Genomic DNA, 114,788 nt, shown 5'->3' on the forward strand with positions numbered 1-114,788 from the left:
GCTGAAAAGAAAGAGGCGACCGTCACATGACGGTCGCCTCTTTCTTTTCGATCACACAGCATCGGCCTGCAAGACGAAAGGCCGCGCTTCTGGAAGAAGACACCACGGATTATCCATACATCTCCTCGCTCAGGAAAGACGGAATAAAGGGCGCTGGGGAGGGGGTGGGGAGTTTGAGGGGCGGGGGACCCCCTCTCGCGCCAGGCGAGGGGGTCCCCCGCCCCTCAAAAAATCATATCCTACATCCCCCGCTGCATGGCGGCGCGTACGGCCTGCACCTTGGCGGCGATGTCGGGGGCGCCCACCAGTTCGGAGACCAGGGCGCAGCAGCGGGCCCCGTGACGGGCCACATCCGTGATGTTGTGTTCCTTGATGCCGCCGATGGCCACGAAGGGGATGCTGATGTTGGCGGCCACCCAGTCCAGATAATCGAAGCCCACCGGGGCCACCACGTCCTCCTTGGTCTTGGTGGCGAAGATGGGCCCCACGCCGATGTAGTCGGCGCCCACGGCCACGGCGGCCCTGGCCTGTTCCGGGCTGTGGGTGGACAGGCCGATGCACATCTTGGGGCCCACCAGCTGGCGCACCGCAGGCAGGGGGAAGTCCTCCTGTCCGATATGCACGCCGTCGGCTTCGGCCAGGATGGCAAGGTCCACATGGTCGTCCACGATGAAGCAGGCCCCGGCCTCGCGGGTCAGGCGGCGCATCAGACGGCATTCTTCCAGCATCTCACCGGATTTCATGTGCTTTTCACGGTACTGGATGATCTTGACCCCGGCCCCCAGCAGGGCGGAGACCACGGTCTCCAGCGTGCGGCCGCAGGAAAGGCGGGCATCGGTCAGGGCATAGATGTCGGTCTGGCCCGGCAGGATCACAGGCATGGTCAACTCCTCGCTCCCCGCGGGGGAGCAGCTTTCGTTATTTTCGGCGCGCCAGCCACAGGCGGCGCAGGCAACTCTTGAACAGGCGCCAGGGCCGGAACGAGGTGTGCATCAGCTCGTCCGGCAGGATGAAGCCCGTACTGTCGAAATCTTCGGGCCGGGCCAGCACATAGTCGGGCTGCCAGCCCGCACGGCGGCATCCCGGCGCTTCCCGGCGTTCCAGGGCCGCGCCCAGGGGCGTGCCGGCCAGGGGCAGGCCCAGCACCGCGCACAGGGCCTCGTCCAGGGCCACGGCCGAAGGGCTGGCCCCCAGCAGGCCCAGGGGAAAGGGCTGTCCCTTGCTGGGGCCCGTCACATGCATGGCGGTCAGGCCGTCGGCCACGGCGGCCACCGGCGGCAGACCGGCCCAGAGGGCGGCGATGCAGTCGGCGAAAAAGTCGGGATCCTGTCCCTGCCGCGTATGGATGAGGGCCTTGCGCAGGCCGCAGACGCAGCCGAACAGATTCTTGACCGCCAGGGTCAAACGCATCTGGGAATGGGCCTTGACCCGGGGCAGGGAAAAGATGACGTCGCTTTCCAGCGCCACCCGGGCCACCCCGAAGGAAACGGGCCCGCCCCGGCGCAGGGGCAGCTCCAGCGGACGGGGATCGGCCAGGGACTCCACCCGCAGGCCCAGCGGCCGCAGGGCCTCTTCCACGCCTGTCTGCCGGGCCACGGCCGTGGCCGTACCGAAACCGGGCGAATCCCCCACCCGCACGCGAGCCCCCTGGTCCAGCAGCCAGCGGCAGACGGCGGCCACCACCACGGGGCTGGTGCAGGCCAGGGGCGTGGCCGTCAGCAGATTGGGTTTGACCAGCACATGGGCCGAACGCAGGGAAAAGGACGAGGCCAGACCCGCGCGGTCGAGAAGAAGGGGCAGGGCCTGTGCCACGGCCCCGCTGTCGGCGGGGGAAAAGCGTTGCAGGGCAACAGCGACCTTGAGAGCAGAGGCCGGGACATCCTGACGGAGGAAAGAAGAGAGGCTCTGGGACATGAGCTCACTATGCCGGGCACGGAAGGGCTTGTAAAGCCGGGCCATCCGTCTGCTCCCGGGGGGAGCCGCATGTTTACAGGAAGACCTCTTTTCAATCAGCACATCTTGCGCTATTGCTGGCTTTTCAATGTCATGATGCCCCTGTCCCTTTCCGGCAGGGGCCTTTCCCTGAGGTGGACCATGTATCGCTGCCTGTTCCGTTCCCTGCCCGTTCTCATGCTGCTGACCGTCCTCAGCCTCGTGCCGGCCCTTTCCGGAGACGCCTGCCGGGAGATGACCTCCCTCGTCGGCCCGACTTGTGCCCTGGCCGACGAAGCGCCCCAGAAAAACGACGACAAGGCCGACGCCAAAAAGGACGACAAGGCCCAGGACAAAAAAGCCGCTTCCAGCGCCCCTGCCGAAGCCGATGCGGCTCCCACGGTGGACCCGCTGGAGAACATCTGGGCCGGCCAGAAGGACATGCTGGACGACATCAACAGCAGTACGCGCGGCCTGGTGCGTGACATCAACAAGCAGGCGGAGACCATGTCCAAGCAGGCGCGGCCCATCGTCGAGGAAGCCCGCCGCCTGCTCCTGCTCATCAACACGTTCAAGAACTGGCCCAACCCGCTGGAGGCCCTGGACCGCCGCATCTCCTTCACCGTGCAGCAGATGCAGCAGGTCATCGACCCCGTGCTGCTGGCCCGCAACAGCGTCAACTCCCTGCTGGAGCGCGTCAACCATCTGGCCGAGAGCCTGCCCGAGACCAAGGATCTGCCGTCCAACGCCGAGATCCGCGACTACTCGCGCCAGGTCACCAAGGCCCAGAAAAGCCTGACCGACGTCATCAAGCGCTATGATTCCGTGCTGTCGCCCACCCAGGACATGATGGCCGATCTGAAGAAGGCACAGAAAGACATCGCCACCATGCTGCCCCAGCTGTGGCGGGACTACTATCTGCAAGGCCCGGTGCCCTATCTCAGCCTCGAGACCTGGGAGACCGTGCCCAAACGCCTGCAATATGTCTGGCAGGGCATCCAGCTGCGCCTGCCCGTGGAGATCCCCGTCAGCGCCGACGGCTGGCATACGGCCGGCCTGCGCTTCGCCCTTTGCCTTTTGCTGGTGCTGTTCACCGGCATGGTGCTCTACCGTCGCTGGCGCCATTCCGGGACCCACGGCGAGGTGGGCCGCCACATGTTCCATGTGAGCCTGCCCTGGATCGGCCTGGGCCTGTCCCTGCTGGCTTCGTCGCTGTCCGCCCACGGGGATGTGTTCCGCTGCTTCCTGGCCCTGGGCAACCTGAGCATCATCATCGGCGAAGTTTTCCTGGCCTGGGACCTGCGCCGCTTGCAGCACCCGGACAAGGCCGCCGTCAGCAACCCCCTGTGGCAGCTCATCCCGCTGACGCTCTTTTCCTACATCCTGATCTACCTGCCCCTGCCGCCGGTGGTGACCCTCATCGCCTGGGTGGTGCTCATGCTCCTGCACCGTCTGTGGCGCGCCAAGAGCCACAGCCTGGAGGCCAGCACCCAGCTCGAGTCCACCCTCCTGTCAGGCAGCGCCATCATCTTCTGGGTGACCCTGGTGCTGGCCATCATGGGCCTGCACATTTTCAGCATGGGCCTGTACCTGTTCTACGTTTCCTGCTCGCTGGCCCTGCAGATCAGCGTGGCCAGCATGTCGGCCATCAACCGCTACAATGACCAGCTGCCCGACGAGGGCGGCTCGGCGGCCTTCTCCAGCCTTATGCTGGCCCTGGCCGCGCCGGTCATCCTGCTGCTGGCCATCGGCGGCATGTCCCTGTGGGTCTGCACCCTGCCCGGCGGCCTTTCCCTGTTGCAGGACTTCGTGCTCCAGGGCGTCAACGTGGGCGAGACGCGCTTCAACATGGTGCAGGTGCTGCTCATCATCAGCGTCTTCTTCCTGACCCGCACCGCCGTGCGCATGGGCACGCTCTTCCTTTCGCGCATGCCCAGCCGCGGCCTGCGTATCGATCCCACGCTCATCCAGCCCCTGCAGACGGCCTTCACCTACGCCCTGTGGGCGTTCTTCGGCCTGTTCACCCTGCGCTCGCTGGGCATGGAACTGAGCAGCCTGGCCATGGTCGCCGGTGGTCTGTCCGTCGGTATCGGTTTCGGCATGCAGACCATCATCAACAACTTCCTCTCCGGCCTGATCCTCATCTTCAGCCGCACCATGCAGGTGGGCGACGTGGTCGAAGTGGGCACCACCACGGGCCGCGTGCGCAAGATCAGCGTGCGCGCCACCATCGTGGAGACCTACGACAACGCCGTCATCTACGTGCCCAACTCCGAATTCGTGTCCACGCGCCTCATCAACTGGACGCGCAACAGCCGTACGGTGCGCCGTGACGTGGTGGTGGGCGTGGCCTACGGCAGCGACACCACCCTGGTCATGAAGCTGCTGTCCTCCGTGGCCAACGGCCACAGCGACATCCTCAAGTACCCCGCGCCGGTGGTGCTGTTCTCCAACTTCGGTGCCAGCACCCTGGACTTCACCCTGCGCTTCTGGGTGCGGGACTACGATGTCAGCGTCAAGACGGCCTCGGAGCTGCTGTTCGAGATCGACCAGCTGTTCCGCAAAAACAATATCGAGATCGCTTTCCCGCAGATGGACGTGCACATCAAGGACATGCCGCCCCGTGCCCGGAGCCCGCGTGACATGGCCACGCGCCCCACGGCGGCCCTGCCCGACTCTCCCGCCGACCGTCGTGCCCCGCACGGCAGCGCCCGGCCCCAGCGTCCCCTGCGCAACCGCAAGCCCCGTCCCGGCGGCAAGCTGGCCCCGCGGCCCCGGCCTGCGGCCGATGACGACACGCCCACCGACGAGGACCGTCAGCTGACGGCCTGACCCGTGCGCCCATGACGGGGCCCGAACCCCGTCCAACCCCCAGGAGGGAACCATGATCCGCCGCAAGGAAGACCACATCCGCTTCGACAAACAGATCGCCGGAGGCCCGGGCCTGGCCCACGCCACCCAGCTCCTCAACGAAGGCGAGTTCTACGACAAGGGGCGCCTGTTCAACATCGTGCGCCTGGGGCCCGGCGACGCCGTGGGCCGTCACCAGCATGTGGGCGACATGGAGGTCTACCACATCCTCAAGGGCCAGTGCCGCTATGACGACAACGGCACCGAGGTCATGCTCCATGCCGGGGACACGGCCGTCTGTCCCGACGGCGAATGGCATGCCGTCTACAACGACGGCCCCGACGACATGGAGATGGTCTGCCTGATCCTGTTCAAGTAGGACAGCGGGAAAGCCCCTGTCCGCTCCCAGACAAAAAAAGCCACCCGCAAGGGTGGCTTTTCCATACCGTTTACCTGAAAGATGCCGCCGCTGTCTGCCCGGTGGCCATCCCGGACGCACGCTGTCCCATCGTCATGATGGCGGGGCCGGAGCCCGGGACCATCCCCGTCTGTCAGTGCTCACCGGTACATATCAAGGAGCCCCATGAAAAATACAGGCTGTTCCCTGCTGCTGGCCCTGCTCCTGTGCGGCTGCGCCGCGTCACCAGCTGTCGTCCCCTTCCATTATGACAACGGCCCCGACTATGTCCGCGAAGGCCTGTACCGCATCGTGGATGACCGGGGCCGCATGGGTTATGCGGACGAGAGCGGCCGGGTGGTGATAGCGCCCCGTTTCGCCTTTGCCCTCCCCTTCGAAGGCGGCAAGGCGAAAGTCACGGACACGGGACAACGCAAGGAGGTCCCGGGCTCCGGCGGCGAGCACTGGTACTGGGAAAGCGATACCTGGTACTTCATCGACACAACGGGCCGAAAGACGGACGATCCCCAGGCGCGCGACGCCACCCCACTGCCGTAAAGGCAGGCACTAGCCCTTTGCCGCCAGCGGGCCCTTTTACCGGCAGGCACGCCCATGGGGCGCAAAAGCCGTACGGCGGAGCTCAGTCCCTGCCCGTCCCGTCCGTCTTCCCCGCAGGGCTTTCCGGCAGCAGACGGGTCTCCAGACTGGCATCCACCGGCACCTCGCGGCTGTAGAGGATCTTGTCCATGCGCACGGTGCCTGTGCCCGCGCCGCGCATGCTGCGGATGTGGCGCACCTCGGCGTAGAGGATGCGCGCCCGGGCCGCGTCCTTCTGCCAGCTCTTGCAGGCCGCCAGCGCCCCGGCCTGGTCCAGGGTGCGCTCCGGCACTTCCTGTCCGGCATGGGCCCGGCGGATGATGACGTGCGAGCCGGGGCCGCCGTCGGCATGCAGCCAGATGTCGTGGGCCGCGGCCAGCTTGCGGGCCGCGATGTTGCCCTTGGCGTCACGGCCGCGCAGCAGGGCAAAGCCGTCGTCACTGACGAAGAGCTGCACGTTGCGCGGCAGGGCCGCACCGCGCAGGGCCCCCAGCGCCACCGTGTTCCTGTCGGGCTTCCCGGCCTCTCCGGCGGCGTGCCCGATACCGCCCAGCAGGGCTTCCTGCCGGGCCGCCTGCACGGTGGCCAGTTCGGCCCGCAGCACCGCACGCCGTTCCGCCAGATGTTCAAGGCCACGCTGCCCGCGCCGGGCCGTATGGAACAGGCGTTCCATATTGTCCCGCACGCTGCGCCGCATATCCAGCTTCACGGTCTTGCGCGGCGTGTCCCCGTCGCCTTCATCCGGCGGCGGCAGCACCAGCTCCGGTGCGCGGAAATCCGCAGGCCAGCGCCACAGCCAGGCTTGCAACAGCAGGCCGTCCTCACGGGCGGCGCACATGCCCAGCAGGCGCTGCTCTTCCTCATCCAGCTTGGCCAGCAGCTGTTCCAGCTTGCGCAGACGGCGCGACAGGGGCAGGGCAGCGGCACCGGCGGCGTCGCGTGCGGCCTTTTCCAGCACCAGCTTTTGCCCGGCCTTCTCCACCAGGCCGAGGATGTCTTCCCCCTGTTCCTCATGCCAGCCCTGGGCCAGGGCATCCGGCAGGGGCCAGGCCGCGATGCGGCAGGAGGGCCGCTCGCTCCCGGCCTTCTCCTCCGCCTCTCCATCCGGCGGCGTATAGTAGAACACGTCCCCGCCGCCCAGGCGCAGGTCTTCCAGCAGGGCCTGCCGGTCCAGCTCGTCATACAGGGGCAGGGCACGGCGCAGGGCCGGTGTCAGTACCGGCCAGTCCCGCCAGTGCGCCAGGGCCTCTTCCAGTTCTCCGGGCTCCGGCCAGCGCAGGGACTCTTCCTGCGGGCTGCGGCTCACGGGCAAGAAGCGCACCGAGGCCCCTTCGCGCAAGTCCAGCAGCAGCCAGGTGGCCAGGGGCTCCCGCTCCGCGGCCTCGCCGCTCTCCGGCGTCATGTCCGCCATGTCCGGCTGCGCCCCGCTCTCAGGGGAAAGGCCGTCCTCCTCGCCTTCCGCCGGGCTCCAAAGCACCATCTGGCGGCGCAGGGCCTCTTCGGCCGCGGCCTCCCCGCCCACCAGCAGCCAGAGCTGGCGGCGGCTGAAGCAGCAGACCGTGGCCAGGATACGGTGCCCGGCCAGATATTTGCGCAGGCGCATGACCGGGGCCGAGGGGGCCCGTCCGGCGGCCAGACGGCTGCGGGAAAGGAAGAGGAAGGGTTCCTTGCGTGCGGCGCGCAGGCACAGCTGGCACTTGCGGCTGCCGCCTGCCTGACCGTAGCTCTGGCCGCGTGCGGCCAGATTGATGTTGAAGGCCAGCAGGCCGGGGGCCGGTTCCTGCACCTTTTCCAGCCAGCCGCCGATGATGCGCGGGGCGAGCTCCTCGCAAAAACGGGAAAAAAGATGGGCGTCCATAGATATTGCCGGGGATGTCCTTACCGGCGCGAAGCCGGGGCAAAAAACAGAAAAACGGGCCGGAGCCCGTTTTTTTGTGAAAAGGTCAAAGGATGCCGCGCTCCGGCGGCACAGGTCAAGGATGCGCGCTAGTCGCCGCGCAGATGTTCGTCCTCTTCCTGCTTGGCCTTGCAGTTGATGCACAGACGGGTGACAGGACGGGCCTTGAGACGGGGGATGGCGATCTCTTCGCCGCATTCGTCGCAAATACCGTAGGTGCCGTCGTCGATGCGCTGCAACGCGGACTGGATCTTGCGGATCAGGCGGCGTTCGCGGTCACGGATGCGCAGGGTGAAGGCGCGGTCGGATTCAGCGGTAGCCCGGTCAGCAGGGTCGGCAAAGACTTCGTTGCTGTCCGTGAGCTCTTCGATGGTGGAGTCGCCCTTCTGCTTGGCTTCCTCCAGCATACTGGTGAGGAGCTTGCGGAAATACTCTATATCCTTCTGGTCCATATAAGCCTCCCAAAACTGGCCCTGTAGGCACGATTTTGGCATTGTTGCCCCATAATGAGGAATCGCTCCTCATTACCCGGAAAAAGTTATCTTGTAAAGCGGTACGCGCCTATTCCCCCGCCTCCTCCTGCGGCGGGATGCCGTGCAGGCGTGCTTTCTGCTCGGCACGCAGTTCTTCGCGGGCCGGCACCCAGGCCGGTTCCTGCCAGATGCCCTCACGCGAGGGCAGCACCTCGCCCTGCCAGCCGCCGCCCAGCCAGCTGGCCCGCACGCCCACGGGGGCCCCCAGGCGCACGGCCTTGCCGGAGTAGGAGGCCATCAGGGCCGCCGCCGCACGCAGCACCTCTTCCGGCCATGTACGGCCCCCGCAGGCCACGGCCAGCGGACCGGGGATGTCGGCCAGATGGATCTTGGCATCGTCCTTGCCCAGTACCGTGTGCAGGGCCTGGTTGTCGGCACTGGTGCGGCCGATGGCCAGCCAGTAGTCCCGGCCGTCCTGCTGCGCCCAGAACTGCCGCCCCAGATTGGAGAGTTTGAAGGCCCGCGTGTCGGGTTCGGGCCAGCGGGAGAGCACGGGCCAGTAGCGGCGGGCGTTCTCCTTGTCCGCCAGACGGCAACCGCCGCCGGGCGTGGGGATCTCGGGCAGCTGGTACTTTTTGGCCAGTTCCAGCTGGTCCTTGCGGCCGCGCCCGCTGATGCCCAGCAGACGGGAACGGTCCACGAAGCCCTCCTCCTCGGCGGGTGTGGGCGCCAGATGCAGGGCGCTCAGGGGACGCAGCAGGATGTCCTGCACCCCGGCATCGCGGCGGATGGCGTTGAGCACGTCCCGGCGCTGCGACATGGGACGCTGCCCCATGACCTCGCCCGTGGCCAGCAGGCGCGCGCCGATGCTCTCCATGTAAAGGCGGGCATGGCGCAGGAGCAGGATCTTGCAGTCCACGCAGGGGTTCATGACCTTGCCGAAGCCGTGGGCCGGGCGGGCACGCAGCATGGCGCAAAAATCGTCGCTCACGTCCAGGGTGCGGATGTCCAGCCCGTAGAGGTTGCTCCAGCGCTCCACGGCGCCGGGATCACCGAAGAAGGGGGAATGGCAGTGCAGGCAGCAGACCCGCAGGCCCTGTTCCTCCAGGACCTTGGCCGCCAGGATGCTGTCCAGGCCGCCGGAAAAAAGCACGACCACATCCACCGGCCGCTGGTCAGCATTGACCATGCCGGGCGCGGCGGGGGTCTGGAAATCGGAGGGAGTGTTCATCATGGCCCGCCTTCTACGCGAAAGCGGGGGCAGGAGGCAAGAGCCTGGCCCGGATTTTCACAGCTTTTGGATAGGTTTTTTTCGTCCTGCCGCCTCTGCGGGCCCCGTGCAGGGATGGGGACGCTCTTGAGGAGCCGCACGCGTGCCTCATCCCCTGCCGCGGCGCTCCTTTCCCGGCGAATGGGCCTGCCGTTTGACGGAGCGGACCGAAGGCCCGTCCGTCCGCTCCGGCGCGCCTGCACGGCATCGGGACCTGGAGCGGGATACGGTACAGGGAGCAGGAGCAGCGCGCCCCACTCCTGCCGCCGCACAGCCGTCCCTTCTCCCCTTGACAATTATTGAGATTTATTCCTGAATAACGCAGTTTTTGTGCGCGCCCGCACAGCCGTCCCCCTGCCCAGGGCGTATCCTGTGATGCCCGGCATGCGCAGGGGCCCGTGCCGTGACGAAGGCGGCATCCCCGCAGCCCGCAAGGGCCCGTCCCGGGAGGCCTGCCGCCTTCCTTGCCTTGCCGTGCGCGCTTTGCTATACTGCGTTGCTTAAATTTCCTACAGGGAGCGTCTCTATGGCCAAAAAACCGGCCCTTTCTCCTGAAGAAGCCCGCGCCGAAGCCCTGGGCACCGCACTTGCCACCATCGAACGCAAGTACGGCAAAGGCGCGGTCATGAAGCTTTCCGACGAAGCCCATGTCAATATCCCCGTCATCCCCACGGGTTCCATCGGTCTCGACCTGGCCCTGGGCGTGGGCGGTATCCCGCGCGGCCGTATCACGGAGATCTTCGGCCCCGAATCTTCGGGCAAGACCACCCTTACCCTGCACATCATCGCCGAATGCCAGAAAATGGGCGGCACCTGTGCCTTCGTGGACGCCGAACACGCCCTGGACGTGAACTACGCCCGGCGCCTGGGCGTCAACACCGACGAGCTGCTCATCTCCCAGCCCGACTACGGTGAGCAGGCCCTGGACATCGCCGACATGCTGGTGCGTTCCGGCGCCGTGGACCTGGTGGTGGTGGACTCCGTGGCCGCCCTCATCCCGCAGGCCGAACTGGAAGGCGACATGGGCGAGAGCCAGGTGGGCGGTCATGCCCGCCTCATGTCCCACGCCATGCGCCGCCTTACCGGCACCATCCACAAGTCGCGCACGTCCGTGATCTTCATCAACCAGATCCGCATGAAGATCGGCGTCACCGGCTACGGCAGCCCCGAGACCACCACCGGCGGTAACGCCCTCAAGTTCTACTCCTCGGTGCGCATGGACATCCGCCGCATCCAGACCCTCAAGGACAAGGAAGAGTCCTTCGGTTCCCGCACCCGCGTGAAGGTGGTCAAGAACAAGGTGGCCCCGCCGTTCCGCAGCGCCACCTTCGACATCCTCTACGGTCAGGGCATCTCCCGCTCGGGCGAGCTCATCGACCTGGGCCTGGAAGCCAAGATCATCGAGCAGAGCGGCTCGTGGTTCGCTTTCGGCTCCGAAAAGCTGGGCCAGGGCCGCGAAAAGGTCCGTGCCCTGCTGGACGAGGACCCGGAACTGCGCCGCCAGATCGAAGCCAAGGTCACGGAATTCCTGGGCATGCATCCGCAGGAGTTCATCCCCAGCGAAGAGGATCTGGACGACGGCAGCGCCGCCATGTCCGATCTGGACTAGTTTTTTGTGTGCAACGCGGCCCTGCGGGGCCGCCCGTTTTTTTATCGCCCTTCCGGGCAGCAACATGGAGCCCCTATGCTCACCGCCAAAGAGATTCGTCGCCGTTATCTGGAATTCTTCGCCCGCAACGGGCATGACATCCTGCCCTCCGGGCCCCTGATCCCGCCCAACGACCCCACCCTGCTCTTCACCAACGCGGGCATGGTGCAGTTCAAGAAGTTCTTCCTGGGCGAAGAAGTGCGCGACGTGCCGCGCGTGACCACCTCGCAGAAGTGCCTGCGCGTGTCCGGCAAGCACAACGACCTCGAAAACGTGGGTCGCACCGCGCGCCACCACACCTTCTTCGAGATGCTGGGCAACTTCTCCTTTGGCGATTACTTCAAGCGCGAGGCCATCACCTGGGCCTGGAAGTTCGTGACCGAAGAACTGGAACTGCCCAAGGAACGCCTGTGGGTGACCGTCTTCCGCGAGGACGACGAAGCCGCCGCCATCTGGCAGGAAGTGGCCGGTCTGCCCGCCGAGCGCATCGTGCGCATGGGCGAGAAGGACAACTTCTGGACCATGGGCGATACCGGCCCCTGCGGTCCCTGTTCCGAGATCTACATCGACCAGGGCGAAGACATGGCCTGCGGCCCGGATTGCGGCATCGGCAAGTGCGACTGCGACCGCTTCCTGGAGATCTGGAACCTGGTCTTCACCCAGTTCGACCAGCACGCCGACGGCACCCGTGACCGTCTGGCCCGTCCCAACATCGATACCGGCATGGGCCTGGAACGCATCGCCGCCGTCTGCCAGGGCAAGCGCTCCAACTTCGACTGCGACCTGTTCCAGGACATCATCCAGTACGCCGCCGAGCTGGCCGGCGTGAAGTACAGCTTCAGCGCGCCCGACACCAATGACGTGGACACGGCCCTGCGCGTCATCGCCGACCACGCCCGCGCCGCCGCCTTCCTCATCGCCGACGGCACCCTGCCCTCCAACGAGAGCCGCGGCTACGTGCTGCGCCGCCTCATCCGCCGCGCCCTGCGCTTCGCCACGCTCATGGGCGTGCACGAGCCCTTCCTGTACAAGGTGGCCCGCAAGGTCACCGAGATCATGGGCGAGGACTACCCCGAACTGACCGAACACGCCGATTTCATCGCCCGCGCCGTGCATGAGGAAGAACAGCGCTTCTCCCTCACCCTGGGCAAGGGCCTGGCCCTGCTGGAAGACCAGCTGGCCGAACTGGAAAAGGCCGGCGACAAGGTCATCCCCGGCGAGTTCTGCTTCAAGCTGTCCGACACCTACGGCTTCCCGCTGGACATCATCACCGACGTGTCCGAAAAGCGCGGCTTCAGCGTGGACGTGGCCGGCTTCGAGGCCCACATGGCCGAACAGCGCCGCCGCGCCCGCGAGAGCCAGAAAAAGTCCGGCCTGCTGGGCCAGGACGGCAGCGGCTCCTCGCTGTTCCAGCAGCTGGCCGACGACGGCCTGCAGAGCGTCTTCACCGGCTACAGCGGCCTGAACGGCCAGGGCCGCATCGTGGCCCTGCTGGACGAGAGCGGCCTGAGCGTGGAAGAACTGCCCGCCGGGCAGAAGGGCTATGTGGTCACCAACCAGACCCCCTTCTACGGCGAGTCCGGCGGCCAGGCCGGTGATACCGGCCGCATGGAAGGCCCCGACGGCGCCGCCCGCGTGCTGGATACCCAGAAGCCCGCGCCCACCCTTATCGTCCACAACATCGAAGTGGAACAGGGCCTGCTGCGCATCGACCAGGAAGTGGCCCTGAGCGTGGAAGAAGACGCCCGCATGGCCACGGCCCGCAACCACAGCTGCACCCACCTGCTGCACGCCGCCCTGCGCTCCGTGCTGGGCACCCACGTGAAGCAGGCCGGTTCGCTGGTCAACAGCCAGCGCCTGCGCTTCGACTTCTCCCACATCGCGGCCCTGACCCCCGAGGAGCTGGCCGCCGTGGAACGCCAGGTCAACCGCGCCATCATGGCCGACTACCCTGTCTGCACCAAGGAAATGAAGCATGACGAGGCCGTGGCCAGCGGCGCCATGGCCCTGTTCAACGAAAAATACGGCGACACCGTGCGCGTGGTCAGCATGGGCGACGACGCCCATACCGAATCCGTGGAACTGTGCGGCGGCACCCACCTGAGCCACACCGGCCAGGCGGGCAGCTTCCTCATCGTGTCCGAGAGCGGCGTGGCCGCCGGCGTGCGCCGCATCGAGGCCGTCACCGGCTGGAACGCCTATGACCTGGCCGTGGCCCAGCGTGCCGAACTGCACGACCTTTCGGCCCTGCTCAAGGCCAAGCCCGGCCAGCTGGCCGAACGCGTGCAGGCCCTGCACAGCGATGTGAAGAAGCTGCGCAAGGCCTCCGAAAAGGCGGCCGCCAGTCCGGCCACCGGCGCCGACCTGGTGCAGAAAGCCACCGAGGTCAACGGCGTGAAGCTGCTCACCGCCAAGCTGGACGGCGTGCCGGTCAAGGCCCTGCGCGACATCATGGACGACGTGCGCTCCCGCATCCCCTCCGGCGTGGCCTGCCTGGCCACGGTGGAAGGCGAGAAGGTGGGCCTGCTGCTCTACGTCTCCAAGGACCTGCACGGCCGCTTCACCGCGCCCGCCCTCATCAAGGACGTGGCCGCGCCCTGCGGCGGCTCCGGCGGCGGTCGTCCCGACCTGGCCCAGGCCGGCGGCACCAAGGCCGACGGCGTGGAAGCCGCGTTCGACGTGCTGCGCGCCAAGATCGCCGGCTAACTTCGTGACTGCCGGGGAGGGCCGCCGCATCGGCGCCCCTCCCCGTTCCGGCCCCGCAGCCACCGTTTTTCCCTCTGCTTCCGGCAGGCCCCGCGGCCTTCCGGGCAGACAGGCACCATGACGGCGGGATGATCCCGTCCCGTCCCCAGACACTCAGGCCGGGCGTTCCTCCGGGCTTCCCCGCGCCATACCCCCCGCCCCGTGTCCGCTATCCCGGCGGGGCACAAACGGCGACTCGCTGTAAAGGATCGTACGATGATCGGTATTTCCAAACTGTATTGCGGTCAGGTGGAGCCCTCCGACGCCCTGCGTTACGGCCGTGAATCCGGCAACCTGCCCTCGCACCTGCTCCAGTTCTCCAAGGACAAGAAGCCCGTGGTGGTCTGGAACATGACCAAGCGCTGCAACCTGAAGTGCGTGCACTGCTACGCCCAGGCCGTGCCCGTGGACGGCGCCGACGACATCAGCACCGAACAGGCCAAGACCATGATCGACGACCTGGCCGCCTACGGCGCGCCGGTCATGCTCTTCTCGGGCGGCGAGCCCCTGGTGCGCAAGGACCTGGTGGAACTGGCCAGCCATGCCACCTCCAAGGGCATGCGCGCCGTCATCTCCACCAACGGCACCCTCATCACCAAGGAAAAGGCCCGTGAACTCAAGGGCGTGGGCCTCTCCTACGTGGGCATCTCCCTGGACGGCATGGAAGAAGTGCACGACCGTTTCCGCGGCGTGCCCGGTGCCTTCCGCAAGGCCCTGGAAGGCGTGGCCAACTGCCAGGCCGAAGGCCTGAAGGTGGGCCTGCGCTTCACCATCAACAAGCGTAACGTGGGCGAGATCCCCGGCATCTTCCGCCTGCTGGCCGACCTGGAAGTGCCCCGCGCCTGTTTCTACCACCTGGTGTACTCGGGCCGCGGTTCCGAGCTCATCAAGGAAGACCTGGATCACGCCGAGACCCGTCAGGTGCTGGACCTCATCATGGACGAGACCCGCGCCCTGTTCGACGCCGGCAAGCCCAAAGAGATCCTCACCGTGGACAACCACGCCGACGGTCCCTATGTGTGGATGCGCATGAAGCGTGAAGATCCCAAGCGCGCCGAAGAGATCTTCGAGCTCCTGCAGTACAACGAAGGCAACAACTCCGGCCGCGGCATCGGCTGCATCTCCTGGGACGGCAAGGTGCATGCCGACCAGTTCTGGCGCAACCACACCTTCGGCAACGTGCTGGAGCGCCCCTTCTCCGAGATCTGGGACGACCCCAACATCGAGCTGCTGCACAAGCTCAAGGACAAGAAGGCCCATGTGGGCGGCCGCTGTGCCAAGTGCCGCTTCCTGAACATCTGCGGCGGCAACTTCCGCGCCCGTGCCGAAGCCTACTACGGCGACGAATGGGCCCAGGACCCCGCCTGCTACCTCACTGACGAAGAGATCGGCCTGTAGGCCCTTTTCTCCAAAGATAAAAAATGTCCCGGCATCCCAGGATGCCGGGGCTCTTTCATACCAGTCTTTCCCTCAACCACATTCCCCGGTGCCATGTCCCAAAAAGTCCAGCATATCCCTCCTTCCGGGCACCTGAGCACAGCGTCCCTGGCCTTGTTGATGGCCGGTCAAAGCCTGACCACACAATATCTCTCCGGCGTGGATATTCGGGGACTTGTCCTGGCGGACATCGCCGCCTCCCTGCTGCTGGTCCTTGTCTGCGGGACGCGTTTCCTGCGTATCGTGAGCCTGCTGCAGGGCCTGCTTTCGCTCTTCTGTCTCAGTTATGCGGCCAGTATGGGAATGCCGCCGACGCTGGCCGCCATCCTCAACGGCAGCCGGCAGATCGCAGGCATGGATTTACGCAGTCTGTGGACCTATATTGATCCAGCCGCCCTTGTCGCTCTCAGCCTGCTTGTCGCGATCCAATGCTGGCTCTGCGGCCGTAAGCCCCGTTACCGTCACCGCTGGTTGGCGATCATCCCGGCCTGCGCTCTGCTGGCAACGCAGTACAATGCCTGCCTGCTCCAGCCGCCGCGACACTTCACGCCGGAATTCATCTTGGGAGAAGGCCGCTCCCGGTTCGAACCTCCGGCACGTCGTTCCCTCAAATACCGGGGCTATCTGGGTACTTTTTTGATGGAACTGGGCTCAGGTACTGCTTTTACCCCCCCGTATGTCCCTGCCCGAACCTGCTCCTCCGCTTGGACTGATCAGATTCCCGTTCCCGCCGCCCCGTCACAGCTGGCACTGGTGCAGGTGGAGTCTTTGGACTTTGAGTTGCTGGAAATGGACGTTGACGGACGGCCCGTTATGCCCTTCCTGCGCAGCCTGCTCCCTGATGCCATCCTGCTGCGCCTGGACGGGACCAAGAAACTGGCCTCCGCCAATTCCGATTTCGAACTCTTCAACGGTCTGGAAGCCAGCCCTGACTTCGTCCACTACGAATACGAAAATGCCTATCCGCGCAGCCTCATCGCCCAGCTGGGTTCCGGCGGGCGTCCTGTGGAAGTTTTTCATGGTCTGCCCGCCAACTACATGAATCTCAGGGCCGCGTACAAGCTGCAGGGCTTCTCGCGCTACCACGATATCGAAGTCATGCGTGCTGCGGGCGTCAGGCCTCTGGACTGCTGGTGGGCAGGCGTCGTCACGGACAAGGATCTTTTCGACTATGCAGCCCAGCAGATGCCTTCAGGTCCTTTCGTCCAATTCATCATCACCATGAGTATGCATCTGCCGGAGTATGTGGACCGCATCGCTCCTGAACGACGCTTCTGTTCCTCATCTAGGTCAGCTTTTCTGACTTTGGCCCACGATACCGACATTGCCCTGCGACACTATGTGGCCAAACTCCCGCAGGGAGCTATGCTCATTCTCTGGGGGGATCACCGTTCTTACAGTCGCGATAATTCCGGCCTGATCCCATTCCTCGTCTACATCAAAGGGGCAAGCCTGCATTTCGACGGCCGCGACCTGCCTGTCATGAGCCGTTGCAGCATGTACTTCTATCTGCAAAGGATCTTCGGGAAGGGTGCTGACGCGCCTTCCTGCGGGGGAAGCCATGAGAGAGAGAGAGAGAGAGAGAGAGAGAGATTCTGTTCACGCTCGTATGCGTCGCACTGATCTTCGGGATCGTCCACAACAGTGAAACGGCCAAGAACGCGCTGACCAATGCCGCGGCCTCATGTTTTGATATTCCGCTCAAGCCCGGCGTATTTGCCTTTGCGTCCACATCGCCGGAGCTGTACATCGCCCACGCGGGCGGCGTTATCGATGGACAATGCCATACCAACAGCCGCGAAGCCGTAGAGGAGTCCCTGCGTCGCGGCTACCGCTATATCGAGCTGGACTTGCAGGTGACGCGGGACAACCACCTTGTAGCCGTGCATGACTGGGACCGCCTGCGTGACATGGCCGGGGCCCCGGAACTTCCTGTGCCGCCCACACTGGCTGAAGTGCGCGGTCTCACACTCAAAGGCGGGCTCCACATACTTGACGGCAAAGACATTGCCGAACTCATGCTTCGCCATCCGCGGATGATTCTGATCACGGACAAAATCCATGATATGGCCCTGCTGGCGCGGGAACTTCCCTTCCATGACAGGATCATTGTGGAAGTCTTCAACCGCTGGGATTATCTGGTCTGCCTTTGGCATGGCTTCACACCCGCTTTTTCCCTGCCCTGGAAGCTGGACGACCTGAAGCATTTCCTGACGCTCGATGCATCCTGGTATACGGTATCCGCTATTGCCTGGCAGGAAGACCATGCGCCGCTGCTGCGGCATATCGCCGCCCTGCGTGCCGCAGGCAAAGAGGTGCTGCTGTTCCGGGCAGGATGCCCCAAAGAGCTGGACATGGAAGGACAGGCTTTTCTCCGGCGGAATGCCGGCCGCTATTTCACAAAGCTCTATACGGATGCCCAAAGGGACCTGTCACCGGATGTGCGGTGATGCCAGGAAAGGAGTACGGGGGGAGACCCGTCCGATACCGGAGATGCCCCTCCACCTTTCCCCGCAAAACGAAGATCGATCCCGTCGGCCGCAGCCACAGGTTGCCCTGTCCGCATCGCCCTATAATCGTCCCAAAACGTAGCCGCCCCAGACGGCAGCCAGGAAAAGCTGGGCCGTGAATTGGGCGGCGCTCCCCATATCCTTGGCCTTCTTGGCCAGCGGATGCCATTCCAGCGAAATACGGTCCACCACGTTCTCGATGGCGCTGTTGAGCAGTTCCACCAGCAGGCAAAGCACCAGCGGCACGGCCAGCAGGACGGATTCCGCCCAGTCCCGCCCCAGCCGGCAGGCCAGGGGCAGACCGATCACGGCCAGCAGGCATATCTGCCGGAAAGCCTCCTCGTCCTGCCAGGCGGCTTTGTAGCCGGCCAGAGAATACCGCGTGGCATTCAGCAGGCGGACCAGTCCCCTCTTTCCCTTCAATTCGTTGCGAGCATCCATACACACCCCCATTCACAGCTTTGCCGACCCGCCTTGCATGCCTGCAATCACAGTGGTGCCCGGCGGCTTTTCCCTTGTGGCGTTTTGCGCTATGGTGGCCTTCTCATCGGAAGGCCCCGTGCCCTGCCGCCCGACGGCATCAGGACGCAGGCTTTTCCGGGCGCCGGTCTTTCCCGCTATCCCGCCGGGCCGGGGACGAACCGTCGCCGTCCTCCCCAAACACAACCGCGGCATTGCCGCATCGAGGTAGAACCATGTCCCAATCCTTCCATCGCGGCAGACGTTTGCGCTGGACCCCCGAGATCCGCAGCATGGTGCGCGAGACCCCGCCCCTGCTGGCCGAAGACCTCATCATGCCCTACTTTGTGGTGGAGACCGAAGACCAGTCCTTCCGCAAGGAGATCGGCGCCATGCCCGGCCAGTACCAGCTGTCGCTGACCGAGCTGGAAAAGCAGGTGGAAAAGGCCGTGGATGACGGCCTGAAGTCCGTGATCCTCTTCGGCATCCCGGCCGTGAAGGACGAAAAGGCCAGCGGCGCCTATGCTGAAGACGGCATCGTACAGGAAGCCGTGCGCCGCCTCAAGCATCGCTGGCCCTCGCTCTACGTCATCACCGACGTGTGCCTGTGCGAATACATGAGCCACGGCCACTGCGGCATCCTGACCCCCGGCGGTGCGGTGCTCAATGACCCCACCCTGGAACTGCTGGCCAAGACCGCCGTGAGCCATGCCGCCGCCGGTGCCGACATGGTGGCCCCCTCCGACATGATGGACGGCCGCGTGGCCGCCATCCGTCACGCCCTGGACGAATCCGGCCTGGTCATGGTGCCCATCATGTCCTATGCCGTGAAATACGCCTCGGCCTTCTACGGCCCCTTCCGTGAAGCCGCCGAATCCGCCCCGGCCTGCGGCGACCGCAAGAGCTACCAGATGGATCCCGGCAACGCCCGTGAAGCCATCATCGAAGCCCTGGCCGACCTGGACGAAGGCGCCGACTGCCTCATCGTCAAGCCCGCCGGTCCCTACATGGACATCATCCGCCAGGTGCGCGACGCCGTGGACGTGCCCCTGTGCGCCTATCAGGTGAGCGGTGAATACAGCATGATCCGCGCCGCCGGCCTCAACGGCTGGATCAACGAAGAAGCCGTGATGATGGAAAGCCTGCTGGGCATGAAGCGCGCCGGCGCCAAGATGCTCATCACCTACTTCACCGAGACCCTGCTCAAGCAAAGGCTGGTGCGCTGATGCATGACGAGAAGCACATGCCGGGCCATCCCGGCGGCATGGGGGGACACCCCGGCGGCCATCCCGGTACCGCGGGTGCCCATCCCGGCGGTCATCCCGGGGGCGCGCCCGGCCACAAGATGGTGCGCACCCTTGAGGACGGCACGCCCGCCTGCAAGCTCATCGCCTGGGAAGTGACCCGCTCCTGTAACCTGGCCTGCAAGCACTGCCGCGCCGAGGCCCACCCGGAACCCTATCCGGGCGAGTTCTCCACCGAAGAGGCCAAGGCCCTCATCGACACCTTCCCCCAGGTGGGCAACCCCATCATCATCTTCACCGGCGGCGATCCCATGATGCGCCCCGATGTCTATGAACTGGTGGCCTATGCCCGCAACAAGGGGCTGACCTGCGCCTTCTCGCCCAACGGCACCCTGATCACGCCCGAACTGGCCCGCAAGATCAAGGAAGCCGGCGTCAACCGCTGCTCCATCTCCATCGATGGCGCCGACGCCGCCAGCCACGACGAGTTCCGCGGCGTGCCCGGGGCCTTCGAAGCCTCCATGCGCGGCATCGAATACCTTAAACAGGCCGGGGTGCCCTTCCAGATCAACACCACGGTCACGCGCAACAACCTGCACAGCTTCAAGGACATCTTCAATCTGTGCGAGCGCATCGGCGCGGCCGCCTGGCACATCTTCCTGCTGGTGCCCATGGGCCGGGCCTCCGGCCTGGCCGACCAGGTCATCAGCGCCGAGGAATACGAGGACGTGCTGCACTGGCTCTACGACTTCCGCAAGACCACCAGCATGCACCTCAAGGCCACCTGCGCGCCGCACTACTACCGCATCATGCGCCAGCGCGCCCATGAGGAAGGCGTGGCCGTCACGCCCGAGACCTTCGGCATGGACGCCATGACCCGCGGCTGTCTGGGCGGCACGGGCTTCTGCTTCATCAGCCATACCGGCCAGGTGCAGCCCTGCGGCTATCTGGAACTGAACTGCGGCAACGTGCGCGAGACGCCCTTCCCCGAGATCTGGCGCAACAGCAAGTACTTCCGCCAGTTCCGCGACCAGAAGTGCTACGAAGGCAAGTGCGGCGTGTGCGAGTTCCACAAGGTCTGTGGCGGCTGTCGCGCCCGCGCCTGGAGCATGAACGGCAACCATATGGCCGAAGAGCCCCTGTGCACCTATCAGCCCAAGCGCGCCACGGGCGCAAAGTGAGCGAGCATGACGGACGCCCCTGAATACTGCGGTCCCCACACCACGCAGGAAGCCCTGGACGAGACCGACCGCCGCCTGCTGGACATCATCCAGACGGCCTTTCCCCTGACGCCCCGCCCCTATGCCGACCTGGGCACGCTGCTGGGCATCCCGGAGGAGGAGGCCCTGGAGCGCGTGCGCAGCCTGCGCGAGCGGCGCGTCATCCGCCGCCTGGGTGCCAACTTCCAGTCCAACAAGCTGGGATTCGTCTCCACCCTCTGCGCGGCCAAGGTGCCCGATGACAAGATGGACGACTTCGTACACGAAGTGAACGCCCGTCCCGGCATCACGCACAACTACCTGCGCGAGCACAACTACAACATCTGGTTCACGCTCATCAGTCCCTCGCGGGAAGACGAGCGCGCCACGCTGGATGACATCACGGCCCGTACGGGCATCCCCATCCTCAACCTGCCCGCCACGCGTTTGTTCAAGATCCGCGTGGACTTCCGCATGCAGGACTGAGACCCGTTCCCGATACTGAGGGGAGGCCGCAAGGCCTCCCCTTTTTTGTCTGATCCTGCCGCCGCTGCCTGCGGCCCTCCGCCGCCCCTCCCCAGGGGCCCCTTGCCCCCTCTTGAGCTCCGCCAAGGCCTGTGCTAACACCTCAGACAAGTTGTTGAAAATTCGTTTCACCTTACGGGCATGCGGATTTCCTGCCGTGCACCTCCCCGGCGCTACCTGAAGGTCCGCCTGCTTTTCTTCTCTTTTTCTTTCGCGATCCTGTCCTAAAATGTCACAGGATCATCACAACCATGCGGCAGTATCCCGGGAACAGCCACGCGCACAAGGAGAGCGGCATGACCTCCCAGATAGTCCTCAAGTATCCTGAGCAACCCTGCTCGCCCGAAGACATGCAGGATCTTTCCTGCCCCAACCTTTTCCTCAACCGGGAAATCAACTGGCTGGACTTCAACGCCAAGGTTCTGGACGAGGCCCTCTCGCCCCGGCAGCCCCTGCTGGAACAGCTCAAATTCCTTGCCATCTTCTATAACAACCTCGACGAATTTTTCATGGTCCGCGTGGCCAACATCCTGCGCCAGTACCGCAACGGCGCCCCCAACGGCTCGGCCGACCGCATCACGCCGGCCAAGCAGCTGGCCGAGATACGCCGCCGCACCCTGCTGCTGACCTCACGCGCACAGAGCCACTGGCTCAAGAACCTGGCTCCGCAATTGCTGGAAAGGGGCGTGCGCATCGTGCGCTACACCGATCTTTCGGAAAAGCAGCGCCGCTTCCTGGACGGCTATTTCCGCAACGAGATCTATCCCGTGCTCACGCCCCAGGCCATCGACCCGGGGCACCCCTTCCCCACCATCTCCACCACCTGCCTCAATTTCATCATCCAGCTGCGCAACCGCGACAACGAATCGCGCTTCGTGCGCCTGAAGTGCCCCAACAACCTCTCGCGCTTCATCTTCATCCCGCGCAACAAGGAGGCCAAGACCTACGCCTCCCTGGGCTTCGACCCCAACGTGCGCGGTGACGACATTGTGCTGCTGGAAGACCTCATGGCCCAGTATCTGGGCCTGCTCTTCCCCGGCCATACGGTGGTCAGCTCCGCCCTGTTCCGCATCACCCGCAACACCGACCTGGAGATCGAAGAGGACGAGGCCGACGACCTGCTGGAAGCCGTGCGCGACCTGGTGGAACAGCGCCGCTTCGGCGACGTGGTGCGGCTGGAGATCGCCCACAAGGCCTCGCGCGAGCTGGTGGACTTTCTGGCCCGGCGCCTGCGCCTGCAGCCCTTCCAGATCTACCGCATCAAGGGGCCCATGGGCTTTTCCGAATTCATGACCCTCTATAATGTGGACCGGCCCCAGCTCAAGACGCCCGGCATCCAGGGGCACATCTCGCGCCTGTTCCAGGAAGGCGACATGTTCGGCCACCTGCGCAAGCGGGACGTGGTGCTCTTCCATCCCTACGACAGCTTCAAGGCCGTGCTGGACTTCATCCGCCGCGCCTGCGAGGATCCCAACGTCCTGGCCATCAAGCAGACCCTGTACCGTGCGGGCAACGATTCGCCCATCGTGCGCGCCCTCATCGAGGCCCGGCGCCGCGGCAAACAGGTGGTGGCCGTGGTGGAGCTCAAGGCCCGCTTCGACGAGGAACGCAACATCACCTGGGCCGAAGAGCTGGAAAAGGAAGGCGTCAACGTGGTCTACGGCTTCATCGGCCTGAAGGTGCACGCCAAGCTCTGCCTGGTGGTGCGCCGCGAAGCCGGGCACATCACGCGCTATGTCCACATCGGCACGGGCAACTACAATGCCTCCACGGCCAAGATCTACACGGACATGGGCCTCATCACCTCCAATGAGGACATCTGCGCCGACGTCACCGACCTGTTCAACGTCATGACCGGCTATGCGGACCGCGACCTGTACCGCAAGCTGCTGGTCTCGCCCCAGGCCATGCGCGGCCCGCTCATGGAGATGATCCGCCGCGAGATCGAGCTGCACAAGCGCTACGGCAACGGCGAGATCATCTTCAAGTGCAACCAGCTGGTGGATGCGGGCATCATCCGCGCCCTGTACCGGGCCTCCATGGCCGGTGTGCGCGTGCGTTTGCAGGTGCGCGGCATCTGCTGTCTGCGCCCCGGCCTGCCGGGCATCAGCGAGAACATCACGGTCACCAGCATCGTGGGCCGCTTCCTGGAGCACTCGCGCATCTACTGGTTCCATGCCAACGGCGAAGACATCATGTACATCGGCAGCGCGGACCTCATGCCGCGCAACCTCGACCACCGCATCGAGGTCCTGACCCCCATCCTCGATCCCGAACTGCGCCGCAAGATCCGCGAGGACATCCTCGAAGTCCACCTGGCGGACAACGTCCAGACCTGGCAGCTGCAGGCCGATGCCACCTATACGCGGCTCAAGCCCTCCAGCAAGGAAACTGCCGTCAACGCGCAGGAACGCATGATCGCCCAACATATCAGCAGGGACGATATCTGATCCCAAGGAGCTTTCATCATGGCTACCAAAAAACGCCCCGCCGGCAAGACCGGCAGCAGCACCAGCCGCAGCCGGCAGCAGCGCCAGGGGCAGAGCTCTACCACCACCGCCGCTCCCCGCAACGACAGCGCCGAACTTCTCCAGGCTTCCCTGCCCGGCACGGACACGCCGCAGCCCGCTCCCGAAGCCGCCGAAGCGCCTGCCGTGACGCCGGTCGTCGCGGAAGAGGCTGCCCCGGAGCAGCCGAAGGAGTGCGCGGCCGCTGCCCCCGAAGTGCAGGCAGGCTGCCCTGAAGAAACGATGAAGGAGGAAGCGGTCCCCGCCGAAGAGCCCGAACGGGCTCCGGCCGAAGCGCCCGTGACGGCGCAGGAAGCTCCGGCGCCGGACGCCGGAGCGGAGCAGGAAGCCGCCGCTCCCCAAAAGAAAGCCAGGAAAAAGGACAAGGAAGAAAAGAAGGCCAAGACGGGCAAGAAGCGCGTCAAGGTCGCCGGTCCCGAAACGGCCGATGCCGCCCACGACTGGACGCCCCTGCCCTGCGAGGCCCTGCTGGAGCACCTGCTGCCGGGCAGCCCCGAGCTGGAGGCCACCCGCCGTCACGGCCAGCATGTGGCCCATCTGGCGGAACAGCTCTTCGACCAGCTCCAGCCCCTGCACGGTCTGGACGGCCGCTGGCTCTACCGCCTGCGCATCGCCTGCTGCCTGCATGACATCGGCTTCGCTTCCGGGCGCAAGGGCCACCACAAAAAGGGCATGCGCATCGTGGAGCAGGACACCAGCCTGGCCCTGCTGCCCGAAGACCGCTCCCTGGTGGCCCAGCTCGTCCGTTATCACCGCAAGGCCTGGCCCGCCATGCGCCACCGCCGTTTCGCCGCCCTGGGCAAGAAGGACCGCGAGGCCCTGAACAAGGCCGCGGCCCTCATCCGCATGGCCGACGCCCTGGATTACCGCCACATGGAAGCCGTGCGCGACGTGGCCATCGACCTGCAGCCCGGCAAGGTGGTGCTGACCCTGAGCGGCGCCCAAGACTGCGCCCCCGAGCAGGACCGCCTGCTGGTCAAGGGCGATCTGTTCATGCACATCTTTGGCGTGGAGCTGGAGTGCGTATGTCCCATCCTGTAGTCCCGGATCAGGCGGGGCCTGACGGGGAACGCGTCATCGGCATCATCGACCTGGGCAGCAACTCGCTGCGCCTGATGCTGGTGCGCATCCTGCCCGACGGCTCGCACACGGTCCTCAACCAGGTCAAGAACATGGTGCGCCTGGGCGAAGGCGCCTTCGAGACGGGACATCTGCGTGAAGAGAGCATGGCCCGGACCATCAACGTCCTGCGCGGCATGGCCGAGATGTGCGGCGTCTACGGCGCTTCGGAGGTCATCGCCATCGCCACGGCCGCCGTGCGCGACGCGGCCAACGGCCCGGACTTCATGCGCCGGGTCAAGGAAAAGACCGGCATCGACTTCCGCGTGGTCTCCGGCCGCGAAGAGGCCCGCCTCATCTATCTGGGCGTCTCCAGCGGTCTGGCCCATACCGAGAGCCTGCGCCTGTTCATCGATATCGGCGGCGGCAGTACCGAGCTGGTGGTGGGCAATTCCGAGGAATACCGCAACCTCGATTCCCTCAAGATGGGCTGCGTGCGCCTGTCCAACCTCTTCTTCGACAAGGACACCGGCACCATCTCCGCCAAGCGCTACGCCGCGCTGCAGAACTACATCCGCAACAATGCCCTGCGCTCGTTCCAGCGCATCGCGGACTTCGTCATCGAAGAGGCCGTGGCCAGCTCCGGTACGGCCCAGAACCTGGCCGAGATCGCCGCCGCCCTGGATGCCGAGGATGCCGCGCGCACGGGCCGGGCCCCGCAGGAGTCCCGCGACGTGCTCAGCTACGGCGGCCTGCGCCGGGCCGTCAAGGAGCTCTGCGGCCGCACCCTCAAGGAACGCCGCAGCGTGCCCGGCATCAATCCCAACCGTGCCGACGTCATCGTGGCCGGTGCGGCCATCCTCCAGACCATCATGGAGGACCAGGGCTTCGACAGCGTGCGCATCAGCAACCGCAACCTGCAGAACGGCATCCTGGTGGATTACCTGTCCACCCGCATGCCCCATGCCGACGGCAGCTTCCATCCCGTACGCAAGGAGAGCGTGCTGCATCTGGCGCGGCGCTGCCGCTTCGAGGAACGCCACTCCCGCCATGTGTCGCGCCTGGCCCTGGACCTGTTCGACAGCGCCAAGGCCATGGGCCTGCACGACTCCGGCGACCTGGCCCGCGAGCTGCTGCACTATGCGGCCCTGCTGCACGACATCGGCATCTTCATCTCCTTCTCGCGCCACAACGCCCACAGCCACTACCTGATCCGCAACACCGAGCTGCTGGGCTTCACCCGCCGTGAAGTGGACATCATGGCCGCCCTGACCTACTTCCACCGCAAGCGTCCCTCCAAGAAAGTGCCGCTGTTCATGGAATTCGACCAGGAGACCCGCGAGGAGATCCGCCTGCTCTCCCTCTTCCTGCTGCTGGCCGAGCGCATGGACAAGAGCCATCGCCAGATCGTGCGCACCGTCCGCTTCGAGGCCCGCAAGGAAGGCGGCCTGCAGCTCTCGCTGCGCGCTCCCGAGGAATGCCCCATCGAGCTGGATCTGGTGCGCGGCAGCGCCAAGCTGGTGCGCAAGGTCTTCCGGCAGGAGATCCCCGTGGAGGTGGTCAGCAGCTTCCGCCGCTGATCCCGCGCATCCCTTCATGAAGTCCCTCAACCTGAGCGATTTCATCGTGGCCATCATCCTGGGCATGGTCATCTGCAATACCGTCGGTGTGCACGCCGTCTTCCGGGACGGCCTGCGCTTCTCCACTACCCTGACCAAGACCGGCATCGTGGTCATGGGCTGCAAATATTCTTTCGCCGGGCTCATCAAGACCGGATCGGAAGCCATCATCATCATTTCCGTCTTTCTGTTCACCTCCGCCATCATCCTGATGTGGCTCTCCCGCCGCCTCAGCATGTCGCCTTCCCTGGGGGCCTGTCTGGCCGCCGGCCTGTCCATCTGCGGGGTCTCGGCCTGTGTGGCCATCGCCCCGGCCGTCAGGGCCAAGAATGAAGACATCGCCTACACCATCGCCGTGGTGCTCATGTTCGGCCTGCTGGCGCTCTTCATCTTCCCCTTCATCGGCCACTGGCTCGACCTCAGCCCCAACCAGTTCGGGGCCTTCGCCGGTGTGGGCATCGTCAATTCGGCCCAGGTGCTGGCCGCGGGCTTCGCCTTCAGCAATGACGCGGGCATCGTAGCCGGTGTGTACAACATCGGCCGCGTCATCTGTCTGCCCCTGGTGGTGCTGATGCTGGCCATCATGGTGGCCGCCGAGGACGCCAAGGTGCATTCCCAGCTGGCCAATACCAGCAAGATGCGTATCATCCTCGACAAGTTCCCGGTCTTCGTGCTGGGCTTCCTGGCCGTGGTCCTGCTGAACACCTTCGGCTTCATGAGCAAGGAAGAAGCCAAAATGGCCGGCAACTTCATGAACTGGTGCTTCCTGCTGGGCTTCTCCAGCATCGGCCTCACCACCCACCTCAGCGACATCAAGGCCGCGGGCCTTTCCGGTGCGCTCATCGGCTTCTGCGTGGCCTCGGTCAAGGCAGGCCTGGCCCTGCTGGTGGTCCTTTGCTTCCTGCAATGACGGACAGGCGTTGCAAGGGCCTGACGGGATGCACGCAAGGCCCCTGCGGCCCTTCCCGGCGCGTTCGATGACCGGACGGCATCATCCCCGGACGGAAGGCAACTTCCGATGCCGCCTGACGGAAAACCACAAAAACAGAAGGGACGGCTACGACATGCCCCCGGAGGACATCATGTGGAACAAGATCTCCAAAAGCAGACAACAGGACATCATCGTCATCACCTGCGGCCTCCTGCTGATCCTGCTGGCCAAGGTGCTGGCATGATCTGCTGTCTGGCTTCCGCCGCCTGCCCCCTGCGCGACACGGCCGCCCCGCTGGCCGCCTGTGGCGGACGGGAAGGCATCCGTGCCGTCTATGATGCCGGTATCGACCTCAGCCATTACGGCGAGGTGGATCAGCTGGCGCCCGCCGGAGCCATGGCGGAGTTCACGGCCTATGTGCGCCGCCAGAGCGAGGAGGAAGCGGAAGCGGCCTTCGCGCCGCTGCGGCAGGCCGCCCGCAGCCGGGGCGTAGAAATGCGCCTGCATGTGGTCTACGGCCCCAGTGCCGTACGCGATCTGCTGCGCCGCTGGGGGGAAGAAGAGACCGTGCGGGTCTTTGGCGGGGAAGGCATGTCCCTTGCCTGACTCCCGGCTGCGAGCCGGGCCATGCCCCAAAGACCTGCCACAGGGAGCGGGAAGGAGCGGAGGTTTCCTTCCCGCTTTTTCCCTTGCGAGAAGGCCGTGACAGAGGACACGCGGCAACGGTGCAAGGGAGCGGGGCATGATTATCCGGATATGCGGCACGCGGCGTGCTGCTCCGGGGCGCAGCCCGTACGGATGAAGGCCCGTATGGGTATCAGGAAGCCACCGGTAACGCCGGGGACAATCCCGCGAACCGGGACAAAGACAGGACGAAGGAAAAAGCGGGGAAAGAAGGAGGAAGAGCGGGAAGGCCCGCCCGATGGAAGCGCCCCCGGGCGGCTGCCCGCAAACGCGCGTCCAGCAAAAGCCCATAACGAAAAAAAGGCTTGCAACTTTCGCTGCAAGCCTTTGGATTCCCTGGTGCCGAGGGACAGAATTGAACTGCCGACACGGGGATTTTCAGTCCCCTGCTCTACCAACTGAGCTACCTCGGCGTGAGGTGGTGTTGTTCGTCACAACAAAAATGCTTGTACAGATTTCCCTCCGACTTGGCAAGCATTTTTTTCGTTTTTTGCCAAAAACTTGAATTTTTTTTGTCCAGCCCCCATACTGTTCCTGTCAGGACAGGCATTCTCCCTATATTTTCAGGCTGTTGCAGGCACATCTTTTTTTGTGCGCCCTGTCCGCGCCCCTCATCCCCACAGGATACCCATGGCCTTCCGCCCTTCTCTGCCTCCCTTCATCCTGGAATCCGCGGCCCTGCGCAGTCAGAGCGCCTGGACGCTCATGGCCCAGGCCCTGCTCACGGGCCTTGTCTCCGGCGGGGTCATCGGCCTGTTCCGCTGGCTCTATACCATCATCAATGGCGCTGTCCGCGCCCATATGGCCGGGCAGGATCCCTTCGCACCGGCCACGCTGGCCCTGATGGCCGCCGGGCTGCTGCTCATGGCCCTGACGGCCGGGCTGCTCCTGCGCTACGAGCCCCTCATCGGCGGCAGCGGCATCCCGCAGGTGGAACTCATCGCGGCCGGAAAGCTGCCGCCCATGCGCTGGGCGCGGGTGCTCTGGTGCAAGTTCGTGGCCACCCTGGCCGCGCTCAGCGCCGGTCTTTCCGTGGGACGCGAGGGCCCCTGCATCATGATGGGCGCCACCGTGGGCGCGGGCGTGGGCTATATGTGGCACGACCGCTGCCGCGCCAACCGGCCCCGCTATCTGGTGGGCGGCGGCGTGGCGGGCATGACCGCCGCCTTCGGCGCGCCTGTGGCCGGCATGTTCTTCGCCTTCGAAGAGATGAAGACCCCGCTCACCCTACCCATGCTGCTCTTCACCAGCCTTTCGGCCCTGTCGGCCTGGTTCATGGTGGACGTGGTGCTGGACTTCGGCCTGGTCTTCCCCTTCGCCCGGCTGCCCGGCCTGCACTGGAGCCAGTACTGGCTGCCCCTGCTGGCCGGTATGTCCTGCGGTCTGCTGGGGGCCGTGTACAATGCGGGCATGATCCGCCTGCTGCTCTGGCAGGACAGGGCCCGCTGGCTGCCCGGCCCCGTGCGCATCGTCTTCCCCTTTGCCTGCTGCGGCGTGCTGCTGCTCGTCTGGCCGGAGATCACGGGCAACATGGGCCTGACCACCCTGCAGCTGGAGCACCTGCGCCTGCCCGCCCTCGCCCTTGCCCTGCTGCTGGCGGGCAAGATCGCCTTTTCCTGCGTGAGCTTCGCCTCGGGGGTTTCCGGTGGCATCCTCATGCCCATCCTGCTGGCGGGCAGCATGGCCGGCGCCCTGCTGGCCGCGCCCCTGCGCGACGCCGGGCTGGTGGCCCCGGAACAGACGGCCACCCTGCTGGTGCTGGGCATGGCGGGCCTGTTCTCCGCCTCGGTACGCACCCCCCTCACCGGGGCCGCCCTGGTCATGGAGATGTGCGGCGGGTTCCATCTGGCCCCGGCCGTGCTGCTGGCCGCCTTCGCCGCGGCCTTCACGGCCAACGCCTTGCATTCGACGCCTGTTTACGACAGTCTCAAGGAACGTATCCTGGACCAGCGTCGCCGGCGCCGGGCCGCCGCTTCCCCCACCGAGGAGAGATCATGACCCGCCTGTTCCCCTGCCTCGTCCTGCTGCTGTGCTGCCTTGCGGCCTGCACGTCCCGCAACGTCCCCGACAAAGCCGGATATACGCCCGTGGCCGCGCCCTGGACATGCGCCACCTATCTGGACAGCGGCGAGAACGCCCTCACGCCCGTGCTGATACTGGACGGCTGGGCCGCCGCCCGCACACAGCAGGTGCGCCTCGGCACGGCGGGGACCGACGCCCTGCTGGATCACCTGGAAGCCTGGTGCCCCACCCATCGCGAGGAGAAGCTGGCCGACGTCATCCTGGCCTGGCGCCGCCGGCACACCGACAGGGGCAGGATGCTGCCCGCCGTGAGCTGTGCGGGCTGGTACGCCCCGGCCACGCGGCCCATCACGGGCAACGAGCAGCAGCTGGCCCTTTCCCTCTGGCTGGCGGGCCATGCCCTGGGGCGGGCCGGTCTGGAGGTCCCTTTGCAGGACCAGCAGCGCCTCGACCGCATCTTCGCCCTGTTCGACAGCGGCGAGAGCCCCCTGCACCAGTACTGCCGCCGCAATCCCGACGCCCTCGTGCTCCACGGGCTCACGGCCGTGGGCCTGGAAGAGGCGGCGCGCCCCGCTGGTGCGGCAAAGGCGGACGCGCCTAAAAACTATAAGTAACATTTTGATATAATTGCAAAAATAAAATAGTGCTTGCAAATATGGTTCAGGTTGCGTAAACAACTGTCCCAAATAAAATTCTACAAGGCGAGGCCGTATGACTCGTAAAGACCGTACCGAAGGCATCTACAGCCGCCGTGAAGTGCTCGACGAAAGCGAACGCCGTCAATATTGCCTGATCCAGCTCAAGGACCTGCTCTCCTACGCCTACCGCTACTCCGAAGACGTCAAAAAACGCTTCGACCGCGCGCAGTTCAACGTAGAGAAGTTCAAGACCCTGTCCGATATCAAGCACATCCCCATCCTCAAGAAAAAGGAACTCATCTTCCTGCAGTCCATGGGCCCGCGTCTGGGCGGTCTGCTGACCAAGGACATCGGGGATCTGAAGCGCATCTTCCTCTCCCCCGGACCCATCTTCGACCCCGAAGACCGTGGCGAAGACTACTGGGGCTACACCGAAGCCTTCTATTCCGTGGGCTTCCGTCCCGGTGATGCCGTGCAGAACACCTTCAACTATCAGCTGACCCCGGCCGGCCTGATGTTCGAAGAGCCCCTGCGCAACCTGGGCTGTGCGGTCATCCCCGCCGGTCCCACCGATGCCTCCACCCAGCTGGACATCATGCAGAAGCTGCGCGTCTCCGGCTATGTGGGCACGCCCAGCTTCCTCATGCACCTGGCCCAGAAGGCCGAGGAAAAGGGCCTGAACCTGCGCAAGGACCTCTTCCTCGAAGTGGCCTTCGTCACCGGTGAGCGCCTGTCCGAAAAGATGCGCTCCCAGATGGAAAAGAAGTACGACCTCATCATGCGCCAGGGCTACGGCACCGCCGACGTGGGCTGCATCGGCTACGAATGCTTCCACAAGACCGGCCTGCACATCGCCAACCGCTGCTATGTGGAGATCTGCCATCCCGACACCGGCATCCCGCTGAAGGACGGCGAAGTGGGCGAGATCGTGGTCACGGCCTTCAACAAGACCTATCCGCTCATCCGTCTGGCCACGGGCGACCTGTCGTACATCGACCGCAGCCCCTGCGCCTGCGGCCGTACCAGCCCGCGCCTGGGCAACATCGTGGGCCGCGTGGACACCACCGCCCGCATCATGGGCATGTTCGTCTACCCGCATCAGGTGGAACAGGTCATGAGCCGCTTCGAAGAAGTGAAGCGTTGGCAGATCGAAGTCACCAACCCCGGCGGCATCGACGAGATGACCCTGTTCATCGAAACCAGCGGCTTCAAGCGCGAGGAAGAACTGCTCCACCAGTTCCGCGAAAAGATCAAGCTGCGTCCCGAACTCAAGATCCTGGCGCCGGGCAGCCTGCCCCCGCAGATCCGTCCCATCGAGGACAAGCGTCACTGGGATTAACCCCGTCATGGAGGCCCGGCCCCTGCGCCGGGCCTTTTTGCCCTGTGCCGGTCGCTGCCCGGCTGTCCCGCAAGGAGGCTCGTCATGGAAATGTCGCCGCAACTGGCCCGTCTTGTGGCCTGGCTGGAAGAGATGCACGCCCGCGTCATGCAGGCCGAACAGGCGGCCCTGGCCGTCATGGGCGATATGCCCGCCTATACGGCCCGCATGCAGGAAAAAGCCCGCCTGCTGGCCTCGCTGGAAGAAGAAGGCGAGGCCTATCTCGAAGAGCTGCCCGAGCAGCTCCAGGACCAGGCCGGGCACCGTCTGCACCGTTTTTCGGCCAGCGCCCGCAACGCGCTGCGCATCGGCTCCATCTTCTATATGTCCGCCCTGCTCTATCCCGAAGACCACAAGCCCGGCCAGCCCGACGACCTGCAGGTCTTCATCCGGCGCCTGCGCGACGAGGGCGAGCACTACACCCTGCACCCGCAGGACTAGCGGACGATTTTTTCCGGGGGCAGGAGGGCTTTGGGGCTCGCGCACAAGGCCCTTTCCCCGTCCCATCCTTCCCCCAGCGCGTTTGGCCCGGAAGGACATGACCCCGGCGGCGCTCCGGCCTTTCCCTGATGCCGGTCTCCCGGTGCTGCCCCGGAGGTCTCCCCACGGAAGATTTCGGGAGGGGCGCGGCAAGGCCGCCACCTTCCCTCTGGTGAAGGCCTCCCGGCCCAGACGGCCGGAATAGCCACACCCTGAACCGACGTAAGGAGTTACCATGAACAAACGTATCCTGGGCGGCCTGCTCTGCGCCGCCATGCTCTGCGCCGCTCCCGCCCTGGCCATGCCCGGCATGGGCGAAGGCAAGGCCCCTGTGGACAAGTTCCCCATGATGGACGCCAACAAGGACGGCAGCGTCAGCAAGGAAGAATTCAAGAAGTTCTTCCCCCAGATGCAGGACGGCGCCTTTGCCGCCATCGACAAGAACAAGGACGGCGCCATCAGCCATGAGGAATGGCAGGGCTTCAGCAAGAGCCACGCCATGGGCCGCGCCGGTCATCCCGACGCCCAGATGCCTCCCGCCGGCGAGGCCGCGCCCAAGACCATGCCGCTGGTCACGCCGCCTTCCAAGTAACCGTCGGGGGAGCGTCCCCGCGTCCCTGCCGGGCGCTCCCCCTTCCACGGCACTGCGGTGCCGCCCTTTCGACCTTTCACCCCATCCGTGTGGCGCCCCAAGGCCGCCAAAGGAAAAACATGCCCTTCTTCCCCAAGCCCCGGCGCCGACCCGCGCCCGCCGATACCGACATCAGCACCACCGACGCCGCGCCCCGTCCTTTCCGCCCGCGTCCGGCCACCGGCACGCAGCCTGCCGACCGTCCCCGCTTCCAGCGCGAGGAACGTAACGAATTTTCTTTCCGGGACGACCGTCCCCGCCGTGAAGACCGTCCCCGCCGTGAAGACCGTCCCCGTGACGGGCGCCGTCCTGCCGGGGCCTTCCCGCGCGCCGGACGCCCCGCGGACCGCCGCGATGCCCGCCCCGGCTCCCGGTCCCGCAACGAGGCGTTCCAGGACCCGTGGGTGGACGGCCAGCCCCGCTTCCTGCCCATGAGCCGCGCCGAGATGCAGGCCCTGGGCTGGAAGGAACTGGACGTGCTGCTGGTCAACGGCGACGCCTATGTGGACCACCCGGCCTTCGGGCCCGTGCTGCTGGGCCGCTGGCTGGTGGCCCACGGCTTCCGCGTGGGCATCGTGGCCCAGCCCCGCTGGCAGTCGCCCGACGACCTGCTGGTCATGGGCCGTCCCCGGCTTTTCGTGGGCGTCAGCGCAGGCGCGCTGGACTCCATGCTGGCCCACTACACGGCCTTCCGCAAAAAGCGCCACGATGATGCCTACACCCCCGGCGGCAAGGCCGGTGCGCGTCCCAACCGCGCCTGTCTGGTCTATGCCAACCTGGCCCGTCAGGCCTTCCCCGGCCTGCCGGTGATCCTGGGCGGCATCGAGGCCTCGCTGCGCCGCACCACCCATTACGATTTCTGGACCGACAGCCTGCGCCGCTCCATCCTGCTGGATGCCAAGGCCGACCTGCTCATCTACGGCATGGGCGAACTGGCCATGCTGGAATGCGCCCGCCGTCTGGCCGAAGGCAAGAGCCTGCACGGTATCGACGGCACGGCCTGGCTGGCCAAGGTGGACGAGAACAACGTCCCCGTGGATCTGCCCGAAGAATGGCTCGATTTGCCGCGCATGCAGCTGCCCTCCCACGAGGCCGTGCAGGCCGAGGCCACGGAACTGCTGCGCCTGACCCAGATGCTGGAACAGCAGGTGCACCGCCAGAACGCCTGGGCCCAGCAGATGGTGGGCGACCGCGCCCTGGTGCTGGCGCCCCCGGCCCGGCCCCTGACCACGGAAGAGATGGACAAAATCTACGCCCTGCCCTACGCCCGCGCGGCCCATCCCCGCTACCGCGAGCCCATCCCGGCCGACGAGATGCTGCGCACCAGCATCACCAGCCATCGCGGCTGTGGCGGCGGCTGTTCCTTCTGCTCGCTGGCCCTGCATCAGGGGCGCCGCATCAGCTCCCGCAGCCAGGAATCCATCCTGGCCGAGGCCCGCAAGCTGGTGGCCCAATCCCGTCGCGGCCAGGTGGCCATCTCCGACGTGGGCGGCCCCACGGCCAACATGTGGCAGGCCCATTGCGCCCTGGATGACGCCACGTCCGCCAAGGCGGAGCCCGGTGCGCGGCCTTCGTCCCGCTGCCGCCGCAGCAGCTGCTGTTACCCCACGGTCTGCAAGTCCTTCATCACCCCGCAGATGCAGCATGTGGGCCTGCTGCGCGAGGTGGCGGCCCTGCCCGGCGTGCGGCAGGTGCGCGTGGCCAGCGGCGTGCGTGCCGACCTGGCCCTCAATGATCCTGAAGCCCTGGCGGCCTATACCGGCGAATTCACCGGCGGCCAGCTCAAGGTGGCCCCGGAACACTGTGCCGCCCGCGTGCTGGACCTGATGCGCAAGCCGGGCATGGAAGTCTTCGAGGCCTTCCTCCAAAGCTTCGTGGAGCAGAGCCGTCTGGCCGGACGCGAGCAGTATGTGGTGCCCTACATGATGAGCGCCTTCCCCGGCTGTACGGACGAAGACATGCACGAGCTGGCCCGCTGGCTGCAGGAGCGTCACTGGAGCCCGCAGCAGACCCAGTGCTTCATCCCCACGCCGGGCAGCATCGCCACGGCCATGTATTACTGCGGCCGCAACGAGGACGGGGAAGAGATCTATGTGGCCCGCAGCGATGCCGACCGCCTGCGCCAGCACCGCATCCTGATGCCCGATTTCGGCCGCATGCCCGAACGCGGCGGCCATGCCGATGCCGAGGATGCGGGCGAAGGCCACCACCGCGAGCCCCGCCGGGAAAACACCACCGAGCGCTGGCGCGACGAACGCCGCAGCGCTGACGGTCTGGCCCCCCGGCACGAGGGCCGCCGCGACTTCCGGGAAGACCGCAAGCCGCCCTTCCCCCGCTTCGATGACGAGCGGGAGGGTGCGCCCCGCCGTGATTTCCGCCATCCCGACCGCGACGGTTTCCGCAAGCCCGGCTTCCGGCAGGATGTGGACAAGCCCTTCCGCCCGCGCCCCTTCCCCGATGCCGCCCGTGACGGCGACGAAGCCCCGCAGGCCCGCCCGTCCTTCCGCAGGGATGGTCAGGACGAACGCCCCTTCCGTCCCCGTGGCGACCGTTTCGTGGATCGCGATGGCGAAGAAGCCCGGCGTCCCTTCCGGCCGCGCCGTGACGATGAGGGACAGCCTTTCCGCAAGGACGGCTTCCGTCCCCGGCGCTTCAACGACCGCGACGGCAGCGAAGGACAGGACGCCTGGAAGCGCCCCCGTCCCTTTGCCCGCTTCGATGACGAGCAGGAGGGTGCGCCCCGCCGCGATTTCCGCCGTCCCGACCGCGACGGTTTCCGCAAGCTCGGGTTCCGGCAGGACGCGGACAAGCCCTTCCGCCCGCGCCCCTTCCCCGATGCCGCCCGTGACGGCGACGAGGCCCCGCAGGCCCGCCCGTCCTTCCGCAGGGATGGTCAGGACGAACGCCCCTTCCGTCCCCGTGGCGACCGTTTCGTGGATCGCGATGGCGAAGAAGCCCGGCGTCCCTTCCGGCCGCGCCGTGACGATGACGGCCAGCCTTTCCGCAAGGACGGCTTCCGTCCCCGGCGCTTCAACGACAGCGACGGCGGCGAAGGACAGGATGCCTGGAAGCGCCCCCGTCCCTTTGCCCGCTTCGATGACGAGCAGGAGGGGGCGCCCCGCCGTGATTTCCGCCGTCCCGACCGCGACGGTTTCCGCAAGCCCGGCTTCCGGCAGGACGCGGACAAGCCCTTCCGCCCGCGCCCCTTCCCCGATGCCGCCCGTGACGGGGACGAGGCCCCGCAGGCCCGCCCGTCCTTCCGCAGGGATGGTCAGGACGAACGTCCCTTCCGTCCCCGTGGCGACCGTTTCGTGGATCGCGATGGCGAAGAAGCCCGGCGTCCCTTCCGTCCGCGTCGTGACGACGAGGGCCGGCCTTTCCGCAAGGACGGCTTCCGTCCCCGGCGCTTCAACGACCGCGACGGCAACGAAGGGCAGGACGGCCAAAAACGCCGTGCGCCCTTCCCCCGCTTCGATGACGAGCGGGACGGTGCGCCCCGCCGCGACTTCCGCCGTCCCGAGCGTGACGGCTTCGGCAAGCCCGGTTTCCGGCAGGATGCCGACAAGCCCTTCCGCAAGAACTCGTTCCGGAGGGACGGCAAGCCCGCCTTCGGCTCCCGCCGCCGGGACAGGGGCTTTGACGGCCCGGCGCTGAACGACGACGAAGAATAAAAAAACGGGCGGTACCCGCGAGGGTATCGCCCGAAAACGTAAAGATGGACGCACGCCGCGCCCACGGCCCCTGCCGCTGCAGGCACATATGCCGCAAGCAGGGGATTCGGCCCGGCGCAGGCGCAGGACGCCGAGGAGAGCTCATGGATCAGGAAGAACGCATCATCCGGCTGGAAGAGCTGGCCTATTTTCAGGAAGAACGTCTGCGCGAACTCAACGAGGCCCTGACGGCCCAGCAACAGCAGATCGACACGCTGGAGCACCGTCTGGCCGAGACCATGGAGCTGGCCCGCAACCTGCGCGATCAACTGGGACAGACCGGTAATGGGGCCCCGGTCAACGATCTGCCGCCCCACTACATGCCCGAGCGTTACTGATCGGGCCGGGCGACAGGCAGTTGAGCAGATATATGCGAGGGGGAGAGGGAAACCGTTTTGTAAAACGGTTCTCCCTCTCCCCCTCGCGCTCCCCCGCTCCCTTCCCAAAACGTTCATAAGGGTCCATGACGGGGATAGTTTCCCCCCGGCCTGCCCCCGACTCCCCGTCCCCCGGCGGCATGGAAAAAGGCCGGCACACGGGTGTGCGACATGACAATGCGGGGACGGATGAAGTTCCCGGCAGTATCCGGCTACGACCCAGCAAAAAAGCCGCGCCATGACAGCGCGGCTTTTTCTGTTGCAAGAAAACTGCGGAAAAGAACAGCCAGACTACGCCACACGGCTACCGCCATCGCCTCTCTCAGGATCTGCGTCCAGTGACGGGGCGGCAGTACGGCGCGGCCCTTGGTCCCTTCCCTATCGCTCTCCAGTCTGTGCGCCTTCGCGCCTAAAACCGGGGCGTGGTCTCGCCGCGACGCTTCTTGGCGCAATGCAGGCCCAGAAAATCCGCTTCGGGCAGGGCGGTCAGGCGCTCGTCAGGCACGGCCGCCAGACCGCGCCGCTCGCGCAGCACATGGCTCAGGTATTCCCGGTGCAGCATGTCCCGCAGCCAGGGCTGCCGGTCGCCCATGTCGCGCACCAGGCTGGCCCCGATGACGTCCCCGCCGTGCAGGCCGTCCATCATCTCGCAATCGCCGGAGCCGTAGACGCGGGGATCCGAAAAGTCCATGCTCTCCACGCCGCAGTCCAGCAGGCCCTGCCGCAGGGCCGACAGCCAGCTGGCATCACCGCCGTTCCTGTCGGCAAGGGCGCCCAGTACGGGCGTGGCCAAGGGCGGCAGGAAGACGATGGTGCGGATGCCGCGCGAACGCAGGCGGCAGCAGATCTCGGCAAAGGCTTCCAGACGTTCCCTGTCCGGCGCAAGGCTCCCGGCCCAGACGCCGCTGCCGCTTTCCAGCTCGCGCAGCGTGCGGGCAAAGGCATGGTCCGGCGCAGGCCGGCGGCCATCCAACACCGCGCCTTCATAGAGCGAGCCGTCCGGTCCGTAGCCCGTATCGCGGAGCTGGGCCTCCAGCCCGTAGCGGTCGGCACGCAGACGATGCTGCAGGGGAGCCAACATGTCCGCCGGGGCGATGCGTCCCTGTACCAGCCAGCGCCAGGGGGCCCGCAGGGTGGACGCATCCAGCAAAGAAGGCTGCACGATCCGCTCAGGGCGCCCGGCCGGAGCGCCTGCCGTCAGCCACCAGAAGTCCAGGCCCAGCAGCACGACCTTGGGCCTGTGGACGGCCAGCATCCTGTCCACCAGAAGGCGTAGGCTCTCCAGATCCGTAGCGGCCCCGGCCATGTTCACGAAGGGGCGCTCGAAAAAGGCCGCGCGCACGTTCCCCGCCCGCGACGAGCCCAGCACCACCACTTCCGGCTTCACGGCCGCATACAGGGCCAGCTTGTAGGCCATGATGTCCTGCGCCAGCCCCGGTCCGAACAGGACGAATTCCCCCTGTGCCTGCCGTGCCACGACTTCTTCCTGATCCAGTTCGCCGCTGGCCGTCAGCCAGCAGACGGCCCAGGGGACCAGCAGCAGCCCCGCCAGCAGGGCCAGGATCACCAGAGAAAGGAAAAAACGTTTCAGCCAGCCGTCAGGGGCCGGATGCGCTATCTCGGACATGAGGGCCTCCGTCAAAAGCGGAAAGAAAGGAAGGCATGGCCCTGCATCAGCAGCAGGGAGGCCAGCGCAGGCAGGGCCAGGGCCACGGCCCAGAGCAGGTTCGGCTGCCAGTGCAGCCAGGGACGGCTGCCGTCGGCGCGGCCCAGCATCACATGCTGGCTGCAGGGCAGGGCCCAGACGATGACGGCGCAGACGGCCAGCAGCGGCAGCAACAGCCGGGGCTCCAAGATGCCGCCGGGCAGCAGGGCTTCCAGCCCCTGTTGCAGGGGCAGGGGATGGCCGTCGCTCCAGAGGAACATGCTCTGCCAGACATGCAGGGCCGTGCCCGTGTCCCCGGCGCGGAACAGCACCCAGGCCACGGTCAGGCACAAAAAGGTCACCAGCACGCACAGGGCCCGCAGGGGCGGCAGGGCCAGCACGCGCTCGGCCAGGCTGCCGCGCAGCAGATGCCGGAAGGCGTGGTTGACCAGCAGGAGCAGGCCGTGCAGGGCCCCCCAGAGGAGGAAGGTCAGCCCGGCCCCGTGCCAGACACCGCAGACCAGCATGGTCAGCAGCAAATTGGCGTACTGCCGCGCCCGGCCGTGACGGCTGCCGCCCAGGGGCTGGTACAGGCAGTCATGCAGCCAGCGGCCCAGGGTCATGTGCCAGCGGCGCCAGAAGTCCACGATACCCGTGGCCTTGTAGGGCGCGGCAAAATTCTCCGGCAGGCGCAGGCCCAGCATGAGGGCGGCCCCCACGGCCATGTCCGTATAGCCGGAAAAATCGAAATAGATCTGGAAGGTGTAGCTCAGGGCCCCCAGCCAGGCCTCGGCCGTGCTCAGGGGCAGGCCCTGGGCGGCGGCGTGGAACACGGCATCCGCCGCCGGAGCCAGACTGTCGGCCAGCAGCACCTTCTTGGCCAGGCCCAGCACCATCAGCCCCAGGCCCCGCGCCAGATCTTCGGCCTGCGGCACCTCCAGGGCGTCCAGCTGCGGGCCCATCTCCTCATAACGGACCAGCGGGCCGGACAGGGCATAGGGGAAGCAGGTGGTGAACAGGGCCTGCCGCACGATACCTTCGGGCCGGATGCGGCGCTGGTAGACGCCCAGCAGCCAGGCCAGCTGGATGAGCACGGCAAAGGAGAAGCCCGCGGGCATGGCCGCGGGCGCCAAAACGGGCAGGATGTCCTGCCATTGCGCCAGCCAGGCCGACAGGGCCGGCAGATGGCGGAAACGGCACCAGACCAGCACGTTGAGCAGCACGGCCAGAAGCAGCAGGCCCCGACGGCCCAGCCGACGGCGGCGGTGCCCCTCATCGGCCAGCAGCAGGCCGAACAGATAGTTGACCACGGTCAGGCCCAGCAGGAGCAGCAGGGCCTCCAGCCCCTGGCAGGCCCCAAAGAGCAGCGAGGCCCCCAGCAGGAGCACGGACAGTCGGGCCTTGTCTTCTCCGGCAGTCAGTTTCCAGAGCCAGACGAGGATGGGAAGAAAAAGGAACAGGAAGGGGAAGGAAGCGAAAAGCATAAAAAGAATCTCCCGGCGCGGCACATCTCAAGACGGCCACCCCGGGAGAAAACGAGGAGACTGATACGTGGGATCGTCCCGAATGCCGCGCGATCTCAGGAATTGAGCTCGGCTCTGAACTTGCGGGACAGGCGGAAGACGACGACCTTGCGCGGAGGCAGCGTGATGGCCTCATCCGTTTGCGGATTGCGGCCTTTGCGCGACGCTTTGTCGTAAGCCTCAAACTTGCCGAACCCACTGATCAGAAGAGCATTGTCCTTTTTGATGGCATTCTTCATGATCTCCAGCAGTTTTTCGACCACATTCTTCACGTCAACCCGATTTTTGTCTGTACTCTCGTAGATCCGCTCGACGATGTCAGCTTTGGTCAATGTTTTCTTCATGTCCAATCCTTATGCCACAGGCACGCTTCACATATGCACAACTTTTTTGTAGGATATACTCAACTTGCATTTCCGGCAAGATTTTTGTCTCCGCGCGAAGCCTGCCAAGCCTTGCTACTCCTCGCTTTCTGCCATGTCTCGTGTTTCGCTTACTTTTTTATGGGAGACTCCTGCAAGGGCAATCCCGGTCTTCAGCGTTTTCATCCCGTTTTTCGGCTGTCCCCGCCGCTGTGTTTTTTGTTCCCAGCATGACCAGACAGGCCAGCAGGCCAGTCCTTTGGACGAGATACTGGCCCGTGCGGCCGCCGATCTGCACGCCCGGCGGGCACAGGGCAGGCCGCCGGTAGAGCTGGCCTTTTACGGCGGCACCTTCACGGCCCTGGCGCCCCGCGACTTGGACGCCTGTCTGGACATGGCCGACAGCCTCCGGCGTGACGGCTGCATCACCCGCTTCCGCTGCTCCACCCGCCCCGACCGTCTGGATGCGGCCCTGCTGGCGCGCCTGCGCCGCCACGGCTGCCGCACGGTGGAGCTGGGCATCCAGAGCTTTTCCGATACGGCCCTGCAGGCCAGTGAACGCCATTACAGCGGCCGGCAGGCCACCGAAGCCTGCCGTCTGGTGCGGGACGCGGGCCTTGCCCTGGGCGTGCAGCTGCTGCCCGGCATGCCGGGCCACCAGCCGGAAGACTTTTTGGCCGATGTGCGCCGGGCCCTGGATCTGGGGGCCGACATGCTGCGCTTTTATCCCTGCCTGGTGCTGGCGGGCACGGAACTGGCCCGCCGCTGGCAGCAGGGCCTCTACGCGCCCTGGCCCCTGCCGCGGACCCTGTCCCTGCTGGCGCGCGGCTGGCTGTACGCCCGTCGCGCCGGGGTGCCCGTCATCCGTATGGGCCTTGCCCCCGAACCCGGCATGGAAGCGGCCCTGCTGGCCGGTCCCGCCGACAGGAACCTGGGCGGGCGCGTGCTGGGACGGGCCCTGTGGCTGCATGTCTGCGCCTGCCTGCTGCGGACGCGGGGGGATGATGCCGCCCGCAGCGAGGTACGGGCCGCGGCCCTGCTGGACGCCCTGCTGGCGGGCGGGGAAGCCCCCGCCGGACTGCCCCGGGCACAGGCGCTGTATCTGCCGCGCTCCTGCCAGGGCTTCTTCCGCGGGCCGGGCGACGAGCTGGGCACGGCCTGGGCGGCCCTGGGCATCACGCGCCGCAACCTTGTCTGGACAGCGGGACAGGCCGCCAGCCTGCATCTTGATGCCTGATCCGATCTTTCCTCCAACCTGCGGCACAGCCCGCATCCGACCATGAGGTGACCATGTCCGCCGCCCCTTCCGGGTCCCTGCCGCCGCTCAGTGAAGAAGAACGCGCCATCTTTGCCAATGCCATCCGGCAGGCCCGCATGCTGCAGCGGACCCTGGGGCCGCTGTGCGAGGTCGCCATCCATGATTTCCGCGATCTCGAGCACTCCCTCATCCATCTGGAAGGCAGCCTTACCGGCCGCAAGCTGGGCGCGCCCATCACCAACATCGTGGTCAAGGCCTGGCGCCAGCAGGGCGACGATGTGGCGGACATCGTGGGCTATCCCTCGTCCACGCCGGGCGGCAAATCCCTCAAGTCCTCCACCTCGTTCCTGCGCAGGGCCGACGGCCGGGTCATCGGCGCCTTCTGCATGAACATCGACCTTTCCGACCTGCTGCACTTCCAGGCCGTGCTGCACCCCCTGCTGCACGTGGATCCACTGGAACGCGACGTAAGCGAGACCTTTGCCGCCTGCACCGGCGATACCAGCCTTGCCATCCTCGAGGCGGCCATCCGGCGCGCAGGCAAACATCCCTCCCTCATGAACCGCGAGGAAAAAAAGGACTTCATCCGCATCCTCGACGAGGAAGGCGCCTTCCTCATCAAGGGCGTGGTCCAGCATGTGGCCAAGGAGATGCAGGTCTCCATCTACACGGTGTACAATTATATGCGACAAATCAAGAAAAATAATGACTAGTCTTACTATTTAAAATATTTTTTAAATTAAAAAATATTGACACATCCCCGTACTCAAGGCAAAAGGGGATGTGCTGCAATGGGGCGCAGCTCCTGTTTCCTTCCTCTCCCTCCCCGGCGCGCTCCGCGCCCGCCCCGCGTCAGGCCTGCGCCTGCGGCCAGCACAGTCATCCCACACAAGGAGACACCATGACTCCCACGCACAAGCCCCTGACGGCCCTGCATGTCCGTCCGGCCATCGAGACCTCGCTCTTCGACTTTTTCAAGATCGGCCCCGGCCCTTCCAGCTCCCATACCATCGGCCCCATGCGCGCCGGTCATGACTTCGTCCAGCGCTGCGATGCCCTCGACCCCGATCTGGTACGCCGCGCCGCCCGCATCCATGTGGTGCTGCTGGGCTCGCTGAGCGCCACGGGCATGGGCCACGGCACCAATACCGCCGTGCTGGCCGGTCTGCTGCGCACCAGCCCCGAGACCTGTCCCGCGGGCCTGCTGGACAGGCTGGGCCGCGAAGCCGACGCCCGGCACGAGCTGCGCATCCACGACGTCCTTCTGCAGGTGGGCCTTGCCGACATCGAACACGGCCCCATCATCCACGACGCCCCCTACAGCAACACCCTGCTCGTCAGCCTTGAGGATGCCGACGGCCAGGCCCTGTTCAGCATGGAATACTATTCCGTGGGCGGCGGCTTCATCCAGTGGAAGGGCTGGACCCCGCCCGAACGCGGCAAGCCCGTGCACCCCTACGGCACCATGCGCCAGCTGCGCGAGCAGCTGGCCAAGACCGGCCTGACCCTGCACGAGCTGATCCTGGACAACGAGAGCGCCATCACCGGCATGTCCCGCCCGGACATCTTCCAGAACCTGGAACAGATCATGGAATCCATGTACGCCAGCGTGCGCCGCGGCCTTGAGGCCGAAGGGCAGCTGCCCGGCACCCTGGGCGTGTGGCGCAAGGGCCATACCCTGCTGGAACGCGCCCGCGAGATGCCCCTGGCCGTGGACCGCTTCCTGGGCCAGGTCAACGCCTATGCCTTTGCCGTGGCCGAAGAGAACGCCTCGGGCGGCGTCATCGTCACCGCGCCCACCTGTGGGGCCGCGGGCGTCATGCCCGCCCTGCTCTACGCCATGCGCTACAACATGAACATCGGTGACCGGGCCCTGCGCGAAGGCGTGCTGGCCTCGGCGGCCGTGGGCTTCCTGGCCAAGCACAACGCCGGTATCGCCGGCGCCGAAGTGGGCTGTCAGGGCGAAGTGGGCGTGGCCTCCAGCATGGCCGCCGCCATGCTGGCCCATGCGCGCGGTTATGCCGTGGATGTGGTGGAGAACGCCGCCGAAGTGGCCCTGGAACACCATCTGGGCCTGACCTGCGACCCCGTGGGCGGCTATGTGCAGATCCCCTGCATCGAGCGCAACGCCGTGGGCGCCATCAAGGCCTACAATGCCTGCCTGCTGGCCACCTGCGAGAAGTCCTCGCAGCATATGGTCAGCCTGGACGCCGTCATCATGGCCATGAACGAGACCGGCCGCGAGATGAACGCCAAATTCAAGGAAACCAGCGAAGGCGGCCTGGCCGTCAGCCTGGTGGAATGCTGATCGGGAGCCGTGCGCTCCCGCGGGGCCGTCTTCGTCCATCCGGCGAAGGCGGCCCCTTCCGTCCCCGGACAGGAACAGGGACGGCATCCGCCGCTGCCGGACGCCCCGCACAGGGCCCTGCCACGGGCCCGGGACCTGTTCCCCTGCCTTTCCAACCCTTTCACCTTCAAGGAACCTTCATGGCACAGACCCCTGAAACCGGCCATGCCGCCTCCGGCCGCTGGACGAAATTCGACGTCGTCTGGATGCTCAACCTCTTCGGCACCGCGGTGGGCGCGGGCATCCTCTTCCTGCCCATCAATGCGGGCATGTCCGGCATCTGGCCCCTGGTCGTCATCACCCTGCTGGTGGGCCCCATGACCTATTTCGCCCACCGGGGCCTGGCCCGCTTCGTGCTGTCCTCCTCCCGCGCCGACAGCGACATCACCGCCGTGGTGGAGGAACACTTCGGCCTTTCCGCAGGCAAGCTCATCACCCTGCTCTATTTCTTCGCCATCTATCCCATCCTGCTCATCTATGCCGTGGGCATCACCAACACGGTGGAATCCTTCATCATCAACCAGCTGCAGATGGCCGCGCCGCCGCGCCTGCTGCTTTCCGGCGTGCTGGTGGCGGCCCTGATGGCCGTCATCCTGGTGGGCGAGAACTTCATGCTCAAATTCAACGAGTGGCTGGTCTACCCCCTGTGCGGCATCCTCTTCTGCCTGTCGCTCTATCTCATCCCGCACTGGAACACCTCCTCGCTGGGCCAGATGCCTGATGCCGGCAGCTTCCTGGGCACCCTCTGGCTCACCCTGCCGGTGCTGGTCTTCGCCTTCAACCATTCGCCCGCCATCTCGTCCTTTGCCCTGGCCCAGCGCCGCCAGTACGGCGACATGGCCGAACAGAAGGCCTCCCAGACCCTGCGCGGCACGGCCTGTATCCTGGTGCTCTTCGTCATGGCCTTCGTCTTCAGCTGCGTGCTCAGCCTCAGCCCCGCCCAGCTGGTGGAGGCCAAGGCCCAGAACATCCCCGTGCTCTCCTATCTGGCCAACCAGTTCGACAATCCCTTCATCTCCTGGTTCGGCCCGCTCATCGCCTTCCTGGCCATCGGCAGCTCCTTCTTCGGCCACTATCTGGGCGCCCGCGAAGGCCTGCACGGCATCCTGATCCAGATGTCCTCCAACCCCGAAGCCACGGCCACCTCGCGCAGCGTACGCACCGGCATCGCCCTGTTCTTCTTCGTGACCCTCTGGCTGGCCGGCTGGCTCAATCCCGGCATCCTGGACATCATCGAATCCCTCAGCGGCCCGGTCATCGCCATGATCCTGTTCATCATGCCCATGTACGCCGTGCACAAGATCCCGGCCATGAGCCGCTACCGTGGCCAGTGGAGCAATGCCTTCGTGCTGGCCGCCGGTTGCGTGGCCATCTCTTCCCTGCTCTACAAGCTGTTCTGATCCCGCGCGCCGCATCCGTAAAACGACTCCAGACGTCCGCCGGTCTCCATGCCGGTGGGCGTCTTTTTTTGTGCCGCCGGATTGCCGCGGGCGATGCGCCCGTATGAGCCTTGCCGCTCCCCTGCCGCACAGCAGGCGGACAGCGCACGGCGTCTCCATGATAAGAAAGAAGGATGAGAGCGAGAGGAACGGCGAATTTCCGCGAGCAGACGTGCGCCGTGCCATCTGTGATGGCCGGGCTGCACGAGCATCCTGGCCAAGAGCGGGGAGCATACGGACGGAGCGAGGCGGCAACAGCGGGCCTGCCAAAGCCTGCCAGACAGCGGGCGCATCGCAGAGCGCCGCACACGAAGGCCGTTCTTCCCTGATGGCCGGGGCTCCGTGACCGGACAGGCCGGAGAGCTGCCGCGCCCTCGAAGACCGGGACTCGGAAGGGGAAAATCCCTCTCCCCTGTCTCGTGTCCGGCAGAGCGGGCCGCATGAACCACGGTACGGGCCTGCTCCGCCCCTCCTTCCCCCTGGGCAGACCATGCCGCCGGAGAAAAGAAAGGCAGGCAGGCAGGCCGGACGCCGGACAGCGGACAAAAAAAGACGACCGGCTGCCCAGGGGGAGGAGCAGCCGGCCAAAGAGGGAGGATGTTCTGATGGTTAGAGGTTATGGTGAAGGAGGAGGATGCTCTCGTGAGCCCCGGCAGGACCAAGGGGGATTGCCCTGCCGGATATGTTGTCCGCCTAAGGCGGGGAGGGACGATCTCAGGAGTAAAATCCGTCGTTCTCAGGAAGGCCCGGCCGGGGCCAGGGGAATCCCCGGCCGGGGTAGAAGTTCCAGAGGACTGCATTTTGTAGAGCGGGAGCTCCGGTTAAAGGTGCCTGTCAAAGGAGGTTGCTGTTTTCGGGAGCCTGGCCGGAAGGAGGAGGAGCTTCCGGCCAGATATTTCTTTCTGCCGTTGGCAGGGATCAGCTCTTAGTAGTGGCCGCGATGGGGACCGTCGTAGTAACCGGCGTCACCGCGGGGGCCGTCGCCACGGGGGCAATCCATGGCGGGGCCGCGATCGCCACGGGGACCACGAGGACCGCGGGGGGCATCCTTGAAGCCTTCCGGCACGCCCACTTCGGCAGCCAGCTTGTCGCCCAGGGCGTCATGCAGGTCGGCCATCTCGTTGCGCAGGCGGGCCATTTCGGTAGCGGCCTCACGCACGGCCTTCACATCGGGGTTGGTGGCGTTTTCCAAAGCCCGCAGTTCCTGGCGCTTGACGTAGATGCTGTCGCGCAGCTGCTCCATGCGGGGAGCGAATTCTTCCATGATCTTGTCGAACTTGGCACGCTGCGCGTCCGACATGGCCCGGTAACCCCAGCCACGGGCGTGGCCGTGATGTCCCCAGCCGCCTTCCCAGCAGCCGCCGTCGCCGTAACCGTAGCAGGGACCATAACCGTTGCCCTGGCCGCGATGATGGGGGCCGGCGAAAGCGTCAGAGGTCATGGTTCCGCCGATGAGGGCTGCAGCCAGCAGGGCAGGGATCATAACGCGGGAAGTATTCATATATATGCTCCTTTATCTCTTCTCAGAGTGGGTTATCTTTGGGCTTTGGGTCTTGCCCTTTGTGCTCTGTATATAGCAACCCGCGTGCCAAACATTATTTTTCAATATAAATCAACATATTATATTTTCATCCCGGCAAACAGCCTTTCTCCGGCTGCCCTGTGTTCCCCCTGGATGTCCAGTTTTTATGCAGCGGGCCGGCGGACCTGGTCAAAAATTATACAGCAGACAAATTTTCATACACCCCTGACGCCCGGCCCCCAAAGCCGGAGCCGGATACAAAAAAAGCCCCGCTTGAGCGGGGCCTGGAGTTTCATGCGGGCTGCAGAAGTTACGGGCAGGGTTCGAGGGTCTCCTGCAGGGAATACGTATGGATCACGTCCTGCCGGATCATGCTGTTGCAGCCCCGGCTCTTGCCGGCGCGGCGGAAACTCACGCCCACCTCGTCCAGCAGGCGGCCTTCCAGCTGCGCCAGCTGCAGGCGCAGACGGTCGCGCAGGTCCTGCAGCTCCCAGCCAAGACGGGAGAGCGTCTCGGCGGACGAGTCCTCCGCGTAGTCGAAATGGGCCAGTTCTTCCCGCTTCTGGCGAATGCGCCAGCGGGTGTCTTCGATGGCAGGACGGGCTTCTTCAAGGATGGCGCGGGCCTTGACCTGCTGTTCTTCGGGCAGGCTCTGGAGCCACTGGTCGACATTGCGGTAGCCGCGCGGCCCGTGACCGCCGCCGTGATGCCCCCCGGCAGCCGCCATGAGCGGCAGCAGCAGGAGCGATGTCATGACCAGACCACTGACAACTATATTCTTCCACATAGGCAAACCTTGTTCTGTTGGGCCATGCTTCTGGCATATCAAGCCTGTGTCCGCGGCGCAAGGAAAGGCCGCCGGCAGGCCGTGGCATTTTTTTCGTCTTTCCTCGTTCTTGCAAAAAACATGCAAGCCAAATATCCGACGGCAAGGTGACAGGTGCCCCAACCATGCTTATAGTGCAGGCATGAACTTTATCCGACGCTGCCTTTCCGCTGCTGCCGCCCTGCTGGACCCCCGCCGCCACCGGCTGGCCCGCGCCGCCAACCGGCCCTGCCAGACACCGGGGTCTGCCGCGTCCGGCCGGAACACCGGCGGCATGGTGGCCAATGACCAGGCCGCGCGCGAGAACGACTGCTCCCAGGCCCGTTCACAGCTGGCGCAGCAGCAGAACACCCCGCTGGGCCTGCTGCTGGGCGGGACGGCCTTCGTCCTCATCCTGCTGGTCACCCTGCTGGCCCTGGCCTCCATCGAGCGCAACGAACGCGCCATGTCACGCCTGCTGGCCGAAAAAGGCAGCTCCCTGATCATGGCCTTCGAGAGCATGCTGCGCACCAGCATGCGCGGCGAGGCGCGCGTGCGCCTGCAGATCCTGCTCAAGGAGATGGCCAGCACCTCGGACGTGCAGTTCATCGCCGTCACCATGCCCGACGGTACCATCCTGGCCCACAGCAACGGCAACCGCCTGGGCGAGATCCTGCGCATCAACGGCGAAGAGGCCGACGAAAAGACCATGAAGCTCCTGGCCCCCGGCAGCCAGACACGTTCCGCCATCCTCAATATGGAAGGCCAGCGCGTGTTCGTGGTCTACCGCTATTTCATGCAGCCCCCGCCGGGGCAGGAGCTGCCGCCGGGCCTGCCGCAGCCCATCATCTTCCTGGGCCTCGACCTCTCACCGTTCGAGATCACCCGCGGCCAGGACAGGGACCACGTCTTCATGCTGGCCGGGGTGGCCATGCTGGTGGGCCTGGCCTGTCTGCTGGCCCTGTACTACGCGCAGCGCGCCCGCGAATCCCGCCGCCGCCAGCGCCGGGCCGAAGGCGAGATCCGCCGCCTGGAAGAAGAGATCCGCCGCAAGGAAAAGCTGGCCGCCGTGGGCACGCTGGCCGCCGGGGTGGCCCACGAGATCCGCAACCCGCTCAGTTCCATCAAGGGCTACGCCACCTATTTCGGCATGCGCTTCCCCGAAGGCAGCGAAGACCGCAAGGCCGCGGGCGTCATGGTGCGCGAGGTGGAACGCCTCAACCGCGTCATCAGCGAGCTCATCGGGCTCTCGCGTCCCAGTGACGTGCGGCCCGTGGCCGCCCCGCTGGAAGACAGCGTGGCCCATGTGCTGCGCCTCATCGCCCAGGATGCCGAAAAACGCGGCGTCCGGCTGGTGAACAGCCTTCCGGCCGCCCTGCCCCCGGCCCGCATGGATCCCGACAGGCTGGGGCAGGCCCTGCTCAACATCTGCCTCAACGCCCTGGACGCCATGCCCGACGGCGGCACCCTGACCCTGGGCTGTACGGTGGAGAAGCAGCATCTTGTCCTCTCGGTCACGGACACCGGGCAGGGCATCGCGCCCGAGAACCTCAACCACATCTTCGACCCCTATTTCACCACCAAGGGGCACGGCACGGGCCTGGGACTGGCCACCGTCCACAAGATCGTGGAGGCGCTCGAAGGCGAAGTCTATGTGCAATCCCGTCAGGCCACGGCGGACACGCCCGGCCGGACCACGTTTTTCATACGCCTGCCGCAGGCCGGCAAGGCAGCGGGCCATCCGGCGGACGGCCCGGACAGGCAGGCGGGGGAGCCTGCCGACAGGCAGAAGGGGGAGGATTAGGTGAATACCAGCATTCTCGTGGTTGACGACGACGATGCCCACCGCGGCATGTTGCGCATGATGCTCCAGGCCTGGGGCTACAGCGTGGACGAGGCGGCCGACGGCGATCTGGCCGTGGAGGCCGTGCGCGCCAAGCCCTACGACGTGGTGCTGACCGACGTGCGCATGGGACGCATGGACGGCATCCACGCCCTGCGGGGCATCCTGGACTACAATCCGGCCCTGCCCGTGGTGCTGATGACGGCCTACTCCTCCGTGGAGACCGCCGTGGATGCCCTGCGCCTGGGCGCCTACGATTATCTGACCAAGCCGCTGGACTTCGACGCCCTGCGCGAGACCCTGCAACGGGCCGTGGACCACTCCCGCATGAGCGTGGAGAACCGCGAGCTGCGCCGCCAGCTCAGCGAGGCCGCCGCCGGGCCCGAGATCCTGGGCCGCAGCCCTGCCGTCAGCGCCATGCGCGAGATCATCGCCACCGTGGCGCCCACCGAGGCCACGGTGCTCATCACCGGGGAATCCGGCACCGGCAAGGAACTGGTGGCCCGCGCCGTCCACGGTGCCAGCGCCCGTGCCAACAAGCCCCTGGTCACGGTCAACTGCGCCGCCCTGGCCGAGAACCTGCTGGAATCCGAACTGTTCGGCCATGAGCGCGGGGCCTTCACCGGCGCCGACCGCCGCCGCGAGGGCCGCTTCCTGCAGGCCGACGGCGGCACCCTCTTCCTGGACGAGATCGGCGAGATGCCTCTTTCGCTCCAGGCCAAGCTGCTGCGCGCCCTGCAGCAGGGCGAGGTGCAGCGCGTGGGCTCGGACTCGCCCATCACCGTGGACGTGCGCGTCATCGCCGCCACCAACCGCAACCTGCGCGAAGAGGTGGAGCAGAAGCGCTTCCGCGAGGACCTGTTCTTCCGCCTCAACGTCATCAGCATCGAAGTGCCCGCCCTGCGTGAACGCAGCGAGGACATCCCCCTGCTGGCGGCCCATTTCCTGGAAAAATTCGCGGCCCGCAACCGCAAGAACGTCAAGGGCTTCGCCCCGCAGGCCCTGGACATGCTGCGCCGCTACTCCTGGCCCGGCAACGTGCGCGAGCTCCAGAACGCCGTGGAGCGCGCCGTGATCCTCTGCACCGGCGACCTCATCACCGGCCCGGAACTGCCCGCCAGCGTCACCGGCGCCGCCGAGCAGGCCGCCCCGGTACCGGAGACCGCCGAAGCCTCCCTGGCCGGTCTGTCTCTGGAAGCTCTGGAGCGCCGCGCCATCGAGGACACCCTGCGCCAGACCGAGGACAACAAGAGCGAGGCTGCCCGCCGCCTGGGCATCACCCGCGCCACCCTGCACAACAAATTGCGCAAGTACGGGCTGGAATAAGAGCGGGCAGGGATTTTCCGGGGGAAGGGGACCCCCTTGGCTCGCGCGCAAGGGGGTCCCCTTCCCCCCGGCCCCCATCCCTCCCCCAACGCGCTTTGTTCGGAAGGATGACGAGGCTCGGAAAAGCCATGACCTTGCCTGGATGACCGTCCCCCGAACAAACACCGCCCGCCGGCGGTTGGGCAAAGACGGAAAAGAGCAATCAATGGCGTGCGCCGGACAGTTTTCGTACAAATCAGCAACGGAGGGGGCACCGCGCTCCCTCCATGAGGAAACACACATGGCACAGGACAGCCCAAACAAGAGCACGCCCGCAGCGGGCCTGCCTGATGAACAGCAGATGGAACGCATCACGGACTTTTTCCACGAGGCGGGACATCTGCGCCACACGCCGCGCAGCGGCTATGCCTTCCTGGGCTCCGGCAGCGAGAACGTAGCCGAGCATTCCTACCGTACCAGCGTCATCGGCTACACCCTGGCCAAACTGGCGGGTGCCGATGCCGCCCGCGTGACCTTCCTCTGCCTTTTCCACGATCTGCATGAAGCACGTACCGGCGATTTCAATTATGTGAACCACCGCTACGACACCTGCCGCGACCGCGATGCCCTGCAGGATGCCGTGGACGGCACCGGACTGGAGAAGGACATCCTCGACGGCTGGGACGAACTGCAGGAACGCCAGAGTCTGGAGGCCCGCCTGGCCCACGATGCCGACCAGCTGGACCTGATCTGCAACCTCAAGGCCGAGCTGGACAAGGGCAACAAATTTGCCGCCGACTGGCTGGAAAGCGCGGTCAAACGCCTGCGCAGCCCGCAGGCCCAGGCCCTGTGCGAGGTCATCCTGCGCACGGACCATAACCGCTGGTGGTACGGCCGCGTGGACAAAAAATGGTGGGTGGACCGCAAGTGAGCCTGTCCCGGCTCTCTCCGGGAACAGCCCTTTCCCGATAACGACAACAGCCCGGTCTCCATGGAGGCCGGGCTGTTTTTTTGTCACGGAGCCGGACGCCCTGCCTTCCCCTGCCCCGCTCACCTCAGGCCGGCCAAGACGCTCCAGGAAAAGAAGGCCCCGCGGACCGGGAACTGCTGACATGCGCGAGAGGAGAAGCCGAGGGACTCCGCAAGAGCCGTGTTCGGCGATGATGGAGAGGAACGGATAAAGCGCGTTTGAAGGAGGATGGGGGTGTGGGGGAAGGGGGGAACTTTGTGCGCTAGCCAAAGTTCCCCCCTTCCCCCACGTTCTTTTCCCCAACAGCTATTTTCCCTTGGGCGGTTCGCGGCGGGGGCAGAAGTCGGCCATCTCGCATTCCGCGCAGCGGGGGCTGCGGGCGTGGCAGACATCGCGGCCGAACCAGACCATGCGGTGATTGACGTCGCCCCATTCGGCACGGGGGAAGAGGCGCATCAGATCCTGTTCGATGTCCACGGGATCGGTGTGGGCGGTAAGGCCCAGACGATAGCTGATGCGCTTGACGTGGGTATCCACGGCCAGGCCCTCGTTGATGCCGAAGGCGCCGAACAGCACCACATTGGCCGTCTTGCGGGCCACGCCGGGCAGGGTGATGAGCTCGTCCAGACGGGGCGGCACCTCGCCGCCATAGACGGAGACCACGCGCTGCGCCGCGCCCAGCAGGTTGCGGGCCTTGCTGTGATAGAAGCCCGTGGAACGGATGACGCTTTCCAGCTCTTCCTGCGTGGCCAGGGCCAGCTCGGCCGGGCCGGGCCAGCGCCGGAACAGCTCCGGGGTCACGGTGTTGACGCGGGCGTCGGTACACTGGGCGGCCAGCACCGTGGCCACCAGCAGTTCCCAAGCGTTGTCGGCTTCAAGATGGGTCGCGGGACGGGGATAGCGGGCCTGAAGGGCCGCCAGGACTTTTTCAGCGCGGGCCAGGGCACCGCGCGGCAGGGATTTTTTTGCGCTCATGGGCCTGCTATGCCACAGGAAGACAGGGGGAGCAAGGCGGGGCACGCTTGGTTTTTACGGCCCGCTGGTGTATCTTCTGTCCGCTTTTCCCACTTCCCGAACAGGAGGACGCCATGAGCCTGCTTGCCTGTGTCACTGTGCCCGACGGAGCGACTGCCCGAACCCTGGCCCATCTGGTGGTGGAACGACGGCTGGCCGCCGGGGTGAACATCCTGCCCGGAGCCCTTTCCATCTATCGCTGGGAAGGCAAGGTCCGCGAAAGCCGCGAATGCCTGCTGCTGGCCCAGGTCAGCCGGACAGCGTGGGAAGATTTTCGTGCCGCCGTGGAGGCGGCCCATCCCTATGAAGTGCCCTGTATCGTGGGCATGCCGCTGGAGAAGGGCAACGCGCCCTTCCTGGACTGGATCGCCCAAAACAGCCTGCCCGCAGGGCAGCTCAACGAATAAAAGGAACGAAGATGGCCATTTATGTTTCCGGTTCCCTGGCTTTTGACCGCATCATGACCTTTGGCGGCAACCTGCAGGACCATGTGCTCATGGACAAGCTGCACATGCTGAGCGTCAGCTTCATGGTGGACAGCATGGACGAACGCCGCGGCGGCTGCGCGGGCAACATCGCCTACACGCTGGCCCTGCTGGGCGAAAAACCCATCGTCGTCTCCGCCGCCGGCCGCGACTTCACCGGTTACGCGGCGGCCTGGGAAAAGCTGGGCCTGTCGCTGGAAGGCATCCGGCGCGATTCCGACGTGTTCACGGCCCTGTGCTACATCACCACGGACCAGAACAACAACCAGATCACGGGCTTCTACCCCGGCGCCATGAGCCAGCCCGCCACCTACACCTTCCCCAACCTCGATCCCGCCAAGGACTGGGCCATCGTCTCCCCCGGCAGCGTGGACGACATGCGCCGCCTGCCCGGCTTCTTCCGTGAAAAGGGCGTGCGCTACATCTTCGACCCCGGCCAGCAGCTGCCCGTGCTTTCGGGCGACGACCTCTGCGACGCCATCCGCGGTTCCTATGCCTGCGTGACCAACGATTACGAGCTGGGCATGGTCTGCAAGAAGACGGGCAAGAGCGAGGAAGAACTGGTGGCCATGACCGGCTGGCTGGTGACCACGCTGGGCGGCGACGGCCAGCGCATCCGCAATGCCCAAGGCGTGGACGTGCATGTGCCCGCCATCCCCTGCGACGGCGTCAAGGATCCCACCGGCGCGGGCGACTCCCACCGCGCGGGCCTGCTCAAGGGCCTGGTCTGCGGCCTGGAGATGCCCGAAGCCGCCAAGCTGGGCGCGGTGAGCGCCTGCTACGCCATCGAGCAGCTGGGCACGCAGGAACACCACTTCAGCAAGGACGAGTTCCGCAAGCGCTACGAGGCCAGCTTCGGCCCCCTGCCCATCACCCTGTAACCATACCGGAGGGGCCTGCCCGGCAGGCCCCTTTTTTCATCCCCGCCCGGACGGGGAGATCCCGCCTCCGGCATGCTGCCATCACCGGCAACAACGGAGCATGTTTCAGCCAAGGAGCATCCAGCCATGCGCACCGAAGCCGTCAGGGCCCAACTGGCCGCCCACGGTCTGGGCGACCGCTACCGCGAGTTCACCGTCTCCAGCGCCACCGTGGCGCTGGCGGCCGAAGCCCTGCACTGCGAGGCGGGCCGTATCGCCAAGACGCTGTCCATCCTCACCTCCACCGGTCCCGTGCTGGTGGTGGCCATGGGGCTGGCCCGTCTGGACAACCGCAAGTTCAAGGATCTGTTCCACGAAAAGGCCCGCTTCATCCCCGTGGAGGACGTGGAATGCCTCACCGGCCATCCCCAGGGCGGGGTCTGCCCCTTTGCCCTGCCGGAAGGGGTACGCGTGTTCCTGGACGAGAGCCTCAAGCGCTATGACGTGGTCTACCCTGCCGCCGGTGCGCCCAACAACGCCGTGCAGCTGACCCCGGACGAGCTGGCCGCCGTCACCGGCGGGCAATGGGTCGACCTTTGCAAGCTCCCTGAAGAGCTGGCCTGACGGGCCTATCCTGCAGGCAGGGACGGGAGGCAGACGCTCCGACCGCCGCTTCCCGCAAATGAAAAAGGGCGTCCATCCGCGAAGGATGGGCGCCCTTTTCGTCTTCGATACCGGGAGCCGCCACGGCCCGGCCCTCACGGCCAAGCCGGACGGCGGGAGCTGCCCGGTCCTAGTAATCTTCGTCTTCCAGCGGAGGCGGCACGGCCACGGCGCTGGTGATGACGCGGCGGCGGCTCTTCACCGGCTCGGCGGGCACTTCCTTGTTCTCACGCGTCATGTGCGGTTCGGGCAGGTTGTTGTACAGCACCCAGAAAGGCGGATAGAGCTCGGTCAGCACGCCGGGGTTGCCCAGCTTGAAGCCTTCCTGCTTGCCGCGGGCACAGGCCGCCAGGGCCAGGGCCACGGCCCAGGGAGCGTCGGGGGCGTTCCAGCCGCGGGCCTGCAGGGCGGGACGGGGCTTGCGCACGGGGCGGCCTTCCTCGTCCTGTTCTTCGGCTTCTTCCATGTCGTCACCGGGCTTCCAGGCCACCAGGCAGCCTTCGGCATCCAGAGCCAGACCGGCAGCGTGCAGGTAGCTTTCCACCACGTTCTCTTCGGCTTCCAGACCGGCGGGCAGCACGGCACGACCGCCGCGCAGGGCCGTCATGGTGCTCAGGGCCACGGCCAGCGGACGCCAGGAGGCGGGCAGGCCTTCGGGCAGGGCAAAGGCGGCGGGCAGTTCGGCCAGCGGCTTCAGGCTGCGGGCCAGGATCTCGGTGGCCGAGCATTCGACCTTGGCACCGGTCTGGCGCAGCAGGTCCAGGCCGGCTTCGGTGCCGGGCCAGGTGGGCCACTGGCCTTCCAGGCGCACTTCACCGCCCAGCGCGGGGGCGAGGCCCATCAGGAACACGGCCAGTTCCGGTTCCACGGGCAGGGTGGGCTCGGAGGGGATGCTCAGGGCGCAGGGCTGGAAGTGGAGCACGTCGCCTTCGCGGCGCACGTCGGCACCGGCAGCGTTCAGCACGGGCAGGATGCGGGCAAAGGCCAGCGCACGCTCGGGCATGGCGGAAAGGTCCAGGGTGATGGCGCGCTCATAGGAAGGCGCGGCCAGCATGATGCCTTCGGCCAGTTCCACCGGGGCATCGGCGGGGAAGACCACCTTGCCGGGCAGCACGCCGGAGCATTCGATGCGCACCGGGAAGCCGTCGGACTTGGGCACCACATGCACCAGACGCGCGCCCATGAGGGGCAGGAAGCGGCGGGTGGCGCTGAGGTCGGCCAGCTTGAGGGCCGCGCCGCCGGTGAACTTGGTGCGCGAAGGACGGCCCAGGTAATGGCCCAGGGCCAGATAGAAGTTCCAGGAGCTGTCGCCCACATGCAGCACCTTGTCCGGGGTGCCCAGGGGCGTGCCGGCGGCCACATGCACGGCACCGTCGTCACGGTTGGCATGGGCGCCCAGCTGGTTGAGCAGCTTGACGCAATCCACGACGGGATCGTTCATCAGGGCGGGGGCGATGCGCACGGCCTGGCCGGTGCAGGCGGCCAGCGTGGCCCAGGCCCGGGTCAGGCGACAGGAACGCGGGGCGGGCATGGACAGGCGCACGGGCATGTCGGCGGGGGCAAGATTGAAGGCGGGGCGCTGGGCTTCGCCGTCTTCACCGGGACGGGGCAGGAATTCCACTTCCTGCATCAGGGTGAAGAAACGGCCGCTCAGGCGCGGGTCGCGGCTGACGCGGGAAACGGCGGCTTCCCAGGACTCGCGGATGCTCTTTTCTTCCGCGGGCTCCAGGAAACCCTTGGCATTGTACATGCGCTTGATGAGATTGTGGCGGCGCATGAGCATGCGCAGGATATCGCGGTCGATGTCACAGACGGTCTCGCGCAGGCTGCGGCGCGGACGCTCGGGCTTGCCGTCGGTTCTGGCCTCGAAACGTCCTTCGGGGCGGTCGCTGCGTTTGTCCGGCCTCTGGGCAGGTCGGAATTCGTGGTGCTCGTTCATGCTGGATGCTCCTCTCGACCGCCGGACGGCGCGTCGCTCTATGAATTTGTGGGGGATGCTGTATCCCGAAACGTCCTCACTGGCAAGCCCCCGAAAGAGACTTTTCCGGCCACATGTGAAAGAGAGTGCAAGCTCCGGCGAGCACTGGAGGGAGCCTCAAAGAGCGTACCGGGTGCCTTACGACGTATTTTTGATAAAAAATCAACTATTCCCAATAGATACAATCAACCATTTGATTTTATTGGATAATTGTTTCAACTTTTGCTTCTTTTTCTCATCAAGATCAGGGCGACACCGGAACGTCATAAAAAAGCCGCCCGTCCGGCATGGAAAGCATCGATACGTTAACTATTTGAAATTAAATGATTTTACTAAAGCGTTCCCTGAACAGGAACAGGGAGATATTCAGGATAACCGGCTGATAAACATGCCTTTTCCTGGCCCAACACAGATCTTGGACATGAAAGCCGTCCAAAACGCGGAGCATCTTTACACAGCATAAAAATTATGCTAGGGAGAATGTGCAAGGATTATAGTGGTTTGTGCCGTTTTCCACCGAGAGTTTCCACGAATTTTTCAAAAGGGGGCTTGACGTGAAGAGGGGTAGCTTGTTACTAAATACACAAGCGCACGACCTGAGCGCTGTTGCCCAGGGTCGTGACCCCAATCAAGACGGCACTCGGGCGGCCCGAGTGGCTGCCCATACGGTCAAAATTGACCTGAAACACTTTAAGAGTTGGAGGATACGTTATGCCTACGTTTGTCGATCCGTCCAAATGCGACGGCTGCAAGGGTGGCGAAAAGACGGCCTGCATGTACATCTGCCCGAACGACCTGATGATCCTCGATCCTCAGGAAATGAAGGCGTACAACCAGGAACCCGACGCCTGCTGGGAATGCTATTCCTGCGTGAAGATCTGCCCCCAGGGCGCCATCACCGCTCGTCCCTACGCCGACTTTGCTCCCATGGGCGGCACCTGTATCCCCATGCGCTCTGCCGACTCCATCATGTGGACCGTGCAGTTCCGCAACGGCAGCGTGAAACGTTTCAAGTTCCCCATCCGTACCACTCCTGAAGGCTCCATCAAGCCCTTCGAAGGCAAACCGGAAGGCGCCAACCTCGACGACGAACTGCTGTTCACCGAAGAAAAGCTGGCCACCCCCATCGAAGTCCTGGGCAAGAAGTTCGAAGTGACTGAAGCCGACAAGGTCTTCACCGCTATGGAACAGGGCCGCTAGAGAGCAGTAACCGCGTAGAGCTTAAGGAGAAATCACTATGCCTATGATTCCCGTCAAGGAAGCGATGAAAGGCGTTGCCATTGCTGAACCTGAAGTGAAGGAACATGACGTCGACCTGCTGATCGTGGGCGGCGGTATGGGTGCCTGCGGTGCCGCTTTCGAAGCCGTGCGCTGGGGCGACAAACACGGTCTGAAAATGATGCTGTGCGATAAGGCCGCCCTCGAGCGCTCCGGCGCCGTGGCCCAGGGCCTGTCCGCCATCAACACCTACCTCGGCAAAAACACCGCCGACGATTACGTCCGCATGGTCCGCACCGACCTTATGGGTCTGGTCCGCGAAGACCTGATCTTCGACGTGGGCCGTCACGTTGACGACTCCGTGCATCTGTTCGAAGAGTGGGGCCTGCCCTGCTGGATCAAGGACGAAAACGGCCACAACATGAACGGCGCCGCCGCCAAGGCCGCCGGCAAGAGCCTGCGCAACGGCGACGAGCCCGTCCGCTCCGGTCGTTGGCAGATCATGATCAACGGTGAATCCTACAAGTGCATCGTGGCCGAAGCTGCCAAGAATGCCCTGGGTGAAGACCGTATCATGGAGCGTATCTTCATCGTGAAGCTGCTGCTCGACAAGAACACCCCCAACCGCGTCGCTGGTGCCGTGGGCTTCAACCTGCGTGCCAACGAAGTGCACATCTTCAAAGCCAACGCCATCATGGTGGCCGCCGGCGGTGCCGTTAACGTGTACCGTCCCCGTTCCACCGGTGAAGGCATGGGCCGCGCTTGGTACCCCGTGTGGAACGCCGGTTCCACCTACACCATGTGCGCTCAGGTCGGCGCCGAAATGACCATGATGGAAAACCGCTTCGTGCCCGCCCGCTTCAAGGACGGTTACGGCCCTGTGGGCGCCTGGTTCCTGCTGTTCAAGGCTAAAGCCACCAACTGCAAGGGCGAAGACTACTGCGCCACCAACCGCGCCATGCTGAAGCCTTACGAAGATCGCGGCTACGCCAAGGGTCACGTGATCCCCACCTGCCTGCGTAACCACATGATGCTTCGTGAAATGCGCGAAGGCCGCGGCCCCATCTACATGGACACCAAGACCGCTCTGCTGACCACCTTCGCCACCCTGACCGAAGAACAGCAGAAAGACCTCGAGTCCGAAGCTTGGGAAGACTTCCTGGATATGTGCGTTGGTCAGGCCAACCTGTGGGCCGCCACCAACACCGCTCCTGAAGAACGCGGTTCCGAAATCATGCCCACCGAACCTTACCTGCTCGGCTCTCACTCCGGCTGCTGCGGTATCTGGGTTTCCGGTCCCGACGAAGCTTGGGTGCCCGAAGACTACAAGGTTCGCGCTGCCAACGGTAAGGTCTACAACCGCATGACCACCGTGGAAGGCCTGTTCACCTGCGCCGACGGCGTGGGCGCTTCCGGCCACAAGTTCTCCTCCGGTTCCCACGCTGAAGGCCGTATCGCCGGTAAGCAGATGGTGCGCTGGTGCCTGGACCACAAGGACTTCAAGCCTGAGTTCAAGGAAACCGCCGAAGAACTGAAGCAGCTGATCTACCGTCCTTACTACAACTACCTGGCCGGCAAGGACGCCTCCACCGACCCCGTGGTGAACCCCAACTACATCACGCCCAAGAACTTCATGATGCGCCTCGTGAAGTGCACCGACGAATACGGCGGCGGCGTGGGTACCTACTACACCACCTCCAAGGCTCTGCTGGACACCGGCTTCTATCTGCTGGGCATGATGGAAGAAGACTCCGCCAAGCTGGCCGCCCGCGACCTGCACGAACTGCTGCGTTGCTGGGAAAACTACCATCGCCTGTGGACCGTGCGCCTGCACATGCAGCACATCGCCTTCCGTGAAGAGTCCCGTTACCCCGGCTTCTACTACCGCGCTGACTTCCTGGGTATCGACGACAGCAAGTGGAAGTGCTTCGTGAACTCCAAGTACGATCCCGCCACCGGCGAAACCAAGATCTTCAAGAAGCCCTACTACCAGATCATCCCTGACTAGTAGGCGGAAGAACATCCCTGGGGTGGCCGCCTAGGCCACCCCATTTTTTTCGGCGCGGCGGGTGTGCGACATGCAAGCTCCCCGCCGCGCCTTGGAATATGCGCCGCGCGGCAGGGCCCTTGGCTCTCAATTGCGCCGCCCGGCAATCCCATACAACCGGGCAGGCGTGCGCGCCGCCCCGCAGAGGGGCCACGGCGCTGCAACGCAGGAGGATATCCAGGATGTCCAACTCCATTCTCGTCGTGGGCGGCGGCTTTGCAGGCCTTACTGCCGCCATCGAAGCGGCGGAACTGGGCCACGATGTGTATATCGTGGAAAAGTCGCCCTACCTGGGCGGCCGTGTGGCCCAGCTCAACAAATATTTCCCCAAACTTTGTCCCCCCTCCTGCGGTCTGGAAATCCAGTTCCAGCGCATCAGGAAGAACCCCCGCATCAAATTCTTCACCATGGCCGAAGTGACCAAGCTGGTCGGCTGTAAGGGTGACTACACCGCCACCGTGAGCATCAAGCCCCGCAAGGTGGCCGCCCACAACGTGGACTTCACCCTCCTCGCTTCCAGCCTGGAAGGCACCGTGCCCAACGAATTCGACTTCGGGCTGTCCCAGCGCAAGGCTCTGTACAAATCCATGCCTTTCGCGTTCCCCAACCGCTTCGTGCTGGACACCGACGCCCTGAGCAAGGCTGACGCCGCCCGCGTCGCCGGCCAGAAGTTCCTGGACCAGAACGAACCCGCCCGCGAGATCGAACTCAATGTGGGCGCCATCGTGGTGGCCACCGGCTGGAAGCCCTACGACGTCACCAACCTGGCCAACCTGGGCGCCGGCAAGGTCAAGAACTGCGTGACCAACATGCAGCTCGAACGCCTGGCCTCCCCCTTCGGCCCCACCGGCGGCAAGATCGTCCGTCCTACCGACGGCCGTCGTCCCAAACGCATCGCTTTCGTGCAGTGCGCCGGTTCCCGTGACCAGAACCACCTGAACTACTGCTCCTACATCTGCTGTATGGCCACTCTCAAGCAGTGCCAGTACATCTGCGAGCAGTACCCCGAGACCCAGATCTCGGTGTTCTACATCGACCTGCGCGCTCCGGGCCGCTACGTGAAGGTTCTGGACAAGGTGAAGGCCGCCCCCAATGTGCGCTTCATCAAGGGCAAGGTGGCCGACGTGGCCCAGGCCGCTGACGACAACGTCACCGTGACCGTTGAAGACGCCATCCGCGGCGAAAAGCTGCATCTGGATTATGACATGGTGGTGCTGGCCACGGGCATGCAGCCCAGCCTGGCCACCGACAGCCTGCCCCTGCCCCTGCCCCTGGACGAAGACGGTTTCGTTATGGGCGGTGAAGAGGCTGGCATTTTTGCCGCCGGTTGCGCCCGCATGCCGCTGGACGTGATGCGTACCGCGCAGTCCGGCACGGCCGCCGCTCTCAAGGCGGTGCAAACGGTGAAAGGGAGGTAGGCGGCATGGCCAGCAAGATCGGCGTCTATTTTGACGTACAGAACATCGGCGGCGGCCTGGATGTGGAAGCCCTGGCCGAACAGGTCCGCAGCAAATGGAGCGACCTCACCCCTGTGGTGAAAGTGCTGCCCATGCTGAGCGTGGCCGAAGACGAAGTGCGTGCCGACATCGAAGCCAACGGCCTTGACGGCGTGCTCTTCTGCGGTGCCAGCCCCCGCGACGAAGCTACCCCCTGGCAGCTGCCCGTGCAGGTGGAACACGTGAACCTGCGCGAACAGTGCGTGCTCGCCTACAAGAACCCCGACGGTTCCGCCGTCAGCGGCGCGGCTCCCGCCCTGCTGACCCAGATGGCCACCGACTACGTGAACATGGGCGTGGTCAAACTGCAGAAGAGCAACATGCCCGAATCTGCGGCCATCGAAGGCATCAAGCGCATCCTGGTCATCGGTGGCGGCTGGACCGGCCTCACCGCCGCCCAGGAAGCCGCCAAGACCGGCTATGAAGTCATCCTGGTGGAAAAGGCCGACAAGCTCGGCGGCGCGGTCAACAACATGCCCATGGGCTCGCCCCTGCAGGCTCCCTGGGAAGACCGCCAGCCCACCAACCTGGCCGAAAAGATCGCCGCTGTGACCGGCAACAGCAGCATCACCGTGCTGCTGAACTCCCACATGGCCAAACTGGAAGGCCAGCCCGGCGAGTTCAAGGCCACCGTGGCCACCGCCAACGGCGAACAGACCTTCGACATCGGCTCCGTGGTCCTGGCCACCGGCTGGGTGCCGCTGGCTGAAAAGTATCTGGAAAGCATGGGCCTGGGCGTGAACCCCAAGGTCGTCCATGCCGCCCAGTTCGCCAAGATGCTGGGCGAAGGCAAGGTCGACGCCCGCCGCATCGCCTTCGTGCTCGACACCACCATCGCTGAAGAAGCCCTGCAGAAGGCCGCTGACGAAGCCGCCGCTGCCGAGGCCGAAGCCCCCGCCGCCGAAGCTCCCGCCGAGGAAGAAGAAAAGGGCTTCGTCAAGGAGAACCTGGAAAGCATCAAGCACCTGCGTTACTCCAACGCCGTCAACAGCGTGGGCATGCTGCGCATGGCCAACATCATCTGTGACAAGACCGATGACGCCGTGCAGGCCTTCGTGCTGTACAAGGACATGACCATCCCCGGCATCCTGGAACGCTTCTACAAGAAGATGCAGGACCGTCTGGGCCTGATGATGACCAAGGCCGACGTGACCGACATCCGTGATGCCGGCAACCACATGGTGGTCAGCTGCAAGAACACCCTGCTGGGCATGGACTTCGATCTGGATGTGGATCTGGTGGTGCTGCCCACGGGCGTCGTGCCCACGACCGCCAAGGACGTGGTGGTGGAATTCGACTACCGTCAGGGCCCCGACTTCCCGGATCTGCAGCTCTTCGACGGTTTCGCGGACTCCAACTACATCTGCTTCCCCTACGAAACCCGCCGTACCGGTGTCTACGCCGCCGGCTGCGTGCGTCAGCCCCAGACCCTGGACGCCTGTGAAGAAGACGCCCGCGGTGCCGTGCTCAAAGCCATCCAGTGTGTGGAAGCCGCTTCCCACGGTGTGGCCGTGCATCCCCGCTCCGGCGACAATTCCTACCCGGTGTTCAACTTCGTGCGCTGCACCCAGTGCAAGCGCTGCACCGAAGAATGTCCCTTCGGCGCCCTGGACGACGACGAAAAGGGTACGCCCAAACCCAACCCGGCCCGCTGCCGTCGTTGCGGTACCTGCTTCGGCGCCTGCCCCGAGCGCGTGATTTCCTTTGCCAACTACAACATCGACCAGATCGGTTCCATGATCCGCGAAGTTGTGGTGCCCAAGGACTTCAAGAAGGAAGGCCCCCGCATCCTCATCCTGGCCTGCGAAAACGACGCCTACCCCGCCCTGGATATGGCCGGTATGCGCCGCAAGGCCTGGAGCCCGTACTGCCGCATCATCCCCGTGCGCTGCCTCGGCTCCGTCAACGCCATCTGGGTGTCTGACGCCATGAGCAAGGGCTTCGACGGCGTGCTGCTGCTGGGCTGCAAATATGGCGAAGACTACCAGTGCCACTTCATCAAGGGTTCCGAGATCTGCAACCGCCGCAAGGAAAACATCGCCGAGACCCTGAACCGTCTGGGCGTGCAGCCCGAGCGCGTTGACCAGCTCGAAGTGGCCATCGACGAATATGACAAGGTGCCGGACATGATCGACGAATTCGTCGCTCGCATCGTGGAACTCGGCCCCAACCCGTTCAAGGGCATGTAGGAGGAAGGCTGCAATGGCACAGAATATTCTCAAGCCGGATTCCACCTTTACGCGGGAGCTGATGGAAGCGGGCGGCGAAAGCCTGAAAAAATGCTATCAGTGCGCCACCTGCTCCGTGGCCTGCCCCATGGCTCCGGAAAACGCTCCCTACCCCCGCAAGGAAATGGTGTGGGCGTCCTGGGGCCTCAAGGAAAAGCTGGCCACCGACGTGGACCTGTGGCTCTGCCACAACTGCGGCAACTGCGCGGACCTCTGCCCCCGTGGTGCCCGTCCCGCCGACGTCATGGGCGCTGCCCGCAACATGGTCTACCGCGATCTGACCGAGCCCACCATCGTGGGCAAGTGGATGAGCAAGCCCTCCGGTCTGCCCTTCCTCTTCGCCATCCCGGCCCTGCTGTGGCTCTTCATCTGGTGGATCCGCGCCGGCTTCAATGACGGCAACTGGTTCCCCCGCGCCGCCGACGGCCGCATCGTGTTCGGTCAGGTGTTCTATGGTGACTACACCATCGACCCCATCTTCATGATCACCTTCTTCGGGGCCTGCTTCATCCTCTACAAGGGCGTGCGCAAGCTCTGGGGCATGTTCAAGCCTGAAGGCCGCCTGACCGTGCTTGGCAAGACCAAGGCCTGGTACTGGCACCTGCTGGACGTGCTCATCGACGAAGTGGTCACCCACCGCAAGTTCGACGACTGCGAAGCTGGTCCCAAGACCGGTACCTATGTGCCCAACCGCAAGGCCGGCCACATGATCCTGGTCTACAGCTTCGTCATCCTGGCCTTCGTGACGGCCGTTGTGGCTCTGGGCCACTGGGGCGGCAAGATCATCCCGCTCATCAAGATCGAGACCCCCATGCCGCTGCTGTACCCTGTGAAGATCCTGGCCAACCTCGGCGCCATCATGCTGGTCTGTGGCCTGGCCATGCTCACCGCCCGCCGTCTGAAGCTGAACCCCAAGCATCAGGGTTCGAGCTGGTATGACTGGTACCTGCTGGGCATCATCTGGCTGGTGGCCGTGACGGGCATCCTGTCCCAGGTCTTCCGCCTGGCCGATGCCATCCAGCCCGCCTTTGTGGTGTACTATCTGCATCTGGTCTTTGTGTGGATGCTCTTTGCCTACCTGCCGTGGTCCAAGCTCGGTCACTTCGTGTACCGCACCGCGGCCCTGCTGTTCGTCCGCATGTACGGACGCGGCTACTAGGATGGTCTTCCGGGCCGTCGCCCCGTGACGACGGCCCGCACAGGCTCACACTGCAAAACACCGTTCTCCGAGGAGGAGGCCGAAAATGTCTGATACCGCTCGCAAAATGTTCCCTGTGGAAACCGTCCTGGCCCTGGCCGTCGCCAAGAAGGGCGCGGACGTGAAAGATATCGCCGGTTACATCACCGGTCGCAGCATCGTCTGTGACGCCTGCGCCGCCGCCGTGGCTCCCTTCGCCGCTGCCTGGCTGGCCAAGCTGTCCCCCAAGTTCCTGGACATGAACTACAAAGACGGTGACAACTGGGGCGACTTCGTCAACCAGGGTGCCCGTCTGCTGGGCGACACCATCTCCCTGACCCCCATGGACGACTGCCTGAAGAACGCCGTCGCCACCGTGCTCGACATGATGGACGACATGCACGGCACCATGGTCAGCCAGCGCGCCGAGATCGCCACCCTGCGCCAGCAGGTGGAGACCCTGGCCCCCTATCAGGGCAAGGCTGAAGAACTGCAGAAGAAGTGCGACAAGCTGGAAGACACCATCAAGACCATGAAGACCGACATGGGCGGTCTGCGCCGTCAGGTGGCCGAATTCCAGGGCAAGGTCGCCATCAACCATGACGAACTGATGCAGAGCATCAAGGACGCCATCAAGGACAACCTGAAGAACATCACCGTGGGTGTGGCTGCTGCCGGCGTGGCCGGTGAAGCCGCCGCCGAAGAACCCGCCCAGGAAGAAGGCGGCGTGCCGGACGATTTCGGTTTCGGCACCAGCGGCGCCAACTCCGACGGCTTCGGCTTCTAGTCCCAAGTCAAGGCATCGCCTTTCAAGGCGCGTCCGTTCCGGCGGGCGCGCCTTTTTTCGTGGTCGCCCAGCGCGGAGTAAAAGGGGCAGTGCCCCCTGCCCGGGATGAGGGGGAGCCATAGCGCGACAGCCAGCCGTCCGATGGACGGCCGCTGCCCGGGCCCAGGGCCTGGTCGCCTCCGCGGCGAAGCGGCAAGTGGGCGGGGCCTGCGCGGCCCCAGCCCTCCTGCCCCGCCGTGCCCCGCGTCAGGTCCCGGTTTCGTCACGGCGCGCCGAAGGCGGAGCGGCACCACGCCTTCGGCGTACGCCGCCAAAGCGGCGAGCTCAATGGGGGGAGAAGGGCGTTGGAGAAATCGTGGGGCAGTATGCTGGATGAAGAACAAGGGAATGGAAAGCCTTGGAACGGGGGTTCGATGGAGGGGATGACGACCTTGCTCAAGCGGCGCAATACATAAAGAAGGCAGGCCATGCGTGGCAGGGCCGGACAGAAGCAGGAGTGATGGTCCAGCCGGAGAGAAAGCCAGGCCGCGCCTGACGGAGCGGCCTGACCGATAAAGCGCGTTTGAAGGAGGATGGGGGGAGCTTGAGGGGGGAAGGAGGGACCTTTGCGCGCGAGCCAAAGGTCCCTCCTTCCCCCCTCAAAAAATCCGGTCCCCCTCTCGCCGACATCCCTTCGCCGCTACAGCGAAAGCAGGGTCATGGCCACGGGGATGGTGATGACGGAAAGGACGGTCGACAGGCTGACCAGCAGGGCCCCGAAGGGCGCATCCGTCTTGTAGACGGCGCCCAGGATGGAGATCTGCATCATGCAGGGCAGACCGGCCTGGATGATGAACACCTTTTCCATAAGCTCGGGCAGCTCCACAAAATGCAGCATGCCGGCCAGTATCAGGGGGCAGATGACCAGCTTGCCCAGCAGGGCCAGCACCAGGTCACGCGACAGATGCAGATGGCGCAGGTCCATCTTGTAGAGGCAGATGCCGATGAAGATCAGGGCCAGCGGCGTGGTGAGGTTGCCCATGTAGCGCAGGGCTTCCTGTACGAACTCCGGCAGCCGCAGGCCCAGCAGGGTCATGGCCAGCCCGGCCAGAAAGCCCAGCATGGGCGGCGAGAAGATGTGGCGCACATTGTCCAGCAGCGTGGCGGAACCGCGCAACGCTTCGTTGTCATGGCTCATGATGTAGCTGCCGATGCTCCAGAAAAAGGTGGTATTGGCAAAGAAATACAGCAGCACATAGGGCGCGGCCGCATCACCGAACAGGGCAAGATTGACGGGCAGCCCGATGAAGACCGTATTGGACGTGGTGAAGCTGGCGCAGAACAGGCCGAAATGCCGCCGTTCCACGCGCGTGACCTTGGCCACCAGCAGGGCCACGGCAAAGGTCAGCAGGATGCTGAACAGCGGGAAGATCGAACCGTAGATCAGGTGGACGAGGTCGTCCCGGCCGAAAGAATGGGTGATGGTATAGAACAGGTAGGAAGGCAGGGCCACGGTAGTGACCAGCCGGGGCAGCAGGATCTGGGTCTCGGGCGAGAACCAGCCCTTGCGGGCCAGCACATACGCTATCGAGACGATGATCTGCAAGCTGAGGATGCCCTGAAGGGCGTGCAGAAAAACCATGATGGCACCTGTGCGGCAGGAAGAGGCCCTGCCAGAAAGCGATGGTCCCGCACTGCACCGGCGGCAATGCGGGACCATCGGCAAAGGAACGGACGTCCTCCGGCGTTCCGGGTATCACACCGGCCCCGAAGAGCCGGACGGACGCCCGGAAGGAACAGGAGCCCCATGCACGGGGAACGGCGGCACGGCGTCTTTCCCCTGCGGGCGCCTGTCCCGGCCGGGAAAGCGTCCTAGACTTTTTTGTACATGGCGCCGCTGTCGGCGGAGCTCACCATGCTGGCGTAACGGCGCAGCACGGGATAGGGGCATTCCTTCTGCGGCGGCACCAGCTCGGCGCGACGGCGGGCCAGTTCGGCTTCGTCCACCAGCAGATCCAGCTTGCGGTTGGGGATGTCCACCAGGATGCGGTCGCCGTCACGCACCAGGGCGATGGGGCCACCGTTGGCGGCTTCGGGCGAGATGTGGCCGATGGCCGCACCGTTGGTACCGCCGGAGAAGCGGCCGTCGGTGAACAGGGCCACGTCCTTGCCCAGGCCCATGCCGGTGATGGCGGCGGTGGGGGACAGCATCTCGCGCATGCCGGGGCCGCCCTTGGGACCTTCGTAACGCACCACCACGCCGTCGCCGGGCTTGATCTTGCCGTCGAGGATGGCGTGCATGGCGTCTTCTTCGCTCTCGAACACGCGGGCGGTCACTTCGCGGCGCATCATTTCGGGCGCCACGGCGGACTGCTTGACCACGGCGCCGTCAGGGGCCAGCGAACCGCGCAGGATGGCGATACCGCCTTCCTTGGAATAGGCGTTGTCGATGGTGTGGATCACGTCCGTATCCAGGATATGGGCGTTGCGATCCTTCAGGTTCTCGCCCACGGTCTTGCCGGTGACGGTCATGCAGTCCTTGCGGATCAGATCCAGCTTGTCCAGCTCGCTCATGACGGCCGGGATGCCGCCGGCGTTCTCCAGGTCCACCATGTAGTGGTGGCCGGCGGGGGAAAGCTTGCAGAGGTTGGGGCTCTTGCGGCTCACTTCGTCGAAGACGGACAGGTCGATGTCCAGACCGGCTTCATGGAAGATGGCGGGCAGGTGCAGGGTGGTGTTGGTGGAGCAGCCCAGGGCCATGTCCACGGCGATGGCATTTTCCACGGCGCCGCGGGTGACGATGTCGCGGGGACGGATGTTGCGCTTCACCAGATCCATGACGCGCATGCCGGCCTGCTTGGCCAGACGCACACGGGCCGCATGCACGGCCGGGATGGTGCCGTTTCCGGGCAGGGCCACACCGATGGTCTCGGCCAGGCAGTTCATGGAGTTGGCCGTGAACATGCCCGCACAGGAACCGCAGCCGGGGCAGGCGCGTTCTTCCCACTGGGTCAGCTCTTCTTCGCTCATCTGGCCGTTGCGCACGCGGCCCACGCCCTCGAACAGGGTGATGAGGTCGCCCTGCTTGCCGGGGGTCAGGGTACCGGGCAGCATGGGGCCGCCGGAGACCAGCACCGAGGGGATGTTCAGGCGCATCATGGCCATGAGCATGCCGGGCACGCACTTGTCGCAGTTGGGGATGAAGACCAGAGCGTCGAAGGCATGGGCGCGGGCCATGATCTCGATGGAGTCGGCGATGAACTCGCGCGAAGGCAGGGAGAAGCGCATGCCTTCGTGGTTCATGGCGATGCCGTCGCACACGGCGATGGCGGGGAATTCCAGGGGGGTGCCGCCGGCCATGCGCACACCGGCCTTGACGGCCTCGGCCAGCTTGCCCAGGTGCAGGTGGCCGGGCACCACTTCACTGGCGGCGTTGACCACGCCCACCAGAGGACGTTCCATTTCCTCGCGGGTCAGGCCCAGGGCATAAAGCAGGGAACGGTGAGGGGCCTTTTCCAGGCCGGATTTCATTTTTTTGCTGTTCTCTTCCATGACGGTATCCTTTGGACGTTTGTCAGCGGCCCGCGCGGCGGCAGAAGGCCGCAAAAGGATCGCGCGGGGATCTTGTGCATGGGCGTCACGGGGGCAGCGGCGCGGCAGCCCGCCGCATGGTGGCGTTGAGGGCGGGGCGGGACCGCCGGTAAGGCGGCCGCTCCCGGAGCGGCTGGGCCGCGTCCTCCGGTGCGCTGTTTGTGCGTGCGCTCAATGTTTTTTCATACGCAAAAAGCCGGAGGCCGTAAACACTTGTCCCCGGCAGGCAGCCGGTCCGCAGGGCACGCCGCGCCCCATTCCCGGCTTGTGGCACGCCGCAAAGTGGGCTAGGTTTTCCCGCATGGAAAACAGGACGACTCCCCCCTCCACGCCAAGCCTGGCGCGTCGCTATATATGCAAGCTGCTGGCCAACGTGGCTTCCGTGCCGGTCTATCTGGCCATGGAAGCCATCCTGCCCCGTGCCCTGGGCCCGGCCATGTACGGCAATTACAGTTTTGCCACCAACTTTTTCCAGCAGCTGTTCATGTTCCTGGACATGGGCACGTCCACCTGCTTCTACAATGCCCTGTCCCGGCGCCAGTCCGAAACGGGCCTCATCAGCTTCTACATGCGGCTCAGCCTGCTCATCGCCGTCATCAGCCTGCTCATCGCCGGCGCCATGCAGGTGCCCCTCGTCGGCAACTGGCTCATGCCCGACGTGCCCCTGTGGCTGGCCCCGCTGGCCGCCATCTGGGCCTTTCTGACCTGGTGGGGCCGCGTGCTCCGCTCCATGAACGATGCCGTGGGCGCCACCGTGCAGTCCGAGATGGTGCGCACCGTGGTCTCGCTCTCGGCCGTGTTCCTGCTTATCGGCCTGTTCCTGCTGGACTGGCTGAACATCTTCAGCCTTTTCGGCCAGCAATACGCCATGCTGGGCGTCACGGCCCTGGGCTACTGGATCGTCACCCGGCGCCACTGGGAGCGCTGCTACGGCGGCCCGGACGCCACCTTCTGCCTGCGCCTGAGTGCCGACAGCAACAAGGCCTACCGTCACGAATTCTTCACCTACAGCCATCCGCTCTTCGTCCAGGCCCTGCTCATCTTCCTCATGGCCGCCGCGGAACGCTGGCTGCTGCAGTGGTTCGACGGCAGCGCCGAACAGGGCTATTTCGCCCTGGGCCACAAGGTCTGTCTGGCCTGTCTGATGTTCGTCTCGGCCATGACGCCGCTGGTCATGCGCGAGCTCTCCATCGCCTGGGGGCAGCGCGACCTCCAGCTCATGGGCCGCCTGGTCAACCGCTTCGCCCCCCTGATCTATGCCGTGGCCGCCTACTTCGCCTGCTTCAGCATGGCCGAGGGCCCGGCCCTGGTGCGCATCTTCGGGGGCGCGGAGTTCACCGCCGCCATCCTGCCCGTGCAGATCATGGCCCTCTACCCCCTGCACCAGTCCTATCTGCAGCTGGCCAGCTCCGTGTTCCACGCCTCGGGCCGTACCCGCGAACTGCGCAACCTCACCCTGCTGGAATGCGTCTACGGCATGACCACGGCCTGGTTCCTGCTGGCGCCCGAAGCTTACGGCGGACTGCATCTGGGGGCCGTGGGCCTGTCCATCAAGACCATCGCCGTGCAGTGCGTGACCGTCAACATCTGCCTCTGGCGCGCCTCGCGCTTCGTGCCCATCCGGCTGCTGCCCATCATGCTGCACGAGATCTGGTGTGTGCTGGTGCTGGCCGCCGTGGCCTTTGCCTGCCGCGAGCTCACCCTCATGCTGGGCCTGGGCGGCATCGACTCCCTGCTGCGCTTCCTGATCTCCGGCGTCGTCTACACCCTGGCCGCCGCGCTCACGGCCCTGCTCATCCCCCAGCTGCTGGGCATGAGCCGCGCCGAGATGGACGAAAAGATCCGGAAGCTGCGTGCCCGCCTGGGACGCTGATCCCGCTCTCCGCACGCCATCACCCAAACGAAAAGAGCCGCCGAAATTTCGGCGGCTCTTCTACGATAACGTCCGGGATAACGCTACAGAAGCGCCAGAAGGCCGTCTATCATGCCCTTCAGCCTGGCAGCGGCCTCTTCGCGTCCTGCGGTCTCGCCGGCGCCCAAAGGCAGCTTGGGAGCCCCCATGGCATAGCCGCGCACCTCAAGGGCCAGCTTGAAGCCCGCCGGGAACGGCATGGCCTGCATCATGGCGCGGGCAACGGGCACCATCTTCTTCTGCAGGAACAGGGCCCGTTCGTGGTCCCCTTCCTTCCAGAGCCGGTAGATGGCGGACATATACTCAGGCAGCACGGCGCAGGTGGCCGTAAAGCAGCCATAGCCCCCCATGTCCAGCGTGGCCAGCAGGGCTTCTTCCCGGCCCGTCAGGAAGTGGGCCTTGCTGCCGGCCCTCTCGATGGCATCCATATAGTTGACCATGTCGATGAGAGAGCCGCTGGAGTCCTTGATGCCCACGACATTGGGCTCCTTGGCGAGGCGGCAGATCACATCATACGGGATCGAAGGCGAGAACAGGGGGATGTTGTACAGGATGACGGGCAGTCCTCCCAGTTCTTCCGAGCGTACGACCTGCAGGAAGTAGGCAGCCAGGGAATCCGGCGTAAGGTGATAAAAATAGGGCGACATCAGGACGACCCCATCACAGCCGCATTCACGGGCATGCTTGCCGAGAGCCATGGCTTCCTGGGGAGCGCAGCCGGGGATGCCCGGCAGGACAGCCACCCGGCCGCGGGCCTGATCTTTGACGATATCCATCAGGCGACAGCGCGAGGCGAAATCCATGGCAACGGATTCCCCGCTGGAACTCACGGGAAAGATACCGTCCAGCCCGCCTTCTATCTGCATTTCCACCAGCTGGCGGTTGACCTCCTCGTTCAGACTCCCGTCTGCCGAAAAGGCCGTCAGCATGGCTGAATAAACTCCCGCCGGATAAAACATTGTCTGCTCCTTCCTAAAGTTGTTTGTCCTCAAACGTTCCCGGATAGCTTCCCCCCAAGGCGGAAGTGATGCCCCGGGCAGCCTTGCGCAGCTCTGCCCGCAGTCCGGGCAGGCTGGCATCTCCCATCTGCAGCAGCGGGCCGGAGATACTGACGGCTGCGGTCACATGGCCATCCACGGAAAAGACCGGCATGGCCATGCAGCGTATCCCCAGTCCGTCTTCCTCATTATCCATGGCACATCCCTGGCGGCGGATGTCCGCCAGATGATTCAGCAGCACATCGCTGCTGGTGATCGTATGGACGGTGATGGGTTCGAGATGCAGACGGCTCACGATATTCTTCTGCTCTTCAAGAGGTTGCCAGGCGAGCAGTGTCTTTCCTATCCCGGAAGAGTAAAGAGAGATCCTCTTGCCTTCCCAGGAGTTGATCTGAAGGGCACTGTTCATGGGCTGCAACTTGATGAGATAAAACGCCTCTGTTCCGTCAAGGCAACCAAGATGGCACGTCAGATCAACGGTATTCCGCAATTTTTCAAGATAGGGCATGGCCTGGTCCCGCAAATTGATGCGGCCCGCAGCGATTATCCCGATCTCATAGAGCTTGAAGCCGAGCGCATAGGTCTTGCTCTGCGGCAGCAGACGCACATAGCCAACATCCAGCAAGGACTGCAGCAGCACATAGGCGCTGGTCTTGGGGATGGACAAGTCACGCACGATGGTCTGCAAGGTGGCTTCATTGTGCGCAAGATAGTCGAGCAACTGGGAAATACGCCCCACAAGCGGATTACGGTATCCTTTCGATTGCGTCATGACGGCTTCCTGAGATTACTTGTAGTAAGATCCGTTCTTTATGGCCAGCTTACGTAATCCAGAAATAACAAAGACAAGGATCAGCGTCGATACAGGAAGGATGTAGAACCCGTTTTTCAGGTCGCCGGAAAGGTCACCGATCAGGCCCATGAACAGAGGAGCATTGGCGTAGCCGATGTAACCGATCAGAGCGATGATGATGAAGTAGCCAGCCTTGGCGCCCGGCTCCATATCGGAGATGAGACCGGTGATCGACGGCCACATGGGACCGGCACAGATACCGGCAAGCGCCAGCGAAATATAAAATATTTCGATACCTTCCATAGTAAACAGGAGGATTGCCGATGTAAAACCGCAGATCTGTGCGATATACATCATGTAGTAAGCGATCTTCTTCCCGTTGAGCAACGCTGTTGTAAACCTTGCAAGACACATGAACAAGCCGAAGATGGCAAGACCAGTCGCTGCATACTGCTGGTTATCATGCAGATAGAGGCTGATATACGTCGCACTCCAGACATAGAACATGTTCTCGATGCCTGCGGAGACAAAGATCCCGATACTCAGCAGACGCCCGGCCGCCTTGGAGAACACGGCCTTCAGGGCTTCGCTGTAGCCGCCCTCTTCCGCTTCGACAGCAGGCAGGTCGGAGAACAGCAGGATGAAAGCCACGACGACGGGCATGATGGAGGTATACAGGAAGATCTGGCGCCAGGTCACACCGTGCTCCATGGCATAGCCGTACAGCAGGGGGATCAGGATGACGGCGATGGAGAACACGCCCTGGATGGCGTTGAAGAACTTTTCCGTATTGTTCTCGGCCTGATGCAGGTTGGTGATGGTCTGGGCGATCAGGGATTCGACAAAGCCCGCCCCAAGGCCGGCCAGGATCACACCCGCAAGGAAGAAGGAATAGTTCCCCGACAGGGCAGACATGACGAAGCCGACGGCGATACCGAAACGCGACAGGACGAACAGGGTCTTGGCGCTGACCACCCGCAGAAGCTTGACCGTGATGACGAGGATAAAGAGGATGGCGTAGCTTCTGAGAGTCTCGATACTTCCTGCAGTCGCATAGTCGATGCTGAATTCCTTGATAATCTGCGGCAACAGCGTCCCTGTGATGATGGCACAGATGGCATGGAAGAAAAGCAGAACCATCAATGAGATATCTGTTGCACGAAACCCTTTGAGTGCTTTCATGGCAGCCCTCCCTCTTGTAGGCTACTAGATGACCGGTGATGTATAGATGTTCTTTCCGTCGACGCTCATTTCTACCGTACGCTGATATTTCCTGATGGCCTCGGCACGCGGGACGACGCCCAGACCGGGAGCTTCCGGCAGGGAGATGGTCCCGTTGCCATCGAGCTGCATGGGCTGTTCCGTCAGATCCAGCGAAAGGTCGCTCGGCTGGAACGGGTATTCGCACAGCGTGCTGTCCGCCATGCCGGCAAAAGGCTGGATGGAGGCGCTCAGGGCAAGCTGGGTCGTAAAGGTGTGGTTCACGTAGCGCACATGCTGCTGCATGCAGGCCCTGGCCACGTCATGGGCCGCCGTGATGCCGCCGATGCGGCCGGTATCGATCTGGACGAAGCCCAGGGAGGCGTAGCGCATCATGTGCTTTGCCATCTCGGGATTGTGGGCGCCCTCGCCACCGGCAAGGTTGACGGGCCCGGCCAGTTCCGCCAGGCGGGAGTAATAGTCGAAGTCATAGCTGGAGAACGGCTCTTCCAGCCACAGGACGCCCGCCGCCTTGAGCGAGGGCAGACGCCGCGCGGCCTCCTGCACGGGATCTTCGGCCTGGGTCCAGACCGTCCCGGCGTCGACCATCAGCAGCACGTCCCTTCCGGCTTCCTTACGGGCAAGTTCCAGATGGGCGATGTCCGTCTCAAGATCGCTGCCGTAGCCGCCCCAGCCCAGCTTGACCGCCCGGAAGCCCCTGCGCACGGCTTCCGCCACATTGGCCTGGGTCTGTTCCGGCGTCTCGCCGAACAGCATGGAGGCATAGGCGGTCTTGGGCAGGGCGCGGTCATAGCCCAGCAGGCTGTAGACGGGAGCCTGCTCTTTTTTCCCCAGCAGGTCCCAAAGGGCGATATCGATGCCGGACAGCGTGTGCGGCGCCTGGAGCAGGTCAAGGCAGTTGGCCTGGACCTTGCGGCGGATGCGCAGGATGTCGGCGGGAGAATCCACGGACTCCCCTTCCAGCTGCGAACCGACGGATTTGCAGGCCGAGTGCGACATGGGGGTCACATAGGCCGCGATGGAGACCAGCGGCGAGGCTTCGCATTCCCCCCATCCTTCCAGGCCCCCCGCGCGGACGCGGACGAGAAGGGCATCCTGGCTGCCGTCACCGATGTCACGAATATGGGGCAGGGCAAGATAAAAGAAATCAACAGATTCTATTTTCATGACGATCTCCCAGTACCACTGGGGTATGTTTTCCGGGCCGCCGGGCGGCCCGGAAAAGGATTAGAAAGTGATGGTCAGGCCACCGTCCACATGGACGGTCTCACCGGTCATGTAGCTGGCGCCATCGCCGGCCAGGAAGTAGCAGACGCTGGCGATCTCTTCAGGCATGCAGGCCCGCTTGGCCGGCATGTGGTGGCCCGTCACATAGTTGTCGCGGAACCACTGGGTCTCCGTCTCGTCCACGCCGTTGGGGTCGAGGGCCATGGGCGTTTTGACGAAGCCCGGAGCGACGGCATTGATGTTGATGTTGAGCGGCGCCAGTTCCACAGCGCCGGCCCGCACCATCTGGGCCATGGCGGCCTTGGCCATGCTGTAGGCGCTGCTGCCCGCTTCCGCATGGTTCCAGTGGATGGAGGTCACGTGCACGATCTTGCCCCCGTTCTTCATCTTCTGGGCGGCAAGGCGCGTCGTCAGCAGCGCCCCGTTGACCATGATGTCAAAGATGCTGCGCCATTCTTCCAGGGGCGTGTCCAGCATGGACGTACGACGGAACAGACCGGCGGAGCTCACCACGGCGTCGAGCTGCCCGCCCCAGGCCTCATCGATCAGGGCCCCGGCGCGATCCATGGTCTCCTGGCAGCTGAAGTCGCCCGCGCACACAAGGTGCTTGCCGGCGGGGAATTCCGACACCAGTTTTTCGAGGCACTGCTGCCTTCTGGCATTGACCATGACATTCCAGCCATTGGCCGCGAACAGGCGGGCGGTCGCCTCACCGATGCCGGAGGCAGCTCCCGTGACAAAAACATTGCGTGTCGTGCTCATGACAACCTTCCTGCGTTGATGGTTACTGTGGTGCACAGGGTCTCACCCGGGGCCAGCGTGCTGCAGGTCCCGTCCTTTATGGATTTCCCCAGCGAACAGGGGATGGCGGTAGCCGGTTCCAGGACGCCCGTATACAGACCGTTCCAGCCGCCGTAGCTGGCAAAATACCAGGCATAGGGGAAGACCCCGGTATCGAAGCTGTAGCTGAAGAACGTGCGGGCCGCGGGGCTTTCCATACGCATCTCGCCCCGTTCGAGATCATGAAGGAAGAAAAATTCGCTGCGCTTTTCCTGGGCGGAACCGACGATGTCCAGGCGTTCGCCGTGATAGTCGGGCCAGGGGAAAAAGCGACTTTCATGGCGCCCTGTGAAATCGGCATCGCCGATCTCGCCACGCTTTGCAGGGCAGATGATCCTGTCTCCCTCATGCAACAGGAGAGCAGCATGCATCTTGAGGAGGAAATGGCTCTTTTTTGAGGATGTATTCGTTATCCTATAATCCATGACAACAGTCCCGGCATCCCCCGACAGCGTCATCTTTTTCTCATAACGCAGACCGGATGCAGGAAGCGTGGCTGAAAGCAGGATGGAATCCTGTCCGGACACGCAATCAAGCGCCGTTGTCCAAAGTTCACCGTGGTCAGGATACTGGATACCATCGATGACTTCTTTTTCATCATTGGGAAGAAGCTCGTCTATGCCGCCATAAAAATGCGGATCATACGCTGTTCCCTCGGGATAAGGACGCAAGGCAAGGTTCTCATTTCGCCAAAGAAGCTCCTGGCCCGTGTCCTTAAGGCAAAAACTGACGATTTTTCCGCCTACAGAAGGACAAACAACAAGGGAGATGCTGTCATTCTCAAGGCAGATGCCTTCGACACCTTCAAATTCTGTACGCCTTATGCTCATTCTTCCCTCCACTATTTTGGGAGATTTCTTCCTCTATAGCGCAAAAGGAGGGGAAAATGTCAATATTTAGGATTAAAGTTCCATATACAGAACAACTTCCAACAATATGCCCCTGCCCCCTTGCAATATTTCTGTCCCGGGACTAGTTTTTTGCTTCCGGCTGGGGGAGCCTGCGGGCTGAGAAAGGGTGCAAGGACCCTGACCCCTAGGGCCGCCGTGCGGTCCTGCACCTGATGCAGATAGTGCTGTCGAAGGGAAGCTGGCAACGTGCGCTCTTTTTGCGCCCAACGTGCCCGTTTCGCCCTCTTGCAAGGTGGACGGGTTTTTTTGTGGAGGCAGTATGCAACTCACCATCAATGGCGAAGCCTGTACCTGTGCCGAAGGCCTGACCGTGGCGGCCCTGCTGCGGGAGCGGGAACACGATGCCACCGCCGTGGTCGTGGAACACAACGGCCAGATCGTGCCCGCCGCGGACTTCGCGGCCACCGCCCTGAACGAGGGCGACGTGCTGGAGATCGTGCAGTTCGTGGGCGGCGGTTAGCCGCCGGCACGACGACGTTTTTTCTTCCTCTGCGCCCAGTGCGCACCGCGCGGCCCGGTCGGCCGCAGGAGACCATCATGAGCGATTTTCAGAACAACGATCCCCTCATCATCGGCGGCGTGGAACTGCAGAGCCGCCTGTTCATCGGTACCGGCAAATACAGCAATGACGCCCTCATCCCCGACGTCTGCGCCAGCAGCGGCGCGCAGGTGATCACCGTGGCCATGCGCCGCGTGGAAAAAGGCCAGCAGGGCATCGTGGGCCACATCCCCTCCCACATGCGTCTGCTGCCCAACACCTCCGGCGCCCGCACCGCCGAAGAGGCCGTGCGCCTGGCCCGTCTGGCCCGCGCCGCCGGTTGCGGCGACTGGATCAAGATCGAAGTCATCTCCGATACCCGCCACCTGCTGCCCGACGGCTACGAGACCGCCAAGGCCACCGAGATCCTGGCCAAGGAAGGCTTCACCGTGCTGCCCTACATCAACCCCGACCTCTATGTGGCCCGCGCCTGCGCGGATGCCGGTGCCGCCGCCGTCATGCCCCTGGGCGCGCCCATCGGCACCAACCGCGGCCTGCGCACCCGCGAGATGATCGGCATCCTCATCGAAGAGATCGACCTGCCCATCGTGGTGGACGCCGGTATCGGCCTGCCCTCCCATGCCTGCGAGGCCATGGAGATGGGCGCCGCCGCCTGCCTGGTGAACACCGGCATCGCCTCGTCCACCGATCCGGTGCTCATGGGCCGTGCCTTCCGTCAGGCCGTGGAAGCCGGTCGTGCCGCCTGGCTGGCCGGTCCCGGTGCCGTGCGTGCCTGCGGCGAAGGCGCCCAGGCCTCCTCTCCGCTGACGGGCTTCCTGCGCTAGGTCGGGGGCGGACATGGAAAACTTTCAGCAATATCTGGAAAACAACTGGCCGCGCGAACGCCGCAGCCGGATAGCCGCCAGCGCCACCGAAGACCAGGTGCGCGCCGTGCTGCGCAAGGACTACCTGCAGCCCGCCGACTTCCTGACCCTGCTCTCGCCCGCGGCCGCGCCCCTGCTGGAGCAGATGGCCCAGCGCGCCCATGAGCTGACCCTGCGCTACTTCGGCCGGGCCGTGAACCTGTTCACGCCGCTCTACGTGTCGGACTACTGCACCAACCAGTGCCGTTACTGCGGCTTCAACGCCAACAACAAGCAGCCGCGCCGCCACCTGAGCCCCGAAGAGGCCTACGACGAAGCCAAGGCCATCGCGGACATGGGCCTGCAGCACATCCTGCTGCTCACCGGCGATGCCCGCAAACTCTCCTCGCCCGAGTACATCGCGGAGGTCGCCCGCCGCATCAAGCCCCTGTTCGCCAGCGTGGGCATCGAAGTCTACTCCATGACCGAGGACGAATACCGCCTCATGGTGGAAAGCGGCGTGGACAGCATGACCATGTTCCAGGAGACCTACAATCCCGAGCTCTACGACTGGCTGCATCCGGTGGGCCCCAAGAAGGACTACGCCTTCCGTCTCAACGCCCCCGAACGCGCCGCCCGCGCGGGCATGCGCTCCCTGGGCCTGGGCGCCCTGCTGGGCCTGGACGAGTTCGAACAGGACGCCTTCGCCACCGGCCTGCACGCCTGGTGGCTGCTGCGCCATTACCCCGGCGTGGACGTGGGCCTGTCCATCCCCCGCATCTGCTCGCACGAGGGCAGCTTCGACATCCCGCACGCCCTCGATGACCGCCGCTTCGTGCAGTATGTGACGGCCCTGCGCTGCTTCCTGCCGCGCTCGTCCATCACCTGCTCCAGCCGCGAGAGCGCCTTCATGCGTGACCACCTGATCCCGCTGGGCGTGACCCGCGTCTCGGCCGGTGTGTCCACCGCCGTGGGCGGCCGCAAGACCCACGCCGACAACAGCGGCCAGTTCGACATCACCGACCACCGCAGCGTGGAACAGATGATCGCCGACCTGACCAAGAACGGCTATCAGGCCGTCATCAAGGACTGGGAAGACCCCACCCTGACCCACGCCTAGGCTGAGTGTTGTGAGGGGAGGGGGCCCCCTCCCCAGCGCGCTTTATTCGGGAGGGACGTCTTTCCGCCGGAAAGACGTCCCTCCTTTTCATACGGGGGCGGGGCAGTCCACCTCTTCATGGGGGCCGGGTTCGCCCGTTGTAGCCGGGTCCCTGTCCATTCCGTGACTGCGGCCCGGAAAGGGCTGTTTCAGGATGAAGTTTGGACGCATCCATCCGTAAACCGTTTTTCAGGGAGTCTGCCATGAGTGAGAACGTATTGCGTCAGGGCCTGACGCGCTATCTTTCCCCGGCCCGGCTGGAGGCCCTGCGGGCCGCCCGGGTGGGCGTGGCCGGTGCGGGCGGTCTGGGCTCCAATGCCGTCCTGATGCTGGCCCGCAGCGGTGTGGAGCATTTCCTGCTCATCGACGACGACGTGGTGGACGCGTCCAACCTCAACCGGCAGCAGTTCTGGCCCCGGCATCTGGGCCGTCCCAAGGTGGAGGCCCTGGCCGAGCTGGTGCGGGAGCTGAACCCCGACGCCCGGGTGGAGACCTGCCGCCTGCGTATCGACGCCGCCAACGTGGACGAAGTGGTGGCCCGCTGCCCCCTGTGGCTGGAAGCCCTGGACGGCGCGGCGGACAAGCGCCTGCTGGTGGAAAAGGCCATGCTCTCGGGCCGCCGCATCGCCAGTGCCTCGGGCATGGGCGGCTTTGGCGGCAAGCCCATGCAAAAACGCGTGCTGGGCAATCTGGTGCTGGTGGGCGACTTCGAGACCGACATCCTTGAGTATCCGCCCCTGGCCCCGCGCGTGACCGAGGCCGCGGCCCTGCTGGCCGACGCCATGCTGGAATTCATCCTCACCGGCGTGGAATAGGCCTTTTCCGAGAGGCTCCTCCCTGATGCCTCGCGCCTGACGCTGCCCGGCAAGGAAGACGTGCCCACGCCCACAGCTGCCTGTGTCGCCAGCGGGTATGGCCTGCGGCGGCCTTCCGCCGCTACGGACAAAGGGATGGCCCGCCCCTTTTTCTCCATGTCTCCCCATAACGACAGGATGCCCCTTGTCGGCACCTGCCCAGAGCCATGACGAACGTACGGCCCCGGACTGCCATGCAGTCCGGGGCCGTACGTTCTGATAAAGCGCGCTGGGGAGGGGGTGGGGAGCTTGAGGGGAGGGGGGACCCCTCTCGCGCCAGCAGAGGGGGCTCCCCTCCCCTCAAAATATGGCCCGCAGGGCCGTGCCCGTTAGCGACAAAGGAAGCTACGGGCATCGACAGCGAAGGGGCCCCCTCAAACAACTAACACGATCCGGCCAGCAGCTGGATGGCGGCCAGATGTTCCAGTTCTTCGCTGAGGGTGAGGGCCTGGCCCAGGCAGGGGGCCGAAGCGCACAGGCCATGGCGGGTCATCCACACGGCCTCGAAGTCACGGGCGGCCTGTCCCACGGCCTCGGCCAGCTCGCGGGTACCGGGTTCGAAGGCCGGGGCGTAGCCCAGCCGGGCCCGCCAGACGCCGGACTCGAAGACCGGCAGCTTCAAAAAGCGATCCTGCCAGTCCGGCTGGCTTTCCAGCTTCAGGGCCAGGGCCAGCAGCTGCCGGGGATGGGTGTGCAGGATGGCCCCGCACCGGGGCCGGGCCGCATAGACTTCCAGATGCATGAGCCCTTCGCTGGACGAAGGCCCGCCGTACAGGGTGGCGCCGCTCCGGGCATCCAGCACGCACAGGTCCCGGAGCGTCAGGCGTCCCTTGGCCGCGCCGCTGCGGGTGATGACGATGCGCTCGCCTTCGGGGCTCTGCCAGCGGTAGCTGGCGTTACCGTTGCAACCGGCCAGCATGCCGCCGTGCCAGGCTTCACGGCAAACTTCGGCCAGCTCCCGGACGATGGACGACGGCAGGGCAGCCAGGGCGATGTCCCGGCCCTGACGCTGATGGAAACAAGGAAAGGGCATGGCTAGGCCTCCGCGGATACGGCAAAATGGTCAAAGCCCTGGAGTGCGTCCAGCGGCTCGTTGTTGCAGGTCAGCTCCCCGTCATCGGTGATGGTGCCGATGCTCATGAAGCCGGGGATGGCCGCATGCAGGATGGGCAGCATGTCCGGGGCGCAGGAGCCCAGCAGGGCGTAATCCTCGCCGCCCAGCAGGGCCTCGTGCACGGGATTGAGCCCGTTCTCGCGGGCATGGCGCACCACTTCGGGATGGAGCATGCCCTGCGGCAGCAGGATGGCCGCGCCCAGGCCGCTGTCCGTGGCGGTGCCCGTGTCGCCTTCGCGCCGGGCCCGGCTCTCGCCGGTGCGGCCCAGCAGGCGCGGCAGGTCGCGCATGATGCCGTCGGAAAGATCCATCAGTGCCGGGGGCCGGGCATTGGCGCCCGCACGGGCCAGCATGAGCCCGGCATCCACCTGCGGCACGGGCAAAAGATGCGCGGCGCAGGCAGCGGGCCAGTGCTCCAGCGCGGCCCGGCCTTCTTTTTCCAATACCTGCAGGCCCACGCGGGCCAGGCCCGGACGGCCCACCACGAACAGGCTGTCCCCGGGCATGGAGCCGCCCCGCACGAGGAAGTCCCCGCCCGTGTAGGACTCGCCCCAGATGGTGATACTCACGTGCAGGAAGGGGCTGCGGGACAAGTCGCCGCCCGCCAGGGCCAGACGCTGTTCCTGCGCCAGAGCGGCCATGCCGGAGAAAAAGCGGTCGAGCCACAGCGCATCCACGTCATCGGGCAGGCCCAGGGCCAGGGTGAAGGCCAGCGGGCGGCCGCCGCAGGCCGCGATGTCGCTCACATTGACGGCCAGGGCCTTGTGGCCGATCTCTTCGGGCGTGAAATAGGAGCGCCGGAAGTGGACATCCTCCAGAAAAAGGTCGCTGCTCACGCACAGGGGCGTGCCGGCCTTGAGCACGGCGCAGTCGTCGCCCCTGCCCAGCAGCAGGGAAGGATGCGTGGCCGGGAAATGCCGGGCCAGACAGGCAAGGATGCTGTCTTCAGAAGCGCGCGAAGGCTGGGACATATCAGTCCTCCAGTTGCAGATAGTCGGCCAGGATGACCTTGATCCCGAAACCGGCAAAACTCACCTGTACTTTGTTCGGGGGCATGAGGCCGAGGATCTTGCCCCGGCCGAAGATCTTGTGGCGACAGAAGCAGGGGCGCTTGCCCGCGGCCACGGCCCCGGCGGCCGCCAGTACCGAACCTCCGGCAGCGTCAGCGGCGGGAGCGGCAGGCGCAGCAGCCGGACGCCCTCCCGCGGTGCCTCCCGGCCGTTCGTCCGGGGGCAGCTGGCAGTCATCGGCATCCTGCAGGGCGCGGGTGGCGGCCAGACGCTGGGCCGGGCTGAGCCCGGCAGGGGCGGCAAGGCCCGCATGACGGCCGCGACCAAAGCCCGCGCCGGGGCCGGACGGGGCCGGACGGCCGCCAAAGGGATCGGCGAACATGCCGCCGCGCGCCCGTTTGCTCAGGCCGCCGCCGTAACTTTCCACCCACTCCTCGGTCAGCCCGGCGGGCAGCTCGCGCACGAAGGGGCTCTGGGCCACATGCTGCGTGCCCTGCTCGGCCTTGCTGTAGATGGTGGCCGGCGAATACAGGTCCAGCTCCTGCCGGGCGCGGGTGCAGGCCACGTACATCAGGCGGCGTTCTTCTTCGAAATCTTCGGGCCGTGCCAGGGCGTGGCGCGAGGGGAAGCGGTCCTCCACCAGGTCGATGATCAGCACGGCGTTCCACTCCAGGCCCTTGGCCGAGTGCACCGTGGAGAGGGTGATGCGGCCCTCGTTGTCCTCGTCTTCCTCGTCGGGGGAATCCAGGGCCAGATCGGCCAGGAACAGATCCAAATCGTTGTAGCCCGAGGCCATCTGCAGGATCTCTTCCAGTCCCTGCTGGCGGCGGGGCCAGTCTTCGGGATAGCGGCTCTCCAGCACGGGGCGGTAATGGTCCACGATGAGCTCCAGCGCCGTCACCGGATGCAGCGGGCGGGCGCGCATCTCGGCGATGAAGCGCAGGTCCTCGCGGAAGGAGGGGAAGCGGGCACAGGCTTTGTCCAGGGCCGGGCCGTCGGCGCTCTGGGCCACGTTGTAGAGCTTGAGCACGGTCTTGGGGCCGATGCCCTCGTGCAGCTCGGCCACGCGCGAGAAGGCGGGCATGTCCAGCGGGTTGAGCAGCAGGCGGGCGTAGGCCATGACGTCCTTGACGTGGGCCGCCTCGGTGTAGCGCAGGCCGCCGTACTTGCGGAAGGCGATGCCTGCCTGGTTGAGGGCCATTTCCAGATGGTAGGAATGGAACCCCGCCCGGAAGAGCACGGCGATCTCGTGCGGCAGGTGCCGGGTCAGCAGGTCCTCGATGCGGCGCACCACCAGCTTGGCCTGGCTCATGTCGCTGAGGGGCGTCACCAGGCGCACCGGCGCCCCGCCCTCCTTGCGGGTGAACAGTTTTTTGCGGAAGGATTCCGTGGCGTTTTCCAGCAGGTTGTTGGCCACGTCCAGGATGGGCTTGGTGGAGCGGTAGTTCTCCTCCAGCCGGATGATGCGGGCCCCGGGGAAAAGCTTGGGGAAATCGAGGATGTTGCGCACGTTGGCGCCACGGAAGGCATAGATGGACTGGGCCTCGTCGCCCACGGCCATGACGTTGCCCGGCGGCATGCCTTCGCCCTCCGGCCCGGCCAGCAGACGCACGATGCGGGCCTGAACCAGGTTGGTGTCCTGATATTCGTCCACCAAAATGTGCGTGTAGCGGCGGCGCAGGTTCTCGGCCGCGCGCTCGTTGGTACGCAGCAGATGCTCCAGCTCGAACAGCAGGTCGTCGTAGTCCAGCAGGCCCTTTTCCTTGCGGTAGGCATCGTAGGCCTCGCCCAGCTGCATCAGCGGCTCGGCATAGGGCAGCAGGTGGAAGGCCTCGCGCTGCAGGACCTCGTCCAGGCGCATCTCCTTGTTCCGGGCCTTGCTCAAAAAGCCCACGATGGCCTGGGTGCGCGGGAAGGAGCGGTCGCCCTTGCCCAGCCGGAGATCGTCCTTGCAGGCCTTGACCGCCGCGTTGATGTCCGCGCTGTCCATGACCGTGAAGGGGCGGTCCTCCAGCCAGTCGGGACGGTAACGGCGCAGCACGCCGAAAGCGAAGGAGTGGAAGGTGCCGCCCTGCACCAGGCTCAGGGCATGGTCGGACAGGGCCGCGGCCCGCTGCAGCATCTCTTGCGCCGCCTTGCGGGTGAAGGTGAGCAGCAGCATGGATTCCGGCGGGACGCCGTGATCCGCCAGCCAGGACAGGCGGTAGGTGATGGTGCGGGTCTTGCCGGAACCGGCGCCGGCCACTACCAGGACCGGCCCGTCGCCGCAGGTGGCGGCCTCGTATTGGGCGCTGTTGAGCGCGTGCGCGTAATCAATCATCGTTACAGATTAGCATAAAGGCGCTGGGCAGGCCAGAGGAGCCCACAGGGCCATCCCGCCGGGGGGGACCGCGGTGGGTCGTCCCTCCACAGGCTCCAGCCCTCGGCGCATCCTTCCCCTATCCGGTCTCCCTTTCAGTAAAAAAAGGAAAATCCCTCCACCAGTTGACGCCGCCGGACGGGAATCGTAAAGTAGCTTGAAATTTTTTGCACAAAGGATTTTCCATGCCTACGCCTCAAGAAGAATTCCAGAATGCCGTCCTGCGCATCCTGGAAACCGTGATGTTCGAGAACTGGATCCGTTTCTATTTCCTCACTGAAAAGCTGGATGCGCCGGTGGAAGAAGGCGCGGAAAAGCCCCTGTTCGTGGCCATCCCCGAGCAGGGCATGCAGCGCATCAAGGAGCTGTACCCCGATCTGCTGCCCCTGGCCGAGAGCCTGAACGGCAAGGAGATCAGCTTTGCCCTGTCGCAGCAGGCCGTCTGTTCCTTCGTCATGGAACACCTGGACGGCAAGGTCATGCCCCAGCGCATGGCCGAGACCGTGTTCGACAGCACCACCTTCCAGACCCGCATGCAGCTGTTCAACGCCTGGGTGCAGATGCACGAGAACCAGCTGGACCAGAACTTCATGGAGTTCGGCAGCTGGCGCGAACTGTTCGCCCAGTGGTGTTCCACGGACCAGGTGAAGGAACTGGCCACCCGCATGGCCGCGCCGCGCGCCGAAGGTAACGGCACCACCCACTAGTCATGGCAGATCCTGTGGCCGCCTCCGGGGCGGCAAGCCCATTCCGCGCCGGGACGGTCCTGCGACCGCCCCGGCCTTCGCTTCTGGACGCCGTGGCGCACAGCGCCGTGCTCCGGGCCCTGGCGGCCTGGCGCGATAACGGCGGCGGGCAGCCCCCCCTGCTGCTGGACGGTACGGCCGGCAACGGCCACGACTGCCTCTTCCTGGCCCGTCAGGCCCCGGCGGGCAGCCTGCTGCTGGCCCTGGACATCCAGGAGGCCGCCCTGCAGGCCAGCCGGGCACGACTGGAGCAGGCAGGCATGGCGGCGCGCTGCTGTGCCTCGGCAGCGGCGGCCTGCGCCCTGTCTCCCCTCCCTTCCGGGACGACGGACATCCGTCTCGTCCTCCATTCCCATGCGGCCCTGCCGGAGCTGCTGGACGCCCTGTCCGAAGCGGACAGGCAACACCCCCTGCTGGCGGGCATCTTCAATTTCGGCTACCTGCCGGGCACGGACAAGCGCTGCACCACCACGGCGTCGGGCAGTCTGGCGGCCGTGGATGCCCTGCTGGAGCGGCTGGCCCCGCAGGGCTGCCTGAGCCTGCACTGCTATACCGGCCATGAAGGCGGCGCCGCCGAAGAGGCCGCCCTTGCCCAACGACTGGCCCGTCTGGAGCCGCGGCGCTGGCGTGTGTTGCACTGCCGGGACGCCAACCGGGAGACCCACAGCGAAAGTATTTTGCTGGCCGAACGCCTGCCGGTACGGCAGCGCTGATCCGCAGACAGGAAGAGCCCCGGAAGGGGCTTTTTTTACAGGATTTTCCTGTCAGAAAAAGCTTGAAAAAATATTTCATGAACTATTTCATAACGTAAAAATAGCTATTAAATTCAATAAATTAAAAAAATTGGCCAAGCCTGAAAATAACGGAAATAACCCCCCTTTTTATCCCTAACCTATTGCATTTTCATCATTGCCAGCATAATCTTAGCGTTAAGGATGTATTTGTGTCGCCTGTCCTCGGGCAGGGGCCGGACGGACCGACGGCACGCTTTTCTAGTAGAAGGGAGAGAAAGATGGCTTGGACTCAGGTTTACGAACCTCTGGGAGGCATCGGCCTGTCGGCACTGGCGGCATCCGTACCGCTGATCATTCTGTTCTACATGCTGGCTTTCCGGCAGGCGAAAGGTCATATCGCCGCCGTGGCCGGTCTGGTGGGCGCCCTGCTGGTGGCCATCCTGGTCTGGAAGATGCCGGTAGGCCTGGCAGTCAACTCCGTGGCGCTGGGGGCCTGCTTCGGCCTGTTCCCCATCGTCTGGATCGTCATCACGGCCGTGTGGGTCTACAACATGACCGTGGAATCCGGTGAGTTCGAGATCATCAAAGACTCCCTGGCCCGCCTGACGGACGACCGTCGTCTGCAGGCCCTGTTCATCGCCTTCGCCTTCTCCTGCTTCATCGAAGGTACCGCCGGTTTCGGTACCCCCGTGGCCATCGCCGCCGCCATGCTGGTGGGCCTGGGCTTCACCCCGCTGTGGGGCGCCGGTATCGCCCTGATCGCCAACACCGCCCCCGTGGCCTTCGGCGCCATCGGTGTGCCGCTGATCGTGGCCGCCCAGGTGTCCGGCCTTGACCAGATGACCGTCTCCGCCATTGCCGGTCGTCAGCTGCCCCTGCTGTCCCTGATCGTGCCCCTGTGGGTCTGCGTGGTCATGTGCGGCTTCAAGCGTTCCATGGAAGTGCTGCCCGCCATCATCGTGGCCGGTGTGGCCTTTGGCGGCGCCCAGTTCCTGCTGGCCAACTTCCACGGCCCGACCCTGCCCGACATCGGTTCCGCCATCGCCACCATCGTGGCCCTGATGCTGCTGCTCAAGGTCTGGCAGCCCAAGAGCATCTTCCGCTTCGAAGGCGAAGCTCCCTCCAACCTGGAAGGCCAGGGCTATCCTCTGGCCATCGTGCTGCGCGCCTGGGCCCCGTACCTGGTGCTGGCCGTGTTCGTGTTCTTCTGGGGCCTGGGCTCCTTCAAGGCCATCCTCAACGGCCTGCCCGGCACCGTGTTCAACATCTCCTGGCCCGGCCTGGATGGCGAAGTCATGAAGACCGCCCCCATCGTGCAGGCTGACGCCGTGTACGGCGCCAAGTTCACCTTCAACTGGCTGTCCGCTGGCGGTACCGCCATCCTGCTGTCCGGTCTGGTGTCCGTGCCCTTCATGCCCAAGTACGGTTACGGCAAGGCCATCGCCTGCTTCATGCGTACCCTGAAGCAGCTGACCTTCCCCATCCTGACCATCGCCATGATCCTGGGCCTGGCTTACCTGATGAACTACTCCGGCATGAGCTCCACCCTGGGTCTGGCCTTCACCCACACCGGCTGGCTGTTCCCCTTCTTCTCTCCCCTGCTGGGCTGGCTGGGCGTGTTCCTGACCGGTTCCGACACGTCCTCCTGCGCCCTGTTCGGCGGCATGCAGAAGGACACCGCCCTGGCCGTGGGCATGCGCCCCGAACTGGCCGTGGCCTCCAACGCCTCCGGTGGCGTGACCGCCAAGATGATCTCGCCCCAGTCCCTGTCCGTGGCTACCGCCGCCACCAACAATGCCGGTCAGGAAGGCAAGCTCTTCCGCTTCACCATCGGTCACAGCATCGGCATGACCCTGGTGCTCTGCGTGCTGGCCTACCTGCAGGCTGGTCCCCTTTCCTGGATGCTGCCCTAACGGGTATGGCCCAGGCCTGAGGGCCTGACAGACCAACGTCGGCAAGGGCCCCGGTCTTCCGGGGCCCTTTTCCTGTGTCTGGCGGCCTTCTGCCGCGATGGGCTCCCCGCTGCCGTCCGGCGGCTATGGCAGCTCTGCCCGGACAGCGGCCCAGACCGCTTCCGCAAGCGTCTTTCCCGCCCGCACGCCTCTCCCAAAACATGGCCGGTCCAGGGACAAAATCCCTGAACCGGCAAGGCGGTGCTGCCGCGCCCGAAGCCAGCTTTTTTGACCGCTCCCGCTTTTTTCTTGCAGCGGCCCCGCTCCCCATAGTATGGGAGGCAGGACGGCGTGTCCCCAGGGCCCGACCTGCCCGGAAAGGGCAAAAAAACGCCCGGAAAGTACCGCAGCCGGCGGCCGTACCGGACCGCCGCAGCCCTGACCGGCCCCTCCTAGAAAGGGGAGTGTGCAATATTTTTGTCCCCCCGTATGGCTCCGGCAGGGCTTATGTAAAAAAAATTAAACGGCCTTTTCGCTCATAGCGAACAATAAAAACAACAAAAACAGCAAGATAGAAAAACATTCCTCGCTGGATATTTTGGCACGCCTTATGCAGTAAGCTAAGTACCTTCCTTTCTTACTGACAGTTCAACCTAAACGGCCTGCCCCCCCAGCAGGCCGTTTTTCCGTCTGGAGACACGAGCATGTCCAGCCCCGTCACCGTCTGTCATCAGGAATTCGACGAAAGCCATTTCCTGGCCTCGGAATACGAACCGGCCCGGCCGGAACAGGCCGCCTTCCACATCATCCCCGTCCCGCTGGAGCAAAGCGTCTCCTACGGGGGCGGCACCGCCCACGGCCCGGCCGCCATCCTTTCCGCCTCGCAGCAGCTGGAGGCCTGGGACGGCATCAGCGCCCCGGGAGAAGCGGGCCTGTACACCGCCCCTGCCGTGGACTGTGATGCCCCCATCGAGACCGTGCTGGACCGCATCGAGGCCGCCACGGCCCACGCCCTGCGCTGCAAGGCCCTGCCCGTCATCCTGGGCGGCGAGCATACCGTGAGCCTGGGCGCCCTGCGTGCCCTGGCCGCCGAGGCCGCGCGTACGGGCGAGCCCTTTGGCGTGGTGCAGTTCGATGCCCATGCGGACCTGCGTTCCCAGTATGAAGGCTCCATCTATTCCCACGCCAGCGTCATGCACCGGGCCGTGGCCGACCTTGGCCTGCCGCTGGCCCAGTTCGCCATGCGCGACTTCTGCCGCGAAGAAGTGGAGGTGCGCCGCCAGTACAATGTCTTGCACTATGACGCCGACGTCCTCTTCCGCCAGGGCCTGCCGGAACAGCCCCTGCCCGCGGACTTTCCCCGCCGCCTCTACATCACCTTCGACGTGGACGGTCTGGACGCCTCGCTGATGCCCGCCACGGGCACGCCTTCGCCCGGCGGCCTGTTCTGGCATCAGGCCCTGCTGCTCATCGAGCGCTGCCTGCAGGGCCGCAGCATGGTCGGCATGGACGTGGTGGAGCTGGCTCCCCTGCCGGGCCTGCATCATGCGGACTTCACCGCCGCCAAGCTCACCCACGCCCTCATGGGCTTTGCCCAGCGCGCCGGTCTGCCCCGCAAGGCATAACGGCCGGGGCATCCTGCTTTGGAGGAAGAAAGGCTACCCCGCATCCTGCCGGCGATGTCCGTCGGGCCAGTATCGCCAACGGTGCTGAGTTTTAGGGCCCCCTCCTTGTTGCCGGTGATCCCGTGAGGCGTCTTTCTCGCTAACGGGCACGGCCTGCGGCCGCCATCCGGTCGCATCTCTTCTGCTGTCGATGCCCGTAGCTTCCTGCGTCGCAACGGGCACGGCCTGCGGCCGCCATCCGGTCGCATCTCTGCTGTCGATGCGAGAGGGCTTTCCCCTCAAACTCCCCTTCACCAGCCTGCTTTTCCTGCCTGTGTCCCAAAACGGGGCACAGGCTTTTTTTGCTTCGACCATCCTCGCACAGAGGAGCGATCTCAGAGAGCCCGTCCGCTGCGGCCCTGTGCCGATACGGCAGGCTGTCGTGCCCTGCGGCATGCTCTGCGTGCATGGATACGCCGCCTTCCCGTGGCCCGACCGGCCACAGCCATTGCATCCTCTACAGGCCCCGGCTACCATGCTCTCCCGACTCCCGGCCCGATCGCGGCAACGCACGACAACAGCCCCGCTGCCCGAAGACGGGACCGCCATACGCAACCGGATAAACGTATTGGGGAGGGGGGAGCTGACCGGATGGTGGCCGCAAGACCGTGGCCGTCAGGAACGGCGATGCTCCGGGAAAAGGAACGAAATGCTTCAAAAAACTCCTTCTCCCCCCTGCCTCCCGCAAGGAAGCGCCATGAATTTTTTTGAAAGTCCCTTCAAGGGCGTCCCTCTGGACCAGCAGATCCGCAACCCCAACATCCGTGCGGGCCGCTACAGCTATTACTCCGGCTATTACCACGGCCACAGCTTCGACGACTGCGCCCGCTATCTGAGCCCGGAACGCGATGACGTGGACAAGCTCATCATCGGTTCCTTCTGTTCCATCGGCAGCGGCGCCAGCTTCATCATGGCGGGCAATCAGGGCCATCGCATGGACTGGATCGCCACCTTCCCCTTTTTCTACATGCCGGAAGAGGCGGGCTTCCAGGGGGCCGTAGACGGCTTCGTCCGCGCCGGGGACACCGTGGTGGGCAACGATGTCTGGATCGGTACGGAAGCCATGATCATGCCCGGCGTACGCATCGGAGACGGCGCTGTCATCGCCGCACGCGCCGTAGTGACCGCGGACGTGGAGCCCTATGCCGTGGTGGCCGGCATGCCCGCCCGTCAGCTGCGCCGACGCTTCAGCCCGGAACGGATCGCCATGCTGCTGGAGATGCGCTGGTGGGACTGGCCGCTGGAGCGTATCAACGCGGCCATGCCCCTGCTCTGCTCCGGCCAGGTGGAACGGCTCCACGAGTTCTGGCGCAGCGGCCGGGATGCCGTGCAGGGCTAAGGCTGCCGCCTGCCGCTCTTGCAGGATGCCTGCCCGGACAAACAGGCCTCTCCCTGTCCGGGCAGACGCCGCAGGCCCTGGCTTCCGGCGAAGAACGCATATGCGACGGAAAGCTCCCTGCAGCCCTGCGCCGTGACGACATTTTTGTGACGTCATCGCTATCCCGGCTTTTTTGCTGGACTTCTATTCCTATCTGTGCCATAGGAAACGGGCCGTCGAGCTGACGGCCATGTCACGCAAGGAGTTCCCATGTCATCTGACAGTCCCATCCCTCCCAGTATCCAGGTATCTGTCCCGTCACGCTGATCGCCTGCCTTGCGTCCACCTTCCCGCAGGCGGCACCAGCCCTGCGAGGAGGTCTCCATGTCCCGTTCCCGTCTTTTCCCGCCGTCTGTCTCCCAGTACGGCCCCGTCCGTGACCGGATCATCTTCCGGACACGTCGTCATGTCCTGCATCCTTCCCGCTCGTCCATCCCCGTCATGGGCCGGACGTCCGTGATGCGCGCTGCCTGCTGACAGGCCGTCACGTCCCCTTTGCCGTATCCTGCCGGGCCCTGCCCTGCGGGATGGCCTTCCGTCATCGTTCATCTTTGCCTGCGGCGTCAGGCCTGCAGGCAACCAGCCTGCGGCACGGCCCGCACACGTCCCGTACCGGTACGCAACGGCACGACCTGCCGTCATGCCGCGCGTCTGCCCTGACGTCCGCAGGAAGGCTTTCATCAAGAACACCCCCAACCAAAGGAGCCGACGTATGGACAGTCACCCTGCCCCCCTCCCGTCGTCCGTGGTCGCGCCTGCTTTCGCACGCGCCTGCCCCCAGCATTCCAACCTTGGGGAGGTCTGTCATGATCCTCAAAAAACCACAGCAGGCCCGCCGGGTCGCCTCTGGCGTCACCGTCCATGACCTGAACCTGATCCCTTCCGTCCCCCGGACGCATAACGGTTTTCTCCTCTTCCGTGCCCGGCCGCATGACCCCGGATCGCAGGCGGCCTTCGGGCGGCCCCTGCCGTCCTCCTGCTGCCGTCCCCATCCCGCACGCTGAAGAAAAAAAGGAGAAAGACCATGATCCGTGAAGATCTGCTGCGCACCGTGCGCGACCTGTCCGCCCGCCACGACACCAAAGCTTTTGCCGAACTGGTGGAGAGCGTCCACCCCTCCGACATGGCCGAGGCCCTGGAGACCCTGAAGAGCCGTGACGTGGCCCGCCTGCTGCCCTGCCTGAAGGCCGGGGCGCTGGCCGAAGTATTCGTGTATTTTTCCGAAGAGCGCCAGAGCCGCCTGTTGCAGGAACTGCCCCGCGAGACCGTGGTGGCCCTGTTCGAAGGCATGGCCGCCGACGAACGCGTGGACCTGTTCCACGATCTGGACGAAGCCGCCCGCCAGCGCCTGCTGCCCGCCCTGGCCCACGGCGAACGTGAAGACATCCTGCGTCTGGCCGCCTATGCCGAAGGCAGCGTAGGTTCGGTGACCACCTCGGATTATGTGGCCGTGCTGCCGGACATGAGCGTGGCCCAGGCCCTGGCCCATGTGCGGGCCACCGCCGCCGACAAGGAGACCATCTACGTCATCTATGTGCAGGACAAGGAAGGGCATCTGTGCGGCACCCTTTCCCTGCGCGAGCTGCTGCTGGCCGATGACTCCCTGACCATCAGGAACATCATGCGCCGCGATCCCGTGTTCGCGCGGGCCCAGTGGCCCCGGAGCAAGGCCTCCGAGCTCATCGGCCGCTATGACCTGCTGGCCCTGCCCGTCATCAACGGCGGGGAAAAGATGGTCGGCATCGTCACCGTGGACGACGCCATGGACATCGAAAAGCAGGAAGACGCCACCCAGCTGGCCCGCTTTGGCGGTACGGTGACCACCGACGGCACCGACCTGGACATCCTGGAATCCCCCTTCCGCAAGATGTTCAGCGTGCGCGTGTTCTGGCTGGTGCTGCTGACCCTGTTCGGCGTCGTCACCAGCACCTTCGTGGCCGCGCAGGAAGAGATCCTGTCGCAGGTCATCGTGCTGGCGGCCTTCATCGCGCCCATCGTGGACATGGGCGGCAATGCGGGCAGCCAGTCGGCCACCCTCGTCATCCGGGCCATGGCGCTGGGCGACGTGAGCCTGCGCTGGCAGGACGTCTGGCGCGTCGTCCGGCGCGAACTGCCCGTAGCCGCCGCCCTGGGCCTGGTGGTGGCCGCCATGGAGACCGTGCTGGCCTGGTTCTCCAAGGGCATCGACCTGGACGTGCTGCTGGTGGTGGGCCTGAGCATGCTGGTCTGCACCGTGCTGGGCGGCATCATCGGGGTGCTCCTGCCCTTCGTGGCCCGGCGCATCGGCACGGACCCCGCCACCCTGTCCTCGCCCCTCATCACCTCCATCATGGATCTGGTGGGCGTGTTCATCTACTTTGCCTTCGCCTACGCCTTCCTGGGCGATCTGCTGCAGCAGGCGGGCTAAGAAGGATCCGGTGACGCCCAACGGGGGAGGCCTCGGCTGTGCCCTGGTGAGGTCCCCCGGCGTTGGCGCAGATGCCGCAAAAGTCCCCGTATCCCTCCAGATACCCTTGCGGACTGCCCGGCGACGGCCCTGAGGCAAGGGCCCTCCCTGGCCCCCCCGGCGCGTTGTACCCGGCCATGCATGGTCGTCACCAAGGCCACAAAAAAAGCCCCCTCATGGAGGGGGCTTTTTTACGGCTCGTCATCAGGGGGCTCCGGGGCCTCCCGCAAAAACTAGTCCTGACGGAACAGGGGCGTGGACATGTAACGTTCGCCGGTATCGCAGGCGAAGGTCACGATGTTCTTGCCCTGCATCTCGGGACGGGCGGCCACGCTGAGGGCGGCCAGCACGTTGGCGCCGGTGGAGATGCCCGCGCACACGCCCTGCAGGCGCATCAGGCGGCGTGCCGTAGCCATGGCCTCCGCCGTGGGCACCTGGATGATCTCGTCCAGCAGGCTGCGGTCCAGGATGGAGGGCACGAAATTGGCCCCGATGCCCTGGATGCCGTGCTGTCCGGCCTGTCCGCCGGAAAGGACGGGGGATTCCGCCGGTTCCACGGCCATGACCTTGAAGCCGGGGATGTTCTCCTTGAGGAAGCGGCCCGTGCCCGTGATGGACGAACCGGAACCCACACCGGCCACCAGCACGTCCATATGGCCCACGCTGTCGGCAAGGATCTCGGGGCCGGTGGTGAGGTAATGGGCCTCCACGGCCAGCGGGTTGGAGAACTGCCCGAACAGCAGGCCGTTGCGCTCTTCCGCCAGTTTTTCCGCGACCTTGATGGCCCCCTTCATGCCTTCGGCGGCCGGGGTCAGCACCAGTTCCGCGCCCAGGGCATGCAGCAGGTTGCGGCGCTCCACGCTCATGGAATCGGGCATGGTCAGCACGCAGTGCAGGCCCCGCACGGCAGCCACCAGGGCGATGCCGATGCCCAGGTTGCCGCTGGTGGCCTCCACGATGGTGCCGCCGGCTTCGATGTCGCCCCACTCCATGGTCTTGTCGATCACATGGAAGGCCACGCGATCCTTGATGGATCCCCCGGGATTGCGGTTTTCGAGCTTGAGCCAGACCGTACCGGGCAGATCTGCGCCGAGAGCGTTCAGACGCAGCAAAGGTGTTCTGCCGATGCTTTGCAGAATATTGGTGAGCATGCTGTATCCTTGCTAAAAGTCAGGGAATAAAAAGAAGAACATCAATATATGCCAGCCGGGCATGTTTTGCAAATCGGCGCCGGGCCTGACAAGGGACGCAGCTTGACAGCTTTCATGATGCCCCGTACCGTTTTTTATAACAGGTACCGTCCATCCCTAGCTCCAAAGGAGGATGCATCATGAAGCTGTTCCGTATGTTCCTTGTATCGCTGGCCCTGAGCCTGATCTTTGCCGGTGCGGCCCTGGCCAAGGCTGATGTGACCGAACTGTATGCCGAGGCCCTCATGACCGGTGATGTGGAGTCCCTGGACAAGCTCCTGGCCCCCAATTACTGGCATGTCAGCGCCAACGGGCATATCCAGGACAAGGAACACTTCCTGGCGAGTCTCAAGGAAAGGAAGCTGGTCATCGACCGTATCCGCCTCAGCAACATGCGCAGCACCGTCATGGGTGACGTGACCCTGGTCACGGCCAACGGCGAGCTCAAGGGCTCGGCCACGCCCCCCCTGCCCCAGGGTCTGATGCGCTATACCATGGTCCTGAACAAGGTCGGCAAGGAGACCAAGATCGTCCTCTTCCAGGCCACGCCCGTGGTCCCCTCGCAGGATTGCCGTGACGGCAACTGCGCCATCCGCTGATCCCCTCCCGGATTCGACATTTCAAGGCTGCCCGCGGGCAGCCTTTTTTTGTGGCTCCGGGCAGCGCTACCGTCCCTGCCCAGGCGCCTTCCCTTTTCCGGGCCTCCCCGACCTTTCCCGGCCGGGCAAGGCCGGGGCACGGGCACGCCCTCTTCCCTGACAACAGGACATCTGGCGTCGCAGCGAACATGAAAAAAGGGCCGTCTCCCTGCGGAGACGGCCCTCGGATATCGCGTAGCGACAGGACTTACTTCTTGACGGCCATGATCACGTTGGTGGCCTTGACGATGGCGGTCACCTTGCTGCCTTCGGCCAGGCCCAGCTTGCTGATGCTGCCCATGGTGATGATGGAGGTCATTTCGCCGTCAGCACCCAGGTCCACCACCACTTCGCCGTTGACGGCGCCGGGGGTCACGCTCTTCACGGTACCGCAGAACTGATTGCGGGTGGAGAGGATGTACTGGTCGGCATCGTTCATCAGGATGACCATGCTGGCCTTGACCAGGGCGCAGGCTTCCTTGCCTTCGACCAGGCCCAGACGTTCGGTGCTGGCCTTGGTGATGGAGGCCACCAGTTTGGTGCCGGAAGGCATGGTCAGTTCGATCTCGTCATTGACGGCGCCGGGACGCACGGAGCTGATGGTGCCCCAGAAAGTATTGCGAGCGCTGGTTTCCATATTTTTTCTCCTTATGTCGGTGGGAGGTTGAGTACTTACGCAAGGGGGATATACGCACAAGGAAAGGGGCTGTAAAGGGTACGTAAACGTCCCCGGATGAAAATTCACGCTTTTTGACAGACAATTTTCAGGAAAATTTACCAGTTAAGAAAAAATAAATTATTTCATCATGTTTAAAAAAGATAATCACGATTGATTGTCACAAAATAGTGATTTTTAAGTCATTAAATCGTGACATAGTACATCTTGCCCAGCGGAATCACGGCATTTCTTCCCCGTGCCCGGCAGGGGGGACGGACACCTCTCCCGGACAGACGTTTTTGCCGCCGTCGTACCGGGACGCTCCCCGGCCAGGGCACAAAAAAAGAAGGGGTCCGAAGACCCCTTCCTTCAAACGCAGCAAAGATGCCGGCCTACAGTTCGGGCGGCAGTTCCTTGAGCTGGGCCATGGTGAACACCGGGCCGTCCACGCAGACATAGTGGCTGCCGATGTTGCAGCGGCCACAGATGCCGATACCGCACTTCATGCGCTTTTCCAGCGTGGTCACGATGTTCTCGGGCTGGAAGCCCAGTTTTTCCAGGGCCTGCAGGGTGAACTTGATCATGATCGGCGGGCCGCAGAGCACGGCCACGCAGTTGTCCGGGCTGGGGTTCAGCTCGGTCAGCACGTTGGGGATCAGACCCACCTTGTGCGGCCAGCCTTCGTAGGGATTGTCGATGCAGAGCGTGCAATCCAGGTCGGGATTGGCCAGCCAGCCGTCCAGCTCGTAGCTGAAGGCCATGTCGCGCGGCGAACGGGCGCCGTACAGCAGGCTCACCTTGCCGTAGTCGGCCTTGTGCTCCAGCACGTGCAGCATGATGGTACGGATGGGGGCCATGCCGATACCGCCGCCCACGAAGAAGATGTTCTTCCCCTTCCAGTCATTGTAAGGGAAGAAGTTGCCCAGGGGGGCGCGCACGCCCACCTTGTCGCCGGGGCTCAGGCGATGGATGGCGGAGGTCACTTCACCGGCCTGCATGACGGAGAACTGCAGGTACTCCTTCTGCGAGGGCGGGGTGTTGATGACGAAGGTGGATTCACCGGCGCCGAACACCGAGAGCTGGCCCACCTGGCCGGGCTCATAGGTGAAGTTGGCCATCTGCTCGGGATCGTCCAGGACCACGCGCAGGGTCTTGATGTTGCCGGTCTCCTGGATGGTCTCCACCACCGTGGCCAGCATGGGCTTGTAGGGGTTGCCCGCCTGCTGGGGACGGGGCGTGATCTCGCGCAGCATGCCGCCGTCGGCACGGGGCTTGAGGACGGCAGGCTTGGCGGCCGGTTTGGCTTCCGCCGCGGGGGCGGGAGCTTCGGCGGGCTTTTCTTCAGCCTTGGGGGCTTCTTCCGCGGGAGCTTCGGCGGGCTTGGCAGCGGCCTTGCTCTTGCGGGTACGGGCGGGTTTTTCTTCAGCCACGGCGGGAGCCTGGGCGGGTTCGGCCACGGCGGGGGCTTCGGCCTTCACGGCTTCGGCCGGCACCGGGCTTTCCTTGACCACGGGCGCATGGCTTTCCTTCAGCACGGGGCTGTCCGTGCCGCGCACGGCCACTTCCGCGGCTTCTGCCGGGGCAGCCGCAGCGGCAGCCTTCTTGGTCTTGGCTGCGGGCTTGGCGGCAGGCTTGGCGGCAGCCTTCGTGCTTTTGCTCCGGGTGGTAGTTTTCTTGGTAGCCATGAACGAACTCCTACTTGTTGATGGCGTCGAGCACGATGGCGCGGATATCCAGATGCACGGGGCAGTTGCTCACGCAGCGGCCGCAGCCGTTGCAGGAGAAGGCGCCCCAGTTCTCGGGATAGGTGGCAAACTTGTGCGACACGCGGTTACGCATGCGCAGGGCCTTGGCCGTACGGGGATTGTGCCCGCTGGCTTCACGCGTGAACAGGGGCGACATGCAGTTGTCCCAGGTACGCAGACGGCGGCCCTCACGGCCGTTGAGGCCGTCGCCTTCGTCGGTGATGTTGAAGCAGTAGCAGGTGGGGCAGAAGTAGGTACAGGCCCCGCAGGACAGACAACGGTCGGTCTCCTGCTGCCAGAACTCCACATCCTCGAAGCGGGCGGCCACCTTGGCCGGAGCTTCGGCCAGGCTGGGCGCCTTTTCCAGGCTGGCCCAGGCGGCCTTGCGGGCGGCCTCGGCATCGGCAAAGCGGTCGGCGCCGTCGGCCAGGCTGCTGCCTTCCAGCAGGGCCGCGCCCTTGTCGGTCATGGCCTGCAGCACATAGCCGCCTTCCACTTCGGTCATCAGCACGTCGGAACCTTCCGGCGAGGTGGGACCGCCGCCCACCCAGTGGCAGAAGCAGGTGCTGCAACCGCTGGGGCAGGTCAGGGTGATGACGGTGAGCTGGTCACGACGGGCCTTGTAGTACGGGTCCGCGAAGGGGCCGTGCAGGTAGGGCCGGTCCAGGGTCACATAGCCGCGGGCGTCACAGGGACGGCTGCCGAAGACCACGGTGGGCTCGGCCTGCGGCGTATCGTCCAGGGTCATGGTGCATTTGCCCGGATCATTGGGATCCTTGGTCTTGCTGTAGCGCACCAGCACTTCGCACTGGGGCAGCACGGCTTCCTTGGCGGGCACGGTGGCCTTGGCCAGGGTGAAGGGCTTGCCTTCCTTCCAGGGCTCGAACACGACCGCGGTCTTGTTGCCCGGCTTCTCTACCGGGGCCAGCACGCGGGCGCTCTTGGAGAGGTGAGCCAGAAAGGCGGGCAGGCCGTCAGCGGTGACGAAACGGGTTATGCTCATTTCCACTCCCTCTCATGGATGTTCTTTTCTTCCAGCTCATAGCCCAGCAGCGGCGGCACGGCCTCGGGGTCCATACCGGCCTTGTAGCCGTCGAAGAGCTGGCTCACGGCACGACCGATCTGCTGGCGCAGGGCCAGGATCGGGATGCCCACGGGGCAGGCCCGCTGGCATTCGCCGCAACCGGTGCAGCGGCCGGCCAGGTGCAGGGCGTGGATGGTCTGGAAGTACAGTTTTTCGCGCACGCTGTCTTCCTGGGTCATCCAGTGGGGATCACGGCTCTCGGCCACGCAGTAGTCGCGACACACGCACATGGGGCAGGCGTTGCGGCAGGCGTAGCAGCGCAGGCAGCGTTCCATCTGGCCGCGCCAGAAGGCCATGCGTTCGGGCAGGGTCATGGAGTCCAGCAGAGCCAGCTCGGGCGGCGTGCCGGGGGTGCCTTCCACCGTGGTGGGCGCACCGGCCAGGGTGTCGGCCAGCTGGGCCGTGGGCATGGTGCAGCCGTAGCATTTGCCCTGGGCGCATTCGGTCATGCAGAAGCGGTGTTCCTTGCCGTCGGCGGTGACGGTCACGCCGGCCTCGTCATAGACCACGCTGTCGATCTTGTTGTAGCGGCCCAGTTCCTTGTCCACGCGGGCCATGTCCAGGGTGCCTTCGCAGGGCATGGCGAAGATGGTCACGTCGTCGCGGTTGATGAGGTTTTCCTGCAACAGTTCCACCACGGAACGGGAGTCGCAGCCCTTGACCACGATGCCCACCTTCTTGCCCTTGAAGCTGGGCAGGTAGGTGGCGGGGTTGTTGACGTTGAAGGGGCCCCAGACCAGCTTGTCCACGTCTTCGGGCGTGCGCATGAACAGCGGCACCGTATGCACGGCGTCGTAGCCCTGCTGCCAGCCGATGACGCAGTCCAGTTCGGGCAGCTTGGCCTTGATGGCGGCCTTGAGCTCGTCCAGTTTGGCGTTCTGGCCGGTGCCCAGCGGACGCAGGGACGTGAGGGCCATGTCCACCACCTTGAGCAGCGGCTCGGGATCCTCGAAGCGGGGCGCGGGGCCCAGCTTGTGGATGCGGTCGGTGAAGGTGGTCACCACATGCTGCCAGCGCTGGCCTTCGGAAGCCGAGACCCAGGTGTACTCGAAGCGGCGCTCGTCGATGCCCAGCACGGGCAGGAACTGCTTGAGCACTTCCAGACGGCGGCGGGCATAGTAGTTGCCGGCGGAATAGTGGCAGTCACGCGGGTGGCAGCCCGACACCAGAACACCGTCCGCACCGTTGAGCAGGGCGCGCACGATGAACAGCGGGTCGATGCGGCCCGAACAGGGGACACGGATGATACGCAGGTCGGTGGGCTGGGTGGCACGGGCGACCCCGGCGGTGTCGGCACCGCCGTAGGAACACCAGTTGCAAAGAAAGCCTACGATCCGCAGTTCTTTGCCATTCAGCACTGGCATAAGGCATTCACCTCCGCAAGGATCTGATTGTCAGTAGCGTGCGAAAGCTGGATGGCCCCCTGCGGACAGGTGGAGGTACACACACCGCAACCCTGACATACGGTTTCGATAACCTGCGCCTTCTTCTCGCCGCGGAATTCCACTTCCGTGATGGCGCCGAAGGGGCAGCAACGGATGCACTTGCCGCAGGCCACACAGCGCTTGTTGTCCACCTGCGCGATCTGCGGGTCATTTTCAAGTTTGTCGCGGGCAAAGAGCGCCAGCACCTTGGCCGCGGCGGCCGAGCCCTGGGACACCGACGAGGGGATGTCCTTGGTGCCCTGGCAGACACCGGCCAGGAACACGCCGGCGGTGTTGGTCTCCACGGGCTTCAGCTTGGGATGGCTCTCCATGAAGAAGCCGTAGCTGTCGTAGGAGATGCGCAGCTTCTCGGCCAGCTGCGGGGAGCCCTTGCTGGCTTCGATGCCCACGGCCAGGACCACCAGGTCGGCGCGGATCTCCACGGGCTGGCCCAGCAGGGTATCCACGCCCTTGACGATGTACTGGCCATTGCCGTCGGGATAGATCTTGGACACGCGGCCGCGGATGTATTCCGTGCCGTATTCCTCGATGGCCCGGCGGGTGAACTCGTCATAGAGCTTGGATGGGGCACGGATGTCCATGTAGAAGACGTAGGACTGCGAAGTGGGGATGTGGTCCTTGGTCAGCACGGCCTGCTTGGCGGTGTACATGCAGCAGAAACCCGAACAGTAGGGACGGCCGATGGACTTGTCGCGCGAGCCCACGCACTGGATGAAGACCACGCTCTGGGGCTCCTTGCCGTCGGAAGGACGCTTGATGTGGCCTTCGGTGGGGCCGGAGGCGGACAGCAGGCGTTCGTACTGCAGGGAGGTGATGACGTCGGGGTACTTGCCGCCGCCGTACTGCTCGTAGATGGTCCAGTCCATGAGGTCGTAACCGGTGGCGGCCACGATGCAGCCCACTTCCTCGGTGATGACCTCGTCCTGCATGTCGTACTTGATGGCGCCGGTGGGGCAGACCTTGGCGCACACGCCGCACTTGCCCTTGGTCATCTGACGGCAATATTCGGGATTGATGACCGCCTTCTTGGGGATGGCCTGCGGGAAGGCGATGTTGATGGCCGTGGTGGGACCGGTGAATTCGTTGAAGGCGTCAGGCGTCTTCTTGCTGGGGCATTTTTCCGTGCAGGCGCCGCAGCCGGTGCACAGGCTCCAGTCCACATAGGTGGCGCGCTTGCGGATCTTGACGGTGAAGTTGCCCACGTAGCCGGAGATGTCTTCCACTTCCGACATGGCGTACAGGGTGATGTTGGGATGCTGGGCCACGTCCACCATCTTGGGGCCCAGAATGCAGGCCGAGCAGTCCACGGTGGGGAAGGTCTTGTCCAGCTTGGCCATCTTGCCGCCGATGGTGGGCTGGCGTTCCACCAGCACCACGGGCACGCCGCCGTCGGCGCAGTCCAGGGCGGCCTGGATGCCGGCCACACCGCCGCCGATGATCAGCACGCGCTTGTTGATGTCGAAGGACTTGGAGAACAGCGGCTTGTTGTTGCGCAGCTTGGCAACGGCCATCTCCACCAGTTCGGCGGCCTTGTTGGTGTTGGCCACCTTGTCTTTGCCGATCCAGGAGACGTGCTCGCGGATGTTGGCCATTTCGAACATGTAGCGGTTCAGGCCGGCGCGTTCCACGGTGCGGCGGAACGTGGGCTCGTGCATGCGCGGGCTGCAGGAGGCCACCACCACGCCGTCCAGCTTGTGCTCGTGGATGGCCGCCTCGATGGCGGCCTGGCCGGGCTCGGCGCAGGAGTACATGAGGTCCACGGCGTAGACCACATCGGGATAGGCTCGGGCCGTCTCGGCGACCTTGGCGCAATCAACGGTGCCGCCGATATTGCTGCCGCAGTGACAGATGAAAACGCCTATTCTCATGCTTTATCTCCTTCGGGGGCCTGGGCCTTCTGGGCGTCTTCGCGCTGGGTGTCGAGGATGCGCTCCACCAGGGCGTTGGCGCTGACCACCAGCTTGTCGAGGCCCAGTTCGCTGGGCAGCATGCCGAAGGCAAGGCCCATCATCTGGGTGTAGTAGAGCACCGGCATATTGAAATAGCGGTCCACGCCCTTCATGGCCTGCTTCTGGCGCAGGTCCAGGTTCATCTGGCACAGAGGGCAGGCCACCACGATGGCGTCGGCGCCCATGTTGGTGGCCACTTCGAGGATGCGGCCCGACAGCTGCGCCGTCATGGGACGTTCCGGGATGCCGAAGGAGGCGCCACAGCACTCGGTCTTGAGCGGGAAGTCCAGCATCTCGGCGCCGCAGGCGCCCAGCAGCTCTTCCATGAGGGTGGGGTTCTCGGGATCCCCGAACTGCATGAGTTCCGCCGGACGGCTCATGAGACAGCCGTAGTAGGCCACCAGCTTGAGGCCGCGCAGGCTGCGCTTCACACGGCTGGCGATGGCCTTGGCGTCGTACATCTGGGCGATGCCCTGCATGACGGAGGTCACGGGCGGGAAGCTCTCGGCCGCGGGGTTGTCCAGCAGCTCGTTGACGCGGGCGCGGAACTCCGGCTTTTCCATGCGTTTGGCCGCATGGCGCAGGTTGGAGAGGCAGCTCGGACAGGGCGTCACCACCATGTCGGCCTGGGTGCGGGCGGCGATGTCCAGGTTGCGCACGCACAGGGCCGCGGAAAGTTCGGTATCCACCGCATGGGCGGGCGTGGAACCACAGCAGTTCCAGTCGGGCAGCTCTTCCAGACGCATGCCCAGGGCGCCGCACACGGCCTGGGTGGACATTTCGTAATCGGCCGAGGAGCCCTTGGCCGAACAGCCGGGATAGTAGGCAAGTCTCATGGGCGCACCCCCTCACGCTTGGCGCGTTCCTTGTAGCGGGTCATGATGCGGCCCACAGCCTCGGCGCCGCCGTTGGGAATGGAATGGGGCTTGAAGCCCAGCTTCTGTTTGGCCAGGGCCTGGGGAGCCAGGTCCACGTCCGTGAAGACGCGCAGGGAGCGCAACATGTACAGGACCATGGTGCCGATCTCGTAGGTCCGCCCGAACTTGCGCACGGTATCGAGGAAGGAGAACCAGAATTTTTCCACCTTGGGCACGGCCACGCGGCCTTCCTTGCGGGCCATGTGACGCAGGGTCTCCATGACCTCGGCCACATCGATGTTGTTGGGGCAGCGGAGGCTGCAGGTGGAACAGGACAGACACATCCAGATGGAGCGGGAGTTCAGCACCTGGTCTTTCAGACCCAGTTGCACGCCACGCATGATCTGGTTGGCCTGCAGGTCATAGACGAAGCCCGCAGGACAGCCAGCCGAGCAGTTGCCGCACTGGTAGCAGGTGGAGACGTTTTGCCCGCTCTGCGCTTCCACCGCGGCGGTGAAGTCGCGGTCACGCTTTCGGGTCAGATCAATGGCGTCGTTCATGGAAACTCTCAAGGTTAGAGTCTGAAGGACAAAGACATACCAATTTGCAGCAGACTAGCGCGTCTGCATGAAAAAATCCAGCCAAAGCACACATGTTTTTTACGTTCCGCACAGTTCGCAAAGTCTTGGCTGGCGGGCATTTTCCGCCACGTCAGGCATCCTTGCGTTCCAGCAACGAACAGGCGGCGCGCAGGCCCAGCAGATAGCTGTCCACACCGAAGCCCGCGATGCTGCCCGCGCTGACCGTGGACAGCACCGAATGGTGACGGAACTCCTCCCGGGCATGGACGTTGGACATGTGCACCTCCACCACCGGGATGGACAGTATGCCCAGGGCATCCATGATGGCGTAGCTGTAATGGGTCCAGGCCCCGGCATTGATGACTATGGCGTCCGTGCCGTCCGTGAGGGCCGCGTGGATGCGTTCCACCATCACGCCCTCGTGATTGGTCTGGAAGGTCTCCAGCGCCACGCCCAGTTCACCGGCCAGCCCCTGCAGGGCCGCGTCGATGTCGGCCAGGGTGGCATGGCCGTAATGACGGGGGTCGCGTTTGCCGAACATGTCGAGATTGACGCCGTGGAGGACGAGGATCTTGTGCATGGTATCCCTCCTGACTCAGGCGCGCGCGGCGCCCAGCTGATGTTCCAGGGCCAGACGGGCGGCCTGCGGCATGTCCTGCCCGGTCCAGAGGCGGAACTGGGCCTCGCCCTGACGGAAAAACATCTCCAGGCCGCTGATGGTGGCCCAGCCGCGGGCCTGTGCCTCGCGCAGGAACAGGGTGCGCAGCGGGTTGTAGACGATGTCGTAGGCCACGGGCACACCGCCGTCCGCCGGGGCCGGGGCCCGGTCGAAATCATAGGGGCTCTGGTCCTCGGCCTTGCCGTGCATGCCCAGGGGCGTGGTGTTGACCAGCAGCGAGGCCGCCACGTCATAACGCTCGGCCCAGGGCACGGCCGTGACGCCGAAGCGCTCCACCAGCGGCGCATGGGAACGGTCGGAAGGCGTGGTCACGAAGATGCGGCGGCAGCCGTGCAGCCACAGGCCGCAGACCACGGCGCGGGCGGCCCCTCCGGCGCCCAGCACCAGCACCGGGGTGGCCGGGTCGAGGCCGCGTTCCAGCAGGGGATGCATGAAGCCGGTCACGTCGGTGTTCTCGCCGCAGAGCCGGTCGTCCCGCCAGTACAGGGTGTTGGCGGCGCCCATGAGCTCCACGCGCTCGCTGCGGTGATCCAGCAGGGGCAGGATCTCCACCTTGTGCGGCAGGGTGACGGAGCAGCCGCGGATGCCCAAAAGGCGCATGCTGTCCACGAATCGCGGCAGTTTTTCCGGGGGCAGCTCCCAGAGCATGTAGGCCGCGGGGATGCCCAGGGCCTGGAAGGCGGTGTTGTGCAGCAGCGGGCTCAGGCTCTGGGCCAGGGGCCAGCCGATGACGCCATAGAGGGAAGAGGGGATGAAAGCGGACATAAGGCAGTATCCATGGAGGAGAGGGCACGGCCGGGCCGTGCGGGACGTTATTCTTCGGGCAGCCCGGCGGCCCGCCAGGAGCGGAAGCCGTCGGCAAGGTGCAGCACGTCGTCCCGGCCCCACTGCCGCAGTAGGCGCATGGCCTGCCCGGAGCGGTTGCCCGAACGGCAGTAGAGCAGGATGGGCACGTCCTTGCGCGCCAGGGCTTCCAGCTGCTGCCGGAAATCCGGGACGAAGAAATCCAGGTTGCGGGCGCCGGGCAGATGCCCGTCCCGGAACTCTTCCGGGGTGCGGATGTCCAGTACCACCAGACCGACGGGCGGCCGGGCCAGCACCTGACGGGCCTCGTCCGGGCCGATGTCGCGGGCCAGGATGCCCGCGGCAGGCAGCAGGAGACAGCACAGCAGGACAAAAAGGGAAAGGAGACGGGACACGATACCTCCGGAAGACGCAGGAGACAAAAAGGGCGGGAAGGCGCACGCCCTCCCGCTCCCAAAAGACGTTACTTGCCGGCCACCGCGGCGTAGGCGCGGGCGAAGCCTTCGGCGGCATTGCGGATGACGGTCTCGTCCACGCAGAAGGCCAGGCGGAAATAGCCGGGGCAACCGAAACCGGAACCGGGCACGGCCAGCACGCGCTCTTCCACCAGACGGTTGACGAAGGCCACGTCGTCGCCGCCGGGGGCCTGCGGGAAGAAGTAGAAGGCACCGGCGGGCATCTGGAAGCTGTAGCCGGCATCGGTCAGCACCTCGGCCATGGCCTGACGGCGGCGGGCGTAGATCTCCACGTCCACCTGGCTGCCCAGGGCGGCGGCCATGATGTGCTGGCCCACCACGGGCGGGTTGACGAAGCCGAGGATGCGGTTGGTCAGGGTCAGACCGGCCATGAGCCTGGCACGGTCGGCCAGCTTGGGCGAAACGGCCACATAGCCCACGCGTTCGCCGGGCAGGGACAGGTTCTTGGAGAAGGAGCTGATGACCACGGCATACTGGTACAGGGGCAGCACCGAGGGCACTTCCACGCCGTCGTAGGTCAGGAAGCGGTAGGGCTCGTCGGCGATGAGCCAGATGGGATGGCCGTACTGCTCGCTCTTGTTCTCCAGCAGGCGGCACAGGGAGGTGACGGCCTTGCGGCTGTAGACCACGCCCGTGGGGTTGTGGGGCGAGTTGATGAGCACCACGCGGGTCTTCTCGTCGATGGCTTCTTCCAAGGCGTCCAGGTCGGGCTCGAAGGTACCGGGCTTGCTCATGATGGCCTGGAGGCTGCCGCCGTGGTTGCCCACATAAAAGCCGTATTCCACGAAATACGGGGCAAAGGTCAGCATCTTCTCGCCGGGATTGATGACGGCGCGCAGGAAGGCATTAAGGCCGCCGGCGGCACCGCAGGTGAGCAGCACGTCATTGGCCTCCAGGACCACGCCCTGCTCCTTGCTCAGATGGGCGGCCAGCTGTTCGCGCGCCCAGGGGAAACCGGCATTGGGCATGTAGCCGAAAGCGAAAGGTTCACCGGCATGTTCGGCAAAACGGCGCAGGCCCTCGCCCACGGCGGCGGGGGCGGGCAGGTCGGGATTGCCCAGGCTGAAGTCATAGACGTTCTCCGCACCGTAGCGGGCTTTCAACTGGCCGCCGGCCTCGAACATGCGGCGGATCCAGGAGGCATTTTCCAGATAGCCGGAAACGCTTTCTGCAAGAAGGGACATGGGTTTCTCCTGAGTTGTTGTCCACGCAATCCTGGCGGAGCGCACAGGGCTCGTCAGACTGCTGATCCTATTGTCATTCTGGTGACTATCCAGTATAGCTTGCGAAGGCTGGAAATAGCAAATACCCGGAGGCCCCCCATGCGCAAGCGTTTTTCTGGAAAAAACCTGTACCGTGCTCCGCTCCTGCTGGGCGCGACCCTGATGCTCTCGGCCTGCGGCCTGTGGCAGGACAGCAGCGAGCCCCCCGCCCAGCCGGAAACGCCCCCTGACATGCAGGTGGACGTGAAGCTGCGCGCCCTGCACCGCTGTTCGCGCATCTCGCCCGAGATGGTGGTCACCAACGTGCCCAAGGGCACGGACTACTTTGATGTCCGCCTGCTGGAGAACGAGCCGCAGGAACGCCTGCTGGGCGGCGGCAACTGGGAGAACGACGGCACCGGCATCATCCCCGAAGGCGCCCTGACGCGGGTCTACACCGGCCCCTGCCCGCCGGCGGGCCAGAGCCGCCAGTACACCTATGTGATCTCCGCCATGTCCCACAAGAGCAAGCACCCCCTGAGCGTCCGGGTCTATCCCTTCGTCCAGGAATAGGCTGACAAACTTTCGGGAGCCTCCCCTGCGGAGCGCTGCCGTGACGGGCATGGCCTGACCGCCGGCCCTTCGCCCCCTGCGTCCCGGGGCCTGCCCCTGGAACATACGCCGCTGCGGCGACACCGCAGCACATCCCTGAAAAAAACAGGACCGCCATCCCCGCAGCCCAAAGGCAGTACGGGGAGGCGGTCCTGTCGTTTTCCTTGCGGAAGAGATCCCGACTTCTTACTTGTTGCCCAGGGTCTCCTGGAGCACGTCGATCATGAAGGCATCGGGATTCTTGGCGCAGGCGGCCAGGAACTTGTCCAGGGTCTCCTGCTTGGCCAGGATGGACTTTTCCGTCACATTGTACTGGCGGTTGTAGGCATCCAGCCAGATGACGAAGCCGCTGCCGTTCTCGGGATGTTCGTTATAGGCGCGGCACTTGGTCACGTCGGCTTCCCATTCGCCGCTGATGGGGCGGGGCAGCTTTTTCTTGAGGGGCTCCCAGATCTCGGCCACCACGGCGGTGGGCTGCTCCTGGCACATGAGGTAGGCCTGGGGCACCAGCACGTTGATGGCCTGCGGATCAGCCACGGTATAGCCGATGTTGGAGCTCACGTAGCCGTCGATCTGCAGGGCCTGGAAGACGGGCGGATCCTGGCTGACGGCGCCCTGCGCCACGAATTCGGCGCAGATGTAGTTGGCGGGGTCGATCTTTTCGTCTTCCGCCTGGGCAGCCAGGGGCAGGGCCAGCAGCAGGCAGCAGCACAAAAGCCATTTTTTCATGTTTCCTCCTGAAAATCCGGCAGCCCCACGACAGGCGTGGGGCTGACAGTCCAGAATCGGTGAGGAACAGGCCGCGGCCTATTCGAAGCGGCTGGCGCCGGTGATGAGCACCATGTCGGTGGGCACGTTCTCGTGGAAGCCCACGCTCTTGGTCTTGACCTTGGCGATCTTGTCCACCACGTCCATGCCTTCCACGACCTTGCCGAACACGCAGTAGCCCCAGCCGCTGGGCACGGGAGCGCTGTAGTTCAGGAAATCGTTGTCCACCAGGTTGATGAAGAACTGGGCGGTGGCGCTGTGGGGATCCATGGTGCGGGCCATGGCGATGGTGCCGCGGTCATTGGAAAGACCGTTGTCGGCTTCGTTCTTGATGGGGGCGCGGGTGGCCTTCTCGTCCATGCGGGGGCCAAGGCCGCCGCCCTGGATCATGAAGCCGGGGATCACGCGATGGAAAATGGTGTTGGCATAAAAGCCGTCATCCACATATTGCAGGAAGTTGGCGACGGTGTCGGGAGCCTTGTCGGGGAAGAGCTCGATCAGGATGTCGCCCGAGGTCGTTTCCAGCAGCACGGTGGGATTGGACATGGTAACTCCTTGAGGGAAATTTGCGGCGGCCATGCAACACGGCGGCCATCCGTCTCTATACGACAAGCGGCCGGCAAAGACAATGCGCCCCTCTCCGCCCCGGCGGGGTGACAGGAAGGGCCCGCGCGGCTACACTGCGGCCATGAGATCCCGCCAGACCACCGGCCAGCATACGCTGCCGTCCCTTGTCCCCGTCACCGGTGCCGTGCCGCCGCCCGGCCACCGTCCGCCCGAAGACCACCTCCCCGAGCTGCAGCAGGCCCTGCTCGCCTGGTTCGCCGCCAATGCCCGGCCCCTGCCCTGGCGACGCCATTACACGCCCTACGAGGTCTGGATCTCGGAGATCATGCTCCAGCAGACCCAGATGGAGCGCGGCGTCAGCTACTTTTTGCGCTGGATGGAGCGCTTCCCCGACCTGCACGCCCTGGCCGCCGCCTCCGAGGAGGAGGTGCTGCACGCCTGGGAGGGCCTGGGCTACTATTCCCGTGCCCGCAACCTGCTGGCCGCCGCCCGTCTGGTCATGCAGGAACACGGCGGCGTCTTCCCCTCCGATCCCGAAGCCATCCGCGCCCTGCCCGGCATCGGCCCCTACACCACCGCCGCCATCGCCAGCATCGCCTTCAACCTGCCCGTGGCCTGTATCGACGCCAACGTGGAACGGGTCATCGCCCGCGTCTTCGATGTGGACAGCCCGGTCAAATCCGGCCCGGCCGCCGCACGCATCGCGGAGCTGGCCCGCCGCATCCTGCCCGAAGGCGAGGCCCGCCGCCACAACCAGGCCATGATGGAGCTGGGCGCCCTGGTCTGCGGCAAGAAGCCCCGCTGCGGCCAGTGTCCCCTGGCCCGTTTCTGCACGGCCCTGCATCTGGGCATCGTGCATGAGCGCCCCGTGCCGGGCAAAAAGGCGGAGATCACTCCCATCGAGGTGGTGACCGGCGTCCTTTCCAGCCACGACCGCGTCTTCGTCCAGAAGCGTCTGCCCCAGGGTGCCTGGGGCGGTCTGTGGGAATTCCCCGGCGGCCGCGTGGAGCCCGGCGAGACGCCGGAACAGGCCGTGGTGCGCGAATTCGCCGAAGAAACGGGCTTCACCGTCCGGGTGACGGCCCCGCTGGGCATCATCCGCCACGGCTACACTACCTACCGGGTGCGCCTGCACTGCTTCGCCCTGGAGCTGGTCACGGACGATACGCCCCGGCCGCCCGAGCCCCCCGTGCTCACGGCGGCCACGGCCTGCCGCTGGCTGGAGCGCGGAGAGCTGGAGAGCCTGGCCATGCCCGCCGCCCACCGCAAACTGGCCGACAGCCTCACGGCGCCGAAAGGGCCGCTGCTGACGGCTTTTTAGGGCTTTTTTTGAGGGGGAACCCCTCATCTCTGCTATCGATGCCCGTAGGGCTCCTGCGTCGCCAACGGGCACGGCCCTGCGGGCCGCCATCCGGTCGCTACTGGCGCGAGAGGGGTTCCCCCTCAAACTCCCCCTCCCCAGTGCGCTTTATCAGGGGAGGCAGCGCGTCCTTGCCGCCTTCCACCGCAGGACCGGAGACGGGATGCCCTGCGCTCGCAGGAGTCCGGGACGGCGGACCGCCCCTGTCCACCTCTCCCCAGTGAAGTCGCACGGGGCCGCGCCGCACTGGATGCCCGGCCTGTCCGCAGCGGTCTTTCCTGAAAAATCCGCGCCAAAAGCGGATTTTTCCGCCCCAGGCCATGAAAAAGGCTTGACAGGCCCCTGATTCTTTCCTTATATGGTTGTCCGAAATGGCGCGGCAGTCACTGCCGCATCATCCTGATGCAGAACATGCGTTCACAACGGGGTGGCCTCAACAGGCCCCCTTTTTTTTGTACTTGCGACCGGGCAGACGCCCAGGAAGGGACATGAGCGAAAACAGCCTCAAGGAAACCGTCACCCGTCTGGCCACGCCCCTGGTCCAGGCTCAGGGTCTTGAAATCTGGGGTGTGGAGATCGCCCAGGCAGGCCGCACCACGGTGCGTGTGTTCGTCGACCTGCCGCTGGAGGTCAAACAGGCCCAGGCCGCGCTGTCCGCCGACAGCGATCCCGCCGACAACCTTGAGGACAGCGCCGACATCATGACGGCCCGCTCCGCCAGCATCGACCAGTGCGAGGAGATCTCGCGCCAGCTCGGTCTGGCCCTCGAAGTGGAAGACCTCATCGAACAGGCCTATGTGCTGGAAGTCTCCACGCCCGGCTTCAGCCGTCTGTTCTTCTCTCTCGACCAGATGCGTTCCTATGTGGGCGACATGGTGGAACTGCGCATGGTCTCCGCCTACGCTCCCGAGAACGCCCCCGCGGCCCGTCGCGCCTGGCGCGGCGTCCTGCGCGAAGTCACCGACAGCGCCGTGCGCGTGGCCCCTGCCAGCGTCTCGGCCGAGGGCGACATCTGCCCCGAGGCCATGGACGAGGTCCTGGTGCCCTGGGACATGGTGCGCCGCGCCAGCCGCATCCATATTTTCCGCCAGCCGCAGAAGCCCGGCAAGCAGCCCGCCCGCAAGGCCGCCAAGGCCGCGCCCCAGGGCGACGCCCCCAAGAAGGGCAAGGGCAAGAGCGGCAAGAGCAAGCATCCCGGCCGCAACGAGGCCGAAGACATATAACCGCACGGGCACGCCCTGCGGTCCTCTCACGCGGCCGCAAGGCCGCTTCGTCATCACCCGCCCGTGACGGCGGTTTCCGGCCCCGGCCGGTACACCAGGAAATTTATGCCGCCCTGTGCGGCAGCCGGAGGTAGCAATGAACCTTGAACTCAAAAAGGCCATTGACCAGATCAGCAAAGACAAGGGCCTTGACCGCGACATGCTCATCAAGACGCTTGAAGATGCCGTGCGCACCTCGGTGCAGCGCCGCTTCAGCGAAGATATGGATGTGGAAGTCCGGTACAACGACAACACCGGCGACATCGAAGTCTACCAGTTCAAGATCGTGGTGGAAGACGGCGAGGTCGAGAACGAAGACACCCACATCGGCATCACCGAAGCCCGCACCCATGATCCCTCCGTGCAGATCGACGACGAAGTCGGTTTCCGCGTGAAGGTGGAAGACCTGGGCCGCATCGCCGCCCAGTCCGCCAAGCAGGTCATCATCCAGCGCATGCGCGACGCCGAGCAGGAAATCATCTACGACGAGTACAAGGACCGCATGGGCGAGATCGTCTCCGGTATCGTGCAGCGTCGCGACAAGGGCGGTTGGGTGGTCAACCTGGGCCGCACCGAAGCCATCCTGCCCCGCGAGGAACAGATCCCCCGCGAACACTACAAGCGCAACGACCGCGTGCAGGCCATCATCATCGACGTGCGCAAGGAAGGCCGCGGCCCGCAGGTGGTCGTCTCCCGCGCGCACCGCGACTACATGGCCGCCCTGTTCCGCCGCGAAGTGCCCGAAGTGGACGACGGCGTGGTGCAGATCATGGGCGTGGCCCGCGACCCCGGCTCCCGCGCCAAGGTGGCCGTGCTCTCCCGTGAACGTGATGTGGATCCCGTGGGCGCCTGCGTGGGCGTGCGCGGTTCGCGCATCCAGAACATCGTGCAGGAACTGCGCGGCGAACGCATCGACATCGTGGTCTGGAGCCCCGATATCGCCACCTACGCCCGCAACGCCCTGGCCCCGGCCATGGTCTCCCGCATCGTGGTGGACGAAGAAGAGAACCTGCTGGAAGTCATCGTGCCCGATGACCAGCTGACCAACGCCATCGGCCGCAAGGGCCAGAACGTCAAGCTGGCTGCCCGCCTGCTGGGCTGGAAGGTCGATATCTTCACCGAGACCCGCTACAACGAGGCCAATGCCATCGGCCACGGTCTGGAGCAGGTGGCCAGTGTGGCCGAAGTTTCCATGAACCAGCTGCTGGAAGCGGGCTACACCTCGCTGGACCTGCTGCGTCAGGCCACTGACGAGGAACTGTCCGACAAGCTGGCCATCTCGGACAGCCGCATCGCCGACCTGCGTTCGGCCATCAACTTCCTGGCCCCCGTGGCCGAGCCCGAACCCCGGGCCGCTGAGGAAGAAACGACCGACGCCGGCAACGGCGAAAAAGTCCAGGATGGTGATGAAGACTAGCCCCGACGCGCCCGCCGAGGGCTGCGAAGGGCCAGTGAGAATGTGCGTCATCTGCCGCCGCCGTTTCGCCAAGGCGGCACTGACGCGCCACGTGCGCGACGCGCACGGAAATTTGATTATCGACGCGCCGCAGACCAGTCCGGGCAGGGGCTGGTACCTGTGTGACGATCCGGCCTGCGCGGCACGATTCGCCAAGTTCAGACCGTCCAGACGGCGCAAGGGGGAAAAGTAATGTCGGATAGTAAAATCAAAATCAAGGATCTTGCCACTGAGCTCAAGATGGATGCCAAGGAACTGCTGCAGGAGCTGCAGTCCATGGGCTTCAACGTCAAGAGCGCCCAGGGCTCCATCCCCATGGAAGAAGTGAGCGGGGTTCGCGACCGTGTGGCCGAGAACCGCCAGCGCAAGGCCGACCGCAAGGACGATCAGCCCACGGTCATCGTGCGCCGCCGCCGCGTGAAGGACGAAGCCCCGGCCGAAGAACAGCCCGTGGCCGAGACCAAGGCCGAAGCCGCGCCCGAAAAGGCTCCCGAGCCGGCCGCCCCGGTGGAGACGCCCGCGGCCCGCGTGATCTCCGTCCCCGAGCCCGAAAAGGCTCCCGAGGTCAAGCCCGAACCTGTGAAGGCCGAACCCAAGGCCGAAAAGACTCCCGAACCCGTCGCCCCGGTGGAAACGCCTGCCGCCCGCGTGGTGGCCGCCCCCGAGGCCGAAAAGGCTCCTGAAGCCAAGCCCGAACCCGTGAAGAACGAAGCCAAAGCCGAACCCAGGACCGAAGCCAAGCGCGAAACCCGCGTGGAAAAGGCGACGCCCCAGACCGCCCGCGTGGTGGCTCCGGCCGGCGCCCGCGTCATCAGCCGCCCCGATACCACGCCCACGGCCCGTATCATCCGGCCCGCCCAGGCCGCCGCTCCCGTGACCAAGACGGAAGCCAAGGCCGAGCCCAAGCCCGAAAAGGCCCCCGAAGCCAAGCCCGAAGTGCGCAAGAGCGCCGTGCTGGCCGCCATCAACGCCAAGGAAGCCGCCGAGAACGGCGCCGCGGAAAAGGCCGCCAAGCCCCGCGCCGGCCGTCCTGACGCTTCGGCCATGCCCGAAGGCTCCTCCGCGCCCACGCTG

General features: G+C 65.0%; 96 protein-coding genes, 1 tRNA gene and 1 pseudogene (1 of these 98 running past the window's edge). 58 read left to right on the top strand and 40 right to left on the bottom strand.

The genetic code is table 11. The features are described 5' to 3' along the window. Positions 1-239 precede the first annotated feature (239 nt). Positions 240-881: a thiamine phosphate synthase gene (gene thiE, locus ACQRAG_RS06760; RefSeq protein ID WP_168934653.1), complete on the bottom strand. Its 642-nt coding sequence runs from the start codon at positions 879-881 to the stop codon at positions 240-242. Between the two features lie 37 nt (positions 882-918). Beyond that, positions 919-1,914, bottom strand: coding sequence for a DUF362 domain-containing protein (locus tag ACQRAG_RS06765; protein WP_427805294.1), 996 nt, complete (start codon positions 1,912-1,914; stop codon positions 919-921). A 180-nt stretch (positions 1,915-2,094) separates the two neighbouring features. On the opposite strand from ACQRAG_RS06765, the gene ACQRAG_RS06770 reads away from it, so the two are divergent. The 3 genes from ACQRAG_RS06770 (at position 2,095) to ACQRAG_RS06780 (ending at position 5,737) form a co-directional block, all read left to right on the top strand. Beyond that, positions 2,095-4,764 (top strand): mechanosensitive ion channel family protein, encoded by a 2,670-nt coding sequence (locus tag ACQRAG_RS06770; protein WP_427805295.1) that lies wholly within the window; start codon positions 2,095-2,097, stop codon positions 4,762-4,764. Between the two features lie 52 nt (positions 4,765-4,816). After that, a complete protein-coding gene (locus ACQRAG_RS06775; protein WP_168934656.1) occupies positions 4,817-5,161 on the top strand; it encodes a cupin domain-containing protein in 345 nt (114 codons plus the stop codon). A gap of 204 nt (positions 5,162-5,365) precedes the next feature. Beyond that, entirely contained in the window at positions 5,366-5,737 is a 372-nt protein-coding gene (locus ACQRAG_RS06780) for a WG repeat-containing protein (RefSeq protein ID WP_300645269.1), read from the top strand. An 82-nt stretch (positions 5,738-5,819) separates the two neighbouring features. Here ACQRAG_RS06780 and ACQRAG_RS06785 read toward each other — a convergent pair whose 3' ends face one another. From ACQRAG_RS06785 to ACQRAG_RS06795, 3 genes are all read right to left on the bottom strand, one after another. Beyond that, the gene (locus tag ACQRAG_RS06785) at positions 5,820-7,634 is read right to left on the bottom strand and encodes an NFACT RNA binding domain-containing protein (protein ID WP_427803946.1); all 1,815 of its coding nucleotides are present in this window, start codon (positions 7,632-7,634) and stop codon (positions 5,820-5,822) included. 128 nt (positions 7,635-7,762) lie between these two features. Beyond that, positions 7,763-8,125, bottom strand: a complete 363-nt coding sequence (gene dksA / locus ACQRAG_RS06790; RefSeq protein ID WP_168934659.1) for an RNA polymerase-binding protein DksA — start codon at positions 8,123-8,125, stop codon at positions 7,763-7,765. Between the two features lie 109 nt (positions 8,126-8,234). After that, positions 8,235-9,380 carry a tRNA(5-methylaminomethyl-2-thiouridylate) methyltransferase gene (locus tag ACQRAG_RS06795; protein WP_239465019.1) on the bottom strand — a complete coding sequence of 382 codons (1,146 nt, stop codon included), beginning with the start codon at positions 9,378-9,380 and terminating at the stop codon, positions 8,235-8,237. A 562-nt stretch (positions 9,381-9,942) separates the two neighbouring features. On the opposite strand from ACQRAG_RS06795, the gene recA reads away from it, so the two are divergent. The 4 genes from recA to ACQRAG_RS06815 all read left to right on the top strand — a co-directional run bounded on the left by recA (position 9,943) and on the right by ACQRAG_RS06815 (position 16,869). Beyond that, positions 9,943-11,025, top strand: coding sequence for a recombinase RecA (gene recA, locus ACQRAG_RS06800; RefSeq protein ID WP_006008777.1), 1,083 nt, complete (start codon positions 9,943-9,945; stop codon positions 11,023-11,025). A gap of 75 nt (positions 11,026-11,100) precedes the next feature. Continuing rightward, positions 11,101-13,770: an alanine--tRNA ligase gene (alaS, locus tag ACQRAG_RS06805; protein WP_297137332.1), complete on the top strand. Its 2,670-nt coding sequence runs from the start codon at positions 11,101-11,103 to the stop codon at positions 13,768-13,770. A gap of 255 nt (positions 13,771-14,025) precedes the next feature. After that, positions 14,026-15,207, top strand: coding sequence for a 12,18-didecarboxysiroheme deacetylase (gene ahbC / locus ACQRAG_RS06810; RefSeq protein WP_168934661.1), 1,182 nt, complete (start codon positions 14,026-14,028; stop codon positions 15,205-15,207). 159 nt (positions 15,208-15,366) lie between these two features. After that, positions 15,367-16,869, top strand: coding sequence for a sulfatase-like hydrolase/transferase (locus ACQRAG_RS06815; protein WP_427805296.1), 1,503 nt, complete (start codon positions 15,367-15,369; stop codon positions 16,867-16,869). A 59-nt stretch (positions 16,870-16,928) separates the two neighbouring features. Here ACQRAG_RS06815 and ACQRAG_RS06820 read toward each other — a convergent pair whose 3' ends face one another. Next, positions 16,929-17,135: a hypothetical protein gene (locus ACQRAG_RS06820; RefSeq protein ID WP_427805305.1), complete on the bottom strand. Its 207-nt coding sequence runs from the start codon at positions 17,133-17,135 to the stop codon at positions 16,929-16,931. Here ACQRAG_RS06820 and ACQRAG_RS06825 point away from each other — a divergent pair. Next, the gene (locus tag ACQRAG_RS06825; RefSeq protein ID WP_427805298.1) at positions 17,097-17,696 is read left to right on the top strand and encodes a hypothetical protein; all 600 of its coding nucleotides are present in this window, start codon (positions 17,097-17,099) and stop codon (positions 17,694-17,696) included. The two genes, ACQRAG_RS06820 and ACQRAG_RS06825, sit on opposite strands and share 39 nt — an antisense overlap. A gap of 120 nt (positions 17,697-17,816) precedes the next feature. On the opposite strand, the gene ACQRAG_RS06830 is transcribed toward ACQRAG_RS06825, so the two are convergent. Further along, on the bottom strand, positions 17,817-18,197 hold the full coding sequence (locus ACQRAG_RS06830; protein WP_337440782.1) for a diacylglycerol kinase: 381 nt from the start codon (positions 18,195-18,197) through the stop codon (positions 17,817-17,819). 254 nt (positions 18,198-18,451) lie between these two features. Between ACQRAG_RS06830 and hemB the strand changes: the two genes are divergently transcribed. The 8 genes and pseudogenes from hemB (at position 18,452) to ACQRAG_RS06870 (ending at position 27,926) form a co-directional block, all read left to right on the top strand. Further along, a complete protein-coding gene (gene hemB, locus ACQRAG_RS06835; RefSeq protein ID WP_289616388.1) occupies positions 18,452-19,441 on the top strand; it encodes a porphobilinogen synthase in 990 nt (329 codons plus the stop codon). Next, positions 19,441-20,640, top strand: coding sequence for a heme b synthase (gene ahbD / locus ACQRAG_RS06840; RefSeq protein WP_303930410.1), 1,200 nt, complete (start codon positions 19,441-19,443; stop codon positions 20,638-20,640). The genes hemB and ahbD overlap by 1 nt, the downstream gene beginning before the upstream one ends. Before the next feature lie 6 nt (positions 20,641-20,646). Then, a complete protein-coding gene (locus tag ACQRAG_RS06845; protein ID WP_168934665.1) occupies positions 20,647-21,144 on the top strand; it encodes an AsnC family transcriptional regulator in 498 nt (165 codons plus the stop codon). Positions 21,145-21,479: 335 nt separating this feature from the next. Next, a complete protein-coding gene (ppk1, locus tag ACQRAG_RS06850; protein ID WP_303995033.1) occupies positions 21,480-23,633 on the top strand; it encodes a polyphosphate kinase 1 in 2,154 nt (717 codons plus the stop codon). 18 nt (positions 23,634-23,651) lie between these two features. Then, the gene (locus ACQRAG_RS06855; protein WP_297137310.1) at positions 23,652-24,752 is read left to right on the top strand and encodes an HD domain-containing protein; all 1,101 of its coding nucleotides are present in this window, start codon (positions 23,652-23,654) and stop codon (positions 24,750-24,752) included. Continuing rightward, complete coding sequence (locus ACQRAG_RS06860) at positions 24,737-26,350, top strand: HD domain-containing protein (protein WP_427805301.1); 1,614 nt, start codon at positions 24,737-24,739, stop codon at positions 26,348-26,350. The genes ACQRAG_RS06855 and ACQRAG_RS06860 overlap by 16 nt, the downstream gene beginning before the upstream one ends. A 4-nt stretch (positions 26,351-26,354) precedes the next feature. Next, positions 26,355-27,299 (top strand): annotated as a pseudogene (locus ACQRAG_RS06865) (YeiH family protein); the annotation flags it as partial. 261 nt (positions 27,300-27,560) lie between these two features. After that, positions 27,561-27,926 carry a hypothetical protein gene (locus ACQRAG_RS06870; RefSeq protein ID WP_303956152.1) on the top strand — a complete coding sequence of 122 codons (366 nt, stop codon included), beginning with the start codon at positions 27,561-27,563 and terminating at the stop codon, positions 27,924-27,926. A gap of 415 nt (positions 27,927-28,341) precedes the next feature. On the opposite strand, the gene ACQRAG_RS06875 is transcribed toward ACQRAG_RS06870, so the two are convergent. Next, positions 28,342-28,417, bottom strand: a tRNA-Phe gene (locus tag ACQRAG_RS06875). Between the two features lie 217 nt (positions 28,418-28,634). On the opposite strand from ACQRAG_RS06875, the gene ACQRAG_RS06880 reads away from it, so the two are divergent. The 7 genes from ACQRAG_RS06880 to ACQRAG_RS06910 all read left to right on the top strand — a co-directional run bounded on the left by ACQRAG_RS06880 (position 28,635) and on the right by ACQRAG_RS06910 (position 37,201). Beyond that, positions 28,635-30,002 (top strand): chloride channel protein, encoded by a 1,368-nt coding sequence (locus ACQRAG_RS06880; protein WP_168934671.1) that lies wholly within the window; start codon positions 28,635-28,637, stop codon positions 30,000-30,002. Beyond that, positions 29,999-30,640, top strand: a complete 642-nt coding sequence (locus ACQRAG_RS06885) for a hypothetical protein (RefSeq protein WP_427805303.1) — start codon at positions 29,999-30,001, stop codon at positions 30,638-30,640. The genes ACQRAG_RS06880 and ACQRAG_RS06885 overlap by 4 nt, the downstream gene beginning before the upstream one ends. A 97-nt stretch (positions 30,641-30,737) precedes the next feature. Continuing rightward, a complete protein-coding gene (locus ACQRAG_RS06890) occupies positions 30,738-32,003 on the top strand; it encodes a phenylacetate--CoA ligase family protein (RefSeq protein ID WP_072335280.1) in 1,266 nt (421 codons plus the stop codon). Between the two features lie 84 nt (positions 32,004-32,087). Beyond that, positions 32,088-32,483 (top strand): hypothetical protein, encoded by a 396-nt coding sequence (locus ACQRAG_RS06895; RefSeq protein WP_204625698.1) that lies wholly within the window; start codon positions 32,088-32,090, stop codon positions 32,481-32,483. A 274-nt stretch (positions 32,484-32,757) separates the two neighbouring features. After that, positions 32,758-33,114, top strand: a complete 357-nt coding sequence (locus ACQRAG_RS06900) for an EF-hand domain-containing protein (protein ID WP_204625697.1) — start codon at positions 32,758-32,760, stop codon at positions 33,112-33,114. A 470-nt stretch (positions 33,115-33,584) separates the two neighbouring features. Next, entirely contained in the window at positions 33,585-36,824 is a 3,240-nt protein-coding gene (locus ACQRAG_RS06905; RefSeq protein ID WP_427803951.1) for a YgiQ family radical SAM protein, read from the top strand. A gap of 143 nt (positions 36,825-36,967) precedes the next feature. Continuing rightward, the gene (locus ACQRAG_RS06910; protein ID WP_006008730.1) at positions 36,968-37,201 is read left to right on the top strand and encodes a SlyX family protein; all 234 of its coding nucleotides are present in this window, start codon (positions 36,968-36,970) and stop codon (positions 37,199-37,201) included. Positions 37,202-37,649: 448 nt separating this feature from the next. Here ACQRAG_RS06910 and ACQRAG_RS06915 read toward each other — a convergent pair whose 3' ends face one another. The 3 genes from ACQRAG_RS06915 to ACQRAG_RS06925 all read right to left on the bottom strand — a co-directional run bounded on the left by ACQRAG_RS06915 (position 37,650) and on the right by ACQRAG_RS06925 (position 40,752). Next, the gene (locus tag ACQRAG_RS06915) at positions 37,650-38,867 is read right to left on the bottom strand and encodes a hypothetical protein (RefSeq protein WP_427803938.1); all 1,218 of its coding nucleotides are present in this window, start codon (positions 38,865-38,867) and stop codon (positions 37,650-37,652) included. An 11-nt stretch (positions 38,868-38,878) separates the two neighbouring features. After that, positions 38,879-40,369 carry an MBOAT family O-acyltransferase gene (locus tag ACQRAG_RS06920; RefSeq protein ID WP_427803937.1) on the bottom strand — a complete coding sequence of 497 codons (1,491 nt, stop codon included), beginning with the start codon at positions 40,367-40,369 and terminating at the stop codon, positions 38,879-38,881. Positions 40,370-40,464: 95 nt separating this feature from the next. Continuing rightward, positions 40,465-40,752 carry an integration host factor subunit alpha gene (locus ACQRAG_RS06925; protein ID WP_072335293.1) on the bottom strand — a complete coding sequence of 96 codons (288 nt, stop codon included), beginning with the start codon at positions 40,750-40,752 and terminating at the stop codon, positions 40,465-40,467. Positions 40,753-40,885: 133 nt separating this feature from the next. Between ACQRAG_RS06925 and ACQRAG_RS06930 the strand changes: the two genes are divergently transcribed. From ACQRAG_RS06930 to ACQRAG_RS06945, 4 genes are all read left to right on the top strand, one after another. Further along, entirely contained in the window at positions 40,886-42,007 is a 1,122-nt protein-coding gene (locus ACQRAG_RS06930; RefSeq protein WP_239463934.1) for a radical SAM protein, read from the top strand. A 53-nt stretch (positions 42,008-42,060) separates the two neighbouring features. Beyond that, a complete protein-coding gene (locus tag ACQRAG_RS06935; protein WP_204625694.1) occupies positions 42,061-42,741 on the top strand; it encodes a helix-turn-helix transcriptional regulator in 681 nt (226 codons plus the stop codon). A gap of 188 nt (positions 42,742-42,929) precedes the next feature. Next, entirely contained in the window at positions 42,930-44,336 is a 1,407-nt protein-coding gene (locus tag ACQRAG_RS06940) for an L-serine ammonia-lyase (RefSeq protein WP_204625693.1), read from the top strand. A 179-nt stretch (positions 44,337-44,515) separates the two neighbouring features. Continuing rightward, positions 44,516-45,775, top strand: a complete 1,260-nt coding sequence (locus ACQRAG_RS06945; RefSeq protein WP_303879821.1) for an aromatic amino acid transport family protein — start codon at positions 44,516-44,518, stop codon at positions 45,773-45,775. A gap of 964 nt (positions 45,776-46,739) precedes the next feature. Here ACQRAG_RS06945 and ACQRAG_RS06950 read toward each other — a convergent pair. Continuing rightward, entirely contained in the window at positions 46,740-47,315 is a 576-nt protein-coding gene (locus ACQRAG_RS06950) for a Spy/CpxP family protein refolding chaperone (protein WP_204625692.1), read from the bottom strand. A 331-nt stretch (positions 47,316-47,646) separates the two neighbouring features. Next, the gene (locus tag ACQRAG_RS06955) at positions 47,647-48,123 is read right to left on the bottom strand and encodes a periplasmic heavy metal sensor (protein WP_168934681.1); all 477 of its coding nucleotides are present in this window, start codon (positions 48,121-48,123) and stop codon (positions 47,647-47,649) included. 181 nt (positions 48,124-48,304) lie between these two features. Here ACQRAG_RS06955 and zraS point away from each other — a divergent pair, with 181 nt between their 5' ends. The 3 genes from zraS (at position 48,305) to ACQRAG_RS06970 (ending at position 52,220) form a co-directional block, all read left to right on the top strand. Beyond that, positions 48,305-49,945 (top strand): two-component system sensor histidine kinase ZraS, encoded by a 1,641-nt coding sequence (zraS, locus tag ACQRAG_RS06960; protein ID WP_168934682.1) that lies wholly within the window; start codon positions 48,305-48,307, stop codon positions 49,943-49,945. Continuing rightward, the gene (locus ACQRAG_RS06965; RefSeq protein ID WP_204625690.1) at positions 49,946-51,310 is read left to right on the top strand and encodes a sigma-54-dependent transcriptional regulator; all 1,365 of its coding nucleotides are present in this window, start codon (positions 49,946-49,948) and stop codon (positions 51,308-51,310) included. A 280-nt stretch (positions 51,311-51,590) separates the two neighbouring features. Further along, positions 51,591-52,220, top strand: a complete 630-nt coding sequence (locus tag ACQRAG_RS06970; protein ID WP_427803936.1) for an HD domain-containing protein — start codon at positions 51,591-51,593, stop codon at positions 52,218-52,220. 345 nt (positions 52,221-52,565) lie between these two features. Here ACQRAG_RS06970 and nth read toward each other — a convergent pair whose 3' ends face one another. Then, complete coding sequence (nth, locus tag ACQRAG_RS06975; protein ID WP_297158824.1) at positions 52,566-53,234, bottom strand: endonuclease III; 669 nt, start codon at positions 53,232-53,234, stop codon at positions 52,566-52,568. A gap of 113 nt (positions 53,235-53,347) precedes the next feature. Between nth and cutA the strand changes: the two genes are divergently transcribed. The 3 genes from cutA (at position 53,348) to ACQRAG_RS06990 (ending at position 55,242) form a co-directional block, all read left to right on the top strand. Further along, positions 53,348-53,680 carry a divalent-cation tolerance protein CutA gene (cutA, locus tag ACQRAG_RS06980; protein WP_297137955.1) on the top strand — a complete coding sequence of 111 codons (333 nt, stop codon included), beginning with the start codon at positions 53,348-53,350 and terminating at the stop codon, positions 53,678-53,680. 11 nt (positions 53,681-53,691) lie between these two features. Further along, a complete protein-coding gene (locus tag ACQRAG_RS06985) occupies positions 53,692-54,639 on the top strand; it encodes a carbohydrate kinase family protein (RefSeq protein ID WP_168934687.1) in 948 nt (315 codons plus the stop codon). A 126-nt stretch (positions 54,640-54,765) separates the two neighbouring features. Further along, on the top strand, positions 54,766-55,242 hold the full coding sequence (locus ACQRAG_RS06990; protein ID WP_427803935.1) for a YbaK/EbsC family protein: 477 nt from the start codon (positions 54,766-54,768) through the stop codon (positions 55,240-55,242). Positions 55,243-55,411: 169 nt separating this feature from the next. Here the strand turns inward: ACQRAG_RS06990 and ACQRAG_RS06995 are convergent, their stop codons facing one another. After that, complete coding sequence (locus ACQRAG_RS06995) at positions 55,412-57,220, bottom strand: 3-phosphoshikimate 1-carboxyvinyltransferase (protein ID WP_168934689.1); 1,809 nt, start codon at positions 57,218-57,220, stop codon at positions 55,412-55,414. A 750-nt stretch (positions 57,221-57,970) separates the two neighbouring features. Here ACQRAG_RS06995 and aprB point away from each other — a divergent pair. From aprB to ACQRAG_RS07025, 6 genes are all read left to right on the top strand, one after another. Beyond that, positions 57,971-58,459 carry an adenylyl-sulfate reductase subunit beta gene (gene aprB / locus ACQRAG_RS07000; RefSeq protein WP_006008678.1) on the top strand — a complete coding sequence of 163 codons (489 nt, stop codon included), beginning with the start codon at positions 57,971-57,973 and terminating at the stop codon, positions 58,457-58,459. 37 nt (positions 58,460-58,496) lie between these two features. Further along, positions 58,497-60,485: an adenylyl-sulfate reductase subunit alpha gene (gene aprA, locus ACQRAG_RS07005; RefSeq protein ID WP_204626423.1), complete on the top strand. Its 1,989-nt coding sequence runs from the start codon at positions 58,497-58,499 to the stop codon at positions 60,483-60,485. Positions 60,486-60,706: 221 nt separating this feature from the next. Further along, entirely contained in the window at positions 60,707-61,942 is a 1,236-nt protein-coding gene (locus ACQRAG_RS07010; protein ID WP_006008672.1) for a CoB--CoM heterodisulfide reductase iron-sulfur subunit A family protein, read from the top strand. A 5-nt stretch (positions 61,943-61,947) separates the two neighbouring features. After that, positions 61,948-64,209, top strand: a complete 2,262-nt coding sequence (locus ACQRAG_RS07015; RefSeq protein WP_303740149.1) for an FAD-dependent oxidoreductase — start codon at positions 61,948-61,950, stop codon at positions 64,207-64,209. Between the two features lie 13 nt (positions 64,210-64,222). Continuing rightward, complete coding sequence (qmoC, locus tag ACQRAG_RS07020; RefSeq protein ID WP_168934693.1) at positions 64,223-65,407, top strand: quinone-interacting membrane-bound oxidoreductase complex subunit QmoC; 1,185 nt, start codon at positions 64,223-64,225, stop codon at positions 65,405-65,407. 85 nt (positions 65,408-65,492) lie between these two features. Then, positions 65,493-66,212 (top strand): hypothetical protein, encoded by a 720-nt coding sequence (locus ACQRAG_RS07025; RefSeq protein WP_168934694.1) that lies wholly within the window; start codon positions 65,493-65,495, stop codon positions 66,210-66,212. Positions 66,213-66,891: 679 nt separating this feature from the next. On the opposite strand, the gene ACQRAG_RS07030 is transcribed toward ACQRAG_RS07025, so the two are convergent. Together ACQRAG_RS07030 and ilvD are read right to left on the bottom strand one after the other, a co-directional pair. After that, positions 66,892-67,833: an AEC family transporter gene (locus ACQRAG_RS07030; protein WP_204674803.1), complete on the bottom strand. Its 942-nt coding sequence runs from the start codon at positions 67,831-67,833 to the stop codon at positions 66,892-66,894. A 230-nt stretch (positions 67,834-68,063) separates the two neighbouring features. Continuing rightward, positions 68,064-69,743 (bottom strand): dihydroxy-acid dehydratase, encoded by a 1,680-nt coding sequence (gene ilvD, locus ACQRAG_RS07035; protein WP_297137967.1) that lies wholly within the window; start codon positions 69,741-69,743, stop codon positions 68,064-68,066. A 340-nt stretch (positions 69,744-70,083) separates the two neighbouring features. Here ilvD and ACQRAG_RS07040 point away from each other — a divergent pair, with 340 nt between their 5' ends. Continuing rightward, positions 70,084-71,655, top strand: coding sequence for a lipopolysaccharide biosynthesis protein (locus ACQRAG_RS07040; RefSeq protein WP_204674805.1), 1,572 nt, complete (start codon positions 70,084-70,086; stop codon positions 71,653-71,655). An 83-nt stretch (positions 71,656-71,738) separates the two neighbouring features. Here the strand turns inward: ACQRAG_RS07040 and ACQRAG_RS07045 are convergent, their stop codons facing one another. From ACQRAG_RS07045 to ACQRAG_RS07070, 6 genes are read right to left on the bottom strand one after another with little or no spacing between them, the layout of a single operon-like run. Next, positions 71,739-72,773: a dihydrodipicolinate synthase family protein gene (locus ACQRAG_RS07045; protein ID WP_337440297.1), complete on the bottom strand. Its 1,035-nt coding sequence runs from the start codon at positions 72,771-72,773 to the stop codon at positions 71,739-71,741. Continuing rightward, positions 72,667-73,464, bottom strand: a complete 798-nt coding sequence (locus ACQRAG_RS07050) for an IclR family transcriptional regulator (RefSeq protein WP_300645204.1) — start codon at positions 73,462-73,464, stop codon at positions 72,667-72,669. Before ACQRAG_RS07050 ends, ACQRAG_RS07045 begins: the two co-directional genes overlap by 107 nt. Positions 73,465-73,479: 15 nt before the next feature. Beyond that, positions 73,480-74,667, bottom strand: coding sequence for an MFS transporter (locus ACQRAG_RS07055; protein WP_303953055.1), 1,188 nt, complete (start codon positions 74,665-74,667; stop codon positions 73,480-73,482). Positions 74,668-74,691: 24 nt separating this feature from the next. After that, positions 74,692-75,873, bottom strand: coding sequence for a mandelate racemase/muconate lactonizing enzyme family protein (locus ACQRAG_RS07060; protein WP_302260574.1), 1,182 nt, complete (start codon positions 75,871-75,873; stop codon positions 74,692-74,694). 60 nt (positions 75,874-75,933) lie between these two features. Beyond that, entirely contained in the window at positions 75,934-76,695 is a 762-nt protein-coding gene (locus ACQRAG_RS07065) for an SDR family NAD(P)-dependent oxidoreductase (RefSeq protein ID WP_300645197.1), read from the bottom strand. Further along, complete coding sequence (locus ACQRAG_RS07070; protein ID WP_300645195.1) at positions 76,692-77,603, bottom strand: DUF5107 domain-containing protein; 912 nt, start codon at positions 77,601-77,603, stop codon at positions 76,692-76,694. Before ACQRAG_RS07070 ends, ACQRAG_RS07065 begins: the two co-directional genes overlap by 4 nt. 340 nt (positions 77,604-77,943) lie before the next feature. On the opposite strand from ACQRAG_RS07070, the gene thiS reads away from it, so the two are divergent. The 4 genes from thiS (at position 77,944) to thiF (ending at position 80,999) form a co-directional block, all read left to right on the top strand. Next, positions 77,944-78,144, top strand: a complete 201-nt coding sequence (gene thiS, locus ACQRAG_RS07075) for a sulfur carrier protein ThiS (protein WP_168934698.1) — start codon at positions 77,944-77,946, stop codon at positions 78,142-78,144. A 77-nt stretch (positions 78,145-78,221) separates the two neighbouring features. Continuing rightward, a complete protein-coding gene (locus ACQRAG_RS07080; protein WP_204626571.1) occupies positions 78,222-79,007 on the top strand; it encodes a thiazole synthase in 786 nt (261 codons plus the stop codon). A 13-nt stretch (positions 79,008-79,020) separates the two neighbouring features. Next, positions 79,021-80,145 (top strand): 2-iminoacetate synthase ThiH, encoded by a 1,125-nt coding sequence (thiH, locus tag ACQRAG_RS07085; RefSeq protein WP_204674807.1) that lies wholly within the window; start codon positions 79,021-79,023, stop codon positions 80,143-80,145. Between the two features lie 242 nt (positions 80,146-80,387). After that, positions 80,388-80,999 (top strand): sulfur carrier protein ThiS adenylyltransferase ThiF, encoded by a 612-nt coding sequence (thiF, locus tag ACQRAG_RS07090; RefSeq protein WP_427803934.1) that lies wholly within the window; start codon positions 80,388-80,390, stop codon positions 80,997-80,999. A 421-nt stretch (positions 81,000-81,420) separates the two neighbouring features. Here the strand turns inward: thiF and ACQRAG_RS07095 are convergent, their stop codons facing one another. The 3 genes from ACQRAG_RS07095 to ACQRAG_RS07105 are packed head-to-tail and all read right to left on the bottom strand — an operon-like array spanning position 81,421 to position 85,482. Beyond that, positions 81,421-82,071, bottom strand: coding sequence for a class II aldolase/adducin family protein (locus tag ACQRAG_RS07095; RefSeq protein ID WP_427803933.1), 651 nt, complete (start codon positions 82,069-82,071; stop codon positions 81,421-81,423). A gap of 2 nt (positions 82,072-82,073) precedes the next feature. Beyond that, the gene (gene thiL, locus ACQRAG_RS07100; RefSeq protein WP_289616842.1) at positions 82,074-83,123 is read right to left on the bottom strand and encodes a thiamine-phosphate kinase; all 1,050 of its coding nucleotides are present in this window, start codon (positions 83,121-83,123) and stop codon (positions 82,074-82,076) included. Between the two features lies 1 nt (position 83,124). Beyond that, positions 83,125-85,482 carry an ATP-dependent helicase gene (locus tag ACQRAG_RS07105; RefSeq protein WP_300645189.1) on the bottom strand — a complete coding sequence of 786 codons (2,358 nt, stop codon included), beginning with the start codon at positions 85,480-85,482 and terminating at the stop codon, positions 83,125-83,127. Between the two features lie 224 nt (positions 85,483-85,706). Between ACQRAG_RS07105 and ACQRAG_RS07110 the strand changes: the two genes are divergently transcribed. From ACQRAG_RS07110 to mgtE, 7 genes are all read left to right on the top strand, one after another. Then, positions 85,707-86,228, top strand: coding sequence for a hypothetical protein (locus tag ACQRAG_RS07110; RefSeq protein WP_168934705.1), 522 nt, complete (start codon positions 85,707-85,709; stop codon positions 86,226-86,228). Positions 86,229-86,230: 2 nt separating this feature from the next. Then, positions 86,231-86,980, top strand: coding sequence for a class I SAM-dependent methyltransferase (locus ACQRAG_RS07115; RefSeq protein ID WP_427803932.1), 750 nt, complete (start codon positions 86,231-86,233; stop codon positions 86,978-86,980). A gap of 299 nt (positions 86,981-87,279) precedes the next feature. Continuing rightward, positions 87,280-88,914, top strand: a complete 1,635-nt coding sequence (locus ACQRAG_RS07120; RefSeq protein ID WP_303740141.1) for an L-lactate permease — start codon at positions 87,280-87,282, stop codon at positions 88,912-88,914. A 683-nt stretch (positions 88,915-89,597) separates the two neighbouring features. Continuing rightward, positions 89,598-90,518, top strand: a complete 921-nt coding sequence (gene speB / locus ACQRAG_RS07125) for an agmatinase (protein ID WP_204625989.1) — start codon at positions 89,598-89,600, stop codon at positions 90,516-90,518. 736 nt (positions 90,519-91,254) lie between these two features. Continuing rightward, positions 91,255-91,896 (top strand): type B chloramphenicol O-acetyltransferase, encoded by a 642-nt coding sequence (gene catB / locus ACQRAG_RS07130; protein WP_304025500.1) that lies wholly within the window; start codon positions 91,255-91,257, stop codon positions 91,894-91,896. A 363-nt stretch (positions 91,897-92,259) separates the two neighbouring features. Next, positions 92,260-92,412 carry a hypothetical protein gene (locus tag ACQRAG_RS07135; RefSeq protein WP_289616722.1) on the top strand — a complete coding sequence of 51 codons (153 nt, stop codon included), beginning with the start codon at positions 92,260-92,262 and terminating at the stop codon, positions 92,410-92,412. Between the two features lie 547 nt (positions 92,413-92,959). Further along, positions 92,960-94,342, top strand: a complete 1,383-nt coding sequence (gene mgtE, locus ACQRAG_RS07140) for a magnesium transporter (RefSeq protein ID WP_204625992.1) — start codon at positions 92,960-92,962, stop codon at positions 94,340-94,342. A 272-nt stretch (positions 94,343-94,614) separates the two neighbouring features. Here the strand turns inward: mgtE and cysK are convergent, their stop codons facing one another. Continuing rightward, positions 94,615-95,532 (bottom strand): cysteine synthase A, encoded by a 918-nt coding sequence (gene cysK, locus ACQRAG_RS07145; protein ID WP_006008613.1) that lies wholly within the window; start codon positions 95,530-95,532, stop codon positions 94,615-94,617. A gap of 179 nt (positions 95,533-95,711) precedes the next feature. Between cysK and ACQRAG_RS07150 the strand changes: the two genes are divergently transcribed. Continuing rightward, positions 95,712-96,170, top strand: a complete 459-nt coding sequence (locus ACQRAG_RS07150) for a nuclear transport factor 2 family protein (RefSeq protein WP_168934710.1) — start codon at positions 95,712-95,714, stop codon at positions 96,168-96,170. Positions 96,171-96,417: 247 nt separating this feature from the next. Here ACQRAG_RS07150 and ACQRAG_RS07155 read toward each other — a convergent pair whose 3' ends face one another. From ACQRAG_RS07155 to ACQRAG_RS07205, 11 genes are all read right to left on the bottom strand, one after another. Then, the gene (locus ACQRAG_RS07155) at positions 96,418-96,846 is read right to left on the bottom strand and encodes a TOBE domain-containing protein (RefSeq protein WP_006008602.1); all 429 of its coding nucleotides are present in this window, start codon (positions 96,844-96,846) and stop codon (positions 96,418-96,420) included. A gap of 413 nt (positions 96,847-97,259) precedes the next feature. Next, on the bottom strand, positions 97,260-98,120 hold the full coding sequence (locus ACQRAG_RS07160; RefSeq protein ID WP_050760339.1) for an FAD/NAD(P)-binding protein: 861 nt from the start codon (positions 98,118-98,120) through the stop codon (positions 97,260-97,262). A 442-nt stretch (positions 98,121-98,562) separates the two neighbouring features. After that, positions 98,563-99,615: a 4Fe-4S dicluster domain-containing protein gene (locus tag ACQRAG_RS07165; RefSeq protein WP_168934711.1), complete on the bottom strand. Its 1,053-nt coding sequence runs from the start codon at positions 99,613-99,615 to the stop codon at positions 98,563-98,565. Next, complete coding sequence (locus ACQRAG_RS07170) at positions 99,612-101,060, bottom strand: hydrogenase iron-sulfur subunit (RefSeq protein WP_168934712.1); 1,449 nt, start codon at positions 101,058-101,060, stop codon at positions 99,612-99,614. The genes ACQRAG_RS07165 and ACQRAG_RS07170 overlap by 4 nt, the downstream gene beginning before the upstream one ends. Further along, entirely contained in the window at positions 101,048-103,009 is a 1,962-nt protein-coding gene (locus ACQRAG_RS07175; protein ID WP_006008592.1) for a CoB--CoM heterodisulfide reductase iron-sulfur subunit A family protein, read from the bottom strand. Before ACQRAG_RS07175 ends, ACQRAG_RS07170 begins: the two co-directional genes overlap by 13 nt. Beyond that, a complete protein-coding gene (locus ACQRAG_RS07180) occupies positions 103,006-103,926 on the bottom strand; it encodes a CoB--CoM heterodisulfide reductase iron-sulfur subunit B family protein (protein ID WP_204625994.1) in 921 nt (306 codons plus the stop codon). Before ACQRAG_RS07180 ends, ACQRAG_RS07175 begins: the two co-directional genes overlap by 4 nt. Next, a complete protein-coding gene (locus ACQRAG_RS07185; RefSeq protein WP_006008589.1) occupies positions 103,923-104,507 on the bottom strand; it encodes a 4Fe-4S dicluster domain-containing protein in 585 nt (194 codons plus the stop codon). The genes ACQRAG_RS07180 and ACQRAG_RS07185 overlap by 4 nt, the downstream gene beginning before the upstream one ends. Positions 104,508-104,658: 151 nt before the next feature. Further along, entirely contained in the window at positions 104,659-105,108 is a 450-nt protein-coding gene (gene aroQ / locus ACQRAG_RS07190; RefSeq protein ID WP_168934714.1) for a type II 3-dehydroquinate dehydratase, read from the bottom strand. Positions 105,109-105,123: 15 nt separating this feature from the next. Continuing rightward, complete coding sequence (aroE, locus tag ACQRAG_RS07195; RefSeq protein WP_168934715.1) at positions 105,124-105,972, bottom strand: shikimate dehydrogenase; 849 nt, start codon at positions 105,970-105,972, stop codon at positions 105,124-105,126. Positions 105,973-106,019: 47 nt separating this feature from the next. Further along, a complete protein-coding gene (locus ACQRAG_RS07200; RefSeq protein ID WP_168934716.1) occupies positions 106,020-106,406 on the bottom strand; it encodes a rhodanese-like domain-containing protein in 387 nt (128 codons plus the stop codon). 68 nt (positions 106,407-106,474) lie between these two features. After that, complete coding sequence (locus ACQRAG_RS07205) at positions 106,475-107,671, bottom strand: pyridoxal phosphate-dependent aminotransferase (RefSeq protein WP_304014820.1); 1,197 nt, start codon at positions 107,669-107,671, stop codon at positions 106,475-106,477. A 138-nt stretch (positions 107,672-107,809) separates the two neighbouring features. On the opposite strand from ACQRAG_RS07205, the gene ACQRAG_RS07210 reads away from it, so the two are divergent. Then, the gene (locus ACQRAG_RS07210; RefSeq protein WP_168934718.1) at positions 107,810-108,262 is read left to right on the top strand and encodes an MbtF; all 453 of its coding nucleotides are present in this window, start codon (positions 107,810-107,812) and stop codon (positions 108,260-108,262) included. A 225-nt stretch (positions 108,263-108,487) separates the two neighbouring features. On the opposite strand, the gene ACQRAG_RS07215 is transcribed toward ACQRAG_RS07210, so the two are convergent. Beyond that, positions 108,488-109,030: a hypothetical protein gene (locus ACQRAG_RS07215; protein ID WP_168934719.1), complete on the bottom strand. Its 543-nt coding sequence runs from the start codon at positions 109,028-109,030 to the stop codon at positions 108,488-108,490. Positions 109,031-109,108: 78 nt separating this feature from the next. Continuing rightward, positions 109,109-109,615 carry a peptidylprolyl isomerase gene (locus tag ACQRAG_RS07220; protein WP_168934720.1) on the bottom strand — a complete coding sequence of 169 codons (507 nt, stop codon included), beginning with the start codon at positions 109,613-109,615 and terminating at the stop codon, positions 109,109-109,111. Positions 109,616-109,757: 142 nt separating this feature from the next. Between ACQRAG_RS07220 and mutY the strand changes: the two genes are divergently transcribed. From mutY to infB, 5 genes are all read left to right on the top strand, one after another. Continuing rightward, on the top strand, positions 109,758-110,957 hold the full coding sequence (gene mutY, locus ACQRAG_RS07225; protein ID WP_303933941.1) for an A/G-specific adenine glycosylase: 1,200 nt from the start codon (positions 109,758-109,760) through the stop codon (positions 110,955-110,957). A 527-nt stretch (positions 110,958-111,484) separates the two neighbouring features. Continuing rightward, positions 111,485-112,219: a ribosome maturation factor RimP gene (locus tag ACQRAG_RS07230; protein ID WP_168934721.1), complete on the top strand. Its 735-nt coding sequence runs from the start codon at positions 111,485-111,487 to the stop codon at positions 112,217-112,219. A gap of 136 nt (positions 112,220-112,355) precedes the next feature. Continuing rightward, positions 112,356-113,675, top strand: coding sequence for a transcription termination factor NusA (gene nusA, locus ACQRAG_RS07235; protein ID WP_168934722.1), 1,320 nt, complete (start codon positions 112,356-112,358; stop codon positions 113,673-113,675). A 40-nt stretch (positions 113,676-113,715) separates the two neighbouring features. Further along, on the top strand, positions 113,716-113,907 hold the full coding sequence (locus tag ACQRAG_RS07240; protein ID WP_317313593.1) for a YlxR family protein: 192 nt from the start codon (positions 113,716-113,718) through the stop codon (positions 113,905-113,907). After that, on the top strand, positions 113,907-114,788 hold the beginning of the coding sequence (infB, locus tag ACQRAG_RS07245; RefSeq protein WP_303867494.1) for a translation initiation factor IF-2. Its footprint extends 2,253 nt past the window's final position; the window shows 882 of its 3,135 coding nt (coding positions 1-882); its start codon is at positions 113,907-113,909; its stop codon lies beyond the right edge, outside the window. Before ACQRAG_RS07240 ends, infB begins: the two co-directional genes overlap by 1 nt.

It is taken from the genome of Desulfovibrio sp. SGI.230, assembly GCF_050313065.1.
Classification (GTDB): Bacteria; Desulfobacterota; Desulfovibrionia; order Desulfovibrionales; family Desulfovibrionaceae; genus Desulfovibrio.

Bases quoted from the DNA above. Each gene is read 5' to 3' on its own strand.
- ACQRAG_RS07120 (WP_303740141.1), top strand. From the start codon at position 87,280: ATGGCTTGGACTCAGGTTTACGAACCTCTGGGAGGCATCGGCCTGTCG.
- ACQRAG_RS07240 (WP_317313593.1), top strand. From the start codon at position 113,716: ATGTGCGTCATCTGCCGCCGCCGTTTCGCCAAGGCGGCACTGACGCGC.
- ACQRAG_RS06970 (WP_427803936.1), top strand. From the start codon at position 51,591: ATGGCACAGGACAGCCCAAACAAGAGCACGCCCGCAGCGGGCCTGCCT.
- ACQRAG_RS06815 (WP_427805296.1), top strand. From the start codon at position 15,367: ATGGCCGGTCAAAGCCTGACCACACAATATCTCTCCGGCGTGGATATT.
- ACQRAG_RS06935 (WP_204625694.1), top strand. From the start codon at position 42,061: ATGTCCGCCGCCCCTTCCGGGTCCCTGCCGCCGCTCAGTGAAGAAGAA.
- dksA (WP_168934659.1), bottom strand. From the start codon at position 8,125: ATGGACCAGAAGGATATAGAGTATTTCCGCAAGCTCCTCACCAGTATG.
- ACQRAG_RS06780 (WP_300645269.1), top strand. From the start codon at position 5,366: ATGAAAAATACAGGCTGTTCCCTGCTGCTGGCCCTGCTCCTGTGCGGC.
- ACQRAG_RS07105 (WP_300645189.1), bottom strand. From the start codon at position 85,482: ATGATTGATTACGCGCACGCGCTCAACAGCGCCCAATACGAGGCCGCC.
- ahbD (WP_303930410.1), top strand. From the start codon at position 19,441: ATGCATGACGAGAAGCACATGCCGGGCCATCCCGGCGGCATGGGGGGA.
- ACQRAG_RS06855 (WP_297137310.1), top strand. From the start codon at position 23,652: ATGGCTACCAAAAAACGCCCCGCCGGCAAGACCGGCAGCAGCACCAGC.
- ACQRAG_RS07155 (WP_006008602.1), bottom strand. From the start codon at position 96,846: ATGGAAACCAGCGCTCGCAATACTTTCTGGGGCACCATCAGCTCCGTG.
- ACQRAG_RS06895 (WP_204625698.1), top strand. From the start codon at position 32,088: ATGGAAATGTCGCCGCAACTGGCCCGTCTTGTGGCCTGGCTGGAAGAG.
- ACQRAG_RS07070 (WP_300645195.1), bottom strand. From the start codon at position 77,603: ATGAGCATAAGGCGTACAGAATTTGAAGGTGTCGAAGGCATCTGCCTT.
- zraS (WP_168934682.1), top strand. From the start codon at position 48,305: ATGAACTTTATCCGACGCTGCCTTTCCGCTGCTGCCGCCCTGCTGGAC.
- ACQRAG_RS06945 (WP_303879821.1), top strand. From the start codon at position 44,516: ATGGCACAGACCCCTGAAACCGGCCATGCCGCCTCCGGCCGCTGGACG.
- ACQRAG_RS06920 (WP_427803937.1), bottom strand. From the start codon at position 40,369: ATGCTTTTCGCTTCCTTCCCCTTCCTGTTCCTTTTTCTTCCCATCCTC.
- aprB (WP_006008678.1), top strand. From the start codon at position 57,971: ATGCCTACGTTTGTCGATCCGTCCAAATGCGACGGCTGCAAGGGTGGC.
- nusA (WP_168934722.1), top strand. From the start codon at position 112,356: ATGAACCTTGAACTCAAAAAGGCCATTGACCAGATCAGCAAAGACAAG.
- ACQRAG_RS07045 (WP_337440297.1), bottom strand. From the start codon at position 72,773: ATGCCAGCCTGCCCGGACTGCGGGCAGAGCTGCGCAAGGCTGCCCGGG.
- catB (WP_304025500.1), top strand. From the start codon at position 91,255: ATGAATTTTTTTGAAAGTCCCTTCAAGGGCGTCCCTCTGGACCAGCAG.
- ACQRAG_RS07185 (WP_006008589.1), bottom strand. From the start codon at position 104,507: ATGAACGACGCCATTGATCTGACCCGAAAGCGTGACCGCGACTTCACC.
- ACQRAG_RS07165 (WP_168934711.1), bottom strand. From the start codon at position 99,615: ATGAGCATAACCCGTTTCGTCACCGCTGACGGCCTGCCCGCCTTTCTG.
- ACQRAG_RS07040 (WP_204674805.1), top strand. From the start codon at position 70,084: ATGGAAAACAGGACGACTCCCCCCTCCACGCCAAGCCTGGCGCGTCGC.
- thiH (WP_204674807.1), top strand. From the start codon at position 79,021: ATGGAAAACTTTCAGCAATATCTGGAAAACAACTGGCCGCGCGAACGC.
- ACQRAG_RS06955 (WP_168934681.1), bottom strand. From the start codon at position 48,123: ATGTGGAAGAATATAGTTGTCAGTGGTCTGGTCATGACATCGCTCCTG.
- ACQRAG_RS07230 (WP_168934721.1), top strand. From the start codon at position 111,485: ATGAGCGAAAACAGCCTCAAGGAAACCGTCACCCGTCTGGCCACGCCC.
- mgtE (WP_204625992.1), top strand. From the start codon at position 92,960: ATGATCCGTGAAGATCTGCTGCGCACCGTGCGCGACCTGTCCGCCCGC.
- cysK (WP_006008613.1), bottom strand. From the start codon at position 95,532: ATGCTCACCAATATTCTGCAAAGCATCGGCAGAACACCTTTGCTGCGT.
- ACQRAG_RS06885 (WP_427805303.1), top strand. From the start codon at position 29,999: ATGACCCGCCTGTTCCCCTGCCTCGTCCTGCTGCTGTGCTGCCTTGCG.
- ACQRAG_RS06870 (WP_303956152.1), top strand. From the start codon at position 27,561: ATGATCTGCTGTCTGGCTTCCGCCGCCTGCCCCCTGCGCGACACGGCC.
- ACQRAG_RS06995 (WP_168934689.1), bottom strand. From the start codon at position 57,220: ATGAACGAGCACCACGAATTCCGACCTGCCCAGAGGCCGGACAAACGC.
- hemB (WP_289616388.1), top strand. From the start codon at position 18,452: ATGTCCCAATCCTTCCATCGCGGCAGACGTTTGCGCTGGACCCCCGAG.
- ACQRAG_RS07175 (WP_006008592.1), bottom strand. From the start codon at position 103,009: ATGAGAATAGGCGTTTTCATCTGTCACTGCGGCAGCAATATCGGCGGC.
- ACQRAG_RS07160 (WP_050760339.1), bottom strand. From the start codon at position 98,120: ATGCTGCGCGAGATCACGCCCCGTCCCCAGCAGGCGGGCAACCCCTAC.
- ACQRAG_RS07065 (WP_300645197.1), bottom strand. From the start codon at position 76,695: ATGAGCACGACACGCAATGTTTTTGTCACGGGAGCTGCCTCCGGCATC.
- qmoC (WP_168934693.1), top strand. From the start codon at position 64,223: ATGGCACAGAATATTCTCAAGCCGGATTCCACCTTTACGCGGGAGCTG.
- ACQRAG_RS06950 (WP_204625692.1), bottom strand. From the start codon at position 47,315: ATGAATACTTCCCGCGTTATGATCCCTGCCCTGCTGGCTGCAGCCCTC.
- ACQRAG_RS07180 (WP_204625994.1), bottom strand. From the start codon at position 103,926: ATGAGACTTGCCTACTATCCCGGCTGTTCGGCCAAGGGCTCCTCGGCC.
- ACQRAG_RS07220 (WP_168934720.1), bottom strand. From the start codon at position 109,615: ATGTCCAATCCCACCGTGCTGCTGGAAACGACCTCGGGCGACATCCTG.
- aroE (WP_168934715.1), bottom strand. From the start codon at position 105,972: ATGTCCGCTTTCATCCCCTCTTCCCTCTATGGCGTCATCGGCTGGCCC.
- ACQRAG_RS07110 (WP_168934705.1), top strand. From the start codon at position 85,707: ATGCCTACGCCTCAAGAAGAATTCCAGAATGCCGTCCTGCGCATCCTG.
- ACQRAG_RS06860 (WP_427805301.1), top strand. From the start codon at position 24,737: ATGTCCCATCCTGTAGTCCCGGATCAGGCGGGGCCTGACGGGGAACGC.
- ACQRAG_RS06985 (WP_168934687.1), top strand. From the start codon at position 53,692: ATGGCCATTTATGTTTCCGGTTCCCTGGCTTTTGACCGCATCATGACC.
- ACQRAG_RS07050 (WP_300645204.1), bottom strand. From the start codon at position 73,464: ATGACGCAATCGAAAGGATACCGTAATCCGCTTGTGGGGCGTATTTCC.
- alaS (WP_297137332.1), top strand. From the start codon at position 11,101: ATGCTCACCGCCAAAGAGATTCGTCGCCGTTATCTGGAATTCTTCGCC.
- ACQRAG_RS06830 (WP_337440782.1), bottom strand. From the start codon at position 18,197: ATGGATGCTCGCAACGAATTGAAGGGAAAGAGGGGACTGGTCCGCCTG.
- ACQRAG_RS07150 (WP_168934710.1), top strand. From the start codon at position 95,712: ATGAAGCTGTTCCGTATGTTCCTTGTATCGCTGGCCCTGAGCCTGATC.
- ACQRAG_RS06820 (WP_427805305.1), bottom strand. From the start codon at position 17,135: ATGCACGGCTACAAGGTGGTTGTCCCGCGTCACCTGCAAGTCCAGCTC.
- ACQRAG_RS06770 (WP_427805295.1), top strand. From the start codon at position 2,095: ATGTATCGCTGCCTGTTCCGTTCCCTGCCCGTTCTCATGCTGCTGACC.
- mutY (WP_303933941.1), top strand. From the start codon at position 109,758: ATGAGATCCCGCCAGACCACCGGCCAGCATACGCTGCCGTCCCTTGTC.
- ACQRAG_RS07055 (WP_303953055.1), bottom strand. From the start codon at position 74,667: ATGAAAGCACTCAAAGGGTTTCGTGCAACAGATATCTCATTGATGGTT.
- aprA (WP_204626423.1), top strand. From the start codon at position 58,497: ATGCCTATGATTCCCGTCAAGGAAGCGATGAAAGGCGTTGCCATTGCT.
- nth (WP_297158824.1), bottom strand. From the start codon at position 53,234: ATGAGCGCAAAAAAATCCCTGCCGCGCGGTGCCCTGGCCCGCGCTGAA.
- thiE (WP_168934653.1), bottom strand. From the start codon at position 881: ATGCCTGTGATCCTGCCGGGCCAGACCGACATCTATGCCCTGACCGAT.
- ACQRAG_RS06900 (WP_204625697.1), top strand. From the start codon at position 32,758: ATGAACAAACGTATCCTGGGCGGCCTGCTCTGCGCCGCCATGCTCTGC.
- ACQRAG_RS07115 (WP_427803932.1), top strand. From the start codon at position 86,231: ATGGCAGATCCTGTGGCCGCCTCCGGGGCGGCAAGCCCATTCCGCGCC.
- ACQRAG_RS06845 (WP_168934665.1), top strand. From the start codon at position 20,647: ATGACGGACGCCCCTGAATACTGCGGTCCCCACACCACGCAGGAAGCC.
- ACQRAG_RS07135 (WP_289616722.1), top strand. From the start codon at position 92,260: ATGTCCCGTTCCCGTCTTTTCCCGCCGTCTGTCTCCCAGTACGGCCCC.
- thiL (WP_289616842.1), bottom strand. From the start codon at position 83,123: ATGTCCCAGCCTTCGCGCGCTTCTGAAGACAGCATCCTTGCCTGTCTG.
- ACQRAG_RS07095 (WP_427803933.1), bottom strand. From the start codon at position 82,071: ATGCCCTTTCCTTGTTTCCATCAGCGTCAGGGCCGGGACATCGCCCTG.
- ACQRAG_RS06990 (WP_427803935.1), top strand. From the start codon at position 54,766: ATGCGCACCGAAGCCGTCAGGGCCCAACTGGCCGCCCACGGTCTGGGC.
- ACQRAG_RS06905 (WP_427803951.1), top strand. From the start codon at position 33,585: ATGAGCCGCGCCGAGATGCAGGCCCTGGGCTGGAAGGAACTGGACGTG.
- ACQRAG_RS07080 (WP_204626571.1), top strand. From the start codon at position 78,222: ATGAGCGATTTTCAGAACAACGATCCCCTCATCATCGGCGGCGTGGAA.
- ACQRAG_RS07025 (WP_168934694.1), top strand. From the start codon at position 65,493: ATGTCTGATACCGCTCGCAAAATGTTCCCTGTGGAAACCGTCCTGGCC.
- ahbC (WP_168934661.1), top strand. From the start codon at position 14,026: ATGATCGGTATTTCCAAACTGTATTGCGGTCAGGTGGAGCCCTCCGAC.
- ACQRAG_RS07210 (WP_168934718.1), top strand. From the start codon at position 107,810: ATGCGCAAGCGTTTTTCTGGAAAAAACCTGTACCGTGCTCCGCTCCTG.
- ACQRAG_RS07015 (WP_303740149.1), top strand. From the start codon at position 61,948: ATGGCCAGCAAGATCGGCGTCTATTTTGACGTACAGAACATCGGCGGC.
- ACQRAG_RS06775 (WP_168934656.1), top strand. From the start codon at position 4,817: ATGATCCGCCGCAAGGAAGACCACATCCGCTTCGACAAACAGATCGCC.
- ACQRAG_RS06915 (WP_427803938.1), bottom strand. From the start codon at position 38,867: ATGTCCGAGATAGCGCATCCGGCCCCTGACGGCTGGCTGAAACGTTTT.
- ACQRAG_RS06765 (WP_427805294.1), bottom strand. From the start codon at position 1,914: ATGTCCCAGAGCCTCTCTTCTTTCCTCCGTCAGGATGTCCCGGCCTCT.
- cutA (WP_297137955.1), top strand. From the start codon at position 53,348: ATGAGCCTGCTTGCCTGTGTCACTGTGCCCGACGGAGCGACTGCCCGA.
- ACQRAG_RS07010 (WP_006008672.1), top strand. From the start codon at position 60,707: ATGTCCAACTCCATTCTCGTCGTGGGCGGCGGCTTTGCAGGCCTTACT.
- ACQRAG_RS07060 (WP_302260574.1), bottom strand. From the start codon at position 75,873: ATGAAAATAGAATCTGTTGATTTCTTTTATCTTGCCCTGCCCCATATT.
- ACQRAG_RS06930 (WP_239463934.1), top strand. From the start codon at position 40,886: ATGTCTCGTGTTTCGCTTACTTTTTTATGGGAGACTCCTGCAAGGGCA.
- thiF (WP_427803934.1), top strand. From the start codon at position 80,388: ATGAGTGAGAACGTATTGCGTCAGGGCCTGACGCGCTATCTTTCCCCG.
- aroQ (WP_168934714.1), bottom strand. From the start codon at position 105,108: ATGCACAAGATCCTCGTCCTCCACGGCGTCAATCTCGACATGTTCGGC.
- ACQRAG_RS06795 (WP_239465019.1), bottom strand. From the start codon at position 9,380: ATGATGAACACTCCCTCCGATTTCCAGACCCCCGCCGCGCCCGGCATG.
- ilvD (WP_297137967.1), bottom strand. From the start codon at position 69,743: ATGGAAGAGAACAGCAAAAAAATGAAATCCGGCCTGGAAAAGGCCCCT.
- ACQRAG_RS07205 (WP_304014820.1), bottom strand. From the start codon at position 107,671: ATGTCCCTTCTTGCAGAAAGCGTTTCCGGCTATCTGGAAAATGCCTCC.
- ACQRAG_RS07170 (WP_168934712.1), bottom strand. From the start codon at position 101,060: ATGCCAGTGCTGAATGGCAAAGAACTGCGGATCGTAGGCTTTCTTTGC.
- ACQRAG_RS07030 (WP_204674803.1), bottom strand. From the start codon at position 67,833: ATGGTTTTTCTGCACGCCCTTCAGGGCATCCTCAGCTTGCAGATCATC.
- speB (WP_204625989.1), top strand. From the start codon at position 89,598: ATGTCCAGCCCCGTCACCGTCTGTCATCAGGAATTCGACGAAAGCCAT.
- thiS (WP_168934698.1), top strand. From the start codon at position 77,944: ATGCAACTCACCATCAATGGCGAAGCCTGTACCTGTGCCGAAGGCCTG.
- ACQRAG_RS06880 (WP_168934671.1), top strand. From the start codon at position 28,635: ATGGCCTTCCGCCCTTCTCTGCCTCCCTTCATCCTGGAATCCGCGGCC.
- ppk1 (WP_303995033.1), top strand. From the start codon at position 21,480: ATGACCTCCCAGATAGTCCTCAAGTATCCTGAGCAACCCTGCTCGCCC.
- ACQRAG_RS06785 (WP_427803946.1), bottom strand. From the start codon at position 7,634: ATGGACGCCCATCTTTTTTCCCGTTTTTGCGAGGAGCTCGCCCCGCGC.
- ACQRAG_RS06890 (WP_072335280.1), top strand. From the start codon at position 30,738: ATGACTCGTAAAGACCGTACCGAAGGCATCTACAGCCGCCGTGAAGTG.
- ACQRAG_RS06910 (WP_006008730.1), top strand. From the start codon at position 36,968: ATGGATCAGGAAGAACGCATCATCCGGCTGGAAGAGCTGGCCTATTTT.
- ACQRAG_RS06925 (WP_072335293.1), bottom strand. From the start codon at position 40,752: ATGAAGAAAACATTGACCAAAGCTGACATCGTCGAGCGGATCTACGAG.
- ACQRAG_RS06940 (WP_204625693.1), top strand. From the start codon at position 42,930: ATGACTCCCACGCACAAGCCCCTGACGGCCCTGCATGTCCGTCCGGCC.
- ACQRAG_RS07215 (WP_168934719.1), bottom strand. From the start codon at position 109,030: ATGAAAAAATGGCTTTTGTGCTGCTGCCTGCTGCTGGCCCTGCCCCTG.
- recA (WP_006008777.1), top strand. From the start codon at position 9,943: ATGGCCAAAAAACCGGCCCTTTCTCCTGAAGAAGCCCGCGCCGAAGCC.